Source organism: Burkholderia sp. BCC0322 (assembly GCF_902833045.1).
Classification (GTDB): domain Bacteria; phylum Pseudomonadota; class Gammaproteobacteria; order Burkholderiales; family Burkholderiaceae; genus Burkholderia.
In genome coordinates, this window is sequence record NZ_CADFDU010000010.1 from 56,851 (window position 1) to 172,193 (window position 115,343).

General features: G+C 66.6%; 100 protein-coding genes, 4 pseudogenes and 2 riboswitches (2 of these 106 only partly in view). Of the genes and pseudogenes, 50 read left to right on the top strand and 54 right to left on the bottom strand.

The annotated features are described in order from the left end of the window. From HWX39_RS24920 to HWX39_RS24940, 5 genes are all read right to left on the bottom strand, one after another. Positions 1-118, bottom strand: partial view of a hypothetical protein gene (locus HWX39_RS24920; protein ID WP_175970470.1) — the 5' portion only. The gene continues 44 nt to the left of window position 1, outside the view; only the first 118 of its 162 coding nucleotides appear in the window; it begins with the start codon at positions 116-118; its stop codon lies beyond the left edge, outside the window. Positions 119-267: 149 nt separating this feature from the next. After that, entirely contained in the window at positions 268-759 is a 492-nt protein-coding gene (gene pal / locus HWX39_RS24925) for a peptidoglycan-associated lipoprotein Pal (RefSeq protein ID WP_175970471.1), read from the bottom strand. 389 nt (positions 760-1,148) lie between these two features. Next, a complete protein-coding gene (locus HWX39_RS24930) occupies positions 1,149-2,345 on the bottom strand; it encodes a porin (RefSeq protein ID WP_175970648.1) in 1,197 nt (398 codons plus the stop codon). A gap of 90 nt (positions 2,346-2,435) precedes the next feature. After that, the gene (locus tag HWX39_RS24935; protein ID WP_175970472.1) at positions 2,436-2,852 is read right to left on the bottom strand and encodes a hypothetical protein; all 417 of its coding nucleotides are present in this window, start codon (positions 2,850-2,852) and stop codon (positions 2,436-2,438) included. 85 nt (positions 2,853-2,937) lie between these two features. Then, complete coding sequence (locus HWX39_RS24940; protein WP_175970473.1) at positions 2,938-3,960, bottom strand: ABC transporter substrate-binding protein; 1,023 nt, start codon at positions 3,958-3,960, stop codon at positions 2,938-2,940. Positions 3,961-4,097: 137 nt separating this feature from the next. Next, a riboswitch (guanidine-I (ykkC/yxkD leader) is annotated at positions 4,098-4,219 on the bottom strand. 432 nt (positions 4,220-4,651) lie between these two features. Then, positions 4,652-4,785: riboswitch (guanidine-I (ykkC/yxkD leader) on the top strand. Between the two features lie 57 nt (positions 4,786-4,842). Here HWX39_RS24940 and HWX39_RS24945 point away from each other — a divergent pair. The 6 genes from HWX39_RS24945 to HWX39_RS24970 all read left to right on the top strand — a co-directional run bounded on the left by HWX39_RS24945 (position 4,843) and on the right by HWX39_RS24970 (position 13,881). Further along, positions 4,843-5,598: an urea amidolyase associated protein UAAP1 gene (locus HWX39_RS24945; RefSeq protein WP_175970474.1), complete on the top strand. Its 756-nt coding sequence runs from the start codon at positions 4,843-4,845 to the stop codon at positions 5,596-5,598. A gap of 11 nt (positions 5,599-5,609) precedes the next feature. Continuing rightward, positions 5,610-6,266: an urea amidolyase associated protein UAAP2 gene (locus HWX39_RS24950; protein WP_175970475.1), complete on the top strand. Its 657-nt coding sequence runs from the start codon at positions 5,610-5,612 to the stop codon at positions 6,264-6,266. Between the two features lie 127 nt (positions 6,267-6,393). After that, positions 6,394-9,984, top strand: coding sequence for an urea carboxylase (gene uca, locus HWX39_RS24955; RefSeq protein ID WP_175970476.1), 3,591 nt, complete (start codon positions 6,394-6,396; stop codon positions 9,982-9,984). Beyond that, entirely contained in the window at positions 9,981-11,888 is a 1,908-nt protein-coding gene (gene atzF / locus HWX39_RS24960) for an allophanate hydrolase (protein ID WP_175970477.1), read from the top strand. The genes uca and atzF overlap by 4 nt, the downstream gene beginning before the upstream one ends. 64 nt (positions 11,889-11,952) lie before the next feature. Next, positions 11,953-12,927: an ABC transporter permease gene (locus tag HWX39_RS24965; RefSeq protein WP_175970478.1), complete on the top strand. Its 975-nt coding sequence runs from the start codon at positions 11,953-11,955 to the stop codon at positions 12,925-12,927. Positions 12,928-12,972: 45 nt separating this feature from the next. Further along, positions 12,973-13,881 (top strand): ABC transporter ATP-binding protein, encoded by a 909-nt coding sequence (locus tag HWX39_RS24970; RefSeq protein ID WP_175970479.1) that lies wholly within the window; start codon positions 12,973-12,975, stop codon positions 13,879-13,881. Between the two features lie 35 nt (positions 13,882-13,916). On the opposite strand, the gene HWX39_RS24975 is transcribed toward HWX39_RS24970, so the two are convergent. Together HWX39_RS24975 and HWX39_RS24980 are read right to left on the bottom strand one after the other, a co-directional pair. Next, positions 13,917-14,495 (bottom strand): hypothetical protein, encoded by a 579-nt coding sequence (locus HWX39_RS24975; protein WP_175970480.1) that lies wholly within the window; start codon positions 14,493-14,495, stop codon positions 13,917-13,919. A gap of 40 nt (positions 14,496-14,535) precedes the next feature. Then, positions 14,536-14,721 (bottom strand): annotated as a pseudogene (locus tag HWX39_RS24980) (VOC family protein); the annotation flags it as partial. Positions 14,722-14,853: 132 nt separating this feature from the next. On the opposite strand from HWX39_RS24980, the gene HWX39_RS24985 reads away from it, so the two are divergent. From HWX39_RS24985 to HWX39_RS25015, 8 genes are all read left to right on the top strand, one after another. After that, a complete protein-coding gene (locus HWX39_RS24985) occupies positions 14,854-15,960 on the top strand; it encodes an AAA family ATPase (protein ID WP_175970481.1) in 1,107 nt (368 codons plus the stop codon). Positions 15,961-15,968: 8 nt separating this feature from the next. Beyond that, positions 15,969-16,094 (top strand): hypothetical protein, encoded by a 126-nt coding sequence (locus HWX39_RS36690; protein WP_279613110.1) that lies wholly within the window; start codon positions 15,969-15,971, stop codon positions 16,092-16,094. A gap of 10 nt (positions 16,095-16,104) precedes the next feature. After that, the gene (locus HWX39_RS24990) at positions 16,105-18,591 is read left to right on the top strand and encodes a DUF5682 family protein (RefSeq protein WP_175970482.1); all 2,487 of its coding nucleotides are present in this window, start codon (positions 16,105-16,107) and stop codon (positions 18,589-18,591) included. Between the two features lie 100 nt (positions 18,592-18,691). Continuing rightward, positions 18,692-19,816 carry a VWA domain-containing protein gene (locus HWX39_RS24995; RefSeq protein WP_175970483.1) on the top strand — a complete coding sequence of 375 codons (1,125 nt, stop codon included), beginning with the start codon at positions 18,692-18,694 and terminating at the stop codon, positions 19,814-19,816. Further along, the gene (locus HWX39_RS25000) at positions 19,813-22,050 is read left to right on the top strand and encodes an SWIM zinc finger family protein (RefSeq protein WP_175970484.1); all 2,238 of its coding nucleotides are present in this window, start codon (positions 19,813-19,815) and stop codon (positions 22,048-22,050) included. The genes HWX39_RS24995 and HWX39_RS25000 overlap by 4 nt, the downstream gene beginning before the upstream one ends. Before the next feature lie 168 nt (positions 22,051-22,218). Then, positions 22,219-26,469, top strand: coding sequence for a DUF4132 domain-containing protein (locus HWX39_RS25005; RefSeq protein ID WP_175970485.1), 4,251 nt, complete (start codon positions 22,219-22,221; stop codon positions 26,467-26,469). A gap of 89 nt (positions 26,470-26,558) precedes the next feature. Continuing rightward, positions 26,559-27,608 carry a hypothetical protein gene (locus HWX39_RS25010; protein WP_175970486.1) on the top strand — a complete coding sequence of 350 codons (1,050 nt, stop codon included), beginning with the start codon at positions 26,559-26,561 and terminating at the stop codon, positions 27,606-27,608. 508 nt (positions 27,609-28,116) lie between these two features. Next, complete coding sequence (locus HWX39_RS25015) at positions 28,117-30,159, top strand: sensor histidine kinase (RefSeq protein ID WP_175970487.1); 2,043 nt, start codon at positions 28,117-28,119, stop codon at positions 30,157-30,159. Here HWX39_RS25015 and HWX39_RS25020 read toward each other — a convergent pair. Together HWX39_RS25020 and HWX39_RS25025 are read right to left on the bottom strand one after the other, a co-directional pair. Continuing rightward, the gene (locus tag HWX39_RS25020; RefSeq protein WP_175970488.1) at positions 30,126-30,785 is read right to left on the bottom strand and encodes a response regulator transcription factor; all 660 of its coding nucleotides are present in this window, start codon (positions 30,783-30,785) and stop codon (positions 30,126-30,128) included. The two genes, HWX39_RS25015 and HWX39_RS25020, sit on opposite strands and share 34 nt — an antisense overlap. A gap of 297 nt (positions 30,786-31,082) precedes the next feature. Then, positions 31,083-33,020, bottom strand: coding sequence for a S53 family peptidase (locus HWX39_RS25025; protein ID WP_175970489.1), 1,938 nt, complete (start codon positions 33,018-33,020; stop codon positions 31,083-31,085). Positions 33,021-33,429: 409 nt separating this feature from the next. Here HWX39_RS25025 and HWX39_RS36695 point away from each other — a divergent pair, with 409 nt between their 5' ends. Beyond that, positions 33,430-33,558, top strand: a complete 129-nt coding sequence (locus HWX39_RS36695; RefSeq protein WP_279613111.1) for a hypothetical protein — start codon at positions 33,430-33,432, stop codon at positions 33,556-33,558. A 538-nt stretch (positions 33,559-34,096) separates the two neighbouring features. Here the strand turns inward: HWX39_RS36695 and HWX39_RS25030 are convergent. Next, positions 34,097-35,056: pseudogene (locus HWX39_RS25030) on the bottom strand (ISNCY family transposase); the annotation flags it as partial. A gap of 221 nt (positions 35,057-35,277) precedes the next feature. Next, positions 35,278-36,702 (bottom strand): ISNCY family transposase, encoded by a 1,425-nt coding sequence (locus tag HWX39_RS25035; RefSeq protein WP_244135094.1) that lies wholly within the window; start codon positions 36,700-36,702, stop codon positions 35,278-35,280. A 232-nt stretch (positions 36,703-36,934) separates the two neighbouring features. Between HWX39_RS25035 and HWX39_RS25040 the strand changes: the two genes are divergently transcribed. Both HWX39_RS25040 and HWX39_RS25045 read left to right on the top strand, forming a co-directional pair. Continuing rightward, positions 36,935-37,474 carry an IS21 family transposase gene (locus HWX39_RS25040; protein ID WP_175970490.1) on the top strand — a complete coding sequence of 180 codons (540 nt, stop codon included), beginning with the start codon at positions 36,935-36,937 and terminating at the stop codon, positions 37,472-37,474. Between the two features lie 189 nt (positions 37,475-37,663). Further along, complete coding sequence (locus tag HWX39_RS25045; RefSeq protein WP_175970491.1) at positions 37,664-38,359, top strand: hypothetical protein; 696 nt, start codon at positions 37,664-37,666, stop codon at positions 38,357-38,359. A gap of 158 nt (positions 38,360-38,517) precedes the next feature. On the opposite strand, the gene HWX39_RS25050 is transcribed toward HWX39_RS25045, so the two are convergent. The 4 genes from HWX39_RS25050 to HWX39_RS25065 form a co-directional block, all read right to left on the bottom strand. Next, complete coding sequence (locus tag HWX39_RS25050; protein ID WP_175970492.1) at positions 38,518-38,973, bottom strand: hypothetical protein; 456 nt, start codon at positions 38,971-38,973, stop codon at positions 38,518-38,520. Positions 38,974-39,170: 197 nt separating this feature from the next. Beyond that, positions 39,171-40,244, bottom strand: coding sequence for a phage late control D family protein (locus HWX39_RS25055; protein WP_175970650.1), 1,074 nt, complete (start codon positions 40,242-40,244; stop codon positions 39,171-39,173). A 4-nt stretch (positions 40,245-40,248) separates the two neighbouring features. Continuing rightward, positions 40,249-40,755: a phage tail protein gene (locus HWX39_RS25060; RefSeq protein ID WP_175970493.1), complete on the bottom strand. Its 507-nt coding sequence runs from the start codon at positions 40,753-40,755 to the stop codon at positions 40,249-40,251. A gap of 7 nt (positions 40,756-40,762) precedes the next feature. Further along, positions 40,763-42,145, bottom strand: coding sequence for a hypothetical protein (locus HWX39_RS25065; RefSeq protein WP_175970494.1), 1,383 nt, complete (start codon positions 42,143-42,145; stop codon positions 40,763-40,765). Positions 42,146-42,165: 20 nt separating this feature from the next. Here HWX39_RS25065 and HWX39_RS25070 point away from each other — a divergent pair. Beyond that, a pseudogene (locus HWX39_RS25070) lies at positions 42,166-42,846 on the top strand (phage portal protein); the annotation flags it as partial. A 134-nt stretch (positions 42,847-42,980) separates the two neighbouring features. On the opposite strand, the gene HWX39_RS35950 reads toward HWX39_RS25070, so the two are convergent. Together HWX39_RS35950 and HWX39_RS35955 are read right to left on the bottom strand one after the other, a co-directional pair. Beyond that, complete coding sequence (locus HWX39_RS35950) at positions 42,981-43,628, bottom strand: AAA family ATPase (RefSeq protein ID WP_208458856.1); 648 nt, start codon at positions 43,626-43,628, stop codon at positions 42,981-42,983. A gap of 185 nt (positions 43,629-43,813) precedes the next feature. After that, positions 43,814-44,056: a ParA family protein gene (locus tag HWX39_RS35955; RefSeq protein WP_208458857.1), complete on the bottom strand. Its 243-nt coding sequence runs from the start codon at positions 44,054-44,056 to the stop codon at positions 43,814-43,816. Positions 44,057-44,587: 531 nt separating this feature from the next. Here HWX39_RS35955 and HWX39_RS25080 point away from each other — a divergent pair. From HWX39_RS25080 to HWX39_RS25090, 3 genes are all read left to right on the top strand, one after another. After that, positions 44,588-44,842 (top strand): type II toxin-antitoxin system HicA family toxin, encoded by a 255-nt coding sequence (locus tag HWX39_RS25080; RefSeq protein WP_015875749.1) that lies wholly within the window; start codon positions 44,588-44,590, stop codon positions 44,840-44,842. Next, positions 44,839-45,228, top strand: coding sequence for a type II toxin-antitoxin system HicB family antitoxin (locus tag HWX39_RS25085; protein WP_175970495.1), 390 nt, complete (start codon positions 44,839-44,841; stop codon positions 45,226-45,228). The genes HWX39_RS25080 and HWX39_RS25085 overlap by 4 nt, the downstream gene beginning before the upstream one ends. Before the next feature lie 118 nt (positions 45,229-45,346). Further along, positions 45,347-46,000, top strand: coding sequence for a hypothetical protein (locus HWX39_RS25090; protein WP_175970496.1), 654 nt, complete (start codon positions 45,347-45,349; stop codon positions 45,998-46,000). A gap of 94 nt (positions 46,001-46,094) precedes the next feature. Here HWX39_RS25090 and HWX39_RS25095 read toward each other — a convergent pair whose 3' ends face one another. Then, positions 46,095-46,724 (bottom strand): hypothetical protein, encoded by a 630-nt coding sequence (locus HWX39_RS25095; protein ID WP_175970497.1) that lies wholly within the window; start codon positions 46,722-46,724, stop codon positions 46,095-46,097. A 61-nt stretch (positions 46,725-46,785) separates the two neighbouring features. Here HWX39_RS25095 and HWX39_RS25100 point away from each other — a divergent pair, with 61 nt between their 5' ends. Then, a complete protein-coding gene (locus HWX39_RS25100) occupies positions 46,786-47,469 on the top strand; it encodes a TonB-dependent receptor (RefSeq protein ID WP_244135095.1) in 684 nt (227 codons plus the stop codon). Between the two features lie 95 nt (positions 47,470-47,564). Continuing rightward, positions 47,565-47,960: a hypothetical protein gene (locus tag HWX39_RS25105; RefSeq protein ID WP_175970498.1), complete on the top strand. Its 396-nt coding sequence runs from the start codon at positions 47,565-47,567 to the stop codon at positions 47,958-47,960. Positions 47,961-48,005: 45 nt separating this feature from the next. Here HWX39_RS25105 and HWX39_RS25110 read toward each other — a convergent pair. Together HWX39_RS25110 and HWX39_RS25115 are read right to left on the bottom strand one after the other, a co-directional pair. Further along, positions 48,006-48,218: pseudogene (locus HWX39_RS25110) on the bottom strand (copper chaperone PCu(A)C); the annotation flags it as partial. A gap of 361 nt (positions 48,219-48,579) precedes the next feature. Next, on the bottom strand, positions 48,580-48,927 hold the full coding sequence (locus HWX39_RS25115; protein ID WP_113194545.1) for a hypothetical protein: 348 nt from the start codon (positions 48,925-48,927) through the stop codon (positions 48,580-48,582). 419 nt (positions 48,928-49,346) lie between these two features. On the opposite strand from HWX39_RS25115, the gene HWX39_RS25120 reads away from it, so the two are divergent. From HWX39_RS25120 to HWX39_RS25145, 6 genes are all read left to right on the top strand, one after another. After that, on the top strand, positions 49,347-51,707 hold the full coding sequence (locus tag HWX39_RS25120) for a TonB-dependent receptor (RefSeq protein ID WP_175970500.1): 2,361 nt from the start codon (positions 49,347-49,349) through the stop codon (positions 51,705-51,707). A 27-nt stretch (positions 51,708-51,734) separates the two neighbouring features. Beyond that, positions 51,735-52,322 (top strand): MotA/TolQ/ExbB proton channel family protein, encoded by a 588-nt coding sequence (locus HWX39_RS25125; protein WP_175970501.1) that lies wholly within the window; start codon positions 51,735-51,737, stop codon positions 52,320-52,322. Then, positions 52,319-52,717, top strand: coding sequence for a biopolymer transporter ExbD (locus HWX39_RS25130; RefSeq protein WP_175970502.1), 399 nt, complete (start codon positions 52,319-52,321; stop codon positions 52,715-52,717). Before HWX39_RS25125 ends, HWX39_RS25130 begins: the two co-directional genes overlap by 4 nt. A gap of 157 nt (positions 52,718-52,874) precedes the next feature. Continuing rightward, a complete protein-coding gene (locus HWX39_RS25135) occupies positions 52,875-53,441 on the top strand; it encodes an energy transducer TonB (protein WP_175970503.1) in 567 nt (188 codons plus the stop codon). 106 nt (positions 53,442-53,547) lie between these two features. Next, entirely contained in the window at positions 53,548-53,760 is a 213-nt protein-coding gene (locus HWX39_RS25140) for a hypothetical protein (RefSeq protein WP_175970504.1), read from the top strand. Positions 53,761-54,532: 772 nt separating this feature from the next. After that, positions 54,533-55,978 (top strand): glycosyltransferase family 9 protein, encoded by a 1,446-nt coding sequence (locus HWX39_RS25145; RefSeq protein ID WP_175970505.1) that lies wholly within the window; start codon positions 54,533-54,535, stop codon positions 55,976-55,978. Positions 55,979-56,147: 169 nt separating this feature from the next. Here the strand turns inward: HWX39_RS25145 and HWX39_RS25150 are convergent, their stop codons facing one another. From HWX39_RS25150 to HWX39_RS25160, 3 genes are all read right to left on the bottom strand, one after another. Beyond that, positions 56,148-56,429 (bottom strand): hypothetical protein, encoded by a 282-nt coding sequence (locus HWX39_RS25150; protein ID WP_175970506.1) that lies wholly within the window; start codon positions 56,427-56,429, stop codon positions 56,148-56,150. 48 nt (positions 56,430-56,477) lie between these two features. Next, positions 56,478-57,599 carry a DUF2827 domain-containing protein gene (locus HWX39_RS25155; RefSeq protein WP_175970507.1) on the bottom strand — a complete coding sequence of 374 codons (1,122 nt, stop codon included), beginning with the start codon at positions 57,597-57,599 and terminating at the stop codon, positions 56,478-56,480. Positions 57,600-57,988: 389 nt separating this feature from the next. Further along, positions 57,989-59,953: a tetratricopeptide repeat protein gene (locus HWX39_RS25160; RefSeq protein ID WP_175970508.1), complete on the bottom strand. Its 1,965-nt coding sequence runs from the start codon at positions 59,951-59,953 to the stop codon at positions 57,989-57,991. 408 nt (positions 59,954-60,361) lie between these two features. Here HWX39_RS25160 and HWX39_RS25165 point away from each other — a divergent pair, with 408 nt between their 5' ends. Next, positions 60,362-60,682, top strand: coding sequence for a hypothetical protein (locus HWX39_RS25165; RefSeq protein ID WP_175970509.1), 321 nt, complete (start codon positions 60,362-60,364; stop codon positions 60,680-60,682). A gap of 134 nt (positions 60,683-60,816) precedes the next feature. Here HWX39_RS25165 and HWX39_RS25170 read toward each other — a convergent pair whose 3' ends face one another. Both HWX39_RS25170 and HWX39_RS25175 read right to left on the bottom strand, forming a co-directional pair. Next, entirely contained in the window at positions 60,817-61,815 is a 999-nt protein-coding gene (locus HWX39_RS25170; RefSeq protein WP_175970510.1) for an ABC transporter substrate-binding protein, read from the bottom strand. Positions 61,816-61,861: 46 nt separating this feature from the next. Then, positions 61,862-62,206, bottom strand: a complete 345-nt coding sequence (locus HWX39_RS25175; RefSeq protein ID WP_175970511.1) for a DUF3088 domain-containing protein — start codon at positions 62,204-62,206, stop codon at positions 61,862-61,864. Between the two features lie 486 nt (positions 62,207-62,692). Between HWX39_RS25175 and HWX39_RS25180 the strand changes: the two genes are divergently transcribed. Together HWX39_RS25180 and HWX39_RS25185 are read left to right on the top strand one after the other, a co-directional pair. Beyond that, positions 62,693-63,877, top strand: coding sequence for a porin (locus tag HWX39_RS25180; protein WP_175970512.1), 1,185 nt, complete (start codon positions 62,693-62,695; stop codon positions 63,875-63,877). A 399-nt stretch (positions 63,878-64,276) separates the two neighbouring features. Then, complete coding sequence (locus tag HWX39_RS25185) at positions 64,277-65,464, top strand: LLM class flavin-dependent oxidoreductase (protein WP_175970513.1); 1,188 nt, start codon at positions 64,277-64,279, stop codon at positions 65,462-65,464. 62 nt (positions 65,465-65,526) lie between these two features. Here HWX39_RS25185 and HWX39_RS25190 read toward each other — a convergent pair whose 3' ends face one another. From HWX39_RS25190 to HWX39_RS25200, 3 genes are all read right to left on the bottom strand, one after another. Continuing rightward, positions 65,527-66,744 (bottom strand): acyl-CoA dehydrogenase family protein, encoded by a 1,218-nt coding sequence (locus HWX39_RS25190; protein ID WP_175970514.1) that lies wholly within the window; start codon positions 66,742-66,744, stop codon positions 65,527-65,529. 407 nt (positions 66,745-67,151) lie between these two features. Further along, positions 67,152-67,364, bottom strand: coding sequence for a twin transmembrane helix small protein (locus HWX39_RS25195; protein WP_006489184.1), 213 nt, complete (start codon positions 67,362-67,364; stop codon positions 67,152-67,154). Further along, positions 67,361-67,711 carry a hypothetical protein gene (locus tag HWX39_RS25200; protein ID WP_041492597.1) on the bottom strand — a complete coding sequence of 117 codons (351 nt, stop codon included), beginning with the start codon at positions 67,709-67,711 and terminating at the stop codon, positions 67,361-67,363. The genes HWX39_RS25195 and HWX39_RS25200 overlap by 4 nt, the downstream gene beginning before the upstream one ends. A 258-nt stretch (positions 67,712-67,969) precedes the next feature. Here HWX39_RS25200 and HWX39_RS25205 point away from each other — a divergent pair, with 258 nt between their 5' ends. Together HWX39_RS25205 and HWX39_RS25210 are read left to right on the top strand one after the other, a co-directional pair. Further along, on the top strand, positions 67,970-68,728 hold the full coding sequence (locus HWX39_RS25205; protein ID WP_175970515.1) for a YoaK family protein: 759 nt from the start codon (positions 67,970-67,972) through the stop codon (positions 68,726-68,728). Between the two features lie 87 nt (positions 68,729-68,815). Then, complete coding sequence (locus tag HWX39_RS25210) at positions 68,816-69,001, top strand: ribbon-helix-helix protein, CopG family (RefSeq protein ID WP_021158209.1); 186 nt, start codon at positions 68,816-68,818, stop codon at positions 68,999-69,001. A 33-nt stretch (positions 69,002-69,034) separates the two neighbouring features. Here the strand turns inward: HWX39_RS25210 and HWX39_RS25215 are convergent, their stop codons facing one another. Then, a complete protein-coding gene (locus HWX39_RS25215) occupies positions 69,035-69,871 on the bottom strand; it encodes a spermidine synthase (RefSeq protein ID WP_175970516.1) in 837 nt (278 codons plus the stop codon). 43 nt (positions 69,872-69,914) lie between these two features. Continuing rightward, the gene (locus HWX39_RS25220; protein ID WP_175952136.1) at positions 69,915-70,259 is read right to left on the bottom strand and encodes a zinc ribbon domain-containing protein YjdM; all 345 of its coding nucleotides are present in this window, start codon (positions 70,257-70,259) and stop codon (positions 69,915-69,917) included. A gap of 370 nt (positions 70,260-70,629) precedes the next feature. Between HWX39_RS25220 and HWX39_RS25225 the strand changes: the two genes are divergently transcribed. From HWX39_RS25225 to HWX39_RS25235, 3 genes are all read left to right on the top strand, one after another. After that, complete coding sequence (locus HWX39_RS25225) at positions 70,630-70,881, top strand: HPr family phosphocarrier protein (protein WP_175970517.1); 252 nt, start codon at positions 70,630-70,632, stop codon at positions 70,879-70,881. 62 nt (positions 70,882-70,943) lie between these two features. Further along, the gene (locus HWX39_RS25230) at positions 70,944-71,165 is read left to right on the top strand and encodes a hypothetical protein (protein WP_175952135.1); all 222 of its coding nucleotides are present in this window, start codon (positions 70,944-70,946) and stop codon (positions 71,163-71,165) included. Positions 71,166-71,304: 139 nt separating this feature from the next. Continuing rightward, positions 71,305-71,847 (top strand): carboxymuconolactone decarboxylase family protein, encoded by a 543-nt coding sequence (locus tag HWX39_RS25235; RefSeq protein WP_175970518.1) that lies wholly within the window; start codon positions 71,305-71,307, stop codon positions 71,845-71,847. 271 nt (positions 71,848-72,118) lie between these two features. Here the strand turns inward: HWX39_RS25235 and HWX39_RS25240 are convergent, their stop codons facing one another. Continuing rightward, a complete protein-coding gene (locus HWX39_RS25240; protein WP_175970519.1) occupies positions 72,119-73,120 on the bottom strand; it encodes an AraC family transcriptional regulator in 1,002 nt (333 codons plus the stop codon). Positions 73,121-73,489: 369 nt separating this feature from the next. Here HWX39_RS25240 and HWX39_RS25245 point away from each other — a divergent pair, with 369 nt between their 5' ends. Then, positions 73,490-74,029: a GNAT family N-acetyltransferase gene (locus tag HWX39_RS25245; protein WP_175970520.1), complete on the top strand. Its 540-nt coding sequence runs from the start codon at positions 73,490-73,492 to the stop codon at positions 74,027-74,029. Positions 74,030-74,096: 67 nt separating this feature from the next. On the opposite strand, the gene HWX39_RS25250 is transcribed toward HWX39_RS25245, so the two are convergent. After that, positions 74,097-74,318, bottom strand: coding sequence for a hypothetical protein (locus HWX39_RS25250; protein WP_175970521.1), 222 nt, complete (start codon positions 74,316-74,318; stop codon positions 74,097-74,099). Positions 74,319-74,413: 95 nt separating this feature from the next. Next, on the bottom strand, positions 74,414-74,752 hold the full coding sequence (locus tag HWX39_RS25255; RefSeq protein WP_175970522.1) for a hypothetical protein: 339 nt from the start codon (positions 74,750-74,752) through the stop codon (positions 74,414-74,416). Between the two features lie 626 nt (positions 74,753-75,378). Between HWX39_RS25255 and HWX39_RS25260 the strand changes: the two genes are divergently transcribed. Next, positions 75,379-76,089 (top strand): response regulator, encoded by a 711-nt coding sequence (locus HWX39_RS25260; protein ID WP_175970651.1) that lies wholly within the window; start codon positions 75,379-75,381, stop codon positions 76,087-76,089. A 62-nt stretch (positions 76,090-76,151) separates the two neighbouring features. Here HWX39_RS25260 and HWX39_RS25265 read toward each other — a convergent pair whose 3' ends face one another. From HWX39_RS25265 to HWX39_RS25325, 13 genes are all read right to left on the bottom strand, one after another. Then, the gene (locus HWX39_RS25265; RefSeq protein WP_175970523.1) at positions 76,152-77,330 is read right to left on the bottom strand and encodes a YncE family protein; all 1,179 of its coding nucleotides are present in this window, start codon (positions 77,328-77,330) and stop codon (positions 76,152-76,154) included. A 61-nt stretch (positions 77,331-77,391) separates the two neighbouring features. After that, positions 77,392-78,204, bottom strand: coding sequence for a creatininase family protein (locus HWX39_RS25270; protein ID WP_175970524.1), 813 nt, complete (start codon positions 78,202-78,204; stop codon positions 77,392-77,394). Between the two features lie 230 nt (positions 78,205-78,434). Next, complete coding sequence (locus tag HWX39_RS25275) at positions 78,435-78,833, bottom strand: RidA family protein (protein ID WP_175970525.1); 399 nt, start codon at positions 78,831-78,833, stop codon at positions 78,435-78,437. Between the two features lie 91 nt (positions 78,834-78,924). Next, positions 78,925-79,695, bottom strand: coding sequence for a benzoate diol dehydrogenase BenD (gene benD, locus HWX39_RS25280; RefSeq protein WP_175970526.1), 771 nt, complete (start codon positions 79,693-79,695; stop codon positions 78,925-78,927). A gap of 2 nt (positions 79,696-79,697) precedes the next feature. Next, the gene (gene benC, locus HWX39_RS25285; protein ID WP_175970527.1) at positions 79,698-80,720 is read right to left on the bottom strand and encodes a benzoate 1,2-dioxygenase electron transfer component BenC; all 1,023 of its coding nucleotides are present in this window, start codon (positions 80,718-80,720) and stop codon (positions 79,698-79,700) included. 40 nt (positions 80,721-80,760) lie between these two features. Beyond that, a complete protein-coding gene (gene benB / locus HWX39_RS25290; RefSeq protein ID WP_175970528.1) occupies positions 80,761-81,249 on the bottom strand; it encodes a benzoate 1,2-dioxygenase small subunit in 489 nt (162 codons plus the stop codon). Then, entirely contained in the window at positions 81,246-82,604 is a 1,359-nt protein-coding gene (locus tag HWX39_RS25295) for a Rieske 2Fe-2S domain-containing protein (protein ID WP_175970529.1), read from the bottom strand. Before HWX39_RS25295 ends, benB begins: the two co-directional genes overlap by 4 nt. A 114-nt stretch (positions 82,605-82,718) precedes the next feature. Further along, positions 82,719-83,663, bottom strand: a complete 945-nt coding sequence (gene catA, locus HWX39_RS25300) for a catechol 1,2-dioxygenase (RefSeq protein WP_175970530.1) — start codon at positions 83,661-83,663, stop codon at positions 82,719-82,721. Positions 83,664-83,719: 56 nt separating this feature from the next. Then, positions 83,720-84,856 carry a muconate/chloromuconate family cycloisomerase gene (locus HWX39_RS25305; protein WP_175970531.1) on the bottom strand — a complete coding sequence of 379 codons (1,137 nt, stop codon included), beginning with the start codon at positions 84,854-84,856 and terminating at the stop codon, positions 83,720-83,722. Positions 84,857-85,389: 533 nt separating this feature from the next. Continuing rightward, complete coding sequence (gene iaaH, locus HWX39_RS25310; protein ID WP_175970532.1) at positions 85,390-86,862, bottom strand: indoleacetamide hydrolase; 1,473 nt, start codon at positions 86,860-86,862, stop codon at positions 85,390-85,392. 102 nt (positions 86,863-86,964) lie between these two features. Further along, the gene (locus tag HWX39_RS25315) at positions 86,965-87,678 is read right to left on the bottom strand and encodes a helix-turn-helix transcriptional regulator (protein ID WP_175970533.1); all 714 of its coding nucleotides are present in this window, start codon (positions 87,676-87,678) and stop codon (positions 86,965-86,967) included. A gap of 306 nt (positions 87,679-87,984) precedes the next feature. Continuing rightward, positions 87,985-88,422, bottom strand: a complete 438-nt coding sequence (locus HWX39_RS25320; protein ID WP_175970534.1) for a hypothetical protein — start codon at positions 88,420-88,422, stop codon at positions 87,985-87,987. Positions 88,423-88,644: 222 nt separating this feature from the next. Beyond that, positions 88,645-89,547, bottom strand: a complete 903-nt coding sequence (locus HWX39_RS25325; RefSeq protein WP_175970535.1) for a LysR family transcriptional regulator — start codon at positions 89,545-89,547, stop codon at positions 88,645-88,647. Between the two features lie 185 nt (positions 89,548-89,732). Between HWX39_RS25325 and HWX39_RS25330 the strand changes: the two genes are divergently transcribed. Continuing rightward, positions 89,733-90,509, top strand: a complete 777-nt coding sequence (locus HWX39_RS25330; protein ID WP_175970536.1) for a glucose 1-dehydrogenase — start codon at positions 89,733-89,735, stop codon at positions 90,507-90,509. Positions 90,510-90,583: 74 nt separating this feature from the next. Here the strand turns inward: HWX39_RS25330 and HWX39_RS25335 are convergent, their stop codons facing one another. Beyond that, positions 90,584-91,768: a sugar transporter gene (locus HWX39_RS25335; protein ID WP_175970537.1), complete on the bottom strand. Its 1,185-nt coding sequence runs from the start codon at positions 91,766-91,768 to the stop codon at positions 90,584-90,586. A 214-nt stretch (positions 91,769-91,982) separates the two neighbouring features. Here HWX39_RS25335 and HWX39_RS25340 point away from each other — a divergent pair, with 214 nt between their 5' ends. Continuing rightward, positions 91,983-92,657 carry an HAD family hydrolase gene (locus HWX39_RS25340; protein ID WP_175970538.1) on the top strand — a complete coding sequence of 225 codons (675 nt, stop codon included), beginning with the start codon at positions 91,983-91,985 and terminating at the stop codon, positions 92,655-92,657. A gap of 106 nt (positions 92,658-92,763) precedes the next feature. On the opposite strand, the gene HWX39_RS25345 is transcribed toward HWX39_RS25340, so the two are convergent. Beyond that, positions 92,764-93,006 carry a DUF6566 family protein gene (locus HWX39_RS25345; protein WP_175970539.1) on the bottom strand — a complete coding sequence of 81 codons (243 nt, stop codon included), beginning with the start codon at positions 93,004-93,006 and terminating at the stop codon, positions 92,764-92,766. Between the two features lie 325 nt (positions 93,007-93,331). Between HWX39_RS25345 and HWX39_RS25350 the strand changes: the two genes are divergently transcribed. The 8 genes from HWX39_RS25350 (at position 93,332) to treY (ending at position 111,782) form a co-directional block, all read left to right on the top strand. Continuing rightward, entirely contained in the window at positions 93,332-93,616 is a 285-nt protein-coding gene (locus HWX39_RS25350; protein WP_175970652.1) for a hypothetical protein, read from the top strand. A 142-nt stretch (positions 93,617-93,758) separates the two neighbouring features. Then, positions 93,759-97,151 (top strand): maltotransferase domain-containing protein, encoded by a 3,393-nt coding sequence (locus HWX39_RS25355; protein WP_175970540.1) that lies wholly within the window; start codon positions 93,759-93,761, stop codon positions 97,149-97,151. After that, a complete protein-coding gene (gene treS, locus HWX39_RS25360) occupies positions 97,151-100,564 on the top strand; it encodes a maltose alpha-D-glucosyltransferase (RefSeq protein ID WP_175970653.1) in 3,414 nt (1,137 codons plus the stop codon). Before HWX39_RS25355 ends, treS begins: the two co-directional genes overlap by 1 nt. After that, positions 100,561-102,768, top strand: coding sequence for a 1,4-alpha-glucan branching protein GlgB (gene glgB / locus HWX39_RS25365; RefSeq protein ID WP_175970541.1), 2,208 nt, complete (start codon positions 100,561-100,563; stop codon positions 102,766-102,768). The genes treS and glgB overlap by 4 nt, the downstream gene beginning before the upstream one ends. A 32-nt stretch (positions 102,769-102,800) precedes the next feature. After that, positions 102,801-104,927, top strand: a complete 2,127-nt coding sequence (gene glgX / locus HWX39_RS25370) for a glycogen debranching protein GlgX (protein ID WP_175970542.1) — start codon at positions 102,801-102,803, stop codon at positions 104,925-104,927. After that, complete coding sequence (gene treZ / locus HWX39_RS25375) at positions 104,924-106,795, top strand: malto-oligosyltrehalose trehalohydrolase (RefSeq protein WP_175970543.1); 1,872 nt, start codon at positions 104,924-104,926, stop codon at positions 106,793-106,795. The genes glgX and treZ overlap by 4 nt, the downstream gene beginning before the upstream one ends. Beyond that, the gene (gene malQ / locus HWX39_RS25380; RefSeq protein WP_175970544.1) at positions 106,792-109,011 is read left to right on the top strand and encodes a 4-alpha-glucanotransferase; all 2,220 of its coding nucleotides are present in this window, start codon (positions 106,792-106,794) and stop codon (positions 109,009-109,011) included. The genes treZ and malQ overlap by 4 nt, the downstream gene beginning before the upstream one ends. Then, positions 109,008-111,782 carry a malto-oligosyltrehalose synthase gene (treY, locus tag HWX39_RS25385; RefSeq protein ID WP_175970545.1) on the top strand — a complete coding sequence of 925 codons (2,775 nt, stop codon included), beginning with the start codon at positions 109,008-109,010 and terminating at the stop codon, positions 111,780-111,782. The genes malQ and treY overlap by 4 nt, the downstream gene beginning before the upstream one ends. On the opposite strand, the gene HWX39_RS25390 is transcribed toward treY, so the two are convergent. The 4 genes from HWX39_RS25390 to HWX39_RS25405 form a co-directional block, all read right to left on the bottom strand. Further along, the gene (locus HWX39_RS25390; RefSeq protein WP_175970546.1) at positions 111,769-111,996 is read right to left on the bottom strand and encodes a hypothetical protein; all 228 of its coding nucleotides are present in this window, start codon (positions 111,994-111,996) and stop codon (positions 111,769-111,771) included. The two genes, treY and HWX39_RS25390, sit on opposite strands and share 14 nt — an antisense overlap. A gap of 214 nt (positions 111,997-112,210) precedes the next feature. After that, entirely contained in the window at positions 112,211-112,525 is a 315-nt protein-coding gene (locus HWX39_RS25395; RefSeq protein WP_175970547.1) for a DUF1488 domain-containing protein, read from the bottom strand. Between the two features lie 4 nt (positions 112,526-112,529). Then, a complete protein-coding gene (locus HWX39_RS25400) occupies positions 112,530-112,667 on the bottom strand; it encodes a hypothetical protein (RefSeq protein ID WP_175970548.1) in 138 nt (45 codons plus the stop codon). Positions 112,668-112,776: 109 nt separating this feature from the next. Then, the gene (locus HWX39_RS25405) at positions 112,777-113,127 is read right to left on the bottom strand and encodes a hypothetical protein (RefSeq protein ID WP_175970549.1); all 351 of its coding nucleotides are present in this window, start codon (positions 113,125-113,127) and stop codon (positions 112,777-112,779) included. Between the two features lie 310 nt (positions 113,128-113,437). On the opposite strand from HWX39_RS25405, the gene HWX39_RS25410 reads away from it, so the two are divergent. Continuing rightward, positions 113,438-114,757: a cation:proton antiporter gene (locus HWX39_RS25410; protein ID WP_175970550.1), complete on the top strand. Its 1,320-nt coding sequence runs from the start codon at positions 113,438-113,440 to the stop codon at positions 114,755-114,757. Between the two features lie 161 nt (positions 114,758-114,918). On the opposite strand, the gene HWX39_RS25415 is transcribed toward HWX39_RS25410, so the two are convergent. Next, the gene (locus tag HWX39_RS25415; RefSeq protein ID WP_175970551.1) at positions 114,919-115,305 is read right to left on the bottom strand and encodes a DUF3022 domain-containing protein; all 387 of its coding nucleotides are present in this window, start codon (positions 115,303-115,305) and stop codon (positions 114,919-114,921) included. Then, positions 115,302-115,343 carry the 3' end of a DUF1328 domain-containing protein gene (locus HWX39_RS25420; protein WP_011349711.1) on the bottom strand. The gene runs 120 nt beyond the window's last position, so the window shows 42 of its 162 coding nt (coding positions 121-162); its start codon lies off the right edge, out of view; it ends in the stop codon at positions 115,302-115,304. The genes HWX39_RS25415 and HWX39_RS25420 overlap by 4 nt, the downstream gene beginning before the upstream one ends.

Genomic DNA, 115,343 nt, shown 5'->3' on the forward strand with positions numbered 1-115,343 from the left:
CGCCATACCGGCTCATGCCCGGCCCCTGCGCGGGGCCACTACCCGACGACGTACATCCCGCCGACAGCACGAGCACCAGCGCGGCGATCAGCGCCGCGGCCAACGTTGCCGATTTCATGTTCCGCCTCCTTGCCACGCGCAGGCCGCGCGAAGGGCCGGCTCACGTGAACCGTGCGTCTGCGCGCTGACGAAACGTTTCGGGCGGGCCGTTTATTCCATGCCTGTTGCGGATACCGAAGCGAAGGCCGCCGTCGCGGCGGCCCGCGATCAACGATAGACGAGATCGGCGCGGCGGTTCTGTGCCCACGCATCCTCGTCGTGGCCGAGCGCGACCGGCTTTTCCTTGCCGAGGCTGACCGCCTCGAGTTGCGAGGCTTGCACGCCGAGCGTTTCGAGCGCGCTCATCACGGCCTGCGAACGGCGTTCGCCGAGCGCGAGGTTGTACTCGGACGTGCCGCGTTCGTCGGTGTTGCCCTGGATCAGCACGTGCCGGGCCGGATGGCTGCGCAGGTAATCGGCATGCGCCTGCAGTAGCGACTGGTATTCGGGCTTGACGGAGTACTGGTCGAAATCGAAGTAGATGCTGCGCTTCGCGAGCGGGCCGTTCGGATTGTTGAGCTCGTCGGCCGTCACCGTTGCGACGGCTTCGCTCGAGGGCGTCGGCGCCATGCCGGCATTCTCGGGCGTCTTGGCCGCGTGGTGGCAACCGGCTAGCAGTACCACGGTTGCCAGGACCGCAAATCGGTTCGTTTTGCTCATCGTTCGTCTCCTGCGGTTGACTGCGTTGAACGCGTGGGGCGTGCGATCGGCACATCCGTATCCGGCCGCAACGGCGCGAAAGGTCCGGCGCCATGACGTGAATCATGTTCGTAAGCCGGTGGTGCGCCATATGAAAGAGTGTCGCGGCCGGAACGCCAAAACCCGGCGTCGCTGCAAACAGAGTAGGAAAAATGTCACAGTGTGACCAGTTTCTCCGCATTTTTTTGCGCCGGCGCGACAGCCCGGCGGCATTCTTGCCTCCGTGCTCCGTGCGGGCGATGCCCCGGCGAAACGGCCGCGCACGGGCGCGGCCTTTTCGGCTCGGGGCATGAGGATCGGGCGGTGCGGGAATGCGTGCCTTGCGCGGTCGGCGCGGCAGCGTTGCGCCGTCAGAACTTGTGCCGTAGCCCCAGTGCGACGACGACCTGGTTGCTGTTCGCCGACGGCGTCAGCGTCCAGACGGTCGCGTTGAACGCGGGATTGCCGTTGCCGCCGCTCACGCTCTGGTAGACGCCTTCGAGATACGCATCGGTGCGCTTCGACAGCGCATAGTCGGCTTGCGCCACGACCTGGTTCCATTTCGGGCGCGTCTGGCCGGTGCGCGTGTCGAAGCGGCCCATCGTGTACGTGTATGCGGCCGAGAGGCTCAATGCGCGCGTGACGAAGAAGCGCCCGTCGACCGAGAAATTGTCGAACACCAGCGATTCACCCTTCAGCGGTGCGATGCCGCCGCCCTGTAGCACGCCCGTCACGCCGTCGGTGGTCGAGTGCGACCACGCGGCGCCGACCGAATGCGGCCCGAATGCATAACGGCCGGCCGCGGCCCAGATCTGTTGGTTGCCACCGGTGATCGTCGCCGAGCCGTCGACGGTGCTGAGTGCGCCGTTCGGGTTCGGCGCATTGCGGTCGCGGCTGATCTTCAGGTAGCCGGCGCCGAGCTTCAGCGGCCCGTTCGCATACGACACGCCCGCGCTCCACGCCGCGTTGTTGGAGAACTGGCCGGCCGTGTTCGAGAACCCGTACATCGCGCCGAACGTCAGCCCGCGGTATGTCGGGCTCGTGTACTTCACCGCGTGGTTGATGCGCAGGTTACGGTTCGAATCGTCGTTGTCGTACGGGTGCACCGCGAGGTTGCCGCCCCAGCCGGGGCCGGACGCGCCGAGCGGCGTCACGAAATCGAGGATCAGGTCGTACTGGCGGCCGAACGTGAACGTGCCGGCCGTCTTCGAGCTCAGGCCGATCCATGCCTGGCGGCCGAACATGTCGACGCCTTTCTGCGACAGCGCGCCGGTGGTGCCCGAAAAGCCGTTTTCGAGCGTGAAGACCGCGGCCGTCCCGCCACCCAGATCTTCGCGGCCGCGCAGCCCCCAGCGCGCCGCGTTCAATGCGCCGCTCGTCATCGCGACGGCGCCGCTGCCCGGCGAGCCGGCGCCGTGCGTGCGCTGATGGGTCGCGTAGGTGATCGACGTGTCGATCAGGCCGTACAGTGTCACGCTGCTCTGTGCGTGTACGCCGCCCGACGCGAGGGCGGTCAGGCAGGTGGCAATGGCGGTCCCCGCGAGTCGAGTGCTGGCGTGATGGTTCATCTTGTAGGAATACATAGGAGTTTTTATCGTTTTCCCGGCCCGGCGGCCGGCGGATCGAGCGGCCATTATTGGAGATCGTGCGCCGGTCGATTAAGGCGTTGCACAGGAAAGGTCCTCTGCGAAATCGAGCAGAATCGCGGCGAGGCGGAGGCGGGTCGATGTTCGGGCGGCGGGCGCGGCGGCCGGCCGTCGACGTACTCGGGCACGCTTGGCGATCCCGATGCCATGGCCGACCCAAGCCGCTATTTCGATGCGTCGACGCGCGTGCCCGCGCGGTGGCATGACGTCGAGACCGATCGACACATTGCGCCGCGATGTCGTGCGGATCGGGTTCGACGTGCTTGACGCGGGAGCGGGCAGGGTGGCCTCATCGCCGAGTCGCAGCTCGGCCGCGACGGGCACGCGATGTTCGCGGCCGATCGCGCGATACCGCTCCGGCAGCCCTGTACCGGGCCGTTCTTCGGCGCGGCGGCGCCGGGGCTTCCGCCCCCCGACGCTGCCGCGCATCGATGCAGATGCGGTGCGGCGGCAACAGCAGGATGCACGTGTATGCGCGCGCGGGGCCGGCGCCTGAAGCCCGGCCCCGCGCCCGTCAATGCGGCATCACCAGACGCGGATCGATATACGCGTCGACGTCCTGCGACTGCTTGTACACGCCGTTGCGCACGTTGAACGCATTCGCGTTGCGCGTCGAGCCGTAGATCGAATCGAGCCCGTCGCCCTTGCGGAACGTGCGCTTCGCGGCAGCTTCGTCGAGCAGGTGCGTGCCTTTCAGCAGCGGGAGGTATTGCTCCGGCGCGAGGCCGACGCGTGCGGACATGATCCGGACGGCGTCAGCCTGCGTCTTCGGGTCGTTGATGTACGCGACGCAGCGATACCAGACCTTGATCACCTTGGCCCAGTCGGCGCGGCGCGCGGCGAGGCTTGCAGGCGCGACCGTGATCGCGTCGTAGATCAGCCCCGGCGCATCCGCCGACGTGAAGATCGCGCGTGCGCCGGGTGCGCGCTTCAACGCCTCGCCCGCGTTCGGCTGCCACGCGGCCACCGCGGCGATGTCGGTCGACGAACCAAGCACCTGCGGCAGTTCGTTGGTTTTCGCGTTCACGAGCGTCACGTCGCCGTCCTTCAGCCCGTGCTTCTGCAGCGCGGTTTCGAGCAGCAGGTGATCGACGAGACCGAGTTCGACGCCGACCTTCTTGCCCTTCAGCGCCTCGACGCTGCGCAGCGGGGGCTTCGCGACGATCATGTCGTTGCCGGCGGAGTAGTCGGTGAGCAGGATCATCACGTTCTTCGCGCCTGCCGCGCCCGTCACGAGCGCGTCGCCGTTCGTCGCCGCGACCGCGTCGAGCTTGCCCGCGGAAAACGCGTCGAGCGATGCCGAGTAATCGAACCATTCGAAATCGACATCGACGCCGGCCTCCTTGAACCAGCCCTTGTCGAGCGCGACCTGGAACGCGACCCAGCCGGGCCAGTCGCTGTAGCCGATCTTGAGCGGTGCTGCCGCGTGCGCGGCGGGCGTCATGAGCAGCGTGGCGGCCGTGGCGGCGGCCCCCAATGCGTGACGGACGGAACGGCGGGACAGCAGGCGGCGCAGCGCCAGGGCGGGGCGGGTCATCGTTTTCTCCAGGAGACCGGGATCGGGATCGTCGATACGGACCATGCCAGTGCACGGTCCGGCCGCGTGGCCGGTTCCTGCGGATGCGGAACGAATGAAGCGGCCACGGAGAGGCGCGACGGCCGTTGCCATCGCCAATCTCCCGGGCTTTTGTCCCGCCGTGTAGCGTGTGCGCGCCCGGTCTCGCGACCGGACGAATCCGCGCCGGGCTGCTCTCGGACCAGACGTTCGATGAACCGGAACCCTAGCACCCCTAAGATGCGACGCCGCCGCACCTCTCGGCGTCATGCCGAGCGAGAAGCGTGCCAACGGCACGCGACGGGCGGGCTCAGCGGCGGCGCGATGCGCGCTGCAGTTCGATGAAGCGCACGGAGAAGAGCGCGCTCAGCGCGCGCCGGAGCAGGTCGAGCTTGTTCATGAAGTGTCGCGTCACGAGTGAAGGTGCAGGCATCGAGCAATGCCCATGCCATCGACGATCGTGTCGTGTCGGCGGGCGCGGCGCGCACTGCGCCGGTGCGGGAGCGCGTTTGCATGGTGCGCGGCGCGCCCGCCGCGAGGGCAGCCATCCGCGTCCGGCGCAGCGCTCGTCAATGCGCGCATGCCGGAAAGCCGCACGGCGCGGCGATTGCGCATACGCTGGCACGCAACTCGCTTATCCGATGCCCGAGAGGTGCGAAGCAATTTGCATCATCTTCAGGATCGCTAGGGTTCCGGTCGTGCGGCGTTCGCGCCGTGCGATGGCTGGTCCGAGAGCAATCCGGTCTTGTCTTCTCCTCGAGTCGAGGAAACGGCGAGGCTCCACGGAGGGATAAAAGCCCGGGAGGTCGCGATGTCGTTCGGTCGCCCTCTCACGCTTTTTGTCCAACCGACCACGGAGCCGCCATGTCGCCGAGCCCCCAAGCCGTCCTTGCCCCGCCGCCACACGTCGTGTGGGAAACGCTCATTCCCGCCGGAACCCATTGGTCCGGCATCCTGCGCCGCGGTCTCGCGCTGCGCGTCGTCGATGTCGACGGCGGCGCCAACCTGTCTGCCGTGTTTCATCGCCAGGAAGACCCGCTCGAACGCTACAACATGGCCGACACGCTGAAGGCGCAGCACACCGCGCATCTCACGCGCGGCCATGCGCTGTACACCGACATGGGGCGCGTGATTGCGTCGATCACGGCCGACACGCTCGGCTGGCACGACCCGCTCGGCGGCGTCGGCGATGCGCGGCTGTTCGCGCACAAGTACGGCACGACGTCGTACCAGGTCGATCGCAACGCGATGATTCGCAACGGCCGGGACAGTCTCGTGCTCGAACTCGCGAAATACGGGCTGTCGGCGCGCGACCTCGTCGCGAACGTCAATTTCTTCAGCAAGCTCGACACGCGCGACGACGGCGCGCTCGACTTCGTCGCCGGACACTCGCCGGCCGGCAGCGCCCTCGACCTGCGCTTCGAGATGAACACGCTGGCGGCGTTCTCGACGGCGCCGCATCCGCTCGATCCGCGCGCGGACTACGCGCCGAAGGCCGTGAAGCTGATCGTGTACCGCGCGTATCCAGCGGACGGCGCGGCACCGGACGACGACCCGTGCCGGCGCGCGTGCGCCGAGAACATGCGCGGCTTCGCCAACACCGATCGCCTGTTTGCGTAAGGAGCCGAGCCATGCCGATCATCGAAAGCCGTCTCGATTCGCGCGATGCGATCCACGACATGACACTGAACGCGGGCGAACCGTGGCTGCGCGACCTGAAGCGCGGGCAGGTCTTGCGCATCCTCGACCTCGAAGGCAATCAGGCCGTCGACACGCTGTTCTACCGGTCCGACGACCCCGAGGAGCGTTACAGCGCGCAGGACACCATCCGCGCACAGCGCAACCTGTACCTGAGCGCGGGCAGCGTGCTGCTGTCGAGCCGGGGCAACCCGATGGTGACGATCGTCGCCGATACCTGCGGCCGTCACGACACGCTCGGCGGCGCGTGCGCGGCCGAGAGCAATACCGTGCGCTATGCGCTCGACAAGCGGCACATGCACAACTGCCGCGACAGCTTCCTCAACGCGATCGCGCACTGCACGTGCGGCGCGGGCGCGCGGCTCACCAAGCGCGACCTCGTCGGCAACGTCAACTTCTTCATGAACGTGCCCGTCACGCCGCTCGGCGGGTTGACCTTCGAGGACGGCATTTCCGCACCGGGCAAGTACGTCGAGATGCGCGCGGAGATGGACGTCACGGTGCTGATCTCGAACTGCCCGCAGCTCAACAACCCGTGCAACGGGTACAACCCGACGCCCGTACGCCTCACGATCTGGGAGGCCGAATGAACACCCTCCACGCTCGCTTGCTTTGCATGAGGCCGGCGTACGCGCCGAAGCGCGACTCCGGGCCGACACGTTCGCTGCCTCCCACGGGGGCGGTTGCCTGCCTTGGGGCAGCCCGGCGGGAGGCACCATGAGATTCGACAAAGTCCTCGTCGCGAACCGCGGCGAAATCGCATGCCGCGTGATCCGCACGCTGAAGCGGCTCGGGATCGCGTCGGTCGCGATCTACTCCGACGCCGATCGCGATGCGCGCCATGTGGCGCTCGCCGACGAAGCCGTGCGGGTCGGCCCCGCGCCGGCGGCCGACAGCTACCTGAACGTCGCGGCAATTCTCGCCGCGGCGCGCGAGACGGGCGCGCAAGCCGTGCATCCCGGCTACGGCTTCCTGTCCGAGCACGCCGGTTTCGCCGACGCATGCGAAGCCGCGGGCCTGCGCTTCATCGGGCCGCGCGGCGACCAGATGCGCGCGTTCGGGCTCAAGCACACCGCGCGCGAACTCGCCGCTGCGCAGGGCGTCGCACTGCTGCCGGGTACGGGCCTGCTCGACGATGTACGGACGGCACTCGCCGAAGCCGACGCGATCGGCTATCCGGTGATGCTGAAAAGCACCGCGGGCGGCGGCGGGATCGGCATGTCCCTGTGCCGCGACGCCGCGCAGCTCGCAGCAGCGTTCGATTCCGTCGTGCGGCTCGGCACCGCGAACTTCGCGCATGCGGGCGTGTATCTCGAGAAATTCGTCGAGCACGCGCGGCACATCGAAGTGCAGATCTTCGGCGACGGCCGCGGCAATGCGATCGCGCTCGGCGAACGCGACTGCTCGGTGCAGCGTCGCAACCAGAAAGTGATCGAGGAAACGCCCGCGCCGGGCCTGGCCGACGAAGAGCGCGCCGCGTTGCACGCGAGCGCGGTGCGGCTTGCCCGCGCGGTGGGCTATGCGTCGGCCGGCACGGTCGAATTCGTGTTCGACGCCAATACGCGCCGGTTCTATTTCCTCGAGGTGAACACGCGGCTGCAGGTCGAGCATTGCGTGACCGAGGAAGTGACGGGCATCGATCTCGTGGAATGGATGATCCTGCAGGCGGAGGGCGATCTGCCGCCGCTCGACACGCTCGCCGTTGCACCGCGTGGCGCGAGCATCCAGGTGCGGCTCTATGCGGAGGATCCGCACAAGCAGTTCCTGCCGAGTGCGGGGCTGCTGACGCACGTGGCGTTTCCGGACGACGTGCGCGTCGACGGATGGATCGAGGCGGGCACCGAGATCAGCGCGTACTACGATCCGCTGCTCGCGAAGCTGATCGTGCATGGCGATACGCGTCGCGACGCGCTGGCCGCGCTGCGGCGCGCACTGGCGCGCACGGAGCTGTACGGCATCGAGACCAACCTCGACTATCTGCGCGCGATTGCCGGTTCGGACACGTTCGCGCGCGGCGCATCGACGACGGCCTTCCTGTCGCGCTTCGCGTTCGCGCCTCACACGATCGACGTGCTCGACGGCGGCGTGCAGACCACCGTGCAGCAGACGCCCGGGCGCGTCGGCTACTGGAACGTCGGCGTGCCGCCGTCCGGGCCGATGGACGATCGAGCCTTCACGCTCGCGAACGCGCTGCTCGGCAATGCGCGCGACGCGGCCGGGCTGGAGTTCACGATGGTCGGTGCGACGCTGCGCTTCAACGCCGAGACGCTCTTCGTGCTCGGCGGCGCACCGTTCGCGGCAGCGCTCGATGGCGTAACCGCACCGTTCTGGCAGGTGCTGCGAGCGCGGCCAGGCGCGGTGCTGAAGCTGGGCGGCGTGACGGGCGCCGGCGTGCGTGCATGCCTGGCCGTGAAAGGCGGGCTGCAGGTGCCCGACTATCTCGGCAGCAAGGCGACCTTCACGCTCGGCCAGTTCGGTGGCCATGCAGGGCGTGCGCTGCGCAAGGGCGACGTGCTGCATCTGGACGCGGAAGCCGGGCGCGGCGACCCGGGCGCCACGCTGGCCGCGGCCGACCTTCCGGCGCTGACGCACGCGTGGACGCTCGGCGTGCTCGACGGCCCGCACGGTGCGCCGGATTTCTTCACGCCGGACGATATCGCGATGCTGTACCGCACGCAGTGGACGGTGCATTACAACTCGAGCCGCACCGGCATCCGGCTGATCGGCCCGAAGCCGCAATGGGCGCGCTCGGACGGCGGCGAGGCCGGCCTGCATCCGTCGAACATCCACGACAACGCGTATGCGATCGGGGCGGTCGATTTCACCGGCGACATGCCGGTGATCCTGGGCCCGGACGGCCCGAGCCTCGGCGGCTTCGTGTGTCCGGTGACGGTCGTGCATGACGAATTGTGGAAGCTCGGCCAATTGCGGCCCGGCGATACCGTGCAGTTCGTGCGCGCCCGCGTGTCGCCCGGGCCTGCCGCCGACGCCGTCGCGCGCCCGGCGCCGGCCGGCGCGCCGCACGAGTGCGTGCTGCATCGCGACCCGTCGGCCGGCGGCGGCATCGGCGTCGTCTACCGGCGCTCGGGCGACCGCAACGTGCTGGTGGAATACGGGCCGCTCGTGCTCGACCTGAACCTGCGTTTTCGCGTGCATGCGCTGATGTGCTGGCTCGATGCGCACCGTCTGCCGGGCATGCTCGACCTGACGCCGGGCATCCGTTCGCTCCAGGTGCAGTTCGACCCGCGGACACTGCCGCTCGATACGCTGCTCGCGCATCTGCAGGCGGCCGAACGCGCGTTGCCGGACGTCGCCGACATGCGCGTGCCGAACCGCATCGTGCACCTGCCGCTGTCGTGGGACGATCCGTCGACGCGTGTCGCGATCGAGCGCTACATGCAGTCGGTACGGCCCGATGCGCCGTGGTGCCCGAGCAATATCGAGTTCATCCGGCGCATCAACGGACTCGCCGGCATCGACGACGTGAAGCGCATCGTGTTCGACGCTCGCTACCTCGTGATGGGGCTCGGCGACGTGTACCTCGGCGCACCCGTCGCGACGCCGATCGATCCGCGCCACCGGCTCGTCACCACGAAGTACAACCCCGCGCGCACCTGGACGCCGGAGAACGCGGTCGGCATCGGCGGCGCGTATCTGTGTGTGTACGGGATGGAGGGTCCCGGCGGGTACCAGTTCGTCGGCCGCACCGTCCAGATGTGGAATCGTCACCGGACCACGCGAGCGTTCGAAGCCGGCAAGCCGTGGCTGCTGCGCTTCTTCGACGAGATTCGCTTCTACGAAGTCAGCGAGGCGGAACTGGCGCAACTGCGCGCGGATTTCGTCGCGGGGCGCGCCGGGCTGAAGATCGAGGAATCGGTATTCGATCTCGGGGAATACAACCGTTTCCTGCGCGATGAGGCGGATTCGATCGCCGCATTCAAGGCATCGCAGCAGACGGCGTTCGAAGCGGAGCGCGAACGGTGGCGGGTGGCCGGGCATGCCGAATACGTCGGCGACGCGGCACCGGGCGACGCGGACGCCGCGCGGGAAGCCGGCGTGCTCGCCGATACGCAGCGCGCGATTGCCGCGGACGTTTCGGGCAGCCTCTGGAAGGTGCTGGTGCAAGCCGGTGAGCGTGTGACCGAGGGGCAGGTCGTCGCGATCGTCGAGTCGATGAAGATGGAGGTCGCGGTGACGGCGACGGAAGACGGCACGATCGAGACGATCGATTGCGCGCCGGGCGCGACGGTGGTCGCCGGCCAGCGGCTGATGGTGATGAAGGCGGGCGCCGCCGAGGAGGTCGCATGAGCACGACCGAACGTTCGATCGTGCCCGGGGTCCGCTCGATCGCCGCGCTGCGTGCGCGCTATGCGGCGGGCGACCTGACGCCGCACGCGCTCGTCGACGCGATCGCCGCGCATTTTGCCGCGGGCGATCCGCATCATGCATGGATCCGGCCGCTGACGCAGGCAGAGATGACGGCCTATGCCGACGCGCTGGCCGGGCGCGACCTCGCGTCATTGCCGCTGTACGGCGTGCCGTTCGCGATCAAGGACAACATCGACCTCGCCGGCATCCCGACGACGGCCGCCTGCCCGGCCTACGCGTACACGCCGGCGCGTAGCGCGCCCGTCGTCGAGCGGCTGATCGCGGCCGGTGCGATCCCGATCGGCAAGACCAACCTGGACCAGTTCGCGACCGGGTTGTCGGGCCAGCGCTCGCCTTATGGCGCGTGCCGCAATGCGCTCGATCCGCGCCATGCGTCGGGCGGCTCGAGCTCCGGGTCGGCGGTGGCCGTGGCGCTCGGTGTCGCGTCGTTCTCCCTGGGTACCGACACGGCCGGCTCCGGGCGTGTGCCGGCGGCGTTCCACGGGCTCGTCGGGCTCAAGCCGACCAGGGGTGTGTTGAGCACGCTCGGCGTCGTGCCGGCCTGCCGGTCGCTCGATTGCGTGTCGGTGTTCGCGCATTCCGCGGCCGACGCGCGGGCGGTGTTCGCCGCCGCGCACGGCGTGACCGACGGCGATCCGTACGGACGCGCATGGCAGCCGCTGTTGGGCGCGGACGGGCTGCGCGCGCAACCGGCGCGACCGTTCGGGCAGTTGCGCTTCGGCACGCCGCGCGCCGATCAGCTGCAATTCTTCGGCGACGAATCGTATGGCGCGGCGTGGCGCGCCGCGCTCGAGCGCCTTCGCGCGACCGGCGCGCGGATCGTCGAGATCGAATTCAGCCCGTTCCTGGCTGCCGCGCGGCTGCTTTACGAAGGCCCGTGGGTTGCCGAACGGCTCGCCGCGATCGGCGCCTTCGCGGCGCGGGAGCCCGATGCGCTGCATCCAGTGATCCGCGAAATCGTCGGCGGCGCGGCGCGCTTCAGCGCGGCCGATGCGTTCGCCGCGTTCGACACGCTCGCGACGTTGCGCGTCGAGGCCGGTCGCGCATGGAACGGACTGGACGCGATCGTCATGCCGACTTCGGCGACGACGGCGACCATCGACGAACTCGAAGCCGACCCGATCGGCGTCAATTCGCGTTTCGGCTATTACACGAACTTCGTCAACCTGCTCGACCTGTCGGCGATCGCGGTGCCCGCCGGCCGCTGCGACACCGGGCGGCATGCAGGGTTGCCGTTCGGCATCACGTTCGTCGGGCGCGCGCACGACGACGCGCGGTTGCTTGATCTTGCGCAGGCGTGGGGTGACGCTCACGAACGGGGCAGCGGCGCAGCCGAATGTGACGGTTCTCCGGCGGACGTTGGCGGCGACGCGTTTGCAACGACGGCGTCGGCGCCCGGCGCGTCGTCCGGCGTCGTGCGGGTGGCGGTCGTCGGTGCGCACCTGCGCGGCGAGCCGCTCAACTGGCAGCTCACGCAGCGAGGCGGACGTCTCGTCGCCTCAACGACGACAGCGCCCGCCTATCGTCTCTACGCGCTGTCAGCGGCTGTATCCGGCGGCGTCGCCAAGCCGGGCCTCGTGCGTGTGCGGGACGGCGGCGCGTCGATCGCGGTCGAGATCTGGGAGATGCCGGTTGACGCTTACGGCGGCTTCGTCGCCGGCATTGCCGGCCCGCTCGGCATCGGCACGCTGGCGCTCGCGGACGGCGCTCGGGTGCAGGGCTTCCTGTGTGAAAGCGCGGCGCTCGACGGCGCGCAGGACATCACGCACTTCGGCGGCTGGCGCGCTTACCGCGCGAGCGCCGCGCGCGGTGCATCGCAATGAACGCCCGGTCGCGCGGCGCCCCGGCATGCGCGCGACCGGCACCTGAAACGATACGGAGATTTTCATGCCCATGACCCGCAACCCGACCGAATGGCTGGCCGTGCGCCGCGAGCTGACGACACGCGGAAAATGGACGCTCGGCGTGGCGTCCTTCCTGCTGCCGTTCGCCGTCTGGTGCCTGATCAGTTATGTGCCGTTCATCTGGCATCCGCAAATGCGCATCACGAACCCGGGCAGCGTCGATTATTTCCAGACCGGCATGCAGATCGACCGCGACGTGTTCGAGGATGAACTGGCGCATGCGCGAGCGACCCACGCGGCGGTGCCCGAAGGCGTGCGCGCGAACCCGGTCTACCTGCCCGCGCCGCACCAGGTGCTGCGCGCGTTCTACACCGCGTTCACGACACCGCCGGCATCCCGCGACGGCGTCTGGCTGCACGAGAGTCTGTGGCACAGCATCCGGATCATTTTCTGGGGCTTCGTGATCTCGTCCGCGATCGGCGTGCCGCTCGGCATCGTCTGCGGCACCTTCAGCGTGCTCGCACGGCTGCAGGAGCCGTTCCTGGAGTTCTTCCGCTACTTGCCCGCACCGGCGTTCGGTGCGCTGATGGTCGCGATCCTCGGCATCTACGATGCGCCGAAGGTCGCGATCATCGTGATCGGCACGCTCTTCCAGCAGGTACTGATCATCGCGAACACGACGCGCAAGCTCGAATACGGGCTGTTCGAGGCCGCGATGACGCTCGGCACGAAGAAGCTGAAGCTGCTCACGCACGTCGTGATCCCCGGCGTGCTGCCGGACCTGTATCGCGACCAGCGCATCCTGCTCGGCTGGGCCTGGACCTACCTGATCGTCGCCGAACTCGTCGGCACGAGCTCGGGCATCACGTGGTACATCAGCCAGCAGGCGCGCTACCAGCATTTCGACAACGTTTATGCGGCGATCCTGATGATCGGGATCATCGGCCTCGGCACCGACATCGTGCTCGGGCTGCTCGGCCGCAGGCTGTTTCCGTGGGATCGCACGCTGAAAGCGTGACGCCCGTTGCCGCTCACCCATCGACCGATTTCCGCAGAGGCCATCATGCAGAACCCGCGCACCGTTCCCGATTACCTGATGCAGTCCGACGCCGTGCGCGAGCGTTTCGCGCGCCTGAAAACCCGCGACGTAATACTCGACGTGCGTCATGTCGGCAAGCGTTTCGCGACACCGCAAGGCGAGTGCGTCGCACTCGACGACATCAGTTTCCGGACGTACCGGCGCGAATTCGTGTGCGTGATCGGCCCGTCCGGCTGCGGCAAGTCGACGCTGATCCGCATCCTCGCGGGGCTCGAAGCACAGACGAGCGGCGAGGTGCTGCTCGACGGCAAGCCGGTGCAGGGGCCGGGCGCCGATCGCGGGATGGTGTTCCAGGGCTATACGCTGTTCCCGTGGCTCACCGTGAAGAAGAACGTGATGTTTGGCCTCCGGATGAATGGCAGCAGCAGCAGCGCAGCCGAGCGCGAAGCGCTGCAGTGGCTCGATCTCGTCGGGCTGACGCGTTTCGCGGATGTGTACCCGCACCAGCTGTCGGGCGGGATGAAGCAACGCGTGGCGATTGCCCGCGCGCTCGCGAACCGTCCGCGCATCCTGCTGATGGACGAGCCGTTCGGCGCACTCGACGCGCAGACGCGGGCGAGGATGCAGACGCATCTGCTCGACATCTGGCGCAACATCGACGTGACGATCCTGTTCATCACGCACGACCTCGACGAGGCGATCTTTCTGGCGGACCGGATTCTCGTGCTGAAGGCGAATCCGGGGGCGGTGCAGGAACTGATCGAGGTGCCCGTGCCGCGGCCGCGGGACTATTCGCAGGTCAATACGCCCGAGTTCGTCGCGACGAAGGCGCGGCTCGAGGCGCTGATCCATCCGAAGGAGGCGGTGACAACGGACGACGGCGTGAGGCCGCACATGATCCGCATGACGGATGTATCGGACAACGTCGAGTAAGCCGTGATGAAAACGGCTGGACGGTCGCTGCGTGTCTAGGCGCGGGCGATCGCCAGCGCCGTCGCGACATCGCCGCGGCGATACGCGGCTCGGACGGCCGCCGCCCTAGCCGCGGCGATTTCCGGCGGCGACGGCTGTCGCAGGCGCACGGCGACACGCGGCAGCGATGCGAGCTGGGTCCGGAGGTCGACGATCAGCCGGCAGCAACGAAAACCGGCGGACGAGGCTTCCGGGCGGACGGCGGCGTCGGCAAGCTCGGCGGTCCACTCGACGCCGCGATGGCGCCTGGCTTCGTCGAGGCGCGGCAGATGGCGCGCGTCGCCCGATAACGCGATCAACAGCGCGGCCCACTGCGCGCCGCGCCATCCAACGGGCATGTCGCACGTGAGGTCGGCCAGCAGTGCGTCGTCGAGCACGGACAGGCTTTGCTGGCACTGGTAGTGGAAGTCGAGCGGCTGGTAGCGAACCTGCGGGTAGTCGCGCAGCACGTGCCCGAGTTCGGCGCCGGTCGCGACGGCAGCGGCCAGGAATCGTTCGGCCGGCGCGGGGCGGTTCAGCAGCAGCGTCGGCACGCTCCGGTAGAGTCGGCGGATGTCGTCGGGGTGATAGTGCATCGCGAATGTCGGGGTGCTCGACCGGCGCGTGGTGCGCCGTTCAGGTTTTCTGCGGGTCGCCGGACAGCAGCGCCGTATAACGCCGCTGCATTTCTTCGGGGTCGACCGCTTCGATCGTATGCCCGATCAGCCAATCGTAACCGAACGGGTCGCGGATCTTGCCGGAACGCTCGCCGTAGAACGGGTCCTGGATCGCGCGTGTCAGTTGCGCGCCGGCCGCAATGGCGCCTGTTCCTGCGATCCGGCCGCGAGATGACAAAAACCGATTCGCCGAATCGTGACCTCGCGCGCGGCGATATAATTCGCGCTCCGAGGGCATTCGAGCCCGACCGCGATCACAAGACAAGAAGAAGCAGACATGGCTCAGTCTCAACCGCATGCAGTGCAGCGTCCGCCTGCTGAAGTCCTGTATGCCGATCAGCTCGCCGAGCTGAAGGCGCAGGATGGCGGCCAACCACGTCCGCCGGGCTGGCAACTGAGCCTGACGGCCGCCCGCGCATTCATTGCCGGCGATCGTGCGCTCGGCATTGCGCCGAAGATCGTCGCGCCGATCGCGAGCATCGAGCGCATGCTCGTCACGCTAGCCACCGGCCGCGGGCTGATGCTGGTCGGCGAGCCGGGCACCGCGAAATCGATGCTCTCCGAGCTGCTGGCGGCCGCGATCAGCGGCACGTCGACGCTGACGATCCAGGGCGGCGCATCGATCACCGAAGACCAGATCAAGTACGGCTGGAACTACGCGTTGCTGATCAACGAAGGGCCGAGCCCGCGCGCGCTCGTGCCCGCGCCGCTGTACCAGGGCATGCACGACGGCAAGATCGTTCGTTTCGAGGAAATCACGCGTGCGCCGCTGGAGGTGCAGGACTGCCTGCTCGGCATGCTGTCGGACCGCGTGATGGCGGTGCCCGAACTGCACGGCGAACACGGGATGCTGTATGCGCGCGAGGGCTTCAACATCATCGCGACCGCGAACACGCGCGACCGTGGCGTGAACGAGATGAGCGCTGCGCTCAAGCGGCGCTTCGATTTCGAAACCGTGTTCCCGATTCTCGATTTCGACAGCGAACTCGCGCTCGTGCGCGAAGCCAGCGCGCGCCTGCTGGCCGGCAGCGGCATTCCGGCGGCGGTGCCGCAGCCGGTGCTGGAACTGCTGGTCACCACGTTCCGCGATCTGCGCGGCGGGGCCGGCGACGCGGCGGGCAGCGACGGCGCGATGGATCGGCTGACGGCGGTGATGTCGACGGCCGAAGCGGTGAACGTCGCGCACGCGGTCGGGGTGCGCGCATGGTTTCTCGAGCAGCGCGAAGGGTCGCCGCAGGATCTGGTCGACTGCATCGCCGGCACGGTCGTCAAGGACAACGCCGACGATCGTGCGAAGCTGCGTCGCTACTTCGAACAGAAGGCCGCACGCCGCGAAGGGGCGCACTGGCGTGCGTACTACGCGGCACGCCACCGTCTGCCGTGACGCGCGACATGAACGCAACCGTTCACGGCGACATGCCGGGGCCGGGACGTGTCGTGCCCGGCGCGCACCGTGCGCGCGGCGACCAGGTCAGGTCGGGCGCCATCGGCGGCGCCGCATGCATCGACGTCGACTGACGGGCGCCGCATGCAGACCGACACGTCCGGCGCACCTCACATCGTCGGCATCCGGCATCACAGCCCCGCCTGCGCTCGGCTGGTGGTCGAGCGCATCCGTGCGCGGCGGCCGCGTTACGTGCTGATCGAAGGGCCGGCCGATTTCAACGGCCGGCTCGACGAACTGTATCGTCCGCACCGCCTGCCGATCGCGATCTACAGCTATCTGTCCGGCGATGCCGCGCATTACGGCTCGTGGACCCCGTTCGCCGAACATTCGCCGGAATGGCAGGCCTTGCAGGCGGGGCGCGAAGTCGGCGCGACGGTTCGCTTCATCGACCTGCCCGCGTGGCACACGGCGTTCTCGCGGCTGGAGAACCGCTATGCCGATGTCGCGGACGCCGAACACGAGGCACGCGCCGACACCTACGAGCGCGCGCTGGCGGACACACTTGCCGTGCAGGGCCGCGATGCGTTGTGGGACCACCTGTTCGAGGACGTCGGCGATACGCCCGACGCGCTGGACGAACTCGCGCGACGCCTGTCGACCTACTTCGCGCATCTGCGCGACGACGATCCGGGTTCGCTCGGCAACCAGGCGCGCGAACGGATGATGGCGCGCTGGATCGCGTGGGCGGTCGCCGAAGCCGGCGGGCAGGCGGACGACGTGCTGGTCGTCTGCGGCGGCTACCACGCGCCGGCGCTGGCGCGACTCTGGCGCACGCTGCCGGCTGCGTTGCCCGAGACACCCGAACCGGGCTCGATCGACGATGGTGCCGGCACCGTGCCCGACGAACGGTCGAACGACGCCTGCGTGCTCGATGCGGATTCGCATGCCGTCGACGAGGCCGCGCACGGCGCCCGCTACGGTTCCTATCTCGTGCCTTACACGTTCAAGCGCCTCGACGCATTCGCAGGCTACGCGTCGGGCATGCCTTCGCCGGCCTATTACCAGTGGGTCTGGGCGCACGGTGCCGAAGAGGCCGCGCGGCGGGTGCTCGAGAACGTGATGCAGCGGCTGCGCACGCGCAAGCTGCCGGTATCGACAGCCGACCTGATCGCCGTGCACGTGCGGGCCGAAGGGCTGGCGCGCCTGCGCGGCCATGCGCGGCCGCTGCGTTGCGACTGGCTCGACGCGCTGGCCGGCGCGCTGGTGAAGGATGCGCTCGACGCGCCGCTGCCGTGGACTTATCGCGGGCCGCTGCGGGCCGGCACCGACCCGGTGCTGGTCGAGGCGATGGATGCGCTGGCCGGCGACGTCGCGGGCGAACTGGCGCCCGGCACGCCGCAACCGCCGCTCGTCGCCGCGGTGCGCGACGAACTGGCCGCGCTCGGCATCGTGCTGCGCGGCACGCTGACGCTCGACCTGCTGACCGGCGAAGGGCGTGCGCGCAGCCGCGTGCTGCACCGACTGGCGCTGCTGCGGGTACCCGGCATCGTGCGCCGCCAGGGTGCGCAGCTTGCGATGTCGGGGGAACGCGACGAGGTCTGGCAACTCGGCGAGCCGCTCGAGCAGCAGGCGGCGCTGATCGAAGCCGGCGCGTGGGGCGCGACGCTGTCCGACGCGGCGCGCGCGCGGCTCGAGGATGAATTGCGTCAGGCTGGCGGCCGCATCGCGCCGCTCGCGGATGGCCTGAACCGCGCCGCGTGGGCCGGCCTGGCGGCGCTGAGCGACACATTGCTGGATACGCTGCGTGATGCGGTCGTGCGCGAGCAGCGCTTCGAGTCGCTCGCACCCGCGCTCGGCAACCTGCATATGCTGCTGCGTCATGGCGATCTGCTCGGCATGAACGATGCGCCGGTGTTGCGGATCGTCGTCGAGGCCGGTTTCGATCGCGCACTATGGTTGCTGGAGCCGGCCGCCGCGCTGGCGCCGGCGGAGCTCGACGCGCATGTGCGGGGGCACGTCGCGCTGCGCCGGATCGTGGCCGACGTGTTGGCCGCCACGGATGCTGATGCCCACACGCCACTCGCGATCGAACCGTTACGCGCGCTGGCGGTCTGGCGGCGCAAGGCGGCCGATACGGCGGCAGCACCCGCGAGTCGCGGCGCGGCGCTCGGGGCCCTGCTCGGCCTCGCCGCGCATGCCGGTACCGACGACGGTCAACCCGTCGCCGGCATCGGCGACGCAATGGCGCTGCTGCAGGCGATGCCGGCGGCCGCGCTCGGCGATGCGCTCGGCGGCTTGCTTGCGCTGGCGCGCGAGACACTGGCGAGCGCGCCAGCGTTCGTCGCGGGCATGGATGCGACCGTGCGCGCGCTCCACGACGCCGATTTCGTGCTCGCGCTGCCGGGGCTGCGCGGCGCGTTTGCGTGGTTGCCGCCGCAGGAGCGCGGGCGGCTCGCCGATCAAGTGCTCGCGCTGCACCAGGCGACGCACCTGTCGCGACGCGTGCTGACCGAGCGGCACGCGAACGACGCATCGCCCGAGGAGGCCGCGCACGCCGCGCGCATCGAGGCGCAGGTGCTGGGTCGCCTGCGTCGCTGGGGGCTCACGCCCGACCCGGAGGCGTCGTGACTCACCGATCGACGAGCCGCCACGCGCGCGGCTGCTTGTTCCTTCACCACGATGTCGCGCCGTCACGGCATGGCGCGGCGCGGTTTCCGCGAGTCCTGCCATGCCGCTGAACATTCCCGGCCCGCTCGAACGCTGGCGCCTGCTGCTCGGCGAGCCTGCCGAAGCCGCGTGCGGCACGCCGGGCGCTGACGCACAGGCCGCCGATGCGGCACTCGAATGGCTGTACGGCCGCGACGACGACCGCGCGAAGCGCGGCGAGCGCGGTGCCGGCCTCGGGCCATCCGCGCTGAGCACGCCCGACTGGATCAACACGATCCACACGCTGTTTCCGAAAGAGGTGATCGACCGGCTCGAACGCGATGCGGTCGAGCGCTTCGGCATCGACGAAGTCGTCACGAACCTCGACGTGCTGGAGCGGATCGAGCCGTCCGAATCGCTGCTGCGCGCCGTGCTGCACACGAAGCACCTGATGAATCCCGAGGTGCTGGCGGCCGCGCGGCGGCTGGTTGCCGAGGTGGTCCGGCGCATCATGGAGCGTCTGGCGACCGAGGTGAGGCAGGCTTTCAGCGGCACGCGCGACCGGCGCCGGCGCTCGCGGATGAAGATCGCGCGCAACTTCGACTACACGCGCACGCTGGCCGCGAACCTGCGCCACTGGCATCCCGAGCGGCGCAAGCTGTATCTCGACACGCCGGTCTTCAACAGTCGCACGCGTCGCCAGGTCGAGCCGTGGGACATCGTGCTGCTCGTCGACCAGAGCGGGTCGATGGTGAACTCGGTGATCCACAGCGCGGTGATGGCCGCGTGCCTGTGGCAATTGCCGGGCATGCGCACGCGGCTCGTGGCCTTCGATACGTCGGTGGTCGACCTGACCGCCGACGTATCCGACCCGGTCGAACTGCTGATGAAGGTCCAGCTCGGCGGCGGCACGGACATCGCGAAAGCCGTCGCGTATGCGCAATCCTGCGTCGCGAATCCTGCACGCACGGTCGTCGTGCTCGTCAGCGATTTCTACGAAGGTGGCAGCGGCTACGAACTCGTGCGCCGCGTGAAGGCGCTGGCCGAGAGCGGCGCGCGCGTGCTCGGGCTGGCCGCGCTCGATTCGGTGGCCGAGCCCGCGTACGACCGCGAGATGGCGGCGCGGCTCGTGAACGCCGGCGCGCAAGTCGGCGCGATGACGCCCGGGCAACTGGCCGCGTGGCTCGCCGAGAAGGTGCAGGGATGAGCGCGCCGATGCGTGACGATCTGCTCGAACTGACGCCGGAGGCGCTGACCGCGCTCGCCAATGCCGGGTTCGTCAAGCGGGCGCAGAAGGATGTCGCCGCCGGCGCGGTGCCGGCGCTGGCTGTCGACGGCGAGGGTACGGTGCACGCGTCGTTCGACGACGGCGTGTGGACACGCCTGCCGCCCGGCCGGACCTTGCGTGATGCGGCGTGCAGTTGCACGGCGAGCGGCATGTGCCGGCATCGCGTGATGCTGGTGCTGGCCTATCAGGCGAGCGTGCAGGCAAACGAAGCGGCCGATTCGGCCGATGGGCGTGCAGGTGGTGACGGCAAGACGGGGCAGGCCGATCCGCGCGACAAAGCGGCGTGCAACCGGAATGACGTGGCGAGCGACGAAGCGCGCGACGGCCCGGACGATGCCCCGGAGGATTCCGCCACGAACGGCGCGTCGCCCGCGGATCGCGCATGGAGCCCCGCCGATTTCGACGATGCCGCGCTGGCGGCGAGCTTCGCGCCGTCGGTGCTCGAACAGGCCGCGCGCATGGCGGCTGCACGGCCCGTCGTCGCCGTGCAGCTATGGGCCGGTGCGCAATGGTCTCCGGTTGCACGACTGCCGATGTGCACGGTCCGGTTCTTTTCGCGACGCTCGCTCGCGCATGCGCGCTGCGATTGCCGGCAGGGAAGCGGCTGCGCGCACGTGGTGGTCGCCGTCTGGGCGTTTCGCCAGGCCGGCGCCCCGGCCGACGGCGTATCGGAAACGATCGTCGAGGTGCGTCCGCCGGCCGGCGACGAAGGCGACAGCGACGAACACCAGTCGCCGTTGCGCGACGACGCGGCGCACGCGTTGATCGCCGATCTCGACACGCTGGTGCACGCGCTATGGCTGGACGGTTCGAGCCAGCCACCGATCGCGCTGGCCGCGCGGGTGGAGTCGTTGCGCGGGCGCCTTCGCGAGCGCGGCTGGCAATGGGTCGACGACGCGCTCGACGAAGCCTGGCAACTGGTTCACGCACAACATGCGCGCAGTAGCCGTTTCGAGCCGCTGCGGCTCGTGCGTGTCCTGGCCGAACTGTGGGCGCGCCTGCGTGCGGCGATGTCCGCCGCGACGCAGCGCGACGGTGCCGCGGTGCCGGCCCGTCAGATGCTCGGCATCGGCGTCAAGGGCGAGGTCGAACTCGATCATCTGCGGCTGGTGTCGCTCGGCGTCGAGCTGTGGAGCGACGAGGCGGAAGAGGGGGCGAGCGTGCTGTTCGCCGATCCCGACACGCAGACCGTGATGGTGCTGACGCGAAACTGGCCGCGTGCCGCCGACGTCGCGGCCGGCGGCCGGGCACCGGATCTGGCCGGCCGCCGTGTCGCGGGTTTTCCGTTGCGGCAAATCGCGGCCGGGCAGGTCGTCACGAAAACCGCGAAGCGTCGCGCGAACGGTGCGGTCGACATCGCGGCCGGCGTACGGCAGACGGGCGTGCTGCCGCTGTCACCGAAATCCTGGGACGATCTCGCCGCGCCGATCCGCCAGCCGGGCATCGCGGCGCTCGTCGCGCACCTGCGTGACGCGCTGCCCGATTTCGTGCGGCCGAGACAGGCGGCGAACGGCGCCGCGGCCGGTGCGGCCGGGTCCCTGCACGTCGTCGCGTTCGAGCCGATGGTCGTGCGCTCGGTTCATTGGGATGCGGCCGCTCAGGTGCTGCACGCGCGGCTCGCGCAGCGCGAAGCCGGGGCGGCCGACGCGAGCGTCGACGAGGTGCTGCACCTCGCGTTGCCGCATCGCGCCGTGGCGCCTGGCGCGGTCGATGCGCTGGTGCGCGCGCTGTCCGGCGAATGGGGGGCATTGCGCGCGCTGGCGGGCACCGTGCGCCTGCATGCGGGCACGGCGGTGATGCGGCCGCTGGCCGTGCTGACCGCACAGCGCGCCGTCGTGCTGCAGACCGAAGCGGCGGCGCCGCAACCGCTGCCGCTGGCGGGCGGGCGCGAGCCGTTGCCCGCACTGGTCGCGCTCGCGGAGGACACGCTGGCGCTGCTGGCCGAGTGGCTGCGCCAGGGCATGCGGCATCAGGGCGGCGGCGCGGTCGAGCGTGCGCTGGCGCAGGCCGCGCGGCTGGAGCGCGCCGGCCTCGCCAACGCAGGCCGGCTGCTGCGCGCGCTGGCCGACAGCCTGCGCGCGGCGCAATCGGCGTCGCTACTGGCGCAACTGGGTTCGCTGACGTTGCTGCTGCTGGGCATCGTCGAGCAATGACGGCATGACCGTCGACCGGGCGAGCAGGCAGCGCCCGACATCGCGAGTCGTCGTGCAGGCTGCACGGATCGCGGGATGAATGAACGAGAGGGCGTCGTGGCTGCCTGACGGCCACGGCATGCAGGCGCGGCATCGTGCTGCGTCGTCGATCCGAGTGAGAGGAAGCGGATGCGTCGTTTTGAACTGATCGAAGGCAATTCCAGCAAGTTCTGGGAAGTGGAGCAGGACGGCTCCGGGCTCAATATCCGCTGGGGCCGCATCGGCACCGCGGGCCAGAGCCAGACGAAGTCGTTCGCGGACGACGCGAAGGCGCGCGCCGCGCTCGACAAGCTCGTCAAGGAGAAGACCGGCAAGGGCTATGCGGAAGTCGCGGTGGCGGCCGGCGCGAGCATCGGCGCGACCGCCGCGAAGCCGTCGGCAGCCTCGTCCGCTGTGCCGGAAGCGTCGACAGCGGCAGAATCGGCGGCGAGTACGCAACCCGCAGCGGTGAGGGCGGGGAAGCGTGCGCCGTCCGCGCCGTCGGCCCAACCGGGCGCATCGATGCCGGCTTCCACGGCCACGTCCGCCACCACTCCCGCGGCCGTGCCGCCCGTCGCGGCCGAAAGTTTCGATGCCCAATGCGAGCGCGTCGTCGAAACCGTGCGCGCGCAGATCGCGAACGGTGACATGCAGCCCGGCGAGACGCTGACGGTCGCCGTGATCAAGCGCCGTTACAACGTCGGCGACCAGGGCGCCGCGATGGCGTTCGACCTCCTGAAGTCGCGCCGGCTGCTGTATGGCTGGGGAACGTCGGCCACCGTGCATGAGCATGCGCAGGCGGCTGCTGCGGCGCTCGGCGAGTGGGTAACAACCGAGACTGCCGCCGCACCGGCGCACGCGGCACTCGCGGTCGCCGACACCGCCGTACCGCCGTGGCTCGCGCACGGCGAACCCGTGCGACTGTCGCCGCAGATGCAGCGCGACGCCTATGCGTCGCGCCGCTTTCCCGTCGAGGTGAGCGTGCCCGACGTGCGCGCCGCGTGGCTGAAGATCGAAGGCAAGGACGGTTACTCGATCGACATCGGCGCGACCGATGCGGCGCTGCGCCCGGCCGTCCAGCGGATGCTCGACCGGCTGGCCGCACGCACGCCGATCGCCGGGCCGGTGGCGGATGCGCAAGCCGATGCCGCGCTGTTCGCGCTGGCGATGACCGTCGGCGACTATCACGGCGAAACCACGATCGGCCGCCCGGTCGTCGACTACCTGGTCGCGCAATACGGCTTGACGGGCACGATCGACGTGCTGTTCGATGCGTTGAAAATCCAGGTGCACGCCGACTACGACCGTCAGGCGCAGCGCCGCGTCCATCGTTTCACGACGAATGTCGAAGGCCCGGTGCGCGATAGTTGGCGCGGGCCGATCGTCGGCAGCGAGGCGGCGCTGCGCGAGCATCTCGCCGCAGCGAGCGAGGCGGACTGGCAGGCCTGCGTCGACAGGAGCGAAGCCGCGATCCCGACGCTGCACCCGACCCGCCAGCCGATTCCCGCACTGTTGTTGCCCGATGCGCCGCACTTGTCGAATGCACTGGTGCGCCGGCTGGGCGCCGAGCGCGACGTGCCCGAGACGCTGCACTGGATGCTGCTGACCGCGACCGATCCCGATGCGATCGCCATCGCCGCGAAAATCCGCCCGGACAGCTATGGCCATTCGTTCTGGGGGATGTCGCGGATGGCAGCGACCGTACTGCGCGAGCGCGGCGCGGCGGCGTTCGACGTGCTCGAGAGCGGCGCCGCCGACGATGCGGCGGGCGACGCGCTCGCCGCGATCGGCACGCCCGACGCGGTCGCCGCGCTGGCCAAGGTCGCCAGCGGTTCGAAGGGGGCGCTCGCGCGCCTGTCGCTGTCGCTCGATCGCTGGCCGGTGGCGGGCATGGTCGCGCTGTCGCGGCTCGTGGCCGCGGGCGGCAAGGATGCCGGGCTGCTGACGCCGAGCCTGACGCGCCTGCTGCGCGCGCACACGGCGCACGTCGACGGGCTGCGGCCGTGGCTCGACGCGCCGGCACAGGCGGTGATCGACAAGCTGCTCGCGCTGTTGGCCGGCCCGGCCGACGTTGCATCGGCAGACGAATTGCCGGGCGTGCTGGCGGCGCCGCCGTGGCTGGCCGCGCGGCAGAAGAAGGCCGCGGTGCTGACGCTGGAGCCGCTCGAACTGGCGGCGATCGAACGCTGGGACGAAGCGAAGCGCAACCAGGCGAAAACGCCGGGCCAGTGGGAGGCGAAGCGATTCGCCGAAGCGGAAAAGAACACGTTGACGCTGGTCGCCGGCCTCGGCTTCGACGCGAGCAAGAAGTACTACGGGCCGCTCGGCGAGGCCGCGGCGAAGGCGATCCGGCAAGGCGACGCGCCGGCGTTCGTCGCCGCGTGGCGCGCGATGATCGACGAGCGCAAGCGCGAGCGGTACTTCTGGTACTCGCTGCGCGCCGAGTACCTGACGCTGCTGCCGGCGGCGGTGGCGGTCGACATCTGGAACGCGATTGCGGGCGATTACAGCACGGCCGGCGTCAATATGCTGATGGCGACCTTCGGCTTGCCCGCGTTGCCCGGCCTCATCGCGACCGTGCGCAACAAGCCGACGGAGAATTTCAGTTACGCGCTGAACTACGGCGCCGTCGAATGCGCGCCGATCGCGGCCCGCGCGTTCGCGAAGCTGAAGACGTTGCGCGACGACGGCCGTGCGTGGCTGCTGAAGTTTCCCGAGCATGCGGCCAGCGGCCTGATCGCGCCGTCGCTCGGCAAGCCGGGCGAAGCGCGCGACTGCGCCGGCACCGCGCTGCGTTTGCTGCAGGCGAACGGCCACGAGGCATTGCTGATGGAGGTCGCCGCGCGCTATGGCGACCCCGCCGTGCCGCAGGCGGTGCGCGCGGTGCTCGACGAGAGCCCGCTCGACCGCTTCCCGACCAAGCGCAGCAAGCTGCCCGAATTCTGGCAGCCGCGCGGCTGGCGCCGGCCGGTGCTGAAGAACGGCAAGGCGCTGCCGGACGACGCGCTCGACACGCTCGGCCAGATGCTGACGTTCCCGACCAGTGAAGGGATCTACGGCGGCATCGATGTCGTGAAGGACGCGTGCACGGCGGAGTCGCTGGCCGACTTCTCGTGGGACTGCTTCAACGCATGGCTCGACGCCGGCGCACCGGGCAAGGAGGGCTGGGCGCTGACCGCGCTGGGCCTGTTCGGCAACGACGACACCGCACGCAAGCTGACGCCGCTGATCCGCACGTGGCCCGGCGAATCGGCCCACGCGCGCGCGGCGACCGGCCTCGACGTGCTGGCCTCGATCGGCAGCGACGTCGCGCTGATGCTGCTCAACGGCATTGCGCAGAAGGTCAAGTTCCGTGCGCTGCAGGACCGTGCGCGCGAGAAGATCGATGCGATCGCGGAGGCGCGCGGGCTGTCGCCGGAGGAGCTGGAAGATCGTCTCGCGCCGGATCTCGGGCTCGACGCGCAGGGCACGATGCTGCTCGACTTCGGTCCGCGCGCGTTCCGGGTCGGCTTCGACGAGACACTCAAGCCGTATGTGCGCGAGACCGGCGCCGACGGCGTGGCCGGCGCGCGGCTCGCGGACCTGCCGAAGCCGAAGAAGACCGACGATCCGGTGAAGAGCAAGGAAGCGGTCGAGCGCTTCAAGCTGCTGAAGAAGGATGCGCGCACCATCGCGAGCCAGCAGCTCGCGCGGCTCGAGGTCGCGATGTGCGGCCGCCGCCGCTGGACGCCCGAGGTGTTTCGCGTGTTTCTCGCCGAGCATCCGCTGGTGCGCCACCTGGTTCAGCGTCTCGTCTGGGGGGTGTACGAAGTGGAGGATGGCGGCAACTTCGGCGGCACGTTGAAGGCTTGTTTCCGCGTGGCGGAAGACGGCACCGCGGCCACGGCTGACGACGATGCGTTCACGTTGCCGGAAGGCGCGACGATCCGCATCGGCGTGCCGCATGCGCTGGAAATCGCGCCGGCCGACGCCGCCGCGTTCGGGCAAGTGTTCGCCGACTACGAGTTGCTGCAGCCTTTCGCCCAGCTTGGCCGCGACGTGTACCGGCTGACCGACGATGAGCGCAACGGGCGGCAGCTCGAACGCTGGAAGGGCGTCAAGGTGCCGACCGGCCGTGTGCTCGGGCTCGTCAACAAGGGTTGGCGCCGCGGCCAGGTGCAGGATGCGGGCTGCATCTGGTATTTCACGAAGCCGCTCGGCGCGGGCAAGGTGATCGAACTGTCGCTCGAGCCAGGGATCATCGTCGGGGCGGTCGACATGTATCCGGATCAGGAACTCGGTGCGTTGCAGGCCGGCTCGCCGTCGAACTGGGGCAGCATTCGCGACGCTGATGCGTTGTCGACGCTCGACGAGATCTCGGCAAGCGAGTTGATTCGCGATCTGGAGGGGATGCGCGAGTAACGCGCGCTCGCCACCGAAGCGGGCGGGCACCGCCCCGTCCGCTTCGACCACGCCGACATCGCCCGTCCTTCCTTGCTACGACACCCGCCATGACGCCGCTGACACCCGAATGCCTTGCCGTCCTGCACCGGCCCGTCCTCGACGAAGCCGATCTCTTCACAATCGACGATTTCTTCGAACTGGCTCCAATCGACGCATTGCTTGAGCAGGCGCAGGATCCTGCCTGCGCTGACGCCATCCTGCGCGCGTGTGCGGCCGAACTGCCGGCGCTGCACCCGAACCGGGCGGCGTTGCTGGCGCTGCTCGGTGGCGCGATCGTCGAGCGCGGAGCCGATTCGCGCATCCTGTTTCCGGCCGCGCAGGCGAGGCTTGACGCGTGGCTGCCCGAACTCGCGCCGTTTTGCGCAAGGGCGGTCGAGGAGGGTGACGAGGAAGCCACCGATGACGAACGGCGCGACTGGCAAGCAGCTCGGCAACGGCTAGATGCACAGAGCGCGCGGCAGCGTTGGGAAGTCGATGCGTGGCGGGACGCAGTCGATACGCTGGTTCTGCCGCTGATGGCGATGCTGATGCGCAATCGTGACAATCACCGCGATCTCGTCGCCGATACCGCGTTGCAGTCGTTGCTTGACCGGATGGCCGACAACGACAGTTTGCCGTTCGACCAGTTGCACTTTCTATGCACCGCGTCGGCGTTGAGCTACGAGCCGGAGTGCGTCGTCGTGCTGCCGGCTTCCGGCACGGGTTTCGTCGCCAGCGTGCATGCGGTCAACAACACGTTCCACGCGTTCACGCTGCTGCAGCGCCTGATCGCCGAACACGCGCAGATGCTGCGCGTCGGCAAGCCGATTGCACCGAGGAACGGTGACGAAGAGCAGGACACCTCGGCGTTTCACTGGCTGCAGGCGCATGCGTATGCGAACGGTGTACTCGTCAACCATCTGGCGCTCGCGTGGGGCGAAGCGCCGCTGCGCAGCCACCGCAAGCACGGCCAATGCGTACTGATCGCGCTGGAGACGGAAGAGGGTATCCATCGAAGCTGGAACGGCTTCAATGGTGTGTGCCATCCGGCGCAGAATCCGTCCGTGACGCTGGTGCGGTTCCTGACGCCGGACGAGGTCGCGGCCTATCTGGCTTGACGCGCGGGCCTCGTCCGCATTCGCACGATCGAGGCGTCGTGCACCGCCGCGCTTCCGGCCTCGCCCGGCCCCATCGGGCTAGGCGAGGCTGGAGAAGGACGAACCGCTGTCCGCCGTCTTCGCGCGCAACGCCACAAAAGCCCGCCAGATCCTGCCGACCTCCGTTGGCGGCGACGGCATTGCTGTCCAACGAGCGCCTCGTGCCTGATTTGTTGTCAATGCTCGTCAGAATGCCGCCGCCAGCCCGGCCATATCCTTGTTTTCGGCGTCGATGCGCCGTCGTCGTGCGGGGCGTAGGCAAGGGTAGCGCTGCTGGTCAAGGGCCTCGGGCATTCACTGTCGGCGAACCGCGCCCGTGCCTCCTTGATTGGCGTGCATCTTAAATGAGCGTGCGTCGTGAAAGCTGACAAGTTCTGACATCCGGGGGGCAGGCGGCATCGGGGGCAGGAGCGCGTCGCGTGTTCGGTTATAGTGTCGCCCGATCGCAGACACCAGTACGAATCGCGTGATGTTCCGGCTCATCTTCCTCATCCTGATTACCTGGGCCTCGGGGGCCTTCGCGGCAACGCCGATTACGCTGCCGGACGGAGGGCAGGTCAGCGTCCGCGGCGGCTGGGATCTGTTGCGCGATCCAGGTAACACGCTCACGGTCGAGCGCATGTCGCAGCCCGAGATCGCGCGTGCGTTCATCGGCCAGACGTCGGAGCCCGCGCTCGGCTATGTCAACGGCGCGGCGTGGCTGCGCCTGACCGTGACCCGCCCGGCGAGCGCACCGCCGATGTGGCTGCTGGAATTGCGGTCGTCGCTGCTGAACGACGTCACGCTGTACGTGCCGCAACCGGGTGGCGGATACCAGCGCCACGTCGCCGGTGATCGCATGCCGGTGGCGCAACGCGACATCGCGTACCGCAACCCCGTGTTTCGCCTGGACCTTCCGGCGGGCCAACCGGTCACGCTCTATCTCCGGATCCGCAGCACCAGCACCCTGAGTTTCTCGATGGTGCTGTGGTCGCCCGACGCGTTCATCTCCGCGACGAGCAAGGAATCCTTGCTGTTCGGCCTGCTGGACGCCGCGCATCTCGTGCTGCTCGTCTCGAGCCTGTGGCTGTTCCGGGTGACGCGCGATGCGTCGTTCGGGCTCTTCGGGCTGAGCGTCATCGTGAACCTGCTCACCGCGCTCGGCGCCGAAGGCTACATCTATCAATACCTGCTGCCGGACTTTCCGGTCGCGAGCAATGCCGTCTACCTGCTCAGCTGGCTGCTCGGCACGCCCGCCGGCACGCTGTTCACCGCGCACTACCTCGGCCTGTTCAACGGGCGCTGGCGGCGTCCGACGATCGCTTTCTCCGCACTGACGATCGTCGTCGCGCTGGCGGCCGCGCCGCTGATGCTGGTCGTCAATGTCTGGTGGGTGCGCCCGCTTTACCTGTTCTGGCAGATCGCGGTCATCCTCGCCACGATGGGCGTTTCGCTCTGGCTGACTGCCCGCGGACACCGGCATGCGCGGGTGGTCGTGCTCGTGCTGCTGCTGTTGCTCGGCGGCAGTGCGCTACGTGTCGCGCGCAACGTCGGCTGGATCCCGCCGGGCCTGCTCGCCGACAACGCCGGATATCTGGGGATGCTCGCGTTCATGCTGATCATGAATTCGGCGATCAGCTCGCGCTACAACGCGATGCGCAATGCGATGGAAGCGGCGCAGGCCGACGCATTGCGTGTCGCGCGCCAGGCCGAGCGCGATCTGGAGGCCAAGGTCGCGCTGCGCACCCAGGCACTTCGGGAGGCGATGGAACAGGTGGAAGCGTCGCTCGCGATGGAAAAGCGCGCGCAGGACGAGCAGCGCCAGCTTCTGGCGACCGTCTCGCATGAACTGCGGACGCCGCTGGCGGTCATCGATGCCACGGCGCAAAATCTTGACCTCGACGACGCGGGTACCGATCCGCTGACCTCGTCGCGCTACCAGAAGATCCTGCGCGCGACGCAGCGCTTGACGGTGCTGATCAATGATTCGCTGCACGAGGACGGGTTCGAGCTGCTGCGACGCGGCACCCGCAGCGGCGACACCCGCCTGGCGGCGCTGCTCGAGGATGCGGCCACTGCCGCCGAGGCGCTGTCCGACGGCCACCGCCTCGAAATCGACGCGAAAGACCTGCCGGACGCCTTCGTGTGTGACGGCAGCCTCACGCGCCTCGTGCTGCGCACGCTTGCCGACAATGCCGTCAAATACACTCCCGGCGGCACCCGGATCGCGTTGCGCGGCCGGCGTGTGCCGGGCGGCGTGGAGCTGGAAGTCGAGGACGATGGCCCCGGCATTGCGCCGGCGGACCTGCCGCACGTGTTCGATCGCTTCTTCCGCGGCCGCAACGTGGGCCGCAAGCCGGGAACGGGCCTCGGTCTGCCGCTGGCGCGCCGCATGGTCGAGATGCAGGGCGGCACATTGAACCTGGTCAGTGACGTGGGGCGCGGCTGCCGGGCTACGGTCTTTTTGCCCGCGAACGCGGGCAGGGCGGCTGCCTCCGGTCAGGCGAGCATCAGCGGCGCGGCGAACGTATAACCGGTGCGATGGACGGTCTTCAGCGGTAGTTCCGAACCCGCCTCGCGTCGCCAGCGCTGTCGCAGACGACTGACCATCGTCTCCAGCCTGCGCTCGTCGTAGTCGACCCAGTCGAAACCGAAATCCTCGGCGATTTGCCGTCGGCTCACTGCCTTGGATGGATGCCGCGCCAACAGGGTGAGGAGGGCGATTTCGCTTGCCGACAGTTCGAGCCGGCCGCCGACCGGCGCGGACAGCACGCGCGCCTGACAGTCGAGCCGCCAGTCGTTTGCCACCCGGCGGCCGAGTGCCTGGAGAATAGCGTCGAGTTCGACCAGTTTCACCGGCTTGACGAGATAGTGATCGGCTCCGCCGATCAGGCCGTCGATCTTGTCCTGCGTGTCCCCGCGCGCGGTCAGCATGACGATGCCGCAGTCGCGATGCCGCGCCCTGAGCCACACGGCCGCATCGAAGCCGCTCCCGTCGGGGAGCATCACGTCGATGATCGCAAATGCGAGATCCAACGCCCGTTCCTGGAACTCCGCGACCGTACCGGCCTGATCGACGGTCCAGCCGCGTTTTTCCAGGAACGCGGCGATTTCTTCGCGCAACTCGACTTCGTCGTCGAGCAACAGCACTTTGGCCATACCGCTCTACCCTGGATCCGCGTTGTGTGGTTGCGGAGTCTTGGCTTATGCCTGTTCCGATCGGTGGTGCCGCCGCGTTGGATAGCGCGATGCAGCCGTCATCGGCCCCGCGTTTGCCCGCGCTTTGCCGGCGCGGGGATTTTAGCCGAACGAGGCGGCTGCGGTCGTATTTCGCGGCAAAAGATCGAGGTGCGGGACGAATGTGAGGCTGGCCCCGGCAAGCAGTGCCATCCTGTGAGCCCGACTTTGCAATGAGAGGCGCGGCGAGCTTGCCGCGCCCCATCGGGTCGTGCCGCGTTACTTGACGGAGCTCGCGCTGACCTTCGCGAAATCCAGGCTGCCGAAGCCGGTGTCGTCGTCCCAGCCGGCCTTCGCGGTGTAGCCGTGGCTACTGTAGCCGTTGTTGCCCGACGTCACGTCGTGGCGCAGCGACGTATTGGTCGGCAGGCCTTGGTAGAACGCCGAAGTCGGCAGGCCGAGGCTGTTGTTGTTGGCCGATTCGACGCGTGCCCAGCCGCCGACGAAAATCGGCGACGCGAGGCTCGTACCGCCGACGAGCTGGTTCGTCTGCCCGTTGATGACGATGTACGCGCCTGTCGCCTGCGCGGCGTCGAACGCCACGTCGGGCAGCACGCGCTTCGTCACCGTGCTGCCGAGCGCGGCGGTCTGCCAGCTCGGCGCGGTCTCGAACGCGCTCACGCCGCCGCCCGTTGCCCAGATCCGCACGGCGTTGTCGACCGGGTTGCCGTTGCTGTCGAGGTCCGCATAGGCGACGCCTTCGTTCCACACGGTTTCGCCGGCCCACGTCGTGGTGCCGGTGGTCGAGAGCGTCGTGCCGCCGACGGCGACGACGTACGGCGAGCTCGCGGGCGACGACACGCTGTACTTGGACAGGTTGATCGTCGTCTTGACCGACGTGCCGTTGTACGTGCCGATATAGCCGGGCGCGCCTTGCGGTGACGTAGACCACTGATAGACGCCTGCATCGCCGGCCGAGACCGAGAAGACTTGCCCTTGTGCGACAGCCTGCTTGAATACCGCGTCGTCGGCCGCGAGCGAGCCGTCCGAGTTGGCGGCCGTTTCGTCGAGGCCGAGCGACACGTTGATGACGGTCGCCTTGTTGTCGGTCACCGCCTTGTTGTAGGCGGCGGTCAGCGTCGCGTCGGTGAGGCCGCTGTCGTTGCTGTCGCCGTTGATGGCCGAGTAGAAGATCAGCTGTTTGACGCCGCCCGACGTGCCGATGATGTCCTGGCTGTCGAGATCCCACTCGCCCGGATCGCCGTCGTCGGCCAGTGTGCCGGAGCCGCCCGCGACCACTGCCGTGTTGACGGTTGCCAGGCCGGCGTTCTGCGTGAAGGTGTTCAGGTCGGCGATGGTCTGGGTCATGTCGCCCCAGGTGATGATGCCCACCGTGGTGTTGGTCGCGGCGGGCAGGCCGCTCGCGTCATAGATTTTTGCGAAATCGGTCGGCTGGTGGCCGACTTGCTGCGACGCCGCTGACGCATTCTTCGAAACCGCATTCGGTTCGATGACGGCGGCCGGCGCGAAGCGGTGCAGCAGGCGATGCGGCACGGCGGCGTTCTGCAGGCCGAGCACGGAATCGACGATCGAGCCGAGCGAGGCCGGGATCAGTGCCGCCGAATCGTTCGCGTAGACCGGCTTGCCGCGATAGTTGAAGCGCTTGATGCTCGCCTGGAAGCCGCGCTGCACGTTGCCGGCATTGCCGTCGGCGGAGATCAGTGTGTTGTTGTCAGAGACTGTGATGTTGCTGAAGCCGTTCGCCTTCAGGTGAGCGACCACGGTTGCGACCTGTGCGTCGGTCGGCGAGAAGCGCGCCTTGAACTGGGCGGGTGTGAGGTACTTGTGATAGCTCGCGCTACCCGGCTGGTTGACGTCGCGAAGGAACGTGTCGAGCTGGTCCGCGTTGCGATTCTTCAGAACCACGGTCACGTGCAGCGGCTGGCTCAATTCGAGCGGCGTCACGTGCGTATCGGTAAGCGCCGGCGTGCCGACGCTGTTCAGCGAGTAGCTGGGCGCCGCAGCGGACGCGGCCAGTGCCTGCGATGCGCCCGCGGCCGGTGCATTGGACAGGAGGAACGCGCTGGTGCGGGTCTGGACCCAGTTGGTTGCCGCCTGGGCGGACAACGGGACCATCGTGGCTGCTACTCCAACTGCAATTGCCGTCAGCGCAAAGCGTTGCAGGAGTTTGCGATTGACGTATTGAGTTCTCTGCATTGTGAGCTCCGAGATTTCGACGAAGAACGGGTGCGGCGCGCGGCCCGGATCGCGGGTAGCGAAGGGCGGCCGATGCAACCTGACGCAAGCCAGAACGATCAGCAGAATTCAAGGCGACATAAGTATTCCTCCCCACCCACCATCAGAAATGGAGGCCGGTCGGGTATCGGGCTCGCGTATCGCGGGCACCGATTCTGCGCTCGGCCCTCTTGTTTGTCGGGCCCCACCGCGATCCTGCGTGCGCGGGTCCGACAATTGCTTTGGGTACAGTCCGCGGTTTGCGGATAGAACAGCTTCGATTTGCTATCTATTGATTAGGAATGCAATTTATTTGAGTCGAAAAGACCGTATTGCGATGCCATTTGACGACCTGGGCTGCTACGGTTGTTCCAGCCGATTGCAATGCTGCATGGGACTGACGATGCAACTTCGTGTGGCGCGAGCGGTGTGGTTCGGCAAGCTAGGCTCGGCGGATGAAACCTGCCGTGCCGTCAAGCAGATCGCGATGCTGACGACGTTTCCTTGCGACGCATTGTGACGAAACGGTCCAGTCTGAAGCGAAGCTGGATGGCGGTGAGTCGAGAAACTTTCCCTCGCGGAATTAATTACGGCTTTGTGAGACGGATATCGCCATCACGATGGTGTAATCAAAACGGAAGTTATTTGTCGGGTTTTTGGTTTATTGCGCCATTCAAACTCCAATCGGCATTTATTGCGGGAAAAGATAACAAGGAAGAAAACGGAGCGTCAAATATTTTTTGATGAAATCTAAAATGTTTAGATCGAGGTTTGGCAGGGTTGCCGAGAAAGGTTTCAAAGCTTGCAGTAGTCGTAAGTAGAACGTAGGGGTGTCGAGCTGAATGCGCGGGGCGACGTGAACCGGTTCCTTGGGTGAACGTCCCTCGGGTTGGGAATCAAGAGACTCGCTTCGACGCTGTTCGTTCGAGCGTGGGTGCGCTGTAAGTACTTGGAAAGCGAGACAGCGAGTGATCTATTGACATTGAAAGTGGCAATACACGTGGGGCAAGGTCGTGCAACACTGTCAGCGATTTCGATACCCGGCGTGTTTCACGTCAGGTCAACACCATGTTCAGATTCTCGTCATCCGGCAGCGGCCGATGCGCATTGAAATCGCTCTTCGGCGGCTTTGCGAAGCGTGCGTTGTAGGCTGCCATGAAGGAGGGCGCGTAAGCGTTGGCGTCGGCCACCGTGCTGATCCCGCGCAGCCGCAGTTCCTTCACGAGCCGGTCTTGCAAGGTCAGGTGCGCACGCTCGACACGGCCCTTGGCCGAGCTGCTGTTCGCGCAAAATATATCGATGTTCAATTCGTACATGGCTCGGCCAAAGTGCGTCACGCTGCGGCCCGTTTCATGAGCCTTGACGCTACGAAACACGCTCGCTTTGTCGCTGTAGAGCGCTCCAGGTTTGCCGTAACGCTCGATGTACGCCCGCGTTGCTTCGAAATAGCTGAAAGTCGATTCGCTCGCCGTAAAGTGGAGATACATCAACCGACTCGTCGCATCGTCGACGTACACCAGCAAGGTGCACTGCGGCGCCCGGTTCTCGAACCACGCATGCTCGCTACCGTCGATCTGAATCAGTTCGCCCAAGCAGGCGCGCCGGGCCCGCGGCTGATAGACCTTCGGCGGCCGCTGCCGGCGTGGCACCCACAAACCGGCATCCGTCATCAGCCGCCGTACCGTTTCCTTGGCCAACTGGATGCCATGGCACTCGGACAACTTCTCGCAGGCCAGCGTCGGGCCAAAATCCGCGTAGCGCTCGCGAATGATCGTCAGCGCTCGCCGAGCCAGTTCCTCGTCCAATCGCCGGTTCCCCGGACGACCACGTTTGCGCGACGTCAGTCCAACCGCGCCAGATTCCCGGTACCGAATCACTAGCCGTTCGATCTGCCGGACCGTCAGGCCCAGTCGTTCGGCCGCGCGGCCAGGCTTCAGCCCCGAATCCACTACAGCCTGGATGACCTTCAGACGGTCGAGTTCTCGCATGTTCAATGTCACCAGTGCTGTTCGGTGCATCGCCGGCTCCATGATCTGACGGTGAGCCGGCAAGCTTACCGAGGTTCAAACACGACATTTCTAAATGGCTAGAACACGACATTTCTAAAAAGCTACTACACCAAATGTCATACCCGGATTCAGATGTCGTAGCGCCAGCTAAATACAGATGTCGCATGTTTCTCGGCCTTTCCGTCCTTCAGCGTTGAAGCGCCGAGCCTGAAGCAGCAGGGCGCTTACGCTCACCCGCGGGCCTTCGCAGACCGCCGATTCGATTCCGGTTGATGTGTTTGTGAGGCAACCTGCAGGATGGCTGCTTCGATATCAGCCTCCGTGAACGCACGCTGTTTCTTGGCACCTGGCAACGATGCCTTGGCTCGTACCGGTAACCCTCGATTGGCACGCGACGGCGAACCCGAGATCCGCCGGTTGTCGCGCTGCGCCTGGATCGCTTCAGCCACCTGCAGCGCATGACTCAGACGCTTGTGTTCGATGATCGCGCCTTGATCAACCTCCGCCAGCTTGTCGTAAAGGCGGCATCGCAATAGCTCGCCATCGGCCCGTATTTCGATCCGGCCATCCGGGTACTCCCAGACGTCGATGTAGCGATGAATCAGTTTCCGATTCTCCAGCGTATCGTCCAGCAGATACAGCACCCGGTCGTACAGCACCGTGAGCGACTTCGAGACCCGACGCGTTTCGCGCCAGGTCATCACCCGGTCCAGATTCTCGTCGTCTCGCAGCGGCCGGTGCGCATTGAAGTCGCTGCGCGGCGGCTTCGCGAAGCGACGATTGAAATCAGCGATGAAGGAGGGCGCATACGCGTTGGCGTCGGTGACCGTGCTGATGCCGCGCAAGCGCATTTCCTTGACCAACCGGTCCTGCAGCGTCAGGTTGGCCCGTTCCACACGCCCCTTGGCCGAGCTGCTGTTCGCGCAGAACGTGTCGATGTTCAGCTCATACATAGCCCGGCCAAACTGCGTCACGCTGCCGCCGGTCTTGCCTGCGGTCGGGCTGCGGAACACGCTGTACTTGTCGCTGTAGAACGCCACCGGCTTGCCGTAACGTTCCAGATATGCCCGCGTCGCCTCGAAGTAGCTGAACGTCGATTCGGTCGTCGTAAAGTGCAGTTGCATCAACCGGCTCGTCGCATCGTCCACATACACCAGCAGCGTGCAGGCCGGCGCCCGCTCCTCGAACCATCGATGATCGCTGCCGTCGATCTGGATCAGTTCACCCAGGCACGCCCGGCGCGCTCGCGGTTGGTAGACCTTCGGCGGTCGTTGCCGGCGCGGAATCCAGAGCCCAGCATCTGTCATCAGCTTCCTGACCGTTTCCTTCGACAGCTGCAGCCCGTGGCATTCGCAAAGCTTCTCGCAGGCCAGCGTCGGCCCAAAATCGGCGTAGCGCTCCCGAATCAGGCCCAAGGCACGATGTGCCAAATCCTCGGGCAGTTGATGGTTGCTCGTATGGCCACGTCGCTGCGAAACCAGCCCGGCCGGGCCAGCAGCCCGATACCGGGCGACCAGCCGTTCAATTTGCCGTCGACCGATCCCGAGCCGCTCCGCGGCTCGCCAAGACATCAGGCGCTGCTCGATCACAGCTTCCACGACCTTCAGACGGTCCAGCTCCCGCATGCTCATGGTGATCAGTCCAGGTTGGCCCACGATGCGCTCCGGCAGTTCGAACCGCCGCCAGCATGCGCCGAAACCCTTGAACTACGACATTTCAACTTTGCTCAGATGCGACATTACAACTTTGCTCTTACACCAAAACTATCGATAATTTAGCTTATGTAAAGTCGGGCTGCTAGCGAAACCAGTACTTCTGTCAGGTTGAAGAAAACTGTTTGTAAACATACTTACAATCGCTTACACAGTTTCGCCTCTCGCAACGCCTATGAATGCTGCCACCTGCCGTCACGGCGCGCTAGACGATTTTCTCGCGCTCACGGACGGCCTGTCCATCGTTCGAATCGCGCAAATACTCCGCTGCTGCACCCGCACCGTGCGCAATTACGTCGCAGGTCGCTCACCGATCCCGTGGCATCGCATCGAAGTCCTGCGCTTACTGGCGCTCGAATCCGACCGCGCAGCACATGAGCCAACGGCGTCCAGCGCACGCGTCGACGCGCCGTCGCCGGTTCGCGCGAACATCGAGCCAGACCCGGACGCCCCGGACGTGCCGCCCGATGAAATGCTGGCGTGGGTCGGTGTTCATGCGCCGCACTACCTGTCGAGCCAACGCAGCCTCACGCACTACATTCGCGGCTGGAACGTCGTCGATAAAATCCGCCGCGCCAAGCGCGCCGGCACGTTTGCGGCTGTCCTCGTGCGATGGCGCACCGTGTCGCTCGAACTGCCGCGCATGTGGCGAGCCGGTCCGCTATGGTCCGGAATCGGGCCTCCAGCTTACATCCCGAAAACAAGCGAGCCGTAACGCTTGCAACCGCAATCTTCCGGAGACACGTTCCTTGTCCACCTCTATGTAATCGAGTGTAATCGATTCGACCTCGCGCATCTCCTAGACTGGCACCACTCTTTCGCACTCCATTCGGAGAAAATTCTTCAAGACGAAAGAGATTTCGATTCATCAAATCAAGTCTGTTTTTTCACCTGGAGAATAATCATGAGTGATCAGAATGTTTTGACGGCTCGTGGACGCAAAATTGTTACCGAATCATCATCCGGCACGCCACTTATCTATTGGGAAGTAATTACCGATGACGGCGTATGGAAGCATGCCGAGGGGTCGGATTACATATTTTCTTTCGTCCCCAATTCATGGACTGATGCGGAAAAGAAAGTTGGCTACGAAGCCTTCAAGGCCGCACTTGAAGTCCCGAATAAAATCAAGGAGGCGGTGAAGGCTACTTCCGGCACCGTGGTCGAGGAGGGAGTGTATATCGATGATCCCGACGTAATGGTCAAAGCACTAAACTCTATTGATGGCATGGCTCAGACCGGCGACACATCAGGTGAACAGCAGGGAGATGATTATGTCGCTGATATAACAACTGGATTTTTTCAAGTTATTCTCGATGGGCTTGGCGGCGACGTGACAGCAATGGAAACATACCTCACGACCCAGATGGGTGATTTTCAAATGCAACTCGACAAGGAGCATGATTTCCATCACTTCGGGAGCGTAATCGGTATGGTTTCCGTGGATACTGATTTTGATGTTGCAGTTACCACCTTCAAGTATGTCTACTCTGATTTATCCACCGCCGCATGGGTTGAACAACTGAGCTGCAGTAGTCAGAGTAAATTTTCATATGACTACAAGTACGAGGTAATTGATTTTCTATACGAGCCAAATTAGGCCGGAAATGGAGAATTGCAATAGAAGCAAACGGTTGCTACCATTCCTCGCGGAGCACATTCTGAAAATCTAATGCGCGCTCTCCTAAACAGAAACGCCCGCACATGCGGGCTTTTTTCTCCAGCAATTGAATCGCGTAGCTGGACCGTACTAACGGATCAGGATGGCACAAAGTTCGCGTAAAAAACGGTGTCATCGTCACCGTCGCTGTTTGGACGTAGATAGAGCTGCTGCCCGGCTTCAACCGGAAAAGCCAGCGTGGCAGACTCGAATGTGAAACTTAGCTCCAGCCACGCATCGCAGTGGTCAAACTCGGTAATACCGAAGCGGGTGTTGGACTCGGCACTCCCTAAGCGGTTGCTGGGGTCGTCACTATAGGCATAAATTCCAGGGTGTTCTAGAAAGCCGCCGATGCCACTGCCCGGGGGGCCACCGTACCCTACGATTCGCCCATCGCCCGTCTTCACCGCAAACGGTGTTGCGCCTTCCCAGTTGAAGTGGCAGTTAGGATCTGCGTTAGCCTGATCCTGAGTCATGACGTCGACACACACGCTCCCGTCCGGATGGACGCGCGCAAAGAAGGTTTGGTTTTCTCTGGCTTGCAAAGTAAACATGATGGCTCGCTTATATAAATCGATTCTGGCACCGGCCCACGGGTCGCAGGGAAACTGCGCATCACCTTACTGATATCTGACAGTCCGGCTGCTAAACGACACACCCTATATTGATCAGACAATACGCATTGTCTGAGAAAGTCCGCGCATTCGTCCAGAGCTAAATCGTGCGGCATTGGCGATAGAACACGCCTTTCTCATCCTTTCCGGAAGTGTGTTCTGTGCCGACTCGTCGTCGGATCGTCGCGCATCTCCATTTCGAGCGATGACGTGAAACCGCCGCTTCCGTCGATCCGAGACACAACGCGTTTCACGAGCCACGGCGTCGAATCGATATCCGGTTTGAAGCCCTTCGCGTTCACGGTCATTTCGGGGTACACGTCGGGTCGGCCGAGCGCGAGCGTCATATCGAACGTTGCCTGTCCGCGCTGCGTGCGCGCGTATTCAGCCTTGGCCGCCGCTTCCGCATCAGCGCGCGAGCCGTAGATTTCCGGTAACAGCTTCGTGCTGCGGTTGTTTTCGCCTCCGACGATCACGGATTCTTGCTTGCCCTTCTTCGACGTGTGCCAACGCGCGCGCACCGACGTGTAGCTTTCGCGCTGCGAGACGTGATAGCGATACGAATCGCCCTTCGCCTTCCGGATCTCGAGCGTCGGCAGCGGCTTACCACTCGCGCTCGTGCCCGCGCCGATCGACATGAACAGCAGGCGCCCATCCTTGACCGTCATCACCGCGTCGTACCGCTTCGCGAGCCGGGTCAAAAATGACATGTCGCTTTCGCTAGTCTGGTCGATGTGCGCGATCCGGGTTTTCGCAAGCGCGTCGCCGAGCGTAGGCGTCAACTTATGCCGGGCGGCAATGGTCTTGACGATTTCGCCGATCGTCTGTCCGTGCCAGCTTTTATCGCGCCGCTCGTGCATGGCATCCGTCATCGACGCCGAGCGCGCGCTCACCGTGATCCGGTCAGGCGCACCGTGGAACTCGAATTCATCGATCGTGAACGTGCCTTTGTCCACGAGCGTTTCGCCCTCCCACCCGATCGACAGTTTCAGTTCGGCGCCGCGCTTCGGCAGTTCGAGATCGCCGCGCGTGTCGTCCAACACCAGACTGAGCGAATCGGCTTCGTCAGCGCGGGATTCGCTCAACGTGAGATAGACGAGATACGGCGCGATCGTGCGTGACAGGTCGCGCCCGTCGAGCGTGATGCGGTAGTCGGCGTATGGGACGAGGCGCCGCGTCGGGAGCTTGGTCGATTGCACAAAATCCGCCATTGCCCTACCCCTTCTTTGCCTTCGGCTTCTTCGGCTTGACGTATGGCGGCGTCGCACCGGGCGGCGCCTTGTCGAGCGATCCGCCCGTCGGTTCGCTCGTCGCGGCGCCGCCGTCAACCGACGCCGCGAGTGCGCGATCGTCCACACGCGTGATCGTCAGCGTGAATTCGATTTTCTGCGGCGCACCTAGGATCGTGAAATACGAGTGCGTTTCGTGTAGCTCGTCGATTACGTATGCACCGTAGACGACGCCGCGCCCGTCCACGAGCACATACGCATCACCCGTGTCCGCCATTTGGGAAATCAGGTCCATCGAGATAGGCGAGCCGAGCACGCCCGTGGCGATCATGCCCTGCATGGTGAACGTGTCATCGCCCGGCCCGGCGAACTGGCGCGCGTCACGCGCCCCCACGCGCGAATTGCTCGCAAACTTCCACGTGCGCCGCCGCTGCATTTCGCTGAACGGCGCCGTGAGTGTCCCGAAAACGAACTGTCCGAGTGAGAGCAGCATAGCGACCTCAGTCCGACAGGCGCGAGCTGACGCGACGACGATCCTCGCGCTCGACCTGATCAATCACGCGGCGCACGGCCGCCTCGAATTCCTTCACGTTGTCACCATTCGCTACGTTGATCGTGATGTAGTAATTCCGCGTTCCATTATCCACGGGCGCCGACGGCGCCGCGCTCGCGGCCGACAGCGGCGGCCGGGTATCGATCAGCGGTCGCATTTCGAGCGGCGACGGCGCAGCGTTCGCTGTCAGCGCGCCGAACGTGATCGATGCGGCCCCGGCGAGCCGCGCAGCGGCACCGGCTACGCTCGCGCGCTCGCCCTCGATCCCTTGCGCCGCGCCCTGCCCGATGAAGCCGCCGAGCGCCGCGAAAACACGGCTCGGGCTATGGATGCCGAGCTTTTCCTTGAACCAGCCGATCGCGCTTTCGCCGACGTTGTGCAGCGCCGTGCGTAACGCGTTCATGCCGTTCGTGATCCCGTTCACGAGCCCGTCAACGATGTTGCCGCCGATTTCGACAAAGCGAGTCGCGAGCCCGGACATGTACGACTTGATGCTGTCCCAATGCCGAACCACCACGCCGAGCAGGGTCCAGTTCATGAAGAAATCGAGTATCGCACCACCGGCACCCATCGCCGTTTGCTTGATCCAGTCCCACGCCGCGCCCGTGGCCGCTTTGATATCGTCCCAATGGCGCACGATCGCGCCGACGATCGTCCAGTTCATGAAGAAGTCTGCGACGGCCTGCGCAGCACGCAGCACGCCGGATTTGATCAGTTCCCATATCGCGAGCGTGATCGCCTTCAGATCGGCCCAATGATCGACAATGAAGCCGACTACGGTCCAATTCATCAGGTAGTCGGCAATCCAGCCGCCGACCGTTTGCACCGTCCGCTTGATGCCGTCCCACAGCTTCGCGAAGAAGGCGGAGATCGGTTTCCAGTACCGATAGATGAGGTATGCCGCCCCGGCGATCACCGCGACGACAGCGGTAATCGCAAGTCCGATCGGGTTCATCAGCAGCAGGCGGCCCACCGCGAAAATCATGCCGCCGAACGCGCGGAATGCCCCGCCCACCCGGGCGAGTGCCCCGCCTACCCGACCGAGTACACCGTTCAGAATTCCACCCTGGCCCCCGAGCGTCGACATGCCATATTGCACGAGCGCAAACGGGCCGATGAGCGCCGCGAGCCCGATCGTCAGCGAGCCACCGACCACGAGCACCGCGCCGAGCGCCGCAAAGCCGATCGCCAGTGCGCGCGCCGTGCCCGCGTTCCGCTCGGTCCATCCGCTCACGCGCTCGATCAGGCTGGCCGTCAGTTCGAGTCCGCGGTTATACAGCGGCAAGATTTTCGACCCTAGCTGTTCCTCTAGAATCGCCTTCTTCGACAACGCGTCGATTTCCTTACCGGCCTTCCCCGTCGAAGTACACGCGCCGGAAAACGGATCTGGTCAATTTCGTGTTCATCGATGGTTTTCTCGACCGCCACCAGTTCGACACGGGCTCGATCTTCCAGTTGATGGAGCCGGACGTGAATCAGGAGGTGTACGGGATGCCCGAGTACATCGCATCGCTGCAATCTGCGTGGCTGAACGAATCGGCCACGCTGTTCCGGCGCCGCTACTACGCGAACGGCTCACACGCCGGGTTCATCCTGTACCTGAACGACCCGAACATGGACCCGGACGACGTAGACGCGATCCGGAAGGCATTGCGCGACTCGAAGGGAATCGGCAATTTCCGGAACCTGTTTCTGCACTCGGCCGCGCGAAGCAGCGGCGGCGAGAAAGGCGCGGTCCAACTGATCCCGATTTCCGAGGTCGCAGCGAAAGACCAGTTTTTCGACATCAAGAACGTAACGCGCGACGACACGCTCGCGGCCCATCGCGTTCCGCCGCAGTTGCTTGGCATCGTCCCGAGCAATACGGGCGGGTTCGGCGCGGCCGACACCGCTGCGCGCGTGTTCGGGCGGAACGAAATCATGCCGCTGCAACAGCAGTTCCTGAAGATCAACGAATGGGCGGACGAGGAAATCGTCCGATTCATGGACTACATCGTGCCGCCGGCACTGGCAACCACGCCCGTCCTGTAATCTCAATCGACATATGATCGCGTGTTAGCACGGATGGGCGCGCCTTTGCAGGCGTCGGGAATTCCCGACGCCGCCCGCACCTGCGCCACGCAATTAAGATTGCGCGCCCAACTACCTTTGATGTGGCAATTGGATTATTGAATTTGCGAAACAAAATCAACTACATTTTTAAGCGATTCCGCATAATTCTTGGCGGGAATGGGCACCGAAGTACCGTCTGGCATAACATAATTTCCCGATTCTGGTAATTTATGCAATGGTATTCCGAGGCTTGCAGACACTTTTGCGGATGTATGAAAATCCTTTGTATTTGCAATGAAATAATCCTCCCAATCAGCCTTGCTACTAATTGGCCCACTGCAGGGAGCAAAAAGAGACGGGTAGTTTACATACTGCTGATAACAGAATTCAACCAACTCGTTTCTAACAGATTCAAATGCATACGCAACGCCAGAATTGGTTGTAAAATTATTAAATACAAATTCATACAAAACTGGTAGCGGGAGACCAAAGCTCTTTGCCTGACTATTAAAAGTCAGCATGTCCTCAGCATACGTTTTCAGTGCCGCCGATGGATACTTTCCGTAGAGCAGCATCATGAGACTTTTGCCGCCTTCGAGCGAACTAAAATCAGCCATCATTGGCACAATTAGCCGATCAGCGGACACCAGCGCCATTTGAGTGCATATCGAAAAGCTCGGGTTGCAGTCTATAAAAACGGTCAGCTTTTCGTATTTTTCTCTATCAAATTCCAAATCACAAAGGCGACGAATAGCCGTCATGTATTCTGCCCAAGCTTTTTATTCGCCGGATTGATGACCGCATAGTTCAATGCGAGCGAAAGCGATTCAAGAAATTAATCACCCGCAATCAAGTATAGATTTTCAGGAATTGAGTCATTCAGCGGGTGAACTTGAATCGAGCACGAACTTTTAATGCTAGTAAAACCTGAATTACCTCGAAGGAGTCAGTCCATGAATCCGACAATATTCTTTCGAGTGCTCTGAGACTGTAATCTTTGGTTTGTTACATAGCCCTTGTGGCCGCCACCCAGTAAGAATTGAGAAATATTTGCCTGTGGGCACAGATCAATCACGATCACTTGTGTGTCTGGATGATTGGCAGCATAAAGGCAGGCAGCATTCTGAGCGAGTGTCGTTTTGCCGACTCCCCCCTTGTTGTTGTAGAACGCGTAGATTGTTTGACTCATTTTTGGTCTCTCTCTTATGTTACGGGACTCGGCCGATGCGGCTCGGGCAAAGCACTTTATCAAAAAACTTACCAGCAGCGTCAGATTCACTACCGTGTGAATCGGTCGCCGTCGAACGAGCGCTGCCCCCGGAGTTTCCGCTATGCGTCTAATGTAGCGCTTCGTGCGTCTGGCTGCGTCTGAGAATTTCCGCCGAAAATCGCCGAACCCCGCCCCGCGCGGGCCCGCGCCGGGCGGGGTTGTTGCGTCGGAAAGTGCCCCGTTTTTGCAGCGGGCAGGCGCGGAGGGGACTGCGCTATCTGGGGGCCGGGACGCGGGGCCAGCCCGCCCCCTCGCACCGTGCAGCAGGCGCCCGCCGAGCCCGCGTCCGGCCCGCCACGGGCACGCCGACGACCCGCCCAAGGGTCGGGACGCATTAAGCGCCGAACCGCCCAGAAGCCCGGAAATCGCGCCGAGCGCGGAGTGCCGGTTTCGGGGTGTGATATCACTTTTTGATTGCACGTTGATATCATTTTCTGATATCATCTAGGCATGAAATCGAAACACGCCCGCACCCTCGCCGCGATCTTCACGAAGCCCACGTTGGGCGGGATCGTGTTTTCTGATATTGAATCGCTCGTCGCCGCACTCGGCGGCGAAATTCACGAAGGCGCCGGGTCGCGCATCGCCTTCGAACTGAACGGCACCCGCCGCTATCACCACCGCCCGCACCCGGGCAAAGAGGCGAAGCGGTATCAGGTGGAGGATCTGCGCGACTGGTTTATCGAAATGGGAATCAAGCCATGAACAACGCCATGTCTTACAAAGGATATTTCGCCCGGATCGATTTCGACGGGCGCGATAACATTTTCGTCGGCCACGTGCTCGGCGTGGACGACAAGATCAGTTTCCACGGCGAGACGGTGGACGAACTGTCGCGAGACTTTCATGCGGCCGTCGATCATTACCTTGACGACTGCAAGCGCGCCGGGCGAGAGCCGCAGAAGCCGGCGTCCGGCAAACTGATGCTGCGCATCGATCCGGCCGTGCATGCGCGCGTCGGCATTGCCGCCGCCCTGTTGGACGAAAGCATCAATCAATGGTCGGAGGAAGTGTTGGGGCGCGCGGCCCGCGAAGTGTTGGAGCGCGCCGGTTTCGCGAGCGACGAGCGCGCTGCGACGCATACTGCGTGAACGTTAGACACTCCACGCGAGCGGCGACTCGATCAACGTGGCAGGGCACCGGCCATGGCTCTGCGTGACGTATCGCGACTTTGGGAGTTGGCGTAAAAGAACCACGTTCGGGGATCGTATGAAAATCGTGTACGCGGCCTTTTTAGCGATGCTGTTTGCCTTAGTATCCCCGGCGTTCAGCGCCGACCTCCCAACGGACTATGACCCTGCAGAAACGCGATGCGGCTTTGATGACGCCAGCCTAAATAATGTACTCAGCCAGCTCGCTTACGCTGACCAAGTGCTGCCAAACATTCCGCCCGAAGAAGACCGATACCTGACGGTAGAAAGTGCCGCCACCAAGAAGATCTACGACGAGGAACTGAAGAAGAACAATTGGAAGACGCCGCTTCAAGGGCAAGGAAACACGCGATATGCGGCACTTGAAGCGCGCCCTCTATACGTAGTCTGGAACCTTCGCAAAGAACTTGTGGAGGCACAACGGAAGATCACTGAGATTCTCAAACCTTCAGTTCCAGTCTTTGTGACATACCGGAAAAATCCGGACGCGGAAAAGCTCGAACGCGCCACACGAGCACTCCTTTCAGTGACGGAATACTCTCTGCGCATGCAAGACTTCTTAACAAGACAAAATCTTTCACCAAATAGCGCTATGATCACGTCGGACCAGTGGAGTCGGCTTTACAGCGGCGCACTGACGCTAAATAGCGACTTGGGGTATTTCATGAGTTGCAAGCTGGCGAAGATCATGGGACGGCAGTCGTTTAACTGAACCGCTGCCGCTTGCGCTCGGATCTGACTGCCATTCGTGATCCGGCGACGCGGCGACGTCACGCCGTTGCCGCGCTCCATCACCGCAAGCGCTTTCACCTCCCGACTCGCTCACGCGCGTTCATGATCGCCCCGCGCAGGTCGGCACCCTCACCGGACACGGGCTTTTCGATCACGTCGAACACGTCAACGCGAAACACCGGCTGTTCGCCAGTCACGTGCATTTTGCTGATAGTGACGTTGCTTTGAGCCGCAAGCCAGTCGAGCAAATCGGCATCGTTTGACCTGGCTGCTTTCTTCTGCTCGCCGACCGCTTTCAGCGCCTTGGGCGTGACCTTCGTCTTACCGGCCGCCGCCGCAATCTCTTTCGCCGCTTGCAGGTGAGCAACCGCATTCGCGCCTTGTTCCTTCATGACCTTGACCGCGCTCGTCGCCGAAACTGCCCCCGACGTGACCATTTCCTTGATCGGCTTCGGCGCGGCCACGAGCGTGAGCGCGTTTCGAATCGAGGCGACGTTGCGCGTCAAGCGTCGCGCGATTTCCTTCTCATCGATTCCGCGGCCGATCAGGCGTTTTATCACCATCGCCTCGCCGAGAAGCGTCAGGCGGCGGCCGGAGTTATCGAGAATCAGGCCGAAAATCCGATCTTCTTCGGTGGTGCCGCGCACCTCATTGATCACCGGCAACGCTTCGATGCCTGCGCCCTCGCGATTCGCGAGCAACACTGCATCCCACCGCGTATGACCGTCGGACACGTACAGATATACGCCGTGGCACGGCTACAGCGTGTATGGCAACTACGGGCGTTCATTCCAGGTCGGCGTCGGTGCCGGTGCGTACAAGATCCCGCCGCGCACCGGCAATCTCGCGCCATCGATCAACGACGGCTGGGAACTGGGCGTGAAATTCCAGCCGGTGGAATGGCTTGACGGCCGCGTTGCTTACTGGGAACAGCTCGCGACCAACGAGGTGCGCCGCAAGCTGAACGACCCGACCGGCGATTACGACAATCTCGGCAAGACGAAGCGCCGCGGGGTCGATCTGCAGGCCAACCTGCGTGTGGCGCGGGATGTCGGGCTGTGGTTCGGGTACACGTACCAGATGGCGCGCATCGTCGATCCGGGGCCTGCGAGCCCGGCGAGCGCCGGCAAGCAGGTCGATCACGTGCCGAACCATCTGTTGTCGGCCGGAATCGACTGGCGGGCAACGCCCGAGCTCGACGTGTCGGCATGGGGCAATGCACAGAGCGCGTACTACCTCGAGCAAACCAACTCGACCGGCCGCTTCGGCGCTGCGGTGACCGTTAACGCGCGAGCCGCCTATCGCGTATCGAAACGGGCAACCGTCGAGCTGCAGGTGACGAACCTGTTCAACCGGTTCAACGAATACGCCTGGTACGACGGCTCGCAGACCCTGCATTCGCCCGCGCCCGGCCGGGCCGCGTTCGCGTCGCTCACCGTGCGCTACTGAAACATCACGGCATGCGTTCAATCGAAAAAGGGAATTTCCGCATGGTTACGATGGCATGGCACTACACGGTCATGTTGCACTTCGAGTCCATCATCATGAGCGAAGTCATCCTGCCGAAAGCGCTCGACATGGCACCGGAAGCGAAACCTGTCGCGTGGTTTTCGCGCAATCCCTACTGGGAGAAAACGGCCAACAGACGGGCGATCGCCCCGGGCACCGGTGATCGCGTGACATTGACGATGTGGCAAACGCGCCAGGCCGGCGGTGGACTCGTACGCTTCGGGATCGACGCGACGAAGCTGCTTCACGATCAGGCACTCTGGCGGCGGGCGCGGATCGAGGACACGGCACGCGACGCGCTCGTTGCAGCAGGCGTGCGTCAAGGCGCGGATCCGCTCGAATGGTACGGATCGGTCAAACCCGTTCCCCTCGAGCGGCTCGTCATCGAGTCGCTCGACGATACGTACCGCTGGCAGACGTTCAAATGGTAGAAGCATGCCGGTGCGTATCGGCACCGGCATGCTCGTTTGCCGCGCTTACTTCGCCATCGTTCCCGGCGCCTTCACCGTGCACTGCGCGGCGACTTTCTCGCCGTCGCCGAACATGAAGGTAAGCGGCAGCGTCGTACCGACCTTCAGCGGATGCGTCGGCTGCTCGAGCATCACGTGATAGCCGCCTAGCGCGAACGACAGCGTGCCGCCGGCCGGTACCGTCGCCTTGTCGACCATCACCATGGTCGACGTGCTTCCGTTCGATTGTGTCTGGTTTCGTGTTCAATCGTGAGGTAGCGATCATCCATGCGTACACCCTGTCAATTTCGTGTTGATGGTGTAGGGATACATCGGTAACACGGTCGCCCCGGCTCGACAGCCCATTGCTGTTTCACCTTGCGTTTGCCCGGCATTTGGCATCTGGCGTGGCGACCTTAAAATATCCGTGAGTACTCGAACCGCAACCTCCATGAGCAGCCAAGAAACTCTCGACGTGCCTGTCAAAGAACGGGCAACTATTGTGTGCCTTCAGCCTTCGCGATATCGGCACGCCTGATGCACCTGCCGGCGTCCGAGAAGGCAGCAGGGAATAGGATTCCCCGCCGCGCTTCGATACTGCTCATGCGAGTTCCACCGGACCGTGATCGTCGCAATGATCGCCATGCGGGTGATGAAGACGGCCGTCGACCAGGTAGTCGACGTGATCGCCGTGCGGTACCTGCTCGTGCCCACAGCCGGGGCCGTGGACGTGGCCCGACTCATGGCCGCCGCAACCCGGCGTGCACTGGTCGGGATTGTTTGCACTGACCTCGACCTTGTGTTCGTCGACGTGATCGCCATGCGGATGATGCAAATGGCCATCGTGCAGATAGTCTACGTGGTCGCCGTGCTTGATTGCGGTGTGTCCGCAGCCCGGGCCATGCTGATGGTCATGGTGAGCATGATGAGGTTCGTTGCATGGGCTCATGCTTGTCTCCTTTGTCCGCACGGGAACATTCGACGACCGCCTGGCGAGCCCCTTCGAAAGAGGCTTCGACGGGGGGGGAGCCTGCCTGGCGCAGGCATGCGCCATCAGGAAACGAAACCGGAACGCGAGGCACGTCCCCTAACAATACTCCCGGCCGACCATGAGGGCCAGTCGGCATGGCTGCGTCGAGTGAAACTCACCAACCTGTAACAAACAGGGACATTGTGCACGACGAATGCAATGTTATATCATCTCGATCCTGGCGTGACGCGCGTTATGTTTGCTCATGCCGGCAAGAAGCTTCCCGTAGACGGGAAATGACGCGTCAGAAATGATATGTTATAACATTTCAAATCGTTTCGATGTGCCTTTCAGCGTGCTCTCGCGGGAAAAAAACGACCCCCATCCCGAAGCGCACCATGAACCTCCATCGCTTGCTACTGTCCCGGGCTGCCGTCCTGGCAATCACTGCGTTCCTCCAGGCCGAAGCTTTTGCGGCCGACGCCGGCACCACGCTCGCCGGCACCGTCGCCGATGTGCAAGGTCACGCGCTCGCCCACGCCCGCGTCGCGCTTCAGGACGCCGATGGCCACGCAGTTGCGCACGTGCAGTCCGGCGCCGACGGCCGTTTCCGGTTCGAGAATGTCGCGCCCGGTACCTATGCGGCAGTCGTCGACGCCGCCGGTTATGCGACCGGCACGAGCGTGACGACGGTCGCGCCAGGCCAGACGCCCGCGCCGCTCGACGTCAAACTCGGCAAGGACGCCGGCGCGCTGGACGTGACGGTCAACGCGAAACGGCTCGATCGCGCACGCAATGGACTGCTGCCGGACGTCGGCGCCAGCGTCTACCGATTCTCGCAGGCCGACATCGAGACGCTGCCCCAAGGCGAGAACACGCCGCTCAACCAGGTGCTGCTGCAGGCGCCGGGGGTGGCCTACGATTCGTTCGGTCAATTGCACGTGCGCGGGGATCACGCGAACCTGCAATACCGGCTGAACGGCATCATCATTCCCGAGCCGATCAGCGGCTTCGGACAATCGCTCGACACGCGGATCATCGACCAGGTGAACTTCGTCACCGGCGCCCTGCCCGCGCAATACGGCTACCGGACGGCCGGGGTCGTCGACATCCGCACGAAGTCCGGCGACACCGGTAACGGCGGCACGATCGACGTCTACGGCGGCAGCCATCAGACGATCCAGACGAGCGCCGACGTATTTGGTTCGAGCGGCCCGCTCAGCTATTACTTTTCAGGCACGCTCGGCGAAAACAATCTCGGCATCGAGGCGCCTACTTCGAACGGGAATCCGCTGCACGACCACACGCGGCAAGGCAACGCATTCGGCTACATCTCGTATCTGCTGAATCCGCTCACGCGCGCGAGCCTGATGTTCGGTGCAACGAGCAACCGCTTCGAGATCCCGAATACACCCGGCATCGCGCCGGTGTTCGCGCTCAACGGGAACTCGACATTCGACTCGGCCGCGCTCAACGAGACACAGGCGGAACTGAACAATTTCGCGGTGTTCGCGCTGCAAGGCACGAATGGCGGCGCACTCGACTATCAGGTCGCGCTGTTCACGCGCTACACGCGCACGAAATTCAATCCTGATCCGGTCGGCGATTTGATTTTCAACGGCGTCGCGTCCGACGATTTCCACAGCAACCGGGCGAACGGCGTCCAGGCGGACTTCACCTATCGCCTGAACGACAGTCATACGTTGCGCGCCGGCATGATGTTCGAGCGCGAGCACGCGGCCTTCAACGACAGCGTCGCCGTATTTCCGGTCGACGGCAACGGCAATCCGCTGTCGGATCAGCCGACCACGATTTCGGACTCGCACGACAAGTCCGGCTATCTCTACAGCCTCTATGCGCAGGACGAGTGGAAAATCACGCCAAAGCTGACGCTGAACTACGGACTGCGTATCGATCGCATGAGCGAATATGTGCAGGCCGGCCAGTTGAGTCCTCGCATCGGCCTCGTCTATCGGCCGACCGAATCGACGACGTTACATGCGGGCTACGCGCGTTATTTCACGCCGCCGGCGTTTGAACTCGTGTCCGATTCGACGATCGGCACCTTCAATGGCACGACGAACCAGAGCCCGAGCGCGCAGAACGATCCGGTCAAGCCCGAGCGCAGCCACTATTTCGACGTCGGCATCGCGCAGCGACTCACACCGGCACTCACGGTCGGACTCGACGCGTACTACAAGAAGGTGTCCGATCTGCTCGACGAAGGCCAGTTCGGCAGCGCGCTGATCTTCACGCCGTTCAACTACCAGTACGGTCGCGTATACGGTCTCGAATTCACGTCGAGCTACAAGCAGGGCAACGTTTCCGCGTATATGAACGTCGCGTATAGCCGCGCACAAGGCAAGAACATCGAGTCCGCGCAATTCAACTTCGGTCCCGACGAGCTCGCTTACATCGCCAACAATTGGGTGTATCTCGATCACGATCAGCGCATCACGGCATCGTTCGGCGGGGCGTATACGCTCGGCAAGACAACCTTCAGCGCCGACGGCATCGTCGGAAGCGGCCTGCGCAGCGGCTTTGCAAATACCGATCGCCTGCCCTGGTACGCACAGGTCAATCTCGGCGTGCTCGAGCACTTCGAGGAACCGATCGTCGGCAAATTCGACGCGCGCGTCGCGCTCGTCAACACGTTCGGCCGCGTCTATCAACTGCGGGACGGCTCGGGCATCGGCGTCGGCGCGCCGCAATTCGGACCGCGGCGCGCGATCTATGCCGGCCTGACCAAGCACTTCTGAGTTCCAGATCACACGAGGTAACACACGATGAATGAATGGGCAGGTTTCACGGATGCGTTGCGCATCGGCGGCTGGGTCGTTTATCCGCTCAGCGCGCTCGCGATCATCGCACTTGCGATCACGCTCGACCGTGCATACGTGTTCTGGCGCTTCACGAGCGGGCGCGGCAGCGCTGCTCGCGCACTGCCGGAGCGGCACGTGACACGTCGACTCGCTGCGATCTTCGAGCAAGGTACGACGCCGCTCTGGCACGTCGAGGCGAAGCTCGATGCCGCGGCGCAGCAGGTCGAGCGCGACATGAGCCGCGGCCTCTGGCTGCTCGAAACGATCGTCACGGCCGCACCGCTGCTCGGCCTGCTCGGCACGATCGTCGGGATGATGCGCTCGTTCCGGCTGATTGGCGGCGACGGGCTCGTGAGTCCCGCCGGTGTGTCGGGCGGCATTGCACAAGCGCTCGTCGCGACTGCGATCGGCCTTGTCATCGCGCTCGTGTCGCTGTTCGAATTCAACTATTTTTCGCGACGCGTCGACAGATTGATGGACGATCTCGAATCGTTCGCGAACGAACGGCTCGCCGAAATGCGGCTGGCGCACGAACAAGCGGCGGCGTCATGAAACTGCGCCGTTCGCGCGCATCGAAGCGCGGCCGTATAGAGATCATTCCAATGATCGACGTGATGTTTTTCCTGCTCGCGACATTCATGTTGACCTCGCTCGCGATGCAGCGTCTCGACGCGGTCGGGATCAATCTGCCGCGTGGACACGCGCAGCAGTTGCAGGCGGATCGGCCATTGACGCTGGCGATAAGCCGGACGAACCAGATCTTCGTCAATCAGCAACCGGTGTCGCTCGACCGCGTGAACGGGTCCGTCGCCCATCTGCTCGGCCGGAATCACGATATTGTGATCGCGGCGGACGACGGCGCAACGCATGGCATCGTCGTGCAGGTGATGCTTGAAGCGCGGCGGGCCGGGGCCGAGCATTTTCTCATCGCGGTTCATCGTGACTAGGAATGCACTCGAATCAGGTTCGCCACCCGATCGTTACGGGCGTCGGTTCGCGGGAACGATCGCGCTCGCCAGCGTGATCTGGGGCGCGTTTCTTGTGAGTTCGACGCGGCTATTCTCCGGCGACGAACCGGCTCCGCACGCCCCGGATTCGATTCAGATGCAACTGGTCGAACTGCCGCCAAGTGCGCCACCCACGACGCATGCGGCATCGAAAGCGGCACCCATCGAACACACCATATCGAGGCCGGTGCCGCTACGGCCACCGCAGGCGCTCGCGCCGGTTCGGCCTGCTGCCGCCGCGAAGCGGTTCGATCCGGCTTCATCGCACGACGCGCTGCCGACGCAACAACCGGTTGCGTCGCCGGAGACACACACCGCGCATGCGGCACTCGACGATGCGCGGTCTGCGTCTGCGACGAAAGCGGACGCCGCCACGACTCGTTCAGCCTCGGCGGGCAATGCGCAGGCACGTCTGATTTCGCAGCCGCTGCCCGAACTACCCGACGATTTGCGCGAGCAGGGATATCAGGCAATGGCGGTCGCGCGCTTTCTTGTCCATGCAGACGGCACGTTCGACATCGATCTTGTCAAACCGACGCAGAATCCTCGACTCAATCAAATCCTGCTCGAGACGCTGCGCCGATGGCGCTTTTTCCCCGCGATGGAAAACGGGCGTCCTGTCGAGAGTCAACAGGACGTACGCGTGCATTTCAATGTGAATTGAGCGATTTGGGTTGCCCGCGCGAAGCAGGGGTACGCGCAAGCCCTCGCAGTCATGGCAATGTGCAGCGCGTTGTCGCGGTGATCCGAGCCGACAGGCGATATCGAGTGTGAATCCTGTCGGCTCCGGCCGCCGCCAGGTAATTGAGCAGCCCCGAGAGGATGCTGAGTGCCTGACGACGGGCGCACCCGGCAAGTGGTTCGGCAAAAAGACCGTTGCGAGCGCGGCCGAGCCGATGGACATCGATGTTGACGTCATGAGCGGCGCCGCTGTTCAGGCATTTCACCGCCGAAGAGCCATGTTATATCTCGTGCTCGCATGACCGGCAGTACCAAGAGGATTATGTGAATGCGAGGCCTGCGTGAACCGTGGGCACCACGCCGAAGATCAGCGTTTTTCCAGGGTGAACCTCGAAGGTTGCATTGGCAATCGAGTGTGATGACAAGTCAGGTCGGACCGTGACTCGCGAAGCCTGAGGAGTAGTACGACCCTTGAATTCGCCGGACGAGACCAGTCAGAAAGAAATTGATTTTATCGGGTTTTGTTTTGGGGCTGAGCGCCAGCCCTTGTCGCGGCTAGACCGGCCTCCAGTGGTAAAGTGCACGAAAATCAAGAGAACCCCGTTTTGTGTCGCATAGTCCTTAGAAGCATTACAAGCGGACGGGACCGTATGCACTCTCGACCTCGTCGCCGTCTGGTCCAATCGAATAGCGACTGATACCGCCCATCGGCGCGGCAGACGTTCCCTGCCAGCAAACCCTTGTAAAATCGCACGCCATGAACGCACTTCGCCGCATCCTGCTCCGGCAACGCGTCGCGCGACAGCTTCTGTAGGGGGCTCTTTGTAACGCTGCTGCCCGGGCGGCTGACGTCTAGCGCCATAATGCTCGATACTGACGGTTTGGACGCGGGCTCGGTTACGCTGTGTTCGGGGGGCGGCCCGCTGATCGTCGACGTGGCAGCACTCGTCACCCGATTCGATGCAGGTTCGCCGATCACGCAGGCCAACGACGCGCTCGCGCATGACCTGCCGTTGACCTTCATCGCACGAGCACGAAATAGGATCGTCCGCGTGGCGCCACGACTCGGACACCTTGAAGCTTCTCACCGTAGCCCAGCCAATGACCCAAGACAATCCGGTTTCCGTTGTGCAGCAGCTCGTACAGCGCGGTGCTATTGATGACGCTCGACGCTTGCTCGACGACCTGAAGGCCACCGACGGCGGCACCGCACGATACCTCCATGCATGCGCTCAGTATCATTATTTCCTTGGGGAATTCGAACACGCGGTCGACCGATCCATCGAGCTTACGCAGCGCGAGCCAGGCTATACGAACCATCGTTCCATCTTTTTCCATGCGTGCGCCCATCTCGGCCGGCTGGACGTTCTCGACGCGCAATTCGAAACACTCGTCCACGGCCTCAATGAATGGGAGCGCGAGCAGGTACAGCTCGAAATCCTGTATCTGTTCGGCCGCGACGACGACATCATCGCGAGATCCGTGTCATACGAGGCCGCACACCACGCTGGCGCGATTCCGCATGCGACCGCTATCCAGTTGAGAAAAATCCGCAGCACCTCGCTGATGCGGGCTCACGGAATCGCCGCGGGAATCGGCGAATATGCGTCGGCTTATACGAGCCGATCGGCCGTGGCGGAGATATACGGAATCAAGGATCCCGGCTACTGGTGTGGCGACACCCCATTGCCGCGCGTGCTGCACTACGTCCGTGGCGGCGGTTTCGGCGACTGGCTCCAGTTCATCCGCTATCGCACCCTGCTCGCCCAGGCCGGCACCGAACTCGTGTGTCACGAGCCCTGGCCGTGTCCGGACGCCAATCAGGCCTGGTTGAACGACTATCGCGACATCCGTGCCGACCAACTGGTGGCACCATTCGCCGGCAACGCTCCGTTCGATGCAATGTGGGCAACACCGTTCTCCCTGTTCACCGCGATGTTCCCGCTGGCCGGCTACCTGCCGGCGCGCCGTGCAATGTATGAGGCAGCGCCCTCGCCCGAGGTGTCCGAACAGGTGGCACGCATTCGCCGCGCCGCGCGCGGACGCCCATGCTGCGCGTTGTTCTGGTCGTCGAACGAATCCGCTCACGGGGATTTCGCGTGGCGGAGTCTGCGCCTGCAGCAGATACGTCCGCTGCTGGAAAACCAGGACGTACACTGGATCGTATTCCAGCGCGGTCTCGAAATGCAGCGATGGCTCGCCGACGACCTGTCCCACACGACCACCAACCTCGATGCGACGACCGACCTGCGTGCGCTTGCAGCGCTGCTGTCCGCTGCGGCAGACCTGGTCATCAGCGTCGACAGCGGGCCGCTGCACCTCGCCGCCAGCCTCGACTTGCCGACCATCCTACTGTCGCCGCTCCACGGAGACTGGCGCTTCGAACGATCCCCGACCTCGACACCGTGGTACCCGGGAATCCGCGTCGTTCGACAACCAGCCATCGGCGCCTGGGATGCAACGGTCGCCGACGCACGGTGGATGCTCGAGAGATGGGCGCAAACCGGAAGGCTATCGTGAAGCGGGCTTGCGTGTAGAGGCCCGCGCGGATCAATCCGCCTCGGGATCGTCCAATGGTGCGGATGTGACGTCAGTGATCCTGCAGCCGCAGGCAGTTGGCGCCAAAACGACTCGCCCAACGTAAACAGGACCTGCTACTGTGCGACCGCAACACCTGGGAGCCCGCAAGTCAGCATCGACGGCTGCCGTTGACCTGCTCCCCGCGTTTGGTGCGGTGACAGTGGAGAGTCCGCTCCAGAGAGAAACGCAATGAAAAAAGCGATTCACCGAAGAACAGATCATCGGCTTCTTGAAGGAAGCCGAGACTGAACTGAAGCCGACAGCGCTGTGCCGCAAATACGGCATCCAGGAATGCGGCCTGGTACAACCGGAACGCGACCGTCGGTTGAACAACACTCAGTATCTCCGCCTGAGCCAACGCTTCGGCCAGCGTGTCTGCGTCGCGGCCCATTCGCGTCAATCAACGACGTACTCATTCCCCGATGACAACCCATCTATTTCATTCAAAAAGACCGATGAGCAACCTGTCATACGCCTCGATTTGTCGAGGATTTGTTGACAAAAATCCCCCGATTACTTCACGCTGCCGATTCTTATAATCCTGCCAATTTTCGTCGTGATATTCTATCGCCTGCTGGAGTCGAAGGCCGCCCTCTTCCACATCATTTCCATTATAAAAATAACCAAGCTCACGACAGAGGCCAGCGTTATGGACCATCGCATAACCGTTCCAGCAAACATCGAAATAGAAATAATTCAATGCAAGCCCCCATTGATGGGATATCACAATATCGGTAAACTCGGAAAGAAATTGAGGGGTATTATAATATCCGACAAAGCTTATTTTCGAATCCCTAACAAGATCCAGGTGGTGCGCGATTCCGATAAATTCCGGGCTGCCATTTGCAAGATGTTCCGTGTTCGTCGCATGCACATAGGATATCTGCGAACCACATTTCCGATATCCCAACTCAGCGATCAAGAGTGGATAGAGGCAAAACTTGGTAACGTCGATATTCGGCTCCATGATGGATAGCCTTTTGGGTTGCCCGGTTGGACGATATTCCCCGCGATGCGGGAGAGCGGCCGATCGCTCTTCAACGCACATCGGATCCCAAACGAACGGCACCTCTCGAACAGGTTGGCGTCGCAATACGCTGAAGAAGCTTGCGCTGGTCTCGGCAACTTGCGGGATGATCCATACTTGATCATAACGTTGATTGATGAATACCGTTTCCGCATGCCGTCTGCCAAAAATCATGGCCTGCATCATGTGCACGTATTCCGGACCGCAACAGTAGCTCACGACTTTTGCGCCGCGCGCCTGCAGATACGCGGTTTGCGCCTGATCAATCTGCCCACCGAGTTCGATCAGGACATCAAGCGAGTCTTTCGCATCGTCGAACGAGCGTATTGGGAACTGCGTGGTATCCCATGGAAGTTCCGACGTGATCTTGACGTTCGTCGTGTTGACGAGGGTTACCTGATGGCCAAGAGGCGAGTGTTGAAAGAGCCTCATTAGATACAAGGCGTTCTGCTTGATGCCGTTGACCCAAAGACTCTCTGCCGCATGATGAAGGCCAATTGTAATGCCGATACTGAGTGAGCGCGCCAAACTCATGGGAGGTTCTCCAGTATGCACATTCAATAAAGAGCTAGATCATAGCTCTCCACTTGTTTCGAGCTGTTAAGAACTGTCAAGATGTGGTAAGCGACTCGGGACGGTTGACGCTCCCTCGTTTTCACGTCCAGCATGTCGTGCCGTGGCGCGTAGGGTTTCGTATTGCCCCTGTCCGAATTCGCCCACGTTCATTGCAGTGAATGCCGAAGTACCCGATCTCAAACGCGTTGCATTCTCGATGGCCGGCTTCGGCATGCTCATCGGCGCGTTCCGCGCAGCCCGTCAGCAACATGACCAAAGGGATCGCCGCGAAGCTGATCAGGCGACGCCACCTTGACCAGTGGAAAGCCGGATCATCTGATCGACCCTCGAGTGCATTGTTCAATGCGTCACACGTCATCGTCTCGAGCGCCTCGTGTATCGACGCTCGTTTCTGTACCGTCGCGCGCGGATCGGCAATGCCCATCGTCGTGTGGATGGCATGACGCGCCGTCTTCACGATTGTCTCGTTCGGCACGAAGGTACTCGAGGGCACCCGCGACACGCTCGACGACATCGCTCCACCGCCCCGCCTCCGATTGGCGGAACAGCCGCGCCCGCGGATACCACGGCGAATCGTCCCGATCCGCCAGCCAGCGCCAGCAGCCGTCGAAGCGCGACAGGATCCAGACCGGCTTGCCCAATGCACCTGCCACATGTGCGACCGACGTATCGACGGTGATCACGAGATCCAGATGGGAGATGATCGCCGCCGTGTCCGCGAAGTCGCGCACGTGCTCCATCGGGTCGGCAGGGCGAAGCGGCGACGGAATCGTGTCGATCTGCCGGCGGGTCGTTTCGCCCTTCTGCAAGCTCACGAAACTCACACCCGGAATCCGCAGCAGGGGCAGATACGCGCTTGCCGGAAGCGAGCGGCGGCGGTCCGTCGCGTGTGCCTGCGCCTGGTCGGGGCGCGGATCGCCGGCCCAGACCAACCCGACCTTCAAGCCGGCTGACGGCACGCTGCTCCGCCAGCGCTCGACGAGCGATGCCGGCACATGCAGATAGGGCACCGTCGCGGGTATCGTGTCGAGCGTCGTTCCGCAGTGCAACGGCAGGCTCATGATCGGGACCGCGTAATCGTGTGCAGGAAGCGCCGCCGCCTCGTCAGGCTCGACACAACGGTCCACGCCGTCAGCCGTTGCGATCAGGCGCGTCAATGCGGCCGGACACACCACCGTCAGCGTCGACAATCCGCGCTGCTTGAGCAGCGGCAGATAGCGCGCGAACTGCACGACATCGCCGAACCCCTGCTCGGGCCAGACAACAAGCGATTTCCCGTCGAGCGGTTCGCCGTGCCAGAGCGGCGCGGGCAAGCTTGCCAGAACGCGATTCGACGAAGCGTCGCCCCAGTGCGAGGAAGGCTGAAAGCGCGCCTCGTAGTGGCGCCATCCTTCTTCGTACTGCCCCATCGCCAGCAACACCAGGCTCAGGTTGAACGTGGTCGGCACGCGGTCATGATCGAGCGTCAGTGCGTGTCTCAAAGCGGCGGCGGCCTCATCCAGTCTGCCGACCTCGTGCAGCAGACGGCCCAGGTTGTTCCACACCTCCGCGAACGACGGATCGCATGCCAGCACTTCGCGGTAACACGATTCGGCTTCAGCGTATCGCCGCTGCGCGAACAGCACGTTGCCGAGATTGCCTCGCGCTTCGCGGGAGCCGTGTTGCAGCGAAACCGCGCGCCGGAAACAAGTCTCAGCTTCCGGCAACCGTTCGAGCTGGTGAAGCAACGCACCAAAACTGTTGAGCGTCGCTGCGTCGTTCGGTTCGTGCGCAAGCGATTCCCGATACTGCTGCTCCGCTTCGTCGGATCGCCCGAGCGCCTGAAGCAGCATTGCGAGATCGGCACGAACCACGGCATCGTCCGGGCGAGCGATCACGGCATCGCGCAAGGTGCGTTCGGCTTCGGCGTCGCGGCCCGTGAACCGCAGCAGCAGGCCGAGCCTGCGCAGCACCGGACCATGCCCGGGATTCGACGCCAATACGCTGCGGTAGCAGGCCTCCGCCTCATCGAGGCGTTGTCCATCGTGAAGCAGCAGGCCGAGATTGAAACAGGCATCCACATTGTCGGGACGAATCTCGAGGGCCCTTCGGTAGCAATGTTCCGCCTCGCCTGCATTTCCTTCCGCTTCGAGCAGAATACCGAGATTGTTCAGCGCCTCGGTGTGATCGGGGCAGAGCAAAATCGCCGCCCGGTAATGCCGCGCGGCATCCGCCGCCCGCCCGGCGTGATGGGCGGCGACGCCTGCTGAAAATTCCGCGTTTGCCGCGCCGACGCATTGTGCGTCACGGCCCGTCACGTTGTGTTCGCTCATGTTCGATTCGATGGGTGACGCATGGCCATTGCCATCGGTTCATTAAACCCGTGCCCCGCTCCGGAACCCGCCCGGCAGGCCCGGAAACCGACTAGGGTCATATTTCGTGCCGGAACGGCGAGGCATGCAGCCATGCCGGTCGCGCGGCCTCTACCCGCTGCCGACATCGACGAGATTGCCCGATTTTTATCACGGCGCGATATCCCGATGCAGCATGAAAATGCAGTCCTACCCGGGACATTTGTTAAATAGCTTGAATGACCGCCAACGGGCCAATGATTTGCCGTACCATCCGGCCGTCATTCTGGCCAATGCCGGACGCGGTCGACCAACCGCGGGCAACGGCCGTTTTTTTATTTTCGGGCGCTCGAGCCGGGCACCGATTTCATTCGAACGCCAGGACCGATCATGTTTCAGTCCCCCGGAGATTCATTCGTCAGCGGTTCGTTGCTCGGCTTGTGCGTCGAGGTTCCGCTTGCCGCGATCGTTTCGCTGGCGATGCACGGCGTCGACTGGAACGGACAGCGCATCGCAATGCTCATCGCCACGCCGGTGCTGATCGCATGCATCGCCCTGCTGACCCGCCCGGTCGCATTCAGCACGGTATGGAAGCACAAACGCTCGCCGTTCCTGCTCGACGACAATGTGCGCGCATCGATTTACGGCCGGCTCTGCGGGATTGCAATCGGCGTCGTGTTCGGCATCATGGTCGCGACGACGTTCGCCTGATCCTGTCACACAGGATCGCCCGACGCGATCCGCAACTGGGGTGATGCCTGGGTCACGCATGGAAAACCGCGCTTTCGAAAGCGCGTGTTCGCCTGAATCCCCCGGTCATTCGGCCGCCTTCTCATAGCCTCCGATCATGTCGCCGCGACCAGTGCGTTGAACGACGTATCCCAGAGCGGCGCCACATTGGCCGGCCCATCCAGTACGCCGATCCGCGTGAACACATCCGCGACCTGCTGATGCTGCGCGACCACGTCGGGTGTCACCGGCAGCAGCGCATAGTCTTCGCTGCGCTGGTCGAACATCGCGACGAGATCGGCAACCGGCACGCGCGTCTCGCGGTTCTGCGCAAGCGCATAGTCGCGGAAATGCCCGTTCGCCCACGCATACGCGCGCCGGAATCTCAGCAGCAGATCACCCGTCGCCGCGCGACGGCGCGCATCGTCGAGCGTGCGCGGGTTCGCATAGACCGGAAAGTTGCCCGACAGATAGCCCTTCCCCGTCTTCAGCACGCGCGCGCCGTAGCGATTGCGCGCGAGCTGGCCGTTGTAGCCGTAGATCGCCCATGCGTCGATGTCACCGCGATCGTATGCAGACAAGCCATCGGTCGGCGACAGGTTGATCGGCTGGATGTCGTCGAAGCCCAGGCCCGCCTCCGTGAGCTGGCGATACAGGAAGTAGTGCGACGTCGTCGCACGCACGTACCCGACGCGCTTGCCCTTCAGATCCGCGATGCTGCGGATCGGCGTGTCCTTGCGCGCGAGCGTGACCTGGTTGTTCAGGTCTTCGCGCACACGGGTGATGAGTCGCACGTTGGCCTTCTGTCGCGCGGCGAACACGGCCGGTATTTCGCTGCCCGAGCCGATGTCGAGCGCGTCCGCGTTGAGCGCCTCGATGTGCAGCACGCCGTTGTTCAGCTCGCGCCAGTCGATCCGGTACGGCGTGTCGGCCAGCCCGGCCGCCTGCAACAGCGCGCGCCAGCCTCCCTTGTAGGTCGCGACGCGCAACGTGGTGCCGGTGAAATCGGTGTTGGCAGCGGCGGCGGCGAACGCTGCGTTCGTGGCCCATGGCGCCGCCACGACTGCGGCGCCGGCGAGCAACAAACGGCGCCGCGCCGCCGAAATTGAAGACATCGGATGCTCCTGTCGGTCGATCAACCGGGAAGTGAAAACCGCCGCGTCAATGCAGCACCGGAAATCCGTGGCGCTCGGCCAGCAGTTCGAGGATGCGGCGTGCGTCGGTGACGAAGCGCACGTCGCCGAGCGTCTGTGCGTCGTCCGGCGCTGGCTGGTCGCGACCGAGCACGAGCACCGGCAGCCCCTGGTTCGCGTCGTCGAGCGCGTCGATCACCGCGTGCCGCGGCCGCTCGAAGCCGACGCGTTTCACGTCGATTCGACCCGCGCGATCGGGCGCGCTTGCCAGCAGCCCTTCGATCGACAGTCCATGGGGGCAGACGAAGCGCTGGCCCGGATGCTTCGGATCGGCAAAGCCTGGCTCCAGCAGAAACAGCACATCGCGACTCATGACAAACGACTCCCGTGTTCGTTGTTCAGCCGGGACGAACGCACACTTGCGCGCCCTTCCGTTCCCGGAGCATGCCGGCCCGAGGCCGGATGCCCGACTCTACCGTCATGCGTCGCGCGGCCCTACCAACGTTTTGCGGAATCGATATGCGGGCGCGTGTAGCGCATCGGCCACCCGCCGCACAGCGGGCGTTGCAAAAAAACATCGCGCGCCGGGTCGCCTGTATTGCGCATATCTAACGATTTCATCGATCGATATGACGGCGCCCGCACGTATCCGGCGCTCGACGTTCGCCGTTCGCGCGATGCGTTCGCCGCAGCACGGGTACCGGACGCGATCGCGGCACACACGCCGGACTTGCGGCAACACACATTGCAAATCGGCCGCGCAGCGATTTACAAACCACGGATCGACCATTCATTGGCACGATCGCCGTCAATAGCATCGTGATCCTCACAGAGGTACCCATAAAAACAGAGGATAGTCATGATCAAAAAATCGGTAGTCCTGGGTTTGGTTTCGATCGGTTCGGTCGGCGCGCATGCGCAGAGTTCGGTCACGTTGTACGGCGTCGTCGATGCCGGTTTCGCTTATACGAACAACCAGGGTGGCGCGAGCAACGTCCAGCAGACGAGCGGCAAGCTGAGCGGCAGCCGCTGGGGCCTGAAAGGCGTGGAAGATCTCGGCGGCGGCCTGCAGGCGGTGTTCACGCTCGAAAGCGGGTTCCGGCCCAGCGACGGCGGGCTCGGCCAGGGCGGCCGCCTGTTCGGCCGCTCCGCGTACGTGGGCCTTGCCAAGTCGGGCATCGGTACGCTGACCTTCGGCCGCCAGTACGAGCCGATCACCGACCTCGTCGCGCCGTACTCCGGGTCCGGCTTCTGGTCGCCGGCCACGCACGTGGGCGACAACGACAACATGAACCAGAGCTTCCGGCTGAACAACGCGGTGAAGTTCCGCAGCGACACGATCGCCGGCTTCACGGCCGACCTGCTCTATGCGTTCAGCAACCAGGCCAACGGCGGCGCGGGCACCGGGTTCTCGAACAACAACGCATGGGGCGCGTCGGCGAACTACGTGAACGGCCCGTTGTCGGTGGGCGCCGGCTATGTGCGCATCAATCATCCGAATTCGACGTCGAATACGAGCGGCGCGGTGGGCGGTGCGACCTCCACCACCGGCAACGACTACAGCGGCGCATTCTTCTACGGGCTGAACGGCGGCGTGCTCAAGCAGCAGATCGGCGTGGCAGGCGCGAATTACGCGCTCGGCCGTGCGACGCTCGGCTTCGCGTGGAGCCACACGCAGCTCGACTATCTCGACGGCTCGTCGCGCAAGTTCAACAACTACGACGTGAACGCGCGTTACCAGATCACACCGGCGGCCACGCTGATCGGCGTCTATACGTTCACCGACGGGCGCGCGAGCGGCCTGCCGGGCACCGGCGGCCAGACGCCGAAGCCGCGCTGGCACCAGTTCACACTCGGTTTCGACTATGCGCTGTCGAAACGTACCGATCTCTACCTGTCCGGCATCTACCAGCTCGCGGCCGGCGATCCGAGCACCACAACGGCGGGCGGCTATCGTGCGATCGCGGCGATCTCGAACATCGGCAGCGCGTCGTCGACGAACCGTCAGGTCGCGCTCGTCAGCGGGCTGCGCGTGAAGTTCTGACGGCGCGCGCACCGGGCGCGGCCCAGCGTGATAAGCAAAGCGTGATTCGTTGTTTGCCGTGCCGTGCCCGGTTGCCGAGAATGGGCGTTTCCCCGCGCGCGATATGCGTTCGACCGTGAGACTTCCGTTTCCGTCCCCGCGTGCCGCGCAGCAGCCGGCGCGCAGCTCTGCGCCAGCTCGGCAGCGGATGGGCGGCGGCGAGGTTGCCTGCCGGCGGCACGCTAGCGAGCCGGCCGCTCACCCTGCTCTATCTGTTCGACGTGCGACTGCGCACACGCGCACCGGGCACGCCGTAGCTGTCGCCGCCCGGCGGCATACCCGGGCCGCACGGCCGCGATGCGGTCCGCCTCAGCACCGCCGTTGCCGTGCAGTGCGTGCCCAACCCGAAAGGAAACCCTCATGAGCGACACCGCCCTCGCTACCCCGGTCGTGCCATCATCGTTCGTCGATGTTCGCTCGCCGGCAGATTTCCCCGACAGCCCGGTGTCGCGCGTCCTCGCGCAGCCACTGATGCTCGGGCTGTTCCTGCCGATCCAGGCAGGCGGCTGGAGCGCGTCGACGCTGCCGCGCACGACGGACTGGACGTTCGACTACAACGCCGACCTGGTCGCGCGCGCGGAGGCGCTCGGCTTCGATCTCGTGTTCGCGCTGTCGCAGTGGCTGCCGAAAGGCGGCTACGGCGGCGTGTTCGACGGCCACGCGCTCGACTCGTTCATGACGCTGGCCGCGCTGACCGCGCGCACCGAACGGATCATCCTCGTCGCGACGAGTCACGTGCTCTACGGGCCGTGGCATCCGCTGCATTTCGCAAAGTTCACCGCCACGCTCGATCACATCTCGCGCGGGCGCTGGGGCATCAACGTCGTGACCGGCCACCGCGCAGTCGAGCACGAGATGTTCGGCTGGAACCGGATCGAACACGACAGGCGCTACGAAATGGCGGCCGAATTCCTCGATGCGGTTCAGCAGTTGTGGGCGCAACCGGACAATTTCAGCTACACGCCCGCGCTGTCGAGCTGGCGGCTGGGCGGCGCATTCGTCACGCCGAAGCCGCGCTTCGGCCGCCCGCTGCTGATCAACGCGACGGGCTCCGATGCGGGCATCGATTTCGCCGCACGCTATTCGGACATCGTGTTCGTCACGAGCCCGGCCGGCCCGGATGCCGAACGGGCGATCGATGCGCTGCACGCGCATACCGCACGCGTGAAGGCAGCTGCCACGGCGCGCGGCCGGGCGATCCGCACGCTGCTCAACCCGCTCGTGATCTGCCGCGAGACGGCGGCCGAAGCGCGTGCGTACCGCGACGCGATCGTCGCGCATGCGGACGAAGGCAGCTTCCACCGTTTCGACAGTGACGCACATGCGTGGCGAGGCGGCTTCGAACAGCGCTCACAGGCGGCCGCGCGGGCGATCGGCGGCAATATCTCGATCACCGGCTCGCCGGAAGAAGTCGCCGATACCATCGTGCGGCTGCACCGCGCCGGCATCGACGGCATCCAGTTGAGCTTCTACGACTTCAAGCCCGATCTCGATTTCTTCGGCGCACGCGTGCTGCCGCTACTGCGCGACGCCGGCCTGCGGCGCTGACGTGAGGCAGTGGATGCGGCGCGTATCGTGGCGCGCGTGCTCGCCGAAATGACACGGCCGTGTCAGAACACGCGGCCTTCGGTGAGGTGCGTCGTCTCGCCATTCAGCTCGTAGTCGCCGATTACGCGCGCCTTGTGCAGCAACGGGTTGTGGCTGAAGATCGTGCGCAGGTTGCGCCAGTGCCGGTCGAGGTTGTGTTCGCGCGCCGTCGCCGACGCGCCGCCGACTTCGAACAGCCGCTCCGCCGCATGCAGCGCAAGCTTGCTTACGACGAGCTGCGTGCGTGCCGTTGCAAGCGCGCTGTCGAGCACAAGGGCATGCGCATCGGCGTCGCCGGCTTCGATTGCGTTGGCGGAACAGTCGAGCGCCCGCGCGTTTTCGCGCACGAGCCCGTCGATCGCGTGGCTGTGCGCGGACAGCTCGCCGACGACCTGCTGGATGAAATGATCGTCGCGTGCGGTGGGCGCCGGGCTGTGCAGCACAGGGCGGCCGTGCGCGAGCACATAGCGGCGCGCATCGGCAACCACGTTGCGCACGATGCCCGCGCCCGTCGCGACGAGATGCAGTTGCCGCAGCGCGCCGCAATGGCGGCCGACCAGCGTCGAACCGTCGCGCACGGCCACTTCATCCGCGAACACCTGCACGTCGTCGAGCAGCAGGCTGCCGCTCGCAGTCATGCGTTGGCCCATGCCGTCCCAGTCGTCGAGCACCTGCACGCCGTCGCGCGCGACAGGAATGATCACGGCGACTGCGTCGCCCTGCTCGTTCTCCACGTTGATGCGCGCGAAATCGGCAAACGCGGTGCCGGTCGAATAGTATTTGCGGCCCGTCACGCGATAGTGATCGCCATCGCGGCGCAGCACGGTGGTGTTCTCGCCGGGCCGCGACGTGCCGCGTTCGGTCGATGCACCGCCGAATATCGCACCGGCCCGCGCACGCTCCAGCTGCACGTCGTTGAACGGCGTGCGCGGCGACAACCGCAGCGTCTCGATCTGGTCGTAGTGGATCCGCAGCGCGTGCGCGAGATTCGAATCGGCGGCGGCCAGCGTCGTGATCGTGTCGAACAGATCGACCAGCGTGCCGCCGAGGCCGCCGCGCTCAACCGGAATTCGCAATACGCCCAGCGCCGAGCGACGGAAGATCGCGAAACCCTCGAATGGCAGTTCGCGGCGCGCCTCGCGTTGCGCCGCATCCTGCCCGATCGCGTTGGCGAGATCGGGTAGCGCGGCAAGCGCGTCGCGCAACGTGTCGCGCGGATCGACGGCATCACGGGCAGTCATTCGGCAGGTCCTTGTACGAGAAGATCGGGCGCTGCGTCGCGCGATCGCGGGATGCGCGAATCGCTGCTTGCGCAGCATCGCAAAGTATAGGGACGCACCTGACACGCGGGAAAAACCGATTTCAGCTTACGTTATACGTGCTCCGGGATTGATCGCGGAAATGCGCGCGTGCTTCGCCCGCCCCGCGGAAAAGCGGCCGCACGGGGATCCCGCAGCGGCCGCATGACCCAGTTGCTGCCGGTGCATCCGCGATGACCCGTTTCAGTCACGCAAGCGATGCTGCCATTCCTCGGCAGGATTCGTTTCGATCACTGTCATCAGGATAAGTATTCTTATCAGAATAGCATGCTTATAAAATCAAACTCGCATTCTTGCGAACGCCCCGCATGCCACGGGGCGTCCATCGTTCAGCGACCGATCGGCAACCCGGTCGGCTCGATCCAGCCCAGCTTGTATGCGATCAGCAGCGACAGGAACAGCGTGACCGACAGCCCGACGCGTGCGGCGAGCGACCATGCCATCCGCTTGGACTTGCCGCGATCGTGATTCATGAAATACAGCGCGAAGATCAGGCTCGCGATGATCATCGCGAATGCCACGGAAACCAGCAGAGTTTTCATTGGTGATGCCCTTGAAGATCGGAATCGGCCTGAATCAGTTCGGCCAGTTTTTGCCGCTCGTCGGCGAGCTCGCCGACGCCCGACGCCGGCCAGTCCAGCGCGACGCCATTGCCCAGCGAATCGCGCACGAGCGCCTGGTAGCGGCGGTCGTTGATCCGGCCGTGGTCCATCGTTTCGGAGATCTCGCGCCGGAACGGCAGCGGAAAACTCGCGTACGCGCGCGACAGCGCCGCATATTGTCTCGCATCGATCTCTTTCGACGATGGTATGACAGTCCAGATCACCACGGCCACGATGGCCGTGAACGGGATCGCCGTGTAGCGCAGAATGAACTTGATCGGGGTCATGAAGCGGTGGGCAAAAGTGATCGCGAAGGCGGGCGGCGCGGCCATGCGGCAGCGGAGCCGCAGTCAGGCCGCGCAGGATGACATTGTACTGCCGCCCCCATGAGACTAACAGAGTATGATAATGTCATTATCATGTTCGTCACATGATTCGAGAGACGCGGCGCCTGTGCGCAGGCGGCGTACCCGCCCCGCCGTCCGGCGCCCGTCTTCCCGTCCGTGCCCGCGATCCGCGGCGATTGAGCGAAGCCCCGAGCCCCTATGCCAGCGCAGTACTTTCGATACCTGACCGGAAAACACCGCAGCGCGACCGCGAACCGTCAGCTCGGGTTTTCGCTCGCGTTCGTCGCCGGCGCGGCCAATGCCGGCGGCTTCCTCGCGGTCAAGCAATACACGTCGCACATGAGCGGCATCGTGTCGGCGATCGCCGACCAGACGGCGCTCGGCGACGTGCGGCTCGCGCTGGCCGGCATCAGCTCGCTCGGGTCGTTCCTGATCGGCGCCAGTTGCTCGGCGATCCTCGTCAACTGGGGCCGCCGCCGCGGCCTGCACAGCCAGTTCATGCTGCCGCTGCTGCTCGAAGCCGCGCTGCTGCTCCTGTTCGGCCTGCTCGGCAGCCACCTCGCGCTGTGGGAGACCTTCTTCGTGCCCGTGACCGTGACGCTGCTGTGCTTCATCATGGGGCTGCAGAACGCGACCATCACGAAGCTGTCGGGCGCGGAGATCCGCACGACGCACATGACCGGCATCGTGACCGACCTCGGCATCGAGCTCGGGAAGCTGTTCTACTGGAACCGCTCGGCGGTCGACGTCGACGCGCATGCGGTCATCGCCAACCGCTCGAAACTGCGGATTCACGCGACGATGCTCACGTCGTTCTTCATTGGCGGCCTGGCCGGCGCGATCGGCTTCAAGCATGTCGGCTACGTATCGACCGTGCCGCTTGCCGCGGTGCTCGTCACGCTCGCGATCGTACCGGTGATCGACGACCTGCTCGCGTTGCTCCGCAGCAGGCGCTGATCGCGCATCGGAAGCGCGCTTTCGGCGGTGGCGCCGAAGGCGGATCGATTATAATTTGATTAACATACCGACCACCCTCGCCCTGCAATGGAAACAAAAACCGCCCGCCTGACCGTCCTGATCGACCCCGCGAAGAAGGAAGCCTTCGAGATGCTCTGCGCGGAGCAGGATCTCACGCCTTCGCAAGTCGTGCGGCAACTGATCCGCGAGTATCTCGACCGCCACGGCGTGACGTACAAGACCAAGAGCGCGCTCGGCAAGCGCGTGAAGTAAGTGCGGCCGTACAGGCCGCGCGGGCAGCGCCGCCTACGCGCCGATTTCCCAGCGCCCGTGCGGCTGCGCCCGCATCACCAGCCGTTGCGGGTCGACATGCTCTCCCGCCTTCATGCGCCTCGCCGTGGCCGCCAGCTTGAGCTCGCCGGCCCGTGCACACGCGAGTGCGCGTTCGAGCAGGATACGCAGCGACGGCAGCCGGTTGCCGCCCTTCCACGCGAACGCGATGAAGTTGTTGTCGTCGCCGCACGGCACCAGCGTGTACGACGCGCCGAACACGGCTCGCAGGTGCTCGAGATGCTCCGGCAGCGCCGGATCGTCGTCCATGAAGTTGATCGCCAGCACGCCGGTTTCGCTCAGGCGCTCGCGGCATGCAGCGAGGAATGCCGCGCCCGTACATCGGCCCCGCATGCCGTCGGCGACGAACGCATCGTGCAGGATCACGTCCGTTTTGACATCCGCCCTTTCCAGATGATCCGCGCCGTCGGCGCACACCACCGTGAACCGGCCGTCATCAGCAGGAATCCTGAATACATCCCGCAGCGCGATCACGTTCGGATTGATCTCGACCGCGTCGATCGCCGCGCCGGGCAGGTGCCGGTAGCAGTACTTCGCCAGCGAACCGCCGCCGAGCCCGAGCATGCAGATGTGCGCGGGCTCGGGCTGCAGCAGCAGAAAGCCCATCATCACGCGTGTATAGCCGAGCTCGAGCCGGCCCGGATCCCGGCGCGACATGAAGCTCTGCGTGCCGAAATGGTCGAAGTGCAGCGAAAGCGCATGCTCCGTCTCCAGCACGAACGGCCGGCCGTCGTTCAGCGGCGTCGCCAGGAACCTGATGAACGCGTCGTAGGAAATTCGATCTTCGGCCATGAACGGGCAGTCGGTTGCAAACGGTCGATTGGAGCGTGCGCGCTCAGACTTTCTTCAGGTAGCAGGCCTTCAGCATGAAGCCGCCCATGTCGGTCTTGCAGTCGACCTCGTGATCGCCGCCGACGAGCCGAATGCTCTTGACCTTGGTGCCCATCTTCAGCGTGATCGACGAACCCTTCACGCGCAAGTCCTTGATCAGCACGACCGAGTCGCCATCCGACAGCACGTTGCCGTTGGCGTCCTTGACGACGTCGCCCGCCGGCTCGTCGCCCGTATCGGCGCCGGCGTCGGCCGACCATTCATGGCCGCAGTCCGCGCATACGGTCAGCGTGCCGTCCGGGTAAGTGTTTTCCATCGCGCATTGCGGGCAGGCGGGGGCGGCGTTCATTGCAGCTTCCATTCAGGGGGAGTCGTCGATAAAAAATATCGGGCGCGCTGGCAGCGTCGCCCGGTGGGCCTGCAGGTACCGGCCGATGGGTCGGCGGGCCGCCTTTGGCGCACACACTATTATAATGCAATACACATGTATTGATTGCTGTATTATAATCAATGTTTTCGCGCCGTTCGCCGGATTTGCGGCCCGTTTCAGCGAGAATGCCGGTACATCCACGCAGGATGGCACACCCCGGCCGCACTGCCAGCTTCCCCGAGTCGTGCGGGAAAGCCCATTTCACGCCCGACTGGCGCACCGCCGGCCCGGCGCCGCACACCGATTCCGACGTTCCGTCCAGAGGCTTTCCGACATTGTGGCAACCGTTGTGTACGTTGAAATCGGCCCCGCGTGGAACCGCAACCGCGGCGGCTGCGCACGCGAAGCAGCCGTCGCGGCAGCGCGCGGCTTCGAAAGCGACATCCTGTTGATCGCGAACGGGATCAGCGGCAACGCGAAGGACAGCGCCGCCATCGCGGCGCTGCAGGTGCACGGCGGCACGTCCGCGCAAGTGCTGGCCACCGGCCCCGACGAGGAAGCGGCACTGCAGGCGCTGCTGCCTGCGCTACAGGCGCGCTGACCCGCGCCCCCCCGATGTCACGGCATCCCGCCCACCCCGAATCCCCTTTTCACGAGGAAGCGATGAGCGACAACTTCACGCCCAACACCCCGAACCTGTCGGCCTCCGCCATCTGGGCGCTCGAGCGCCTCGCCGATGTCCGCTACGGGCGCGACGCGCCGGCGCTCGGCTGGTCGATCGCCAGGGAACTCGTCAGCGCCGGCTTCGTCAGCCATTCCGCACACGGCCGCTCGGGCGCGTCGATCACGGCCGAAGGGCGCACCTTCCTGAAAAGCCGGAAGTAGATCGTCAGCGGCGGCGAATCACCTTGATCCTTTTGAGCATCAATTTGGCGATTTTGCGACTGATGAGGATCGCTCTGCGCGTCTAAAGTGGCGTCACCCCGAACGAACGGGCGTCAACTTTCCGATCAAGGAGCCAGTCATGAGCCGCATCGCCATCCCCGCCGTCGAAACCGCCACCGGCGCAACCGCCGACGTGTACGCACAGGTCCGCAAGGTCGCCGGCGGCACCGTCCCCAACCTGTTCGCCGCCGTCGGCCATCTTGCGCCGAATGCGCTCGCGGCCGTGCTCAACGCCGAAGGCGTGCTCGCCGGCGGCACGCTGAGCAAGCAGGATCTCGAAACGATCAAGCTGCTCGTCAGTTCCGACACCGGGTGTGACTACTGCGTCGCCGCGCACAACCTGCTCGGCAAGATGACCGGCCTGTCGGCCGACGCACTGCGCGCGATCCGTGCGAGCGAGCCGAACACCGGCGACGCGAAGCGCGACGCGCTGATCCGTTTCGTGCTGAACCTCCAACGGACGAGCGGCACGATCACCGACGACGAATTCGCCGCGATCCGCGAAGCCGGCTACACCGACACGCAACTCGCCGAAATCTCGCTCGCGATTGCGCTGACAATCTTCACCAACACGTTCAACCGCATCAACGACACGGTCGTCGATTTCCCGCCCGTGAAGTAAGCCCCGCGTTAGTGCCGGCGTGCGGTTCCGCTGCACGCCCCGCCGGGGTCTCAACCGCGCCCGTCGCCGGCCCTGTCGCCGCGACCGGCGTTCCGCGTGGATCACGGCCGCGGCGCCGCTCGGTGGAATCGGAGGGCACGACGCGCCGGTGGCTGTCGCGCCGTTCATCGCGTTGCGCAGCAGCCGCGTCGAGGCGGGCCTTTGAGACCGTGCGTCGACAGCGGGCTGGCCTGCATGTGACGAATGGAACCGGCGGCCGCGTTCTTCGCGCCTATTCCGCGTCGCCGGCCACGCTGTCGTCCGATGCGGCCGCGTCGTGCGGGCCGCCGAGCGACTGGCGCCGCCAGTCGCCGGGCGTCATGCCTGCCCAGCGCGTGAACACGCGGCGGAACGCGGCCACCGACTGATAACCGATGTCGGCCGACACGGCCTCCACGCTGGCCGACGGCTGGCGCAGCGCGTTCGCCGCGAGACTCATCCGGATGTCCGTCAGCAGGTCGGCGGCCGAGTGTCCGAGTTTCGACTGGAAATGACGCATGAAGGTCGCGCGCGACATGCTGCACAACGCGGCCAGTTCGGGCAGCGTCCACGGCCTCGCCGGATCGTCGAGCATCGCGACGATCGCGGGCGCGAGGCGCGGCTGGCCGGCCAGCGCCAGCAGCCCGGTCGGCGCCTGCCCCGATTCGCTGACCGCACGCAGCGCGAGCGCGAACAGCGCCGCCGACAGCGCGTTCAGGATCGCAAGGCCGCCGAGCTGCTGCTCGAGCGATTCCGCGCGCATCAGCTCCACGAGCGCGGTCAGCCGCGCGGTGGCGGCGAGCGCGTCGGGCGTACGGCTGTCGGTCGCCGCGCGCACGACGAGATCGGCCGGCAGGTGGCGCCGGATCAGCCGGTCATGCGGCGGCGCGACCACGAAGCGCCCGCACAGCATGTCAAGCCGCTCGCCGGTGCCCGCGTTCTCGCCGATGAAGACATGACCGCCGGGCCGCTTGACCGCCGGCACCGGCGTCAGCCCGCTGCCGTCGTGCAGCACGTGCGGGGAACCGTGCGGCAACATGACGAGATCGCCGCCGCCGAGCTCGCGCACCGTGCCGTCGTCGGGATTCTCGAGGATCGCGCGGCCGCGCAGCACGACGTGATATGGCATCTCGCGCGCAGGCGATCGCTCATACGTGACCGCCCACGGCGCGCCGAACGCGCAGCGGATTTCGAGCTTCCCGGTAACCGTGACGAGCGCCATGAAGCGGCTCAGCCAGTCGGATTCGAGCGTCATGTCGAGTGGTGAAGACACATCGGAAGGGCGGCGCACGCCGCATGAAAGTCCGATTATCGCGCGGGAAGCCGATGCAATCGCACACGCTTCGAATTCGACATCGTAGACACGACGGCGTCACCTCCGGCCGGCCGCCGCGTCGCCGGCGCGGGCAAGGGTTTTGCTATCATTCCGGTTCCCTGTCTTGCCGAAATGGACATGCCCGCTCGCAGAGTGCCGCCGTCGCCTGCCGCCGATCGTACGCCGCCGCTCGCCAGGAAATATCGCCGCCCGATCTGCCAGCGGGTGCGTGAACGGGACCCAGCCAGCGCGGCATCGACGTGCTGACGGCCAGGCCGTCCCATGCTCCCCTCGTATTCGGAAACCACGATGCCGCCCGTCTCCTCCCCGCCCGTTCTCGACACGCCGCGCCTCATCCTCGAAGGCCATCCGCTCGGCGACTTCGATGCGCTCGCCACGATGTGGGCCGAGCCGGAGGTCGTCGCGCACATCTTCAACGGCGAGCCGTCGGCGCCGCGTGACTCGTGGATGCGCATGCTCGCGTATCGCGGGCTGTGGCCGCTGCTCGGCTATGGCTACTGGGCAATTCGCGAGAAGGCATCGGGGCGCTATGTCGGCGACCTCGGCTTCGCCGATTTTCACCGGCTCATCGAGCCGTCGATTCGCGGCGTGCCGGAAGCCGGCTGGGCACTGGCGACGTGGGCGCACGGCAAGGGTTATGCGACCGAGGCGCTCGCGGCCGCGCTGGGATGGCTCGACGGGCAACAGCGGTTCGAGCGCAGCGTGTGCGTGATCGCGCCGACCAACGTCGCGTCGATCCGCGTGGCGGAAAAAGCCGGTTACGGCGAGCCGATCCGGATCCGGTTCAACGACGCCGACTCATTGCTGTTTTCGCGCGCGAGCCGGTAAGCTGGACGGCGTACCGGCTATCGCAGGCGCGCCGCGGGAGTTTGCGGCGTCGGCGCGCGCTCGGTGCTCACCCCTCCACCGGTTCATAAAGACTGGTAAAGAGCCCGTTGTCCATCGGCCAGCAGTTGCCGCGCTCATCGAGCAATATCCAGTCACCCGGCTTCACCGCACGCCAGCCTTCCGGCGTGGCGACCGCCGGTTCGCCGTCGCGGGTTTCCACCCGGTCGTGGTCGCCATCGACGAACCACCGAGTTGCATCGACATAACTGATGCGTTTTCGAAATCGCATACCGCCACCGAAACGTTGAGACCTGACGGGCCTGTCCAAAGAACTTTCCGCGGATTGAGCATGTGCGTCGCGAGGGGCCGTGAAGCTCACGGGCGTCACGAAGGGAATCGGGCGGCCAGGGCATCCGCCCCCGGCGACAGCGGCTGCGCCGCCAACGCCTGCGTCGCCCACTGGACTTGTTGCAGCGCCTTCCGGCCCTCGGCGACAAGGGCTTCCAGCGTTTCCCGTGCGGCAATCGAGATCCGGATATCGGTCTCCCGCATTCTCCCGATCGCTGCTTGAACCTCGTCGGGTTGATCGGGCACAAGCGTCATCAGGAACATCGAACGTGTGTCGGCGGCCCGGACGGCCTCGTTCCAGTCGGCGCGGGCGACCGCGACTTCGATCGCGCTCGTCAGTGAATCGAGATTCCGGATGATTTGAAGCGGCGTCATTTCGCATTCCTATCAGAGCAGCGTGGCGGCCGCACGTTTACGCGCCGAAGGCCAGGGACACGCCGACGCCGATCCGCACGGGTCGAGCACCGGCTGCGGCTCGCCGAAGGCACGCGATCAACGGTGCAACCACACGCTATCGATCATCGCCTTCGCACTGGCATGCTCTTTGGCAACCGACCGGAAGCTGGCGTGGGTCATGCTCGCCACTGAATTGCCACGATTGTAAGGAACCGCATTGCATCCGGTTCGTAATATTTTGTAATGATATGTCGAGCAATCTTTACCGGGATGCGATCCGGGCATGTGTACTTCGTGCGCGCGACCATGTTTCGCAAACGTTTTCTTGCGAACGCCCCCTCGTCCGGCCTCCGTGCCGGCGACACGCCGGACGTTACGCCGCTCCCTTTCGTCAGGACATCGTCCCGTTCGGCGACGACACGATTCCACACGTTCGCCCGTTCGGAGCGGCGATGATTGGCGCGCGGAAGGCGTGGCCGAACGATTCAGATTTCGCCACATTCCGCCGGAATGTTACGCAGTATCATGCGCCTCTCTTCGGCTCGCCCATGTTCGGAATGGGCCTGAGCGCTCGCCCCTTTCCCGTTTCACCCCTTCGTTTAGCGATGCCCATCCGAATCCTGCTCGTCGAAGACGACGTCCATCTGTCCGCACTGATCGCAGACTACCTGCGCATGCATCAGTACGACGTGGACACACTGTTCGACGGCACCGACGCCGTATCGACCATCGTCTCGCGTCGCCCTGACGTGGTGCTTCTCGACATCAACCTGCCGGGCAAGGACGGCTTCGAGATTTGCCGCGAGGCGCGCACGCGGTATGACGGCATCGTCATCATGATCACGGCCCGCGACGACCAGTTCGACGAGTTGCTCGGCCTGGAATTCGGCGCGGACGACTTTCTCCACAAGCCGGTGGAGCCGCGCATTCTGCTCGCGCGGATCAAGGCCCACCTGAGACGGATACGCATGCGCCCGGACGACGTCGCGCCGGCGTCGCCTCATCGATTCGAGTTCGGCAAGTTTTCGATCGACCGGGCGGATCGCAAGGTTCGCCTTCCGGACGGGAGCGCGCCGCGCCTGACGTCGACCGAATTCGACCTGCTGTGGGCCCTCGTCTGCCGTGCCGGCGAAGTGGTCAGCCGGGAAGACCTGACGCAGCTGCTACGCGGCATCGAGTTCGACGGCTTCGACCGCTCGATCGACGGCCGCATCTCGAAGCTGCGCCGCAAGCTGCGCGATGACCTGACGGAACCGAAGCGAATCAAGACGATCCGCTGCAAGGGCTACCAGTTCAGCAAACACGCGTGGGACTGACGGGTGCAGTCACGTGCCCTTCGTCTGCTCGCCATGCCGGTACGTGCCGACCGGCCGCCGCCCTATCGCATGTTCCCCGTATGGCCCAGCGAATAACGCCCCGGCTGCGGCCACACCGTCAGGCCGTGCGGCTCCATGCCGACGGGAATCGACCGGACCGCGCCGCTCGTGGTGTCGATCGCATAGACGACATCATCGAAGCGGCCCGACAGCCACAGCGTCTTGCCGTCCGCGCTGACGTTGCCCATGTCGGGGCTGCCGCCACCGGGAATCGGCCAGGTTGCGACCACCTTGCGGGTCGCGAAATCGAGCACCGATACGCTGCCCTTGCCGTGCGGCGGCCCGTGGACGCGATTGGAGCCGCGATTCGCGATATAGAGCATCGTGCCGTCGCGGCTCGGATACAGCCCGTGCGTTCCGACGCCGGTCGGGATGAAACCGATCTTCGTGAAGCGGTCGCCATCGATGACGTAGACACCGTCCGCCATCATGTCGGCGACATAGAACACCCTGCCGTCCGGCGACACGCGGATGTCCTGCGGCATCCCTTTCCGGTCGAGTTCAAGGTAGCCGACCACCTTGCGATTCACCAGGTCGATCTTCGCGAGCTTGCCACCGAACTCGCACGTGAAGAGCGCATACCGGCCGTCGATCGAAAAGTCCGCATGGTTGATGCCCTTGCATTGCGGCACATCGAGGCTCGACTTCAGCGCCATCGTCTTCGGGTCGCGGAAGTCGAGCCGCGCATGCGCCTCGGCCACCACGATCGCCGCCTTGCCGTCGGGCATGAAATACATGTTGTACGGGTCGTCGACGCTCACTTCCTGGCCCGGCTTGCCCGTCTTCGGATCGATCGGCGTCAGGCTGCCGTCGGTTCGCCCTTCCGCATTGTTCGCGACCCACAGCGTCTGCAGGTCCCATGCCGGCACGACGTGCTGCGGACTGCGGCCGACAGCGAACCGGTCGACGACCTTGTACGTGGCCGGGTCGATCACGTAGACGTCGTTCGATCTCAGGTTCGGCACATAGATGCGCGGCAACGCGCCCGCTACCGCCGCGCTCATGCGGCCGGCCTGCGCCTCGCTGTACAGGTTGTCGGGGTGGATGACGGGCGGCATGCCGGGTACGGCCGCGACGGCCGACGCCGCGATTGCGCCGTGGGCGCCGAAGCCGGCCAGCGCTGCCGCGATGACGATCGCGGGACGGGAGAAGCGGATGTGGCGACGAAAGCGCGGCGGCATGACGATGTCCCTGTCCGATTGAATGGAACGACGACAAAGGTAACGCGATGGCGCGGCTGCGTCAGCGGCCGGCGATTTCCTTTCTGATCGCATCGACGGTGCGCGACACGATGGCGTCGGTGCCGAGCCGGCCGAGTTCGACGCTCGCATGACGCGGATCACCGCCATAGACGCCGTCGACGGCGCCGGGCTTCGCGGCGTTGCGCAGCTTGTCGACCCGGACCATGCGCGGCGCGACCGCCAGCAGCAGCGACGTGTCGGCCAGACCCGCATGCGTGCCGATATCCGTGGCCGGCACGCCGTGCTCGCGCAGGATCTGGTCATAACCGTCGGAACTGGTGCCGTAGTACTCGGCCGGCACGAACGCACGCGCGCCCGTGCCGGCCCACGACTTGTTGAGCCGCGCTACCGCCTGCCTGATGTCATTCTGGTAGCCGCCATGGTCGCCGAGAAACACGATGTTCGTGAAGCCGTGGACGCGGAAACTGTTGGCCGCGGATTCGAGGGTTTTTTCGAAGACGTCGTCAGGCACGGTAATCGTGCCCGGGAAGCGCATGTGCGACGTCGGCGGCGCATAGCCGCCCTCGGGCACATAGGCGATGACGGGCGCGACGATCGCGTTGCCGAGGCCTTCCGCGATCCGCTCGGACAGTACCCTGACCCGCGCGTTGTGCTTGCCGAGCGCGACGTACGGGCCGCTTTGCTCGGTCCCGCCGATCGGAATCAGGACGGTGGTCCTGCCGGCCCGGATGCTGTCGCGCAGCTCGGTCCAGGTCATGTCCTCGAGTTGCACCGTTCCCGGCGCCTGAGCGAGCGCGGCTTGCGCAACGGTGAAAGCAAGGGCGGCGAAGATGGCGCGGGGCAGGCATTTCATCGCGGATTCTCGACGGAAGGACAGAAACGACGCGGCGTTCCCTCGCACCATAAACGAACTCGCCCGGCTTGTCGCTGACGCCGCGCAACGATTCACGACGGCGCTCGCGCGCAAGCAATTCGTCAGGATTCCGTCTAGCGTCGCGAAGCCTCTCGCGCCGTGCCGGCACACGACGAGCCGATTCGATGCACGGACTGCGGCACCTCGTGCCAACCTCCCGTCGACACACATCACGCCGGCAACACGGCCACCGCCTTGATCTCGACGATATAGCCAGGCGCGCCGCCCAGCATGTGCGCACCGACCGCCGTCCACGCCGGCCTCGGGTGCGCATCGAGGTAGCGGTCGCGCACCTGCATGAACAACGGCAGGTCGCGCATGTCGGTATGGAAGGTCGTCAGGTCGACCACGTCGTCGAACGATGCGCCGGCGGCTTCCAGCACGTGCTTCAAATTTTCGAATGCCTGCACGATCTGCGCTTCACGGCCTTCGACGAGTTGCATCGCCGCATCGCGGCCGATCTGCCCGGATACGTACAGCGTATCGCCGACCTTCAGGCCCGGTGCGTAGCCGATTTTCTCGTACACCGCTTCCATTCCCGCCGGAACGATGGCCTCGCGATCACGCATGGAGGTCTCCGTGGCCGGCGTCTTCGCGCCGGCCGGTGGGTTGTCGATGAACACAGGTTGAACACGTGCAAGCGGCGTCACGACACGTCGCTCAACCCGTATCGCCGCCCGCGACCGGCAGCACCGTGCCGGTGATGTAGCTCGCCTCGTCGGACGCGAGGAACAGGATCGGCGCGATCTGCTCGTCGAGGGTGCCGTAGCGCTTGAAAAACGTCGATTCCGTCACCTGGCGCACGGCCTCGCCCATCCATGCCTGTTCCTGTTCGCTGTCGCCGGCCGCGTTGCGCGGCACGCGGCGCGGCGGCGCGCTGGTGCCGCCCGGCGCGGTGGCGACGACCCGGATGTTGTGTGCCGCGTATTCCATCGCGAGCGCCGCCGTCAGCGCATTGACGCCGCCCTTCGCCGCCGAGTACGGCACGCGGCGGATGCCGCGCGTCGCGTTCGACGAGACGTTGACGATCGTGCCGCCGCCGCGCGCGAGCAGGTGCGGCAGCACCGCGTGGCACGTATAGAGCGTCGGCATCAGCGAACGGCGGATTTCCGCATCGATCTGCGCGGGCTCGAATTCGGCGAACGGGCGCATGCGAATCGCGCCGCCGACGCCATTGATCAGGATGTCGATGCCGCCGAACGTCTGCACGGCGTGCGCGATCGCCGCATGCGCGCCGTCATACGTCTCGAGATCGGCGACGAAGCCGGCCGTCTCGCCACCGACCGCTTCGGCCGCGACCTCGGCGACGAAATCCGCGCGATCGACGAACAGCACCCTGCCGCCTTCGGCCGCCGCGCGCAGCGCGACGCCGCGGCCGATGCCCTGCGCCGCGCCCGTGACGACGATGACCTTGCCAGAGAATCGCTGCATGATCACGCCGCCTTTGCCGTGACGTTGGGAGTGAACTTCTCGTAGTGGAAGCTGTTCGGCTTCACGCCTTCGTCGTCGAAGTACTTGCGCACCGCGTCGACCATCGGCGGCGGCCCGCACAGATACACGTCGACGTCGCCGTCGTTCAGCGCATCGGCCGGGATGTGCTGCGTGACCCAGCCCTTGCGCGCATGGCTCGACGCCGGATCCGCGACGACCGTCGCGAAGCTGAAGTTCGGCAGCTTCGCCGCGTAGGCTTCGATCGCGTCGACCAGCACCAGATCGAGATCGCGCGTCACGCCATAGATCAGGTGCACCTTCTGCCGCGACCCGGTGCGCGCCAGCACCTCGAGCATCGACAGAAACGGCGCGAGGCCCGTGCCGCCCGCGAGGAACAGCAGCGGACGCGGCACGTCGCGCAGGTAGAAGCTGCCGAGCGGCCCGTGCAGTTCCAGCTTGTCGCCGGGCTGCGCCGATTCGAGCCACGTGCTCATCACGCCGCCGGGGATCTTCTTGATCAGGAAGCTGACCTTCGCATCGGCCGGCGCCGACGAAAACGAGTAGGACCGGTGCTGCCCGCTCGCGGGCACGACGATGTTCACGTACTGGCCCGGCAGGAAGACCGGTGCGGCCGCGCCGACGTCGAGTTCGAGCACGACGGCTGCGTCGTTGTGCTGCTCGACCTTCGTCACCGTGGCGGCAAAGCCGCTCTGGCCCGTCTTGCATGCGACCGACGACGTCGGCACCGCGATCACGCAATCGCTCTGCGGCACCATCTGGCAGGTCAGCACGAGGCCGCCGTCCCTTTCGTCTTCGGTGAGCGCATCGTCGATGTAGTCGTCGCCGAGATCGTAGCGGCCGCTTTCGGCGCGGCACTTGCAGGTGCCGCACACGCCGTCGGAGCAATCCATCGGCAGGTTGATCTTCGCGCGGAAGGCCGCGTCGAGCACCTTCTCGCCGGCCTTGCAGTCGATGAAGCGGGTTACCCCGTCCTCGAAGTTCAGTGCAATCTTGTAGATGGACATGGTGTCACCTCCCCTTCCTTTCATGACAAAGCAACGGGTGTCAGACGTGATAGACGTCGAGCACCTGCCGGATGTAGTCGTTCTTCAGCACGATCTTCTTGTACGAGATCAGCAGTTCGTCGCCCGCACGGCGCAACGTGACGAACATCGTGCCGAAGAAGTGATCGGTCACGCGGTAGCGGTGGTTCAGCGTGTGAAAGTTGTAGCGCACGTCCACCTCGTCGTCGCGTTCGGCCAGCACCTCGACATTCGTCACGTTGTGGCTGGTACGCGGCTCGGGCGTCGATGCGCCGCTGCGCTCGGTCTTGATCCGGAACACGCGATCCTCGAGGCCGCCGCGGTCCGGGTAGTACATCAGCGAGATCTGGCTCTGGTGGTCGTCGGTCAGCCGATCGTCGTCGTCCCACGCGGGCATCCAGTACGTGACGTCCTCCGTGTAGCAGGTCAGCCACGCGTCCCACTGGCGATCGTCGAGCAGGCGCGCTTCGCGATACAGCGCCGCGCAAATGGTTCGGTATTCGAAGCTCATGCCGCCACCTCCCCGCGTTCCTTCTTCAGCGCATCGCGCATCACGTTCACCCAGTGTTCGTGCTGGCACACGAACAGCCCTTCGTCCTCGCTGCGCTCGCCGGAAATGCGCGGGTTCAGCCCCATCTTCCGCGCGTTCTCGTCCGGCCCGTCGACCCACAGCGGCGCGCCGCGCGACAGGTCGTTCCACATCGCCGTGATGCCTGCATAGCCGGCCTGGCACGCGCGGAACTCCTCGAGGTCGTCGGCGGTGCCCATGCCCGTGACGTTGAAGAAATCCTCGTACTGGCGAATGCGCGTCGTGAGATCGGCCTCGCTCTCGCCCTTCGGCGCGAAGCAGAAGATCGTGACTTCGGTCCTGTCGACGCCCAGCGGCCGCACCACGCGAATCTGCGTGCTGAACTGGTCCATCAGGAACACGTTCGGGTACACGCACAGGTTGCGGGTCTGGTTGACGATGAAGTCGGCCTGCACGTCGCCGACGCGTGCCTTGATCTCTTCGCGGTGCCGATACACCGGCCGCACTTCCGGGTTCATCGTCTGCGTCCACAGCAGGATGTGGCCGTTGTCGAAGCCGTACACGCCCGCGACCGACTTGCTCCAGCTGTTCGCATCGACGGCCTTGGTGCCGTCTTCCTTGCGGCGGCCCATCGTCGCCGCGTAGTTCCAGTGCACGGTGCTGACGTGGTAGCCGTCGCAGCCGTTCTCCATCTGCATCTTCCAGTTGCCTTCGTAAATGTAGGACGAGTTGCCGCGCAGCACTTCGAGCCCGTTCGGCGCCTGGTCGACGATCTGGTCGATGATCACGCGCGCTTCGCCGAGGTAGTCCTCGAGCGGCAGCACGTCGGCGTTGAGGCTGCCGAACAGGAAGCCGCGATAGTTCGCGAAGCGCGCGACCTTCTTCAGGTCGTGCGAGCCGTGCGTGTTGAACTGCACCGGATATTCGGTCGTCTTCTCGTCCTTCACCTTCAGCAGCTTGCCGGTGTTCGAGAAGGTCCAGCCGTGGAACGGGCACGTGAAGCTGCCCTTGTTGCCGTGCTTGCGGCGGCACAGCATCGCACCCTTGTGTGCGCACGCATTGATCACAGCGTGCAACTCGCCGGCCTTGTCGCGCGTGATCACGATCGGCTGGCGGCCGATCCACGTCGTGTAGTAATCGTTGTTGTCCGGGATCTGGCTTTCGTGCGCCAGGTACACCCAGTTGCCCTCGAAGATGTGCTTCATCTCGAGTTCGTACAGCTCGGCGTTCGTGAAGATGTCGCGGCGGCAGCGGAATACGCCGGCCTCCTTGTCGTCCTGCACGGCGGTGGCGAGCAGGTGATCCAGGTCGGTGGCCTGGTCGATCGTGGCGGACATGTTGGCTCCTCCCATGCGCGTGCCGCGTCCTGCAAGCACGCTCGCATCGGTAATCGGTTGAATCTCGGGGGAATCCGGCCGGCGGCGGTGCATCCGCGCCGCGCCGGCGGGCGGTTACGCCGTCGCGGCTGCGCGCAGGCGGTGGACGATCTGGTTGTCCTTGCCCTGCACCAGCGGCGTCAGCACGAAGTTGAACTCGATGTCCTGGTACGCATCGGCCTTCATGCCGAGCGCCGTGCCGCCGGTCTTGTCGACCACGGGCGGGATCAGTTCCTCGCGCGTCGCGTACGCGAAGTCATCCCAGATCAGCGGATCGCCGGCGATGTTGAACTGCGTCGTCAGCTTGCGGTGGTCGCGGCTGTCGACGAAGAAGTGCACGTGCGCCGGGCGGTTGCCGTGGCGGCCGAGGCCGTTCAGCAGTTGTTGCGTCGCGCCTTGCGGCGGGCAGCCGTAGCCGACCGGCATCAGCGTGCGGAATTCGTACTTGCCGTCGGCCCCCGTCTTCACCGCACCACGCAGGTTGAAATCGCTCTGCTTGCCGGTCGGATCGAAGTGCGAATAGAAGCCGTGCGAGTTCGCGTGCCAGCATTCGACCACCGCGCCCGCGATCGGCTTGCCGTCGAGGTCCGTCACCGTGCCGTGGATCACGAGCGGGCCCGCGCCGTCGTCCGCGTCGAGGTCGATCTTCGACACGCCGTCGCGCACCGGTGCGCCCGCGACATACAGCGGCCCTTCGATCGTGCGCGGCGTGCCGCCGTCGAGACCGGCCGCCTTGTCCGCGGCGTCCATCCGGATGTCGAGATACTTCTCGAGACCGAGGCCGGCCGCGAGCAGCGCCGCTTCGCCGTCCTGGCCGAGCTTGTTCAGGTAGTTGACGCCGGCCCACACTTCGTCGGGCGTGATGTCGAGATCGTCGATCGCCTTGAACAGGTCGCCGAGCAGCCGCAGCACGACCTGCTGCATTCGCGCGTTGCCGCCCTTCGTGCCGTTCGCGCCCGCGTTCGACGCGGCCTTCAGCAGATCCTGCACTTCCCGGGTATCGAAAACTTTGACGCTCATGATGGTGTCTCCATGTGTATTAGGGGGAACGACGGCCTTGGCCTGGCTCGGGTTATCTATCGCGCGACTTTCGTCAGCCCGTCGCGGGTGAAACGCCTGACCTTGTCCTCGTCGAGTTCGATGCCGAGGCCAGGGCCGTCCGGCACGGTCAGTTCGAAGTCGCTGTAATCGAGCGGCTGCGTCAGGATCTCTTCGGTGATCAGCAGCGGCCCGAACAGTTCGGTGCCCCACTGCAGGTTCGCGAAACTCGCGAACAGGTGTGCGGAGGCCACCGTGCCGAACGCGCCTTCGAGCATCGTGCCGCCGTACAGCTCGATGCCGGCCGCATCCGCGATCGCGGCGACACGCTGCGCGGCGAACAGGCCACCGCTCTGCTCGATCTTGATCGCGAACACGTCCGCGCCGTGATGCTTCGCGATGTCGAATGCGCTGTCGGGGCCCTGCAGGATTTCATCGGCCATCAGCGCGACCGGGAAGCGGCGCATCAGGCGCGCCAGCGCTGCTGCCGAGGCCACCGGCTGCTCGACCAGTTCGCAGCCGGCATCGGCCAGCGCCGGAATCGCACGCGCGGCTTGCGTTTCGCTCCACGCCATGTTCACGTCGACGCGCACCGAGGCGCGATCGCCGACGGCCTTCTTGATCTCGGCTACGTGGCGGATATCCGTATCGGGCGCCTTCGCGCCGATCTTCAGCTTGAACACGTTGTGGCGGCGCTGGTCGAGCATCCGCTCGGCTTCGGCGATGTCGGTGGACGTATCGCCCGACGCGAGCGTCCATGCAACCGGCAGGCGGTCGCGGCGGCGGCCGCCGAGCAATTCGCTCACCGGCACGCCGAGCCGCTTGCCGTGCGCGTCGAGCAGCGCGGTTTCGAGCGCGCTCTTCGCGAAGTGGTTGACCTTCGCGAGCTTGCCGAGGAACGCCATCAGCGTCTGGATGCGCGTCGCATCCTTGCCGACGATCGCCGGTGCGAGATACGCGTCGATCGCCAGTTTCATCGCCTCGGGGCTTTCCGGGCCGTACGCCATGCCGGCGATCGTCGTGCCTTCGCCGAGCCCCGTCACGCCATCGCTGCAGAACACCTTCACGAGCATCAGCGTCTGGCCGTGCATCGTGGCTACCGACAGCTTGTGCGGGCGGATCGTCGGCAGGTCGACGAGGCGGGTTTCGATGCGTTCGATGGTGACGGAGGACATGGGGCACGCCGTGGGGGTGAAGTTCTTGAGGCGATTTATACGTCTCGGCCGGATCGAGCGTCCAATACTTTTAGGCGGGCTTTTCAATACCTGGCAGGTATTGAAACTACGGGCTATCTCGGTGATTTCTGGATGCGCCATACCCTCAATGACAGACAGAACGGTCCGGAAGCCGTGCTGGATCAGGGGAAAGCGGGCGCTCGGGACACGGGGTGGCGAACGCAGGAACGATGCCGGCCGTCGCGCCGACCACGGCATCAAAGAGCGACTTCACTGGACCGCATCAGGGTTTTCCTGATGGGTCGCAAGGGTTTCGGGCCGGTGGTTCGAATGCCGGCACCGGTGCATCGGCTCGCGAACGTTGCGATAGCGACGCGACAGGCCGCGACCATTTTGATTGCCGACGAAATGGCGACCGATCCGACAACGCAGGTACTGACCGCGGCCGGGTACGACGACGGCGTGGTCCCGGCAGCCGCAATCGATCGCATCCGGTCGAGATCGACTCGCCGAGCGTCCTGGCAGATTACGCGTCACGACGCGCCGTCGCTGCCCGGGTAGCCGGCCAGCCGCCCCGCCTCCCCGTACCCGTCGTCCGGAGCCGGCAACCGCCCGAGCACGCGCTCGACCTCCAGCGCGACCGCGATGAGTTCGCGATCGGTGCCGGCCGCCCCATCCAGTGCGAGACCTACCGGCAGCCCGGCCGCCGTCAGGCCGGCCGGGACGGTCATGCCCGGTACGCCGGCATTGCTGCCCGGCTCGGTATTCCGGATGTAGGTCGAGAATACCGAAACGGTTTCGCCGTTGAGGATCATCGCGTCGCCCGACGGAATCGGGCAGGCGGCGGCGATCGTGGTCGGAAAGACCAGCGCATCCGCCCCGCTGTCGGCGAGGCACTGCCGATACGCGGCACGCGATCGCGTCCGGCGGTCGAGCGCGGTGCGATAGGCCGCTTCGCCAATACCGTCCGGGCCGGTGATATGACGGGCAATCTTCGCGACGTCCGGGCTTCCGACGTTCGCGACGATATCGTCGACCGACAGGTCGTAGCCGTTCTCGACCAGGTACGCGTGCATCGACGAACGGAATTCATACATCGCGATGACGGCCGGTTCATCGTCGAAGAACCCCGGATAGTCGTTCAGGTCGAGGTCGACGCACTCGAATCCCGCCTGCGCCAGCTTCGCCACCGCGGCATTCGCCACCGCGTCGACATCCGGCGCGAGGCCGCGCCAGAACGTCGTGCGCGGGACTGCCAGGCGCACCGGGCGCGTCGCGCTGCGCGTCGGCATCGACGTCGGCGTGCCGGTGCCCGACAGAATCGCGTCGAGCAGCGCGATGTCCTCGACCGACCGCGCGATCGGCCCGACGGTGTCGCGCGTGCGCGAAATCGGCGCCACGCCAGCCGACGGGTAGCGCCCCACGGTCGGACGAAGGCCGACGGCGCCGCACAGCGCCGCCGGAATCCGCACCGAGCCGCCGGTGTCCGTCCCGAGTGCGGCAGGCACCACGCCCGCGCCGACCAGTGCGCCCGAGCCGCTGCTGCTGCCGCCCGGGATCCGGTTGAAGTCGTATGGGTTGCGTACCACGCCCGTCACGCGGTTGTTGCCCGATACGCCCAAGGCCAGCTCGTGCAGGTTCGCCTTGCCCGCGATCAGCGCCCCGTGCGCCAGCAGCCGCGCGACGACCGGCGCGTGCTGCGGCGGCACGCGGTTGTGCAGCGCCAGCGTGCCGTTGCCGGTCGGCAGGCAGGCGGTGTCGATGTTGTCCTTGATCGCGATCGGCAAGCCCAGCAGCACGGGCGGGGCGGCCGACGTCGCGAGGTCGCGGTCGCAGCGGGCGGCTTCGGCGAGCAGCCGCGCGTCGTCGACGCAGGTAAAGCCGTTCAGGTAGCGCCAGCGTGCGTGCCGCTCGATCAAGGCGTACGCGTATTCGACACAGGAAAAATCCCGGCGCAGGATCGCGTTGCGGGTTTCGGTGAGCGTCAGGGTTCCCAGGGTGGGCATCGTCGTCGTTCCTCGTCACGGGGGATCGACACACGGTAGGGCGCGCCGATTTTGACGCCCATCATCACAATCGATGACCCCGGCCGACGGCCGCGCGGCCCGTCACGCCAGCGCGGCCGCCAGGCTCGCGCGGTTGGCGACGCCTTTCTTCGCCATCACGCGCCGCAGATGCGTGCGAACCGTCGACAGCCCGATGCCGAGCGTGCGCGCGACGTCCTTGTCGGTATAGCCGGCGGCGACGAGCCGTGCGACGTCGCTCTCGCGCTCGGTCAGCCCCGCGCACGCATGGCGCCGGCGCAGCAGCGCGCGCCGGAAAAACGGCTCGATGCCGTTCAGCAGCAGCTTGTCGCGCTCGGTGAAATCGGGCCGCCCCTGCGCCCGCCAGATCCGCAGGTCGCCCACGTGGGTCGCGCCGTCGAATGCGTAGACGTTGATGCCATGGTGCATGCCGTCGCGGCACAGGAAATCGTTGTAGAACTCGGTCTGCTCCAGCTCGCGCCGGCTCACCACCTCGTCGACGCAGGTCGCCACGCGGCGCGCGCACAGTTGCGACGTGACCGGATCGATATGCTGGAACCACGCTTCGTACCGGGCGATCTGCAACGGATCGACGTTGTACGCGAACCCGTTGCGCCACAGGCCGGTTCGTTCGTCGCAGTCGAACGACGCGGCGAAATCGGCGCGGAGCAGTTGCGTGATCGCGGGCAGCACGACCGTTCTCACATCGACGACCGGCCCCAGCGCTTCCAGGCGGGCGACGATGTCGCCGAACAGCCGGAGTTCCTCCGGTGTGATATCGGACGCGGAAAGGTTCATGACGGGCGGTTCCTCGGTAAGCCGGTGGAGAACACCTGCATCGCGCGCTTCGACGGGCGCTGTCGCGACGAAGGCTCGAACGGGCGCGGGTTCGTCACGATGCGCCATGTTACTCGGCTGATCGATGCGGCGCGTATCTCGCGTCGAACCCGACCGCGAGCGGGCTCATGCTTCGCACGGCCCGCCGACACCCGGGCAGTTCCCCCCGGCGCACGACGCGAGGCAGCCGGTTTTCCGGGAAGAACAACGGCCGGCCAACTCCGGCACGGCGGGCCGCAGCGTCATCGCGCAGACGTGAAGGCCCGCTCAGCGGCCGGCAGCCGCCATCGACGCCTGCCATTGCGCGGCCACGCCGGCGTAATCCCTGACCTTGAAAGCCGAGCCGTCCTGGACGTGGACCCAGCCAAGCGTGCGCTCGGCGAGCGGCTTGTCGAGGTCGTCCGGCGCGATCTTGACGATCGCCTGCGCACGTATGTGAACGAGACCGTCCGGATAGTCGGACGACGGGTTCGCCAGCGTCACCGTCACGCACGGCCCGAGATCCTGCAGCAGTCGAGCGGGCGGCGGATTGTCGGCCATCAGCAACGAACCGCCCTTCACGCGGTCGTCCACGCGTATGGCCGTGCCGCCCGGCCGCCGCTGCGCAGCGGTCGGTTGCGACATCCACAGCACGTGATCCGGGTTGAGAAAGACCACATCGGGGTCGCCCATCGCGTCGCGGGTTTCAATCCGGGGTATCGGCATACACAGTCTCCAGTCGAATATCGGGCACCGAATGCGGGTGCGTCGGCAACATGATGATGCCGCAATATGTCGCCTTGCCCCGCGTCTTGCGGCGAATGGCGCGACCACCCCTGGCCGGATGGCCGGGCGCTGCGCACGTTGCTGCCGCGCCATGCGCCGATGCCGTCGAGCGCTGGGTGGACGCCGCTTCGCGCCCACGCGATCGGCGGCCGCGTAGCCCGACTACCCTCGCCACGTTGCGTCGGCGAGCTTCGCCACCAGTTCGTCGTACACAACCCGGATGCGCCGGGGCATCGGCCCGCGTCGCGGCCGATAGACGTGCAACTTCCATGGCTCGGGCTCGAGGCCCGGCAGCAGCCGCACGAGGCGGCCCCGGTCGACGTACGGCCGGACGAGATACTCCGAGCACTGGCCCAGCCCCACGCCCGCGCACACGGCCTCGATCTCCACCTCGGTATCGTCCGTCAGGTAGGCCGGCGACGACGGGACGAACTGGTGTTCCCCCCGAAACATCCACGGCCACGCCCGTCCGCTCGCGCGATCGATCAGGCACGTCACCGGCATCGATTCGAGTTCCTTGCGGTTCCTGGGCTCACCCAGCCGCCGGATCAGCGACGGCGCGCCGACGATCCACATCGGCAACGGCCCGACCATGCGCGCGACGAAGCGGTTGTCGCCGATCGCCCCGACCCGCACGCCGATGTCGATCTGTTCGTCGACCACCGGCGACGGCACGTCCGACAGCCGCAGGTCGGGCACGAGGCCCGGATACCGCTGCATCAGATCGCCCAGGATCGGCTGGACGTAACGACGCCCCATGCCCGACGGCGCCGTGATCCTGACGACGCCCACCGGCTCGTCGGCCTGGCCGGTCGCGGGCCCGAACAGCCCGTCGACGGCAGCCAGCGCCGTCTGCGCGTCACGCGCGAACGCCTGCCCGAACGCGGTGATCCGGATACTCCGGGTCGTCCGGTGAAACAGCGTTTCGCCGAGCATCTCTTCCAGTTCGCGTACTGCGCGCGTCACGACCTGCGGCGATACGCCGAGACGCGCCGCCGCCTCGCGGAACGTTGGCGCCGCGGCGGCGGCGGAGAAGATCTTGAGGATGTCGAGTCGGTTGAGCATGGAGAACCCTCCTGGCACGCGCATGTGGCTGTGCCCGTTCATTCCACAAATGGGAATTCTGAATGCGCCATTGTTCCATTTTTTTATGCCCGACGAGCGACCACAATGCCTATCAAGCGTGCATCGCAACCGCTTCAACTCAGCCGCATGCGCCGCTTTCATCCCTCACTCTGGAGCATCTCATCATGAACGCAAGCACGAAACCGGCCCCACTCGACGGCCGCTTCGCACTGGTAACGGGCGCCAGCTCCGGCATCGGCCGTGCATCCGCGATCGAACTCGCGCGGCGCGGCGCAAAGGTCGTCGTCTCCGCACGGCGCAAGCCCGAGCTCGACCAACTGGTCGACGCAATCATGACCGCCGGCGGCGACGCCAGGGCGTTCGCCGCGGACGTCGCGAACGAAGACGATCTGCGCAAGCTGTTCGATTTCACGGTATCGGCCTACGGACGCCTCGACATCGCGTTCAACAATGCCGGCACGGAAGGTGTGTTCGCGCCGCTGCTCGAACAGGATGCCGAACGGTTCGACATGGTGTTCGAGCCGAACGTGCGCGGTGTATTCAACTCGATGAAGTACGCCGCTGAAATCATGCTGCGCCAGGGTTCGGGCAGCATCATCAACAACGCGTCGATGGGCGGGCTGATCGGCTTCGAGAATGCGTCGGTCTATATCGCGAGCAAGCACGCGGTGATCGGGATGACGAAGACCGCTTCGATCGAATGGTTCAAGCGAGGCGTGCGCGTGAACGCACTGTGCCCGGGGTTGATCGAAACGCCGTTCCATCATCGCGGCATCTGGCCGTCGCAAGACGCGCAACTGGCCTTTGCCGCATCGACACCGGCAGGACGCTGGGGCTCCGCCGAGGAGATGGCGACGATCGTCGCGTTCCTCGCGTCGGACGATTCCAGCTATGTGTCAGGGCATGCGCTCGTGGCCGACGGCGGTTACTCGGTTGCATGACCGGCGACGCGCGAGGCCGGGCCGTGGCCGCCTGCGCCACATGCACCATGCCGCACGCCGCAACCCGGCGTCGGCTACGCCACCGCCTGCCTCGCATGCAGCCGCAACGCGAGCCACGCGATCCCGACCGCGACCGCGCCGACCACGCCGCCGAACGTGCCGACCCACGCCAGCCCGAAGTCGCTGGCGATATGGTTGCCGATCAGCGCGCCGGCGCCGATGCCGACGTTGTACAGCCCGGAGAAGATCGACACCGCGAGGTCGGTTCCCTCCGGCGCCAGCTTCAGCACCCACGCCTGCATCGCCAGCCCGAAGCAGACGATCGCCCCGCCCCAGACCAGCGTATGCACGGACAGCGTGACGATATTGAGCGCGCACGGAAACAGGATCAGCAGGCATCCCGCCAGCGCGACGATCGACCCGAGCAGGAAATCGTCCGGCCGGTGCGGATAGATGCGGTTGAAGCAGATCGCGGCCGGTATGCCGGCGATGCCGAACAGGATCAGCACATACGTGATCCGGCTGCTGCTCGCATGGTTGACGCGCTGGACGAACGGCTCGATGTACGTGTACGACGTGAAATGCGCGGACACGACGAGCACGGTGATCGCGTACAGCGCCACCAGCGCGGGCTTGCGCAGGAACACGCCGATGCTGCCGAGCGACCCCGCGCCCTGGCTCGGCAATACCGGCAGCGTCGCGCGCAGCAGCAGCAACGCGACGCCCGCCGCGCCGGCGATGATCAGGAACGTGACCCTCCAGCCGAACGTCTCGCCGACCACGCGCCCGAGCGGAATGCCGGCCACCATCGCGATCGCCGTGCCCATCGCCAGCAGGCTGAGCGCGCGGCTTTTCCGGTCGCTCGGCGCGAGCCGCACGGCCAGCGGCACGGAAATCGACCAGAACACCGCGTGCGCGCACGCGATGCCCAGCCGGCCGACCATCAGCACCGCGAAATTCCACGCGACGCCGGTCACCACATGACTGCCGATGAACACCAGCAACGCCCCCATCAGCAGCTTGCGGCGCTCGACATGGCGCGTGGCCAGCGTCAACGGCAGCGACACGACGGCCACGGCCCACGCGTAGATCGTCAGCATCAGGCCGACGTCGGTCGGCTGCATGTGCAGGCTGTCGCCGATCGCGCTGAGCAGCGCGACGGGCACGAATTCGGTGGTATTGAAGATGAAGGCGGTGAGTGCCAGGGTCAGTACACCCCACCACGAGTGCTTGGAACTGACGGCGTCCGGTGTGGCCATGCCTGGAATCGACGAGACGAGGGTTGGGGGCGCGCGGCGCGGAGAACCCGGCCCGGCGATCGTTGCGATTGTACCAGCGGCGCATGACACGGCGCGGCGCGAGGTGGTGCGGGTTGGCCGCGGGACATGGTCATGACATGGCCGGGCGCCGATAATGTGCGGACACGCTTCCCGCGACCCGTTCGCCCGAACCCTTTCGAGCCAGGAGATTCCCATGCGCATTGAAACGTCTTTTCTGTTCGATCTCGACGGCACGCTCGTCGACAGCGTCTATCAACACGTGCTCGCGTGGAAGGAAGCGCTCGATGCCGAAGGCATCGAACTGTCGGTGTGGCGCATCCACCGCAAGATCGGCATGAGCGGCGGCCTGTTCCTGAACCAGCTGCTGCGCGAGACGTCGGGCGATCTCGACGCCGAGCGCGTCGAGCGGCTCGCGCGGCTGCATGCGGCCGCCTATCAGCGGCTGCGCGCGCAGGTGCGGCCGCTGCCGGGTGCCCGCGAACTGCTGGCCGCGCTGTCGTCGGCGGGCATTCGCTGGGCGATCGCGACCAGCGGGCGGATGGAAACGGCCGCCATCAATCTCGCGGCGCTCGGCGTCGATCCGGCGAAGAGCGTCGTGGTCACGCGCGACCAGGTCAAGTATGCGAAGCCGGACCCCGACCTGTTCCTGACCGCCGCCGCGCAATTGAACGTGCCGATCGAACATACGGTCGTGGTCGGCGACAGCATCTGGGACATGCTCGCCGCTGCCCGCTGCCGCTCGCTCGGCGTCGGGCTGCTGTCGGGCGGATACGGCAGCGACGAACTCGAACGCGCGGGCGCGCTGCGCGTGTACGACGATCCGGCCGATCTGCTGTGGCATCTCGACGAGATTGCGGCGCGGCCCTGACACGTCAGCTTCGCCGGCGGCGCCAGCGCCGGATCGCCGTCGGTTTCGTCAGGCCGCGAACGACCGGCCATGCCCCTGCCGTACCGGCGCGCGGCGGCCGCGCGGCTCAATCGTCATCGATGTGCTTGTCGACCAGATAGCGGCCGCGCGCGACGCCCGCGCGCAGCGCTTCGCTCTCGGTCTTCCAGTCGGAGCCGTCGGCCGCCGGCACGAGCAGCTCGCGGCGCTCGTCGCCGACATACACCTGCACCTCGTCGCGCCACGTGCCGCTGTCGTTGCGCCGCGCCCACACGCGTATCTCATGCCCGCGATACGGGTCGCGGATCTGGGCATCCTGTCGATTTTGCACGGCGGCCTCCTGTGCCTGTCTGCGCTGACGAGGCAAAAAATGCGCGCCGCGTGATCGCCGCGCGCCCGTCGGCCCGGTGCGCATGCGCCGTGCCCGGTACCCGCCAGCCGGCATGCCGCTTGCGCGACGATTGCGCGTCGAACCGCCGCCGGCACGCGCCGCGAGCCGGCGAAGCGGTTCACGACCCTGCGGCCGGACGACGATCGGCGCACCGGCGCCTTCCCGGCTCGCGGATCGAACGTCCCGCCCCCTCGCCAAGGAGCTTCGTGTGAATCAAACGACCGATCTGCTCTCCTATCTCGTGACGAACCAGCTGGCCGCGCGCATGCGTTCCGGCGCATGGCCGACGACCGATCAGGTCGTCGATGCGCAGCGCGCCTGGCTCGCGTGCCATCACGCCGAATGTGGATGGCTTGCGCGGGTCAGGATCGCGGACGCGTCCGCGACGATCGCGCAAGGGATCTACGACATCGCGGTCGCGAACCACGATCCCGACAGCGGCAAGCACGAGCGGCTCGACGCCGATGCGCCGGAACTGCGCGCGCTGCGCGAACGCTGCGATGCGCTGTTGCGGCGCATCGACGACGACCGTGACATCGGCCCGCGATGACCGCGCGATACCCGATCGTGTAAAAACGACAGTCCCTTGTCATCGGCATCCCGCGCAGGCCCCGCCGCACGGGAAACCACCCGGCAGGCACGTGCGTTGCGGCGAACCGGCGTCACCGACCGCCGCCCCTACGCCCCGCGCCATGAACGCCACGCCGATCTTCGCTCCGCATATCCAGTTCTGCGACGCCCGCCTCGTCGGGCCGCTCGACGCATGGCCACAGACGTTCGCGCATGTCGCGGGCATGGGCTTCGATCACGTGCTGGTCGGCGCCTTCTGGGCCGCGAGCGTCGCCGGCTTTCCGCGCCACGTGGCCGATTTCCATCGCCCGGCCCACACGTTCGCGACACGCGCGGGCGCGCTCGAAACCTTCTCGCGGCTCGCGCAGCTCGCGCAGCGCCACGGGCTGCGCCTGCTGCTCGAAGTCGTGCCGGACCGCATCGCGCGCGAGAATCCGCTGCGCGCCGAGCACCCGGACTGGTACGTCGAGCACACGCACGACGATGCGCTGATCGATCCGCGCGGCGCCGCGCCCGCGCAGGATGTCGCTCACGCGAACCTCGGCGACGACGCGGCGCGCGGCGCGCTGTCCGCGTGGTGGTGCAAGCACCTCGCCGCGTTCGCCGATGCAGGCGCGGCCGGTTTCCTCATCGACGCGCCGCATCATCTGCCGGCCGACTGGTGGCCCGGCTGGCGCGCGGCGCTGCGTCGCGCGCGCCCTGACGTCGCGGTGCTTGCCGGCGTGCCCGGCCATGCGCGCGACGCGCTCGCGCGGCTCGAAGGCGCCGGGTTCGACGCGGTGTTTTCATCGGTGCGCTGGTGGGACCTGCGCGCCCCGTGGTTCGTCGACGAACACCGGCTGCTGCGGCGCATCGGCTCGCCGATCGCGTTTCCGGACGCGTTCGACGGCGCGCGCCTCGCCGACGACTGGCCCGACGCGCCGGATGACACCGTCGCTCGCGCGTATCGCCGTGCACTGTGGACGGCCGCGGCCGTCGGCACCGGCTGGCTCGTGCCGATGGGCTTCGAGCGCGGCGTCACGGTGCCGCTGATGGCGCGCGACGCCGATGCCGCGCGCTTCCACGCCGCGTGCGACGGCGCGCGCTTCGACCTGTCGGGCGCGATCGCCGATGCGAATGCGTGGCGTCGCGCCACGCCCGTCGCGGCCGCGCGCGGCGAGATCATCCAGTTGAGCGCGTCTGGCGCACCGGCGACCGCGCTGCTGCGCGGCGCCGGCCCGTCGCTCGAACACGACGAAGCGGCGCTGCTGATCGTATTGAATCCCGATCTCGACGCAGCGGTGACGGTCGATCCCGCGACGATCCTGCCCGGCGTGCCGGGCGGATTCACGCGCGTCGCCACACACGACGGCGCGCAAACCCGCCCGCCGGCCGCTCTCCAGCCGTTCACGCTCGAACCCGGCGCCTGCGTGCTGCTGCATGCGTGGCAGGCGCCGCCCGTCACGACACGCCAGGACGCCGCACACGAGCGTGCGGCGCTGTCCGCCGCGCTCGCGGCCGACCGGATCGCGATCGAGCGCGTCGAGCCGTCGGTCGACGGCGGCCGCTTCGCGGTCAAGCGCGTGATCGGCGAAACGCTCGTCGTCCACGCATCGATCTTCACCGACGGGCACGCGCATCTCGCGGCCGCGCTGCAGTGGCGCGCCGCCGGCGACGACGACTGGCGCGAAATCCCGTTCGAAGCCGAACCGAACGACGGCTGGCACGCGCGCGTCTCGCTCGACCGGCTCGGCCGCCATGAGTTTCGCGTGCTCGCGTGGCGCGACGACTGGGCGTCGCTCGTCGACGATGTCGCGAAGAAACACGCGGCCGGCCAGGACGTGACGCTCGAGCTGCGCGAAGCGCAGCTGCTGCTCGCCACCGCGCTCAAGCTCGCCGACCCGCTCGATGCGCGCGCGCTCACGCAGATGGAACGGCTCGCCGCCGAATTCAGGGACGCGCCGGCCGACGCGCGGCTCGCGCAGCTCGACGCGGCGCCGCTCGCCAACGCGTTCGCGGCGCTGCGCTACCGTCCGTTCGTCACGCACGACACGACGACCTTCCCGGTCGACGTCGAGCGCCGCGCGGCGCGCTTTTCCAGCTGGTACGAGATGTTTCCGCGCTCGGCGAGCGACGATCCGCACCGGCACGGCACGTTCGACGACGTGATCGCGCACCTGCCGCGCATCCGCGACATGGGTTTCGACGTGCTGTATTTCCCGCCGATCCACCCGATCGGCACGACCGCGCGCAAGGGACGCAACAACAGTCTGAAGGCCGGCCCCGGCGACGTCGGCAGCCCGTACGCGATCGGCTCGCCGGACGGTGGCCACACGGCCGTGCATCCGCAGCTCGGCACGCTCGACGCGTTCCGCGCGCTGGTCGATGCCGCCCGCGGCCACGGGCTCGAGATCGCGCTCGATTTCGCGATCCAGTGCTCGCCCGACCATCCGTGGCTCGCCGCGCATCCGGGCTGGTTCGCATGGCGGCCGGACGGCTCGCTGCGCTTCGCGGAGAATCCGCCGAAGCGCTACCAGGACATCGTGAACCCCGATTTCTACGCGCCGGACGCGCTGCCCGACCTGTGGCTCGCGCTGCGCGACGCGGTGCTGTTCTGGGTCGACGCGGGCGTGCGGATCTTCCGCGTCGACAACCCGCACACGAAGCCGCTGCCGTTCTGGGCGTGGATGATCGACGACGTGCGCGGCCGGCACCCGGACGTCGTGTTCCTGTCCGAAGCGTTCACGCGGCCGGCGATGATGTATCGGCTCGCGAAAGTCGGCTTCTCGCAGTCGTACACGTACTTTACGTGGCGCGAGTCGAAGCGCGAATTCATCGACTACCTGACCGAACTGACGACCGGCCCCGCGCGCGAATTCTTCCGGCCGAACTTCTTCGTCAACACGCCCGACATCAACCCGCGCCACCTGCAGAACGCGCCGCGCACGCAGTTCGTGATCCGCGCGGCGCTCGCGGCGACGCTGGCCGGATCGTGGGGCCTGTACTCGGGCTTCGAGCTCGGCGAATCGGCGCCGCTGCCGGACAGCGAGGAATACGCGAACGCGGAGAAATACGAGCTGCGCGCACGCGACTGGAGCAAGGCCGCGCATATCGGCGCCGAGGTCGCGCGGCTGAACCGCGCGCGGCGCGCCCACCCTGCGCTGCAGACGCATCTCGGCGTCACGTTCGCCGACGCGGACAACGACGCGGTGCTCGTGTTCGTGAAGGCGACGCCCGCGTTCGACAGCGTGGTCGTCGTCACGATCAGCATCGACCCGTGGCATCCGCAGGTCGCGAACTTCACGCTCGATGCGTCGCTGTGGCGCGGCTTCGGGCTCGTCGACGGCGAACCGCTCGACGCGCTCGAGCAGGATGCCGCGCATGCGGAAACCTGGCGCGGGCATCGCCAGTACGTGTCGCTCGATCCGCACGTGCGGCCGTATGCGATCTGGCGGCTCACGCCGTCTCCAGGCGCCGCGCGGGCGGCGGCGCGCGAACCGGGCGAGGCCCGGCCACCTTCGGGAGGGCACGGATGATGAAACGCGAAGATTCCCTCGACGACGTACGCCGCGCGCAATTCCCGTCGCTCGCGCCGGCCGGCACGCCGCGCCGGCGCCGTGCACGCCGCCGCGCGCCGGCGCTCTGCGCGGACGATCCGCTGTGGTACAAGGACGCGATCATCTACCAGGTGCACGTGAAGTCGTTCTACGACTCGAACAACGACGGCATCGGCGATTTCCCCGGCCTGATCGCGAAGCTCGACTACATCGCCGAACTCGGCGTCGACACGATCTGGCTGCTGCCGTTCTACCCGTCGCCGCGCCGCGACGACGGCTACGACATCGCCGACTACCGCGACGTGCATCCGGACTACGGCACGCTCGCCGACGTGCGGCGCTTCATCCGCGAAGCGCATGCGCGCGGCATTCGCGTGATCACCGAGCTCGTGATCAACCACACGTCGGACCAGCATCCGTGGTTCCAGCGCGCGCGCCGCGCGAAACCGGGCTCGATTCACCGCGACTACTACATGTGGTCCGACACCGACACGAAATACGCGGGCACGCGGATCATCTTCCTCGATACGGAAACGTCGAACTGGACGTACGACCCGGTCGCCGGCCAGTACTACTGGCACCGCTTCTATTCGCACCAGCCCGACCTGAATTTCGACAACCCGGCCGTCGTGCGCGAGGTGATGCAGGTGATGCGCTTCTGGCTCGACCTCGGCATCGACGGGCTGCGGCTCGACGCGGTGCCTTATCTCGTCGCGCGTGAGGGCACCAACAACGAAAACCTGCCCGAGACGCACGCGATCCTGAAACGGATCCGCGCGACGATCGACGCCGAGTATCCGAACCGGATGCTGCTCGCCGAAGCGAACCAGTGGCCGGAAGACGTACAGGAATATTTCGGCGACGAGGACGAATGCCACATGGCGTTCCATTTCCCGCTGATGCCGCGCATCTACATGTCGATCGCGAGCGAGGACCGCTTCCCGATCGTCGACATCATGCGACAGACGCCGGAACTCGCGCCGAGCAACCAGTGGGCCGTGTTCCTGCGCAACCACGACGAGCTGACGCTCGAGATGGTCACCGACTCCGAGCGCGACCTGCTGTGGCAGACCTATGCGAGCGACCGGCGCGCGCGGCTGAACCTCGGCATCCGGCGCCGGCTCGCGCCGCTGATGGAGCGCGACCGGCGCCGCATCGAGCTGATCAACTCGCTGCTGCTGTCGATGCCGGGCACGCCGGTGATCTATTACGGCGACGAGCTCGGGATGGGCGACAACATCCACCTCGGCGACCGCGACGGTGTGCGCACGCCGATGCAGTGGTCGTCCGACCGCAACGGCGGCTTCTCGCGCGCCGACCCCGAACTGCTCGTGCTGCCGCCGGTGATGGGGCCGCTGTACGGCTATGACGCGGTCAACGTCGAAGCGCAGACGCGCGACCCGCATTCGCTGCTGAACTGGACGCGCCGCATCCTGTCGACCCGCCGCGCATCGCAGGCGTTCGGGCGCGGCACGATCCGCTTCCTGCGCCCGGAGAACCGCAAGGTGCTCGCGTACCTGCGCGAGCTGGACGGGCACGATCCGGTGCTGTGCGTCGCGAACCTGTCGCGCGCGTCGCAGGCCGTCGAGCTCGACCTGTCCGAATTCGCGGGGCGCGTGCCGATCGAGATGACGTCGGATTCGCCGTTTCCGCCGATCGGCCAGCTCCCGTATCTCCTCACCTTCCCGCCGTATGGATTCCTGTGGTTCGTCCTGGCCGAGCACGGCCGCGAGCCGTCGTGGCGGCACCCCCAGGCGGAGCCGTTGCCCGAATACGTGACGCTCGTGATGCGGCGCGGCGATGCGCGGCCGGACGTCGAACAGCTGCCCGTGCTCGCGCACGATGCGCTGCCGTCGTGGCTCGCGCGGCGGCGCTGGTTCGCCTCGAAGGACCGTGCGATCGGCGCGGCCAGGCTGAACGTCGTCACGCCGGTGCCGGGCGAACCGTTCCAGTATGCGGAGGCCTGGGTCGAATCCGGCGAGCCGGGTGGCGTCGAACGCTACGTCGTGCCGCTCGCGACCGCGTGGGGGGGCGAAACCTCGCAGCCGCTGTTCGCGCAGCTCGCGCTGGCGCGCGTGCGGCGCGGCCATACGGTCGGCTACCTGACCGACGCGTTCGCGCTGCCGGCGTTCGCGCGCGGCATGCTGCGCAAGCTGCGCGACGGTGCGGCGGTGCCGACCGCCGACGGCGGCCGGCTCGCGTTCCTGCCCGAAGACGCGCTCGCCGCACTCGATCCCGGCGACGACGCCGAAGTGCGCTGGCTCGCGGCCGAGCAGAGCAACAGCTCGCTCGTGATCGGCGACGCGATCGTGCTGAAGCTGGTCCGCAAGGTCGCGCACGGCGTGCATCCGGAAGCGGAAATGAGCCGGCACCTGACGCGGATCGACTACCCGAACACCGCGACGCTCGCGGGCGAAGTCGTGCACGTCGATCCGGACGGCACGCCGCACACGGTCGCGATCCTGCAGCGCTATGTCGACAACCAGGGCGACGCGTGGACGCGTTCGTTCGATTTCCTGCGGCGCGCGGTGGACGAGCTCGCGCTGCCGGCCGCGGACGACGACGAGACCGCCGAAACGGACGAGGTACCCGACGCGCTGCTCGGCTACGCGGCGTTCGCGGGGATCATCGGCACGCGGCTCGGCCAGCTGCACGTCGCGCTCGCGCAGCCCTCCGACGATCCCGCGTTCGCACCGGAGCATGCGACGCCCGAACACGTCGAAGGCTGGCGCGCGGACGCGATTGCGTCGTTCGAGCACGCGCTCGACGTGCTGCACACGCGGCTCGATGCGCTCGAACCCGCGATGCGCGCGGCGGCCGACACGCTGCTCGCGTCGCGCGACGCGGCCGTGCGCGCGCTCGGCGAACTCGTGCCGCGCACGCTCGATGCGCAATGCATGCGGATCCACGGCGATTTCCATCTGGGCCAGGTGCTCGACGTGCAGGGCGACGCGCTGCTGATCGACTTCGAGGGCGAGCCGGCGCGCTCGCTCGCGCGCCGCCGTGCGAAATCGCATCCGCTACGCGACGTGGCCGGCCTGCTGCGTTCGCTGTCGTACGTGAGCGCGATCGCGCAGTTCGCGATCGAGAAGGCGCCGCCGCAGGCGGCCGGCCGCAAGCGCACACTGTTCGACCGCTTCGGGCAGGCCGCCGCCGACCGCTTCGTCGAATGCTATCGCGCGGCCGCCGAACAGGCGCCCGCGCGTTTCGTCGACCCGCGCTACGCCGATCGCCTGCTCGCGCTGTTCCTGATCGACAAGGCGTCGTACGAGCTGTGCTACGAAGCCGCGAACCGGCCCGACTGGCTCGGCGTGCCGGTCGGCGGGCTCGGGGCGCTGGTCGAACGGCTGCTCGACGACGGCGCCGCATCCGACGACGGAGGCAGGTCATGACCGAGACGCTGTTCGAACGATCCGATATCGACGCGCTGCTCGCCGGCCGCCATCCCGATCCGTTCGCGTGCCTCGGCCCGCACGGGCAAACCGGCCGGGTCGTCGTGCGCGCGGTGCTGCCCGGCGCGAAAAGCGTGCATGCGCTGTCGCCGGAAGGCACCGAACTCGGCACGCTCGCGTGCGTCGATCGCGCCGGCTGCTTCGCGGGGACGATCCCGCGCAACGGCGGCGCGCCCCACTACCGGCTCGCGATCGAGTGGCCTGACGCGCGGCAGGTGATCGACGATGCGTATGCGTTCGGCACGCTGCTCGACGACGCGGCGCTCGCGCGCTTCTCGGCCGGCGACCCGGCCGCCGTGCTCGACTGTCTCGGCGCGACGCCCGCGCGCATCGGCGACACCGACGGCGTGCGCTTCGCGGTCTGGGCGCCGAACGCGCAGCGCGTGTCGGTGGTCGGCGATTTCAACGGATGGGACGGCCGCCGCCATCCGATGCGGCTGCGGCGGCCGTCGGGCGTGTGGGAGCTGTTCGTGCCGGGCATCGGCGCGGGCGAGCGCTACAAGTACGAGCTGCGCGCGGCCGACGGGCGCGTGCTGCCGCACAAGGCCGATCCCTGTGCGCGCGCGACCGAAGCGCCGCCGCGCACGGCGTCGGTCGTCGCCGACGTCGCGGCGCTCGATGCGTTCGCCTGGCACGACGACGGCTGGATGCGCGCGCGGCCGCACGCCGACCGCTACCGCGTGCCGTGGTCGATCTACGAGGTGCATCCGGAGTCGTGGCAGCGCGTGCCCGAGGAGATGGACCGCAGCGCGACGTGGGACGAGCTCGCCGAGCGGCTGATTCCGTACGTGCAGGGGATGGGCTTCACACACGTCGAGTTCATGCCGATCGCCGAATACCCGTTCGGCGGCTCGTGGGGCTACCAGCCGCTTGCGCAGTTCGCGCCGTCCGCGCGTTTCGGGCCGGTCGACGGCTTCGCGCGCTTCGTCGACCGCGCGCATGCGGCCGGCATCGGCGTGCTGGTCGACTGGGTGCCCGCGCATTTCCCCGACGATCCGCATGGCCTCGCGCAATTCGACGGTACGGCGCTGTACGAACATGCCGACCCGCGCGAAGGGCTGCATCCCGACTGGCACACCTGCGTGTTCAACGTCGGGCGCACGGAAGTCGGCGCGTTCCTCGCCGCGTCGGCGCTCGCCTGGGCGCGCCGGTATCACGTCGACGGCATCCGCGTCGATGCGGTCGCGTCGATGCTGTACCGCGACTATTCGCGCGCCGAGGGCGAATGGGTGCCGAACGTGCACGGCGGCCGCGAGAACCTCGAATCGGTCGCATTCCTGCGCATGCTGAACGACACGCTGCACGGTGCGGCCACACCGGCCGGCGTCGTCACCGTCGCGGAGGAATCGACCGCGTGGCCCGGCGTGACCGCGCCGACCGGCGACGGCGGGCTCGGCTTCGACTTCAAGTGGAACATGGGCTGGATGCACGACACGCTCGCGTATCTGCGCGAGGACCCGATCCACCGCCGCTATCATCACGACCGGATGACGTTCGGGCTCGTGTACGCGTTCTCCGAGCGCTTCGTGCTGCCGCTGTCGCACGACGAGGTCGTGCACGGCAAGGGCTCGCTCGTCGCGAAGACGCCGGGCGACGCGTGGCAGCGGCTCGCGACGCTGCGCGCGTACTTCGGCTTCATGTGGGCGCACCCGGGCAAAAAGCTGCTGTTCATGGGCAGCGAATTCGCGCAATGGGCCGAATTCGCGCACGACGCGACGCCGCACTGGGACCTGCTCGACGCGCCCGCGCATCGCGGCGTGCAGCGGCTCGTGCGCGACCTGAACCGCACGTATGCGGCCGAGCCGGCGCTGCACGCGCTCGACTGCCATGCAGCGGGCTTCGCGTGGCTGATCGGCGACGACCGCGACAACAGCGTGTTCGCATTCGCGCGCCGCGACGACGCCGGACACGTCGTGGTCGCCGTCTGCAATTTCACGCCGGTGCCGCGCGCAGACTACCGCGTCGGCCTGCCCGCACCCGGACAGTGGCGCGAACTGATGAACACCGATGCCGCGCCGTACGGCGGCACCAATGCCGGCAACGACGGCGCCGTGTGGGCCGAAGCCGTGCCCGCGCACGGCGAAGCGTGGTCGGCGACCCTGCGCCTGCCGCCGCTCGCGACGCTGTGGCTGCGCCCTGCCTGATTGCCCGCGCCCTCGACACGGAGATCCGCCCCATGCCGACTGCCCTGCCCGCCCGTCTCGAATCCGGCCGCAGCTACCCGCTCGGCGCGACCTGGGACGGCCTCGGGACCAACTTCGCGGTGTTTTCCGCGCACGCGCAGCGCATCCAGCTGTGCGTGTTCGATCCGACCGGTCGCAAGGAGCTCGCGCGCCTCGACCTGCCCGAATGCACCGACGAGGTGTGGCACGGCTACCTGCCCAACGCGCATCCGGGCACCGTGTACGGGTTCCGCGCGGACGGCCCGTACCAGCCGCAGCACGGCCATCGCTTCAACCCGACCAAGCTGCTGCTCGACCCGTACGCGCGCAAGCTGGTCGGCCAGTTCCGCTGGTCGGACGCGCTGTTCGGCTATCGGGTCCATTCGAGCCGCGCGGACCTGTCGATGGACCGCCGCGACTCGGCGCCCGCGATGCCGAAGTGCGTGGTGGTCGACGAGGCGTTCGACTGGCGCGACGACCGGCGCCCGCGCGTATCGTGGCGCAACACGGTGATCTACGAAACCCACGTGCGCGGCGCGTCGATGCGCCGCGCCGGGTTGCGCCCGCCCGAACGCGGCACGTTCGCGGCGTTCGCGCATCCGGCGTTCATCGACCACCTGCTGTCGATCGGCGTGACGACGGTGGAGCTGCTGCCCGTCCACGCATTCCTGCAGCAACGCGCGCTCGTGAACCGCGGGCTGCGCAACTACTGGGGCTACGACACGGCCGCGTTCTTCGCGCCCGAGCCCGCGTATCTCGCGACGCGGCGGCTCGACGAGATGCGCATCGCGATCCGCCAGCTGCATGCAGCCGGCATCGAGGTCGTGCTCGACGTCGTCTACAACCATACGTGCGAGGGCAACGAGCTCGGCCCGACGCTGTCGTGGCGCGGCCTCGACAACGCGAGCTACTACCGGCTGATGCCGGACGACCGCCGCTTCCATGTCGACGAGACCGGCTGCGGCAACACGCTGAACCTGTCGCATCCGCGCATCGTGCAGATGGTGATGGATTCGCTGCGCTACTGGGCCACCGCGTTCAACATCGACGGCTTCCGCTTCGACCTCGGCGTGACGCTCGGCCGCGAGGATCACGGCTTCGATCCCGGCGCGGGGTTTTTCGATGCCCTTCGGCAGGACCCGGTGCTCGCGCAGCGCAAGCTGATCACCGAGCCGTGGGATCTCGGCCCCGGCGGCTACCAGCTCGGCCGCCACCCGCCCGGCTTCGCCGAATGGAACGACCGCTTTCGCGACACCGTGCGGCGCTACTGGCGCGGCGACGCGGGCCAGCGGCCGGAGCTCGCCGCGCGCCTCGCGGGCTCGGCCGACCTGTTCAACCGCCAGCGGCGCCACACGTGGGCATCGGTCAATTTCGTCACCGCGCACGACGGCTTCACGCTCGCCGATCTCGTGTCGTATTCGGCGAAACACAACGACGCGAACGGCGAGGACAACCGCGACGGCCGCGACGACAACTGCAGCGCGAACTGGGGCGCCGAAGGCCCGACCGACGACGCGGCGATCCGCGACGTGCGCGCGCGCGTCGCGCGCTCGATGCTCGCGACGCTGTTCACCGCGCTCGGCACGCCGATGCTGGTGGCCGGCGACGAATTCGGCCGCACGCAGCACGGCAACAACAACGCGTACTGCCAGGACAACGAGCTGTCGTGGCTCGACTGGGATCTGGCGCGCAGCGACGAAGCCGTGACGCTGATGCGCTTCGTGTCGCGGCTCGCCGCGCTGCGCCGCATGTACCCGGTGATGTCCGCGCCGCGCTATCCGTCGGGCGACCGCGACGCCGCGCCGGGCATGGCCGAGATCGACTGGTTCGACGAGCACGGCGTCGCGATGACCGTGCCTGCGTGGCAGGACCACGAGCGCCGCGCGCTGACGATGCGGCGCGTCGGCACGGGCCGCACCGGGCGCACCGAAGCGCTGCTCGTGATGCTGAACGCGTCGTCCGAGACGGTCGTGTTCGCGCCGCCCGCACCGGCGCTCGACTACCGCGTGCTGGTCGACACGGCCACGCCGGACGCCGGCCCGCGCGCGTGGCCGGCCGACGGGCTCGACGTCGCCGCGCACGCGGCCGCGATCGCGGTGGCCGCCGTGCCGCCCGACCTGTCTTCGGGAGACTCGCCATGAGATCACGCTCCGATCGTCCATCCGGCCCGCACGCGTTCGACATGTCGTTCGGCGCGACCTGCGTCGATGTCGACCGCACGCGCTTCCGGCTGTGGGCGCCCGCGAGCCGCACGGCCGCCGTCGAGATCGAGGGCGAACACACGCCCGCGATCGCGATGAGCCCGGTCGGCGACGGCTGGTTCGAGGTCGTCGCGCCCTGCGGCCCCGGCACGCTGTATCGCTACCGGGTCGACGGCGATCTCGCGGTACCCGATCCCGCATCGCGCTTCCAGCCCGGCGGCGTGGAAGGCCCGAGCCAGGTGGTCGATCCGGCTGCGTACCGCTGGCGCCACGACGCGTGGCGCGGCCGCCCGTGGCACGAAACGGTGCTGTACGAGCTGCATGTCGGCGCATGCGGCGGCCACGCGAGCGTCGAGCGGCGCCTGCCGGAGATCGCCGCGCTCGGCGTGACCGCGGTCGAGCTGATGCCCGTCAACACGTTCCCCGGCACGCGCAACTGGGGCTACGACGGCGTGCTGCCGTTCGCGCCCGATGCGTCGTACGGGCGGCCCGACGAACTGAAGGCGCTGGTCGATGCCGCGCACGGGCTCGAGTTGCAGGTGTTCCTCGACGTCGTCTACAACCACTTCGGCCCGGCAGGCAACCGGCTGCCGCGCTATGCGCCCGCGTTCTTCCGCACCGACCGGCAGACCGCATGGGGGCCGGCCATCGACTTTTCGTGCGCGCAAACGAGCGCGTTCTTCATCGAGAACGCGCTGTACTGGCTCGACGAATTCCGTTTCGACGGGTTGCGCATCGATGCCGCGCACGCGATCGACGACGACGCGTGGCTGCGCGAACTCGCGCACCGCGTGCGCGCGTATGCGGGCGACACGCGTCATGTGCACCTCGTGCTCGAGAACGAACGCAACGCGGCAAGCCTGCTCCGGCCCGGCGATTTCGACGCGCAATGGAACGACGACTTCCACAACAGCGCGCACGTGCTGCTGACCGGCGAGCGCGACGGCTACTACCGCGCGTACGCCGACGCGCCGCTGCGCCATCTCGCGCGCACGCTCGGCGAAGGCTTCGCGTACCAGGGCGAACCGTCGCCGTTGCACGACGGCGCCGCGCGCGGCGAACCGAGCGCCCACCTGCCGCCGACCGCGTTCGTCGCCTTCCTGCAGAACCACGACCAGGTCGGCAATCGCGCGTTCGGCGAACGGCTGCGCACGCTCGCGAACGAAGACGCGGTGCGCGCGGCGACCGCGCTGCTGCTGCTCGCGCCGTCGATCCCGCTGCTGTTCATGGGCGAGGAGGACGGCAGCACGCAGCCGTTCCAGTTCTTCACCGACTATCGCGGCGCGCTCGCCGACGCGGTGCGCGAAGGCCGGCGCCGCGAATTCGCGGCTTTTCCGGCCTTCGCCGACGCTGCGCATCGCAGCGCGATTCCCGATCCGAACGACATCGCGACGTTCGTGCGTTCGACGCTGCACGGCAGTCGCGACGAAACCACGCCCGACGCCGACGCATGGCGGCGCTTCTACCGCAGCGCGCTGGCCGTGCGCGCGGCGCTCGTGACGCCGAACCTGCCCGGCGCGCGCGCGCTCGGCGTCGAGCTGCTCGCGGGCGACGGCGACCCGCAGGCGCTCGTCGCGCGCTGGCGCCTCGGCGACGGCAGCACGCTGACGATCGCGTTGAACCTCGGCTCGCACGACGCGGTGCTGCCCGCGCTGCCGGTCGGCAAGATCGTGTTCGAGACACCGCCGCGCGCACGCGACCGGCTGCGCGACCGGCGGCTGCCGCCCCGTGCGGGCATCGCGTGGCGCGACGGCAACGTCAACCACGATGCGCGACAGCACCGCGCGAACGGACAGGGCCGATCATGACGACCGACGTGTCGATGGCCGAACTCGCGCGCGCGGCCGGCCTGGAATCCGACTGGACCGATGCGGGCGGCATCGCGCGGCGGGTGGACGACGGCGCGCTCGCCGCGCTCGTCGACGCGCTCGGCTGGCCGTGCGGCACGGCGCGCCAGCGGGTCGCGAGCGCCGCCGCGCTCGCCGACGCGAACGCGGCGCCACCGCGCATCGTCACCGGCGACGCAGGCCTGCCGCTGACCCTGCCGGCCACGATCGCGCCGCCGGGCGCGCGCTTCCGGATCACGCTCGAAACGGGCGGGCATGTCGACGGGCGCGTCGGCGGCGCGGGCCAACACGGCACGCTGCCGCCGCTCGCGATACCCGGCTATCACGCGCTCGACGTCGGCGATCAGCGCATCGGGCTCACGATCGCGCCGCCGCGCCCGCACCCGTTCGACCCTCGTGGGGCGGACGCGGGCGGCCACTGGGGCATCGCGGCGCAGCTCTACAGCCTGCGCCGCGCCGGCGACGGCGGTGCGGGCGACTACACCGCGCTGGCGCGGCTGGCCGCGCAGGCGGCACGGCACGGCGCGCAGGCGGTGGCGATCAGCCCGACACACGCCGGCTTTCCGGCGCTGCCCGCGCACGACAGCCCGTATTCGCCGTCGTCACGGCGCTGGCACAACGTCGCGTATCTCGATTGCGACGCGGTGCCGGGCGCCGCGGCCGCGCATCGCGCGCCTGGTGCGGCGGCCGACGCGCCGCTGATCGACTGGCCGCAGGTGCTGCCGCTGAAGCTGCGCCACCTGCGTGCGTGCTTCGACGCGTGGCGTGCCAGCGACGACCCGTCACGCGGCGCGTTCCAGCGGTTTCGCGCGGCGGGCGGCGCGGCACTCGACGCGCATGCGCGTTTCGACGCGCTGCAGGCGTTCTGCATCGAACGCGGCGTCGGCGCGGACTGGCGGCATTGGCCCGCGCCGTGGCGCGAGCCGGGATCGGCCGAAGTCGACGCGTTCGCGCACACCCACGCCGACACGGTCGCGTTCCACACGTTCCTGCAATGGTGCGCGTCGCGCGCGCTCCGCGACGCGCAGCACGCGGCACGCGGCGCGGGCATGGCCGTCGGGCTGATCGCCGATCTCGCGGTGGGCTCCGACCGCGCGGGCAGCGACGCGTGGGCACATGGCCCGACGCTGCTGCGCGGCGTGTCGCTCGGTGCGCCGCCCGATTTGTTCAATGCGGCCGGCCAGGCGTGGGGCGTGACGACCTGGACGCCCGCCGCATTGCGCGCGGACGGTTTCGTGCCGTTCGTCGAGCTGTTGCGCGCGGCGTTCGCGCATGCGGGCGGCATCCGCATCGATCACGTGCTCGGCTTCGCGCGGATGTGGATCGTGCCGGACGGCGGCTCGCCGCGCGACGGCGCGTACCTGCGCTATCCGGTCGACGATCTCGTGCGGCTCGTCGCGCTCGAGGCGGCGCGTCATCGCGCGCTCGCGATCGGCGAGGATCTCGGCACGGTGCCGGCAGGCTTGCGCGAGCGGCTCGGTGCGCAGGGCATCGCCGGGATGCGCGTGCTGTGGTTCGAGCGCGACGCCGGCGGCGCGTTCCGGCCGCCGGCGGAGTGGGATCGCGACGCGATCGCGATGTCGTCGACGCACGATCTGCCGACCGTGGCCGGCTGGTGGCGCGGCGTCGATCTGGCATGGCGCCGGATCGCGGCCGAGGCCGCGGCAGGGCAGTCCGACGGTGCGGCGGCGCGCGACGCGGCGCCGCCCGCGCCGGACGAGGCAAGCACGCACGATCCGCACCACATCGCGCCCCGCCCGGCCACCGCGCCCGACCCGGCGCCGCGTCCGGAACCCCGCCCTGCCACGGCGCCGCCCGCCGTCGATCCCGACGTCCTCGCCGCGCATGCGGCGCGTGCCGCCGAACGCGCGGCGCTGTGGCGCGCGCTGCAGCAGGCAGGCTGTGCACCCGCCCGCGCCGCCGCCCCGCGCGCCGACGCGCCACCCGTCGCCGCGATACTCGCGTACGTCGCGCGCAGCCCGTCGCCGCTCGCGATCGTGCCGCTCGAGGATCTGCTCGCGCTGGACACGCAGCCGAACCTGCCGGGGCCGCCCTGCGGGCACCCGAACTGGCGGCAGCGCCTGCCACGCGCGATCGATACGCTGTTCGACGCCGACGTGCGCGAGCGCATCGCGGCCGTCGTGCGGGCGCGCCGTTCGCGGGAGCCCGGCCGATGACACCACGCGCGACGCTGCGACTCCAGCTGCATGCGGGCTTCACGTTCGACGACGCGGCCGCGCACGCCGGCTACTTCGCGCGGCTCGGCGTGAGCCACCTGTACCTGTCGCCGGTCGCGACGGCCGAACCCGGTTCGCGACACGGCTACGACACCGTGGATTACGGCACGCTCAACGCCGAACTCGGCGGCGAAGCCGGTTTCGTCCGGCTCGTCGCTGCGCTGCGCGCGCGCGGGCTGGGCGTGATCGTCGACATCGTGCCGAACCACATGGGCGTCGGCGGCTCGTCGAACGGCTGGTGGAACGACGTGCTCGAATGGGGGCCCGCGAGCCCGTACGCACGCCACTTCGACATCGACTGGCATCCGCCCGACGCGGCGCTCGACGGCAAGGTCCTGTTGCCCTGCCTCGGCACGCCGTACGGCGAGGCGCTCGCGGCCGGCGACATCACGCTCGACGCCGATCCGGCCACCGGACGCTTCTTCGTGTCGTGCCCCGGGCGACGGTTGCCGGTCGCCGTCGCCACCTATGCGGACATCCTGCGCAGCGCGAATCGCGCGGACCTGAACGCGCTCGCCGAACGCTTCGACGCCGCGCCGCCGCGCGACAGCGCACGACTGGCCGCCGCGCATGCGGCGCTGCGCGATCACGCGGCCGCGCACGGCCCGCATGCGCTCGACGCCGTGCTGCGCGGCGCCGATCCACGCCGTGCGCGCTCGCGCGCGTGCCTGCACCGGCTGCTCGAACGCCAGCACTACCGGCTCGCCTGGTGGCGCACGGCCGCCGACGAATTGAACTGGCGACGCTTCTTCGACATCGCGACGCTCGCGGCCGTCCGTGTCGACGACGACGCGGTGTTCGATGCCGTCCACGCGCTGGCGCTCCGGCTGCATGCGACCGGCTGCATCGACGGCCTGCGCGTCGATCACGTCGACGGTCTCGCCGATCCGCGTGCGTATTGCCGGCGGCTGCATGAGCGACTTGCCGCGCAACGCGACGCGCGGCCGTACGTCGTCGTCGAAAAGATCCTCGCGCCCGGCGAGACGCTGCGCGCCGACTGGACCGTCGACGGCACGACCGGCTACGACTTCATGAACGACGTCGGCGCGCTGCTGCACGATCCGGCCGGCGCCGCGCCGCTGGCCGCGCACTGGGCGCACGTGTCGGGTTCGTCGCGCACCTTCGCGCAGGAAGCGCTCGACGGCAAGCGCCGCGTGCTGATGCGCCAGCTCGCCGGCGAGCTGGCGCGCGCCGCGCGGGCGTTGCATGGCATCGCACGGGCGGCGTCCGCGACGCGCGACGTCAGCCTGATCGCGATTCAGCGCGTACTGGGTGAACTCGCGGTTCAACTGCCGGTGTACCGGCTGTATCCGGCGCGTGACGAAGCGCTCGCCGGCACCGATCGCCGCGTGCTCGGGCATGCGTACGAACGCGCATGCGCGGCCGTCGATCGGGCCGACCGGTTCGCGCTCGATCACGTCGCCACCTGGCTCGGGTTGCCGGTCGCACGCGTGCCGCGCGCTGACGCCGCCGCGCTGCACGCGGCACGCGTCGCGTTCGCGCAGCTCACCGCGCCGCTCGCCGCGAAGGGCGTCGAGGATACGGCCCACTATCGTTACGGCCGGCTGCTGTCGCGCAACGAGGTCGGCGCCGACGCCGGTGACTTCAGCCTGTCGCGCGGCGCGTTCCATGCGCGCAACCGGCGCCGCGCGCGCACCGTGCCGCACGGGCTCGTCGCCACCGCCACGCACGACCACAAACGCGGCGAGGATGCGCGTGCGCGGCTGGCCGTGCTCAGCGAAATGCCCGACGCGTGGCGCGCGGCGGCGCTCGACTGGTCCGCGCTCAACCGGCCGCATCGCGGCGGCGCGCATCGCGATCTCGCATGGACGCCGGGGCCGGCCGCCGAGGCGATGCTGTATCAGACGCTCGTCGGCTGCTGGCCGCCCGAACTCGCGCCCGACGATGCGGCGGGGCTCGCGGCGCTGGCCGAACGCGTCGCGCAGTGGCAGACGAAGGCGCTGCGCGAGGCGAAGCGGCACACCGACTGGCTCGCGCCCGATATGCGCTACGAGCGCGATTGCGCGGCATTCGTCCGCGCGATCCTGACGCCGAGCGGCGCCGGCGATTTCGCGCACCGGCTGCATGCGTTCGTCGCGCGGATCGCGCCGGCCGGCGTCATCAACAGCCTGACGCAGGCCGTGCTGCGGATGGCGTCGCCCGGCGTGCCCGACCTGTATCAAGGCACCGAATCATGGGATCACTCGCTCGTCGATCCGGACAACCGGCGCGACGTGCCGTTCGCGGCGCTTGCGGCCGAACGGGTCGACGGGCCGGTCGCGTCGTACCTGCCGGCGTGGCCCGATGCGCGCGTGAAGCGGGCGCTGGTCGAGCGCATGCTCGCGCTGCGCGCACGGTGGCCAGCGGCATTCGCGGACGGCGCGTATGTGCCGCTGCGCGTGCGCGGCCCGCTCGGGCGTCATGCGGTGGCGTTCGCGCGGTGCAACGATGAGGCCACCGTGGTGGTGGTCGCGACGCGGCTCGCGTGCCCGCTGCTCGGCGACACGCCGGATTTGCCGCGCGTGGCGCCCGCGCGATGGGGCGATACGGCGGTCGTGCTGCCGCGCGATATCGACGGGCCATGGACGGATTGCCTGAATACGCGGGACACGATCGACCTGACGGGACGCACGCTGCCACTCGAGCGCTGCCTGGCCGCGTTGCCCGTCGCGGTGCTCGTCGCCGCGCGCCCGCCCGTCACGCATCGGTGACGTCGGGCTCGCTCGCGTCGTTGCGCTGCACGCACTGCACGACCGACAGCCCTTTGGCGGTCAGCGCCGGCCTGCACTCACCCGACGCGTCGTCGTACTGCATCACGATCAGGTGCCGTGCGACCAGCGCGACGACATCCTCGCGGTCGGTCTGGATTTGCTCCGGTGCACGATGCACCAGTAACAGCGTGGCGAATTCATGGGCGGACAGCATGCTCGTTCCCGGTTGGCGGCTGCGCGCGGTGCGCGCGGGCACGAAGACACTCATGCAGGGACCGTGCCGGTTTGCGCAGCGCCCCCGCCACCCGAGCCACCTGCGCGCGACGCGATACGTCGCCGAACGGTGGCCAGCGGCCGGTGCAAAGTTTTCAATGTCGTGTAATGCCGAACGCAGGCCGGAGCACGACGCGCCGGGAACGCCGGTCGGGTCAGGACCGCCGCGACCGGGGCAGGCCCGCCGGCGCGCGGAAATCGCCGCTGTGCAGCACCACGCCGCCGTTGCCGTCGGCCAGTACTTCCGCGCAGACGACTTCGATCCGCGCGCGGCCATGCTCGAACGCATCGCGCAGATCGGCCTCCAGCGCGGACTGCGCGCCGAAATGGTCTTCCAGCGCTTCGACCGTGATCGCGCAGGTTTGCGGTTCGCCATCGACGTCGACGACGAAACACACCTGCAGCGCCGCGCCGTCGAACACGGGCGGCTCGTCGACCAGCGTCACGCGACGGGTGGAATCGGCCGGCATCGTCTCAGGCGCCCCGCGCCGCGACACGATCGGCCCGCGCGCCTTCGGCCGCTAGCACGCGCCGCGGCGCGACGCGTTCGGCTTCGTCGAAGCCGTCGACCGCGAGGATCGCGGCCTTGCAATGATCCAACCTGCTGCTCATGAGCGCCTCCGTCAGCGTGGCGGCACGCGTCGTGCCGTGCAAGCCGTGCCGCAAGCGGCGTGCCTGCAAACCCGTTCGCGTGCGAGTACCGGCAGGCCGATCGACGCGGTTACTGCAGACGACACGCGGCGTCGAGCATCGCGTCGGTCAGCTCGATCGTCAGCGTCGCCTGTTCGCCGGGCACGCGGTCGAGCTGGTCCTGCACCGTGTCGTGCAGGATCGCGTGCACGCGCATCCGCGTACCTTCGTCGAGATTCGCGTAGCGCTCCATCGTGTCGCAGTCGAGCACGAGCACGACCGAATGCCCCGCGGTCTCGGGGGGCGAGTCGGCCGCCTGCGCCCATGCCGCCTGAAACATGATGCTGCCCGTTGCGACGTCGACATGGACCGTCGTATCGAGATCGTCGGCGTCGTTGTCGCTTTCGTCGTTCTCCGGCCAGATCCTGGAATGCGATTGCATGATGTCCTCCTGGGCGAGTGTGGAATGGGGGAATGGCGGGATGGCATGTCCTGTCCGTGTTCTCCAGCAACACCCGTGCCGCCCTCGGCACGGGTTCGGCGCGCGGGTGATATGCGTCGCGCGGCACGCGGTTTGCGGCGCCAACACCCTTATTACGTCCCCGTGAACCGCATGGAGCCCACGCAATGACTTCTGCCATCGCCTCCCGCACGCACCGCAAGCGCCTGACGCGGCATCCCGGCCGCGATCGCGACATCGACCCGCCACACCGCACGCGCGGGTTCGCAATCGGCCTGCCGCGACGGCGCACATGCACGAGACGCTCTGGTACCTGATCGTCGGCACGGTGCTGATGGGCATGGGCGTCGCGACGTCCGCGCTGCGCCATCTCCCGTGCAGCGCCGCGATGATCTACCTGGCGCTCGGCGTCGCGCTCGGCCCGTCGGGCGCCGGCCTGCTGCAGCTCGACATCGGCCGCGATGCGCGGCTGCTGCGCGAGATCGTCGAGATCGCGCTGCTCGTTTCGCTGTTCGCGATCGGGCTGCGGCTGCGCGTGCCGCTCACCGACCGGCTGTGGCACGTGCCGTGCCGCCTCGGCCTGCTCGCGATGGGCGTCACCGTGCCGCTGCTCGCCGCGTGCGCGAGGCTCGCACTCGGGCTCGACTGGGGCCCCGCGCTGCTGCTCGCGGCGATCCTCGCGCCGACCGACCCGGTGCTCGCGCACGACGTGCAGGTGCACGACCCGGGCGATCGCGACCTCGTGCGCTTCGCGCTGTCCGGCGAAGGCGGCCTGAACGACGGCATCGCGCTGCCGTTCGCGCTGGCCGGGCTCGCGCTGTGCGGTGCACCCGACGCGACGCACGGATGGCCGCCGCTGTCGGGCGCGTTCGCGCTCGCCGCGCTATGGGGCATCGCCGGTGCGGCCGCGATCGGCGGCGGCCTCGGCTGGATCACGACGAAGACGATCGGCTGGTTGCGCACGCGCCACGCCCAGGCGCTCGGCCTCGAAGGCTTCTTCGCGCTCGCGCTGATCGTGCTGTCGTTCGGCGCCGCGCAGTTCGCGCATGCGTTCGGGTTCATCGCGGCGTTCGCGGCCGGAGTCGCGATGCGTCGTGTCGAACATCGCGCGAGCGGCAACCGCGCGCCGCGCGAAGTGATCGGCCAGATCGATTCGGCCGACGTCGTCGCCACCGAGAAGCATCCGGAGAAAGCGCATGCGTACATGGCCGAATCGGTACTCGGCTTCACGATCGAACTCGAACGGATCGCGGAGGCTGTCGTGATGACGATGATCGGCAGCGTGCTCACGACGCTGCCGGGCCCGCTGCTCACGTGGGGCGCGGCCGCGCTGGCCGTCTTGCTGTTCGTCGCCGTGCGGCCGCTCGCGGTGCGGGTCACGCTCGCCGGTTCGCGCGCAACGCATGCCCAGCGGCGGCTGATGGCGTGGTTCGGCATCCGGGGAATCGGCTCGTTCTACTACCTGTTGTTCGCGCTCGAACACGGGCCCGCCGACACGGTGCGCCCGCTCGCGGCACCCGTGCTGGCCGTCGTGTCGGCATCGGTGATCGCGCACGGGATCACCGCCACGCCGCTGATGAACTGGTATCACCGTCTGCAACATCGGCGCTGACGGGTTCGTGACGATGCGCGCGGCCACGCGATCGGGCCGCCACGCGGGTGGCCGCGCCGGGGTGTTTGAGCGAAGAGTCGGCATCGAGATGCGCTCGCCGCGTTCGGGGATGCAACCACCCAACGGATCGCCTCGCCGCCCTCTCGCATGCGCCTCTCGTGTCAGGGCGCGCGCAGCGCCGCGTCGAGTTCAGCGCGCGTCACGTCGAGCGCGACGTTGCATTCGATCGCCGCATCCTCGACGCGCGGCTTGCGCTCGTCCACCGCGCGCCGCGCACTGTCGCACAGATGCGTGCGCACGCGCAGCCGGTCGGCCGCGCCAAGCGATGCATAACGCGTGATGACGTCCGGATCGAACCGCAGATAGACCGCGCAACGCCATTCGCGCGCGCGCTCGTCGGCCGGCACGCGCACCCACGACACCCGGATCGTCAGCCGCCCGGACGCGTCGTCCGCCTGCACGACGACGGCCGACTCCGACGGGAAACCGTTCGCAAGCGCGTGCTCGAGTTCCGCGATGCGCTGCGACCGGTCGGGCGCGCCGCTCATCGTCGCACGACGCCCAGCAGCAGCGTGACGAGGAAGAT

Bases quoted from the DNA above. Each gene is read 5' to 3' on its own strand.
- pal (WP_175970471.1), bottom strand. From the start codon at position 759: ATGAGCAAAACGAACCGATTTGCGGTCCTGGCAACCGTGGTACTGCTA.
- HWX39_RS24930 (WP_175970648.1), bottom strand. From the start codon at position 2,345: ATGAACCATCACGCCAGCACTCGACTCGCGGGGACCGCCATTGCCACC.
- HWX39_RS24935 (WP_175970472.1), bottom strand. From the start codon at position 2,852: ATGCGCGGCAGCGTCGGGGGGCGGAAGCCCCGGCGCCGCCGCGCCGAA.
- HWX39_RS24940 (WP_175970473.1), bottom strand. From the start codon at position 3,960: ATGACCCGCCCCGCCCTGGCGCTGCGCCGCCTGCTGTCCCGCCGTTCC.
- HWX39_RS24945 (WP_175970474.1), top strand. From the start codon at position 4,843: ATGTCGCCGAGCCCCCAAGCCGTCCTTGCCCCGCCGCCACACGTCGTG.
- HWX39_RS24950 (WP_175970475.1), top strand. From the start codon at position 5,610: ATGCCGATCATCGAAAGCCGTCTCGATTCGCGCGATGCGATCCACGAC.
- uca (WP_175970476.1), top strand. From the start codon at position 6,394: ATGAGATTCGACAAAGTCCTCGTCGCGAACCGCGGCGAAATCGCATGC.
- atzF (WP_175970477.1), top strand. From the start codon at position 9,981: ATGAGCACGACCGAACGTTCGATCGTGCCCGGGGTCCGCTCGATCGCC.
- HWX39_RS24965 (WP_175970478.1), top strand. From the start codon at position 11,953: ATGCCCATGACCCGCAACCCGACCGAATGGCTGGCCGTGCGCCGCGAG.
- HWX39_RS24970 (WP_175970479.1), top strand. From the start codon at position 12,973: ATGCAGAACCCGCGCACCGTTCCCGATTACCTGATGCAGTCCGACGCC.
- HWX39_RS24975 (WP_175970480.1), bottom strand. From the start codon at position 14,495: ATGCACTATCACCCCGACGACATCCGCCGACTCTACCGGAGCGTGCCG.
- HWX39_RS24985 (WP_175970481.1), top strand. From the start codon at position 14,854: ATGGCTCAGTCTCAACCGCATGCAGTGCAGCGTCCGCCTGCTGAAGTC.
- HWX39_RS36690 (WP_279613110.1), top strand. From the start codon at position 15,969: ATGAACGCAACCGTTCACGGCGACATGCCGGGGCCGGGACGTGTCGTG.
- HWX39_RS24990 (WP_175970482.1), top strand. From the start codon at position 16,105: ATGCAGACCGACACGTCCGGCGCACCTCACATCGTCGGCATCCGGCAT.
- HWX39_RS24995 (WP_175970483.1), top strand. From the start codon at position 18,692: ATGCCGCTGAACATTCCCGGCCCGCTCGAACGCTGGCGCCTGCTGCTC.
- HWX39_RS25000 (WP_175970484.1), top strand. From the start codon at position 19,813: ATGAGCGCGCCGATGCGTGACGATCTGCTCGAACTGACGCCGGAGGCG.
- HWX39_RS25005 (WP_175970485.1), top strand. From the start codon at position 22,219: ATGCGTCGTTTTGAACTGATCGAAGGCAATTCCAGCAAGTTCTGGGAA.
- HWX39_RS25010 (WP_175970486.1), top strand. From the start codon at position 26,559: ATGACGCCGCTGACACCCGAATGCCTTGCCGTCCTGCACCGGCCCGTC.
- HWX39_RS25015 (WP_175970487.1), top strand. From the start codon at position 28,117: ATGTTCCGGCTCATCTTCCTCATCCTGATTACCTGGGCCTCGGGGGCC.
- HWX39_RS25020 (WP_175970488.1), bottom strand. From the start codon at position 30,785: ATGGCCAAAGTGCTGTTGCTCGACGACGAAGTCGAGTTGCGCGAAGAA.
- HWX39_RS25025 (WP_175970489.1), bottom strand. From the start codon at position 33,020: ATGCAGAGAACTCAATACGTCAATCGCAAACTCCTGCAACGCTTTGCG.
- HWX39_RS36695 (WP_279613111.1), top strand. From the start codon at position 33,430: ATGGGACTGACGATGCAACTTCGTGTGGCGCGAGCGGTGTGGTTCGGC.
- HWX39_RS25040 (WP_175970490.1), top strand. From the start codon at position 36,935: ATGAATGCTGCCACCTGCCGTCACGGCGCGCTAGACGATTTTCTCGCG.
- HWX39_RS25045 (WP_175970491.1), top strand. From the start codon at position 37,664: ATGAGTGATCAGAATGTTTTGACGGCTCGTGGACGCAAAATTGTTACC.
- HWX39_RS25050 (WP_175970492.1), bottom strand. From the start codon at position 38,973: ATGTTTACTTTGCAAGCCAGAGAAAACCAAACCTTCTTTGCGCGCGTC.
- HWX39_RS25055 (WP_175970650.1), bottom strand. From the start codon at position 40,244: ATGGCGGATTTTGTGCAATCGACCAAGCTCCCGACGCGGCGCCTCGTC.
- HWX39_RS25060 (WP_175970493.1), bottom strand. From the start codon at position 40,755: ATGCTGCTCTCACTCGGACAGTTCGTTTTCGGGACACTCACGGCGCCG.
- HWX39_RS35950 (WP_208458856.1), bottom strand. From the start codon at position 43,628: ATGACGGCTATTCGTCGCCTTTGTGATTTGGAATTTGATAGAGAAAAA.
- HWX39_RS35955 (WP_208458857.1), bottom strand. From the start codon at position 44,056: ATGAGTCAAACAATCTACGCGTTCTACAACAACAAGGGGGGAGTCGGC.
- HWX39_RS25080 (WP_015875749.1), top strand. From the start codon at position 44,588: ATGAAATCGAAACACGCCCGCACCCTCGCCGCGATCTTCACGAAGCCC.
- HWX39_RS25085 (WP_175970495.1), top strand. From the start codon at position 44,839: ATGAACAACGCCATGTCTTACAAAGGATATTTCGCCCGGATCGATTTC.
- HWX39_RS25090 (WP_175970496.1), top strand. From the start codon at position 45,347: ATGAAAATCGTGTACGCGGCCTTTTTAGCGATGCTGTTTGCCTTAGTA.
- HWX39_RS25105 (WP_175970498.1), top strand. From the start codon at position 47,565: ATGAGCGAAGTCATCCTGCCGAAAGCGCTCGACATGGCACCGGAAGCG.
- HWX39_RS25115 (WP_113194545.1), bottom strand. From the start codon at position 48,927: ATGAGCCCATGCAACGAACCTCATCATGCTCACCATGACCATCAGCAT.
- HWX39_RS25120 (WP_175970500.1), top strand. From the start codon at position 49,347: ATGAACCTCCATCGCTTGCTACTGTCCCGGGCTGCCGTCCTGGCAATC.
- HWX39_RS25125 (WP_175970501.1), top strand. From the start codon at position 51,735: ATGAATGAATGGGCAGGTTTCACGGATGCGTTGCGCATCGGCGGCTGG.
- HWX39_RS25130 (WP_175970502.1), top strand. From the start codon at position 52,319: ATGAAACTGCGCCGTTCGCGCGCATCGAAGCGCGGCCGTATAGAGATC.
- HWX39_RS25135 (WP_175970503.1), top strand. From the start codon at position 52,875: ATGCAACTGGTCGAACTGCCGCCAAGTGCGCCACCCACGACGCATGCG.
- HWX39_RS25150 (WP_175970506.1), bottom strand. From the start codon at position 56,429: ATGGGCCGCGACGCAGACACGCTGGCCGAAGCGTTGGCTCAGGCGGAG.
- HWX39_RS25155 (WP_175970507.1), bottom strand. From the start codon at position 57,599: ATGAGTTTGGCGCGCTCACTCAGTATCGGCATTACAATTGGCCTTCAT.
- HWX39_RS25160 (WP_175970508.1), bottom strand. From the start codon at position 59,953: ATGAGCGAACACAACGTGACGGGCCGTGACGCACAATGCGTCGGCGCG.
- HWX39_RS25165 (WP_175970509.1), top strand. From the start codon at position 60,362: ATGTTTCAGTCCCCCGGAGATTCATTCGTCAGCGGTTCGTTGCTCGGC.
- HWX39_RS25170 (WP_175970510.1), bottom strand. From the start codon at position 61,815: ATGTCTTCAATTTCGGCGGCGCGGCGCCGTTTGTTGCTCGCCGGCGCC.
- HWX39_RS25175 (WP_175970511.1), bottom strand. From the start codon at position 62,206: ATGAGTCGCGATGTGCTGTTTCTGCTGGAGCCAGGCTTTGCCGATCCG.
- HWX39_RS25180 (WP_175970512.1), top strand. From the start codon at position 62,693: ATGATCAAAAAATCGGTAGTCCTGGGTTTGGTTTCGATCGGTTCGGTC.
- HWX39_RS25185 (WP_175970513.1), top strand. From the start codon at position 64,277: ATGAGCGACACCGCCCTCGCTACCCCGGTCGTGCCATCATCGTTCGTC.
- HWX39_RS25190 (WP_175970514.1), bottom strand. From the start codon at position 66,744: ATGACTGCCCGTGATGCCGTCGATCCGCGCGACACGTTGCGCGACGCG.
- HWX39_RS25195 (WP_006489184.1), bottom strand. From the start codon at position 67,364: ATGAAAACTCTGCTGGTTTCCGTGGCATTCGCGATGATCATCGCGAGC.
- HWX39_RS25200 (WP_041492597.1), bottom strand. From the start codon at position 67,711: ATGACCCCGATCAAGTTCATTCTGCGCTACACGGCGATCCCGTTCACG.
- HWX39_RS25205 (WP_175970515.1), top strand. From the start codon at position 67,970: ATGCCAGCGCAGTACTTTCGATACCTGACCGGAAAACACCGCAGCGCG.
- HWX39_RS25210 (WP_021158209.1), top strand. From the start codon at position 68,816: ATGGAAACAAAAACCGCCCGCCTGACCGTCCTGATCGACCCCGCGAAG.
- HWX39_RS25215 (WP_175970516.1), bottom strand. From the start codon at position 69,871: ATGGCCGAAGATCGAATTTCCTACGACGCGTTCATCAGGTTCCTGGCG.
- HWX39_RS25220 (WP_175952136.1), bottom strand. From the start codon at position 70,259: ATGAACGCCGCCCCCGCCTGCCCGCAATGCGCGATGGAAAACACTTAC.
- HWX39_RS25230 (WP_175952135.1), top strand. From the start codon at position 70,944: ATGAGCGACAACTTCACGCCCAACACCCCGAACCTGTCGGCCTCCGCC.
- HWX39_RS25235 (WP_175970518.1), top strand. From the start codon at position 71,305: ATGAGCCGCATCGCCATCCCCGCCGTCGAAACCGCCACCGGCGCAACC.
- HWX39_RS25240 (WP_175970519.1), bottom strand. From the start codon at position 73,120: ATGACGCTCGAATCCGACTGGCTGAGCCGCTTCATGGCGCTCGTCACG.
- HWX39_RS25245 (WP_175970520.1), top strand. From the start codon at position 73,490: ATGCCGCCCGTCTCCTCCCCGCCCGTTCTCGACACGCCGCGCCTCATC.
- HWX39_RS25250 (WP_175970521.1), bottom strand. From the start codon at position 74,318: ATGCGATTTCGAAAACGCATCAGTTATGTCGATGCAACTCGGTGGTTC.
- HWX39_RS25255 (WP_175970522.1), bottom strand. From the start codon at position 74,752: ATGACGCCGCTTCAAATCATCCGGAATCTCGATTCACTGACGAGCGCG.
- HWX39_RS25260 (WP_175970651.1), top strand. From the start codon at position 75,379: ATGCCCATCCGAATCCTGCTCGTCGAAGACGACGTCCATCTGTCCGCA.
- HWX39_RS25265 (WP_175970523.1), bottom strand. From the start codon at position 77,330: ATGCCGCCGCGCTTTCGTCGCCACATCCGCTTCTCCCGTCCCGCGATC.
- HWX39_RS25270 (WP_175970524.1), bottom strand. From the start codon at position 78,204: ATGAAATGCCTGCCCCGCGCCATCTTCGCCGCCCTTGCTTTCACCGTT.
- HWX39_RS25275 (WP_175970525.1), bottom strand. From the start codon at position 78,833: ATGCGTGATCGCGAGGCCATCGTTCCGGCGGGAATGGAAGCGGTGTAC.
- benD (WP_175970526.1), bottom strand. From the start codon at position 79,695: ATGCAGCGATTCTCTGGCAAGGTCATCGTCGTCACGGGCGCGGCGCAG.
- benC (WP_175970527.1), bottom strand. From the start codon at position 80,720: ATGTCCATCTACAAGATTGCACTGAACTTCGAGGACGGGGTAACCCGC.
- benB (WP_175970528.1), bottom strand. From the start codon at position 81,249: ATGAGCTTCGAATACCGAACCATTTGCGCGGCGCTGTATCGCGAAGCG.
- HWX39_RS25295 (WP_175970529.1), bottom strand. From the start codon at position 82,604: ATGTCCGCCACGATCGACCAGGCCACCGACCTGGATCACCTGCTCGCC.
- catA (WP_175970530.1), bottom strand. From the start codon at position 83,663: ATGAGCGTCAAAGTTTTCGATACCCGGGAAGTGCAGGATCTGCTGAAG.
- HWX39_RS25305 (WP_175970531.1), bottom strand. From the start codon at position 84,856: ATGTCCTCCGTCACCATCGAACGCATCGAAACCCGCCTCGTCGACCTG.
- iaaH (WP_175970532.1), bottom strand. From the start codon at position 86,862: ATGCCCACCCTGGGAACCCTGACGCTCACCGAAACCCGCAACGCGATC.
- HWX39_RS25315 (WP_175970533.1), bottom strand. From the start codon at position 87,678: ATGAACCTTTCCGCGTCCGATATCACACCGGAGGAACTCCGGCTGTTC.
- HWX39_RS25320 (WP_175970534.1), bottom strand. From the start codon at position 88,422: ATGCCGATACCCCGGATTGAAACCCGCGACGCGATGGGCGACCCCGAT.
- HWX39_RS25325 (WP_175970535.1), bottom strand. From the start codon at position 89,547: ATGCTCAACCGACTCGACATCCTCAAGATCTTCTCCGCCGCCGCCGCG.
- HWX39_RS25330 (WP_175970536.1), top strand. From the start codon at position 89,733: ATGAACGCAAGCACGAAACCGGCCCCACTCGACGGCCGCTTCGCACTG.
- HWX39_RS25335 (WP_175970537.1), bottom strand. From the start codon at position 91,768: ATGGCCACACCGGACGCCGTCAGTTCCAAGCACTCGTGGTGGGGTGTA.
- HWX39_RS25340 (WP_175970538.1), top strand. From the start codon at position 91,983: ATGCGCATTGAAACGTCTTTTCTGTTCGATCTCGACGGCACGCTCGTC.
- HWX39_RS25350 (WP_175970652.1), top strand. From the start codon at position 93,332: ATGCGTTCCGGCGCATGGCCGACGACCGATCAGGTCGTCGATGCGCAG.
- HWX39_RS25355 (WP_175970540.1), top strand. From the start codon at position 93,759: ATGAACGCCACGCCGATCTTCGCTCCGCATATCCAGTTCTGCGACGCC.
- treS (WP_175970653.1), top strand. From the start codon at position 97,151: ATGAAACGCGAAGATTCCCTCGACGACGTACGCCGCGCGCAATTCCCG.
- glgB (WP_175970541.1), top strand. From the start codon at position 100,561: ATGACCGAGACGCTGTTCGAACGATCCGATATCGACGCGCTGCTCGCC.
- glgX (WP_175970542.1), top strand. From the start codon at position 102,801: ATGCCGACTGCCCTGCCCGCCCGTCTCGAATCCGGCCGCAGCTACCCG.
- treZ (WP_175970543.1), top strand. From the start codon at position 104,924: ATGAGATCACGCTCCGATCGTCCATCCGGCCCGCACGCGTTCGACATG.
- malQ (WP_175970544.1), top strand. From the start codon at position 106,792: ATGACGACCGACGTGTCGATGGCCGAACTCGCGCGCGCGGCCGGCCTG.
- treY (WP_175970545.1), top strand. From the start codon at position 109,008: ATGACACCACGCGCGACGCTGCGACTCCAGCTGCATGCGGGCTTCACG.
- HWX39_RS25390 (WP_175970546.1), bottom strand. From the start codon at position 111,996: ATGCTGTCCGCCCATGAATTCGCCACGCTGTTACTGGTGCATCGTGCA.
- HWX39_RS25395 (WP_175970547.1), bottom strand. From the start codon at position 112,525: ATGCCGGCCGATTCCACCCGTCGCGTGACGCTGGTCGACGAGCCGCCC.
- HWX39_RS25400 (WP_175970548.1), bottom strand. From the start codon at position 112,667: ATGAGCAGCAGGTTGGATCATTGCAAGGCCGCGATCCTCGCGGTCGAC.
- HWX39_RS25405 (WP_175970549.1), bottom strand. From the start codon at position 113,127: ATGCAATCGCATTCCAGGATCTGGCCGGAGAACGACGAAAGCGACAAC.
- HWX39_RS25410 (WP_175970550.1), top strand. From the start codon at position 113,438: ATGCACGAGACGCTCTGGTACCTGATCGTCGGCACGGTGCTGATGGGC.
- HWX39_RS25415 (WP_175970551.1), bottom strand. From the start codon at position 115,305: ATGAGCGGCGCGCCCGACCGGTCGCAGCGCATCGCGGAACTCGAGCAC.